The organism is Ruegeria sp. CDSA193 (genome assembly GCF_059611885.1).
Map to the genome: position 1 here is coordinate 57,672 of NZ_JBXWPN010000009.1, position 109,798 is coordinate 167,469.

General features: G+C 55.8%; 124 protein-coding genes and 1 pseudogene (2 of these 125 only partly in view). 70 read left to right on the forward strand and 55 right to left on the reverse strand.

The window, feature by feature from the left end; all coding sequences use genetic code 11:
* The 3 genes in view from AC2FLG_RS16625 to AC2FLG_RS16635 are tightly spaced (at most 4 nt apart) and all read right to left on the reverse strand, a layout consistent with a single transcriptional unit that may run on beyond the window.
* Positions 1-167 carry the 5' end (the start) of an ABC transporter permease gene (locus tag AC2FLG_RS16625; protein WP_496707132.1) on the reverse strand. The gene continues 643 nt to the left of window position 1, outside the view, so the window shows 167 of its 810 coding nt (coding positions 1-167); it begins with the start codon at positions 165-167; its stop codon lies off the left edge, out of view.
* Positions 160-1,056: an ABC transporter permease gene (locus AC2FLG_RS16630; protein ID WP_496707134.1), complete on the reverse strand. Its 897-nt coding sequence runs from the start codon at positions 1,054-1,056 to the stop codon at positions 160-162. Before AC2FLG_RS16630 ends, AC2FLG_RS16625 begins: the two co-directional genes overlap by 8 nt.
* 4 nt (positions 1,057-1,060) lie before the next feature.
* Positions 1,061-2,131 (reverse strand): ABC transporter ATP-binding protein, encoded by a 1,071-nt coding sequence (locus AC2FLG_RS16635; RefSeq protein ID WP_496707135.1) that lies wholly within the window; start codon positions 2,129-2,131, stop codon positions 1,061-1,063.
* A 157-nt stretch (positions 2,132-2,288) separates the two neighbouring features.
* Between AC2FLG_RS16635 and AC2FLG_RS16640 the strand changes: the two genes are divergently transcribed.
* A complete protein-coding gene (locus AC2FLG_RS16640; protein ID WP_496707137.1) occupies positions 2,289-2,957 on the forward strand; it encodes a TetR/AcrR family transcriptional regulator in 669 nt (222 codons plus the stop codon).
* Positions 2,958-3,153: 196 nt separating this feature from the next.
* On the opposite strand, the pseudogene AC2FLG_RS16645 reads toward AC2FLG_RS16640, so the two are convergent.
* Positions 3,154-3,393, reverse strand: a pseudogene (locus AC2FLG_RS16645) (integrase core domain-containing protein); the annotation flags it as partial.
* A 333-nt stretch (positions 3,394-3,726) separates the two neighbouring features.
* Positions 3,727-4,059 carry a hypothetical protein gene (locus tag AC2FLG_RS16650; RefSeq protein ID WP_496707138.1) on the reverse strand — a complete coding sequence of 111 codons (333 nt, stop codon included), beginning with the start codon at positions 4,057-4,059 and terminating at the stop codon, positions 3,727-3,729.
* 40 nt (positions 4,060-4,099) lie between these two features.
* Here AC2FLG_RS16650 and AC2FLG_RS16655 point away from each other — a divergent pair, with 40 nt between their 5' ends.
* Positions 4,100-4,855 (forward strand): SDR family oxidoreductase, encoded by a 756-nt coding sequence (locus AC2FLG_RS16655; RefSeq protein ID WP_496707140.1) that lies wholly within the window; start codon positions 4,100-4,102, stop codon positions 4,853-4,855.
* A 406-nt stretch (positions 4,856-5,261) separates the two neighbouring features.
* On the opposite strand, the gene AC2FLG_RS16660 is transcribed toward AC2FLG_RS16655, so the two are convergent.
* Positions 5,262-6,164 carry a LysR family transcriptional regulator gene (locus tag AC2FLG_RS16660; RefSeq protein WP_496694316.1) on the reverse strand — a complete coding sequence of 301 codons (903 nt, stop codon included), beginning with the start codon at positions 6,162-6,164 and terminating at the stop codon, positions 5,262-5,264.
* A 90-nt stretch (positions 6,165-6,254) separates the two neighbouring features.
* Here AC2FLG_RS16660 and AC2FLG_RS16665 point away from each other — a divergent pair, with 90 nt between their 5' ends.
* Complete coding sequence (locus tag AC2FLG_RS16665) at positions 6,255-6,986, forward strand: pirin family protein (RefSeq protein ID WP_496707141.1); 732 nt, start codon at positions 6,255-6,257, stop codon at positions 6,984-6,986.
* Positions 6,987-7,004: 18 nt separating this feature from the next.
* The gene (locus AC2FLG_RS16670) at positions 7,005-7,595 is read left to right on the forward strand and encodes an isochorismatase family protein (protein ID WP_496707142.1); all 591 of its coding nucleotides are present in this window, start codon (positions 7,005-7,007) and stop codon (positions 7,593-7,595) included.
* Between the two features lie 308 nt (positions 7,596-7,903).
* Here the strand turns inward: AC2FLG_RS16670 and AC2FLG_RS16675 are convergent, their stop codons facing one another.
* The 3 genes from AC2FLG_RS16675 to AC2FLG_RS16685 form a co-directional block, all read right to left on the reverse strand.
* The gene (locus AC2FLG_RS16675) at positions 7,904-8,200 is read right to left on the reverse strand and encodes a DUF3604 domain-containing protein (RefSeq protein ID WP_496707144.1); all 297 of its coding nucleotides are present in this window, start codon (positions 8,198-8,200) and stop codon (positions 7,904-7,906) included.
* Between the two features lie 114 nt (positions 8,201-8,314).
* Positions 8,315-9,079 carry a hypothetical protein gene (locus AC2FLG_RS16680; protein ID WP_496702878.1) on the reverse strand — a complete coding sequence of 255 codons (765 nt, stop codon included), beginning with the start codon at positions 9,077-9,079 and terminating at the stop codon, positions 8,315-8,317.
* Positions 9,076-9,948: a hypothetical protein gene (locus AC2FLG_RS16685; protein WP_496707146.1), complete on the reverse strand. Its 873-nt coding sequence runs from the start codon at positions 9,946-9,948 to the stop codon at positions 9,076-9,078. The genes AC2FLG_RS16680 and AC2FLG_RS16685 overlap by 4 nt, the downstream gene beginning before the upstream one ends.
* A gap of 369 nt (positions 9,949-10,317) precedes the next feature.
* On the opposite strand from AC2FLG_RS16685, the gene AC2FLG_RS16690 reads away from it, so the two are divergent.
* The 3 genes from AC2FLG_RS16690 (at position 10,318) to AC2FLG_RS16700 (ending at position 13,565) form a co-directional block, all read left to right on the forward strand.
* Positions 10,318-11,154, forward strand: coding sequence for an amino acid ABC transporter substrate-binding protein (locus AC2FLG_RS16690; RefSeq protein WP_496692140.1), 837 nt, complete (start codon positions 10,318-10,320; stop codon positions 11,152-11,154).
* Between the two features lie 190 nt (positions 11,155-11,344).
* Positions 11,345-12,673 carry a DUF3300 domain-containing protein gene (locus AC2FLG_RS16695; RefSeq protein ID WP_496692141.1) on the forward strand — a complete coding sequence of 443 codons (1,329 nt, stop codon included), beginning with the start codon at positions 11,345-11,347 and terminating at the stop codon, positions 12,671-12,673.
* Position 12,674: 1 nt separating this feature from the next.
* Complete coding sequence (locus AC2FLG_RS16700) at positions 12,675-13,565, forward strand: DUF2950 family protein (RefSeq protein ID WP_496707147.1); 891 nt, start codon at positions 12,675-12,677, stop codon at positions 13,563-13,565.
* Between the two features lie 530 nt (positions 13,566-14,095).
* Here the strand turns inward: AC2FLG_RS16700 and AC2FLG_RS16705 are convergent.
* The 3 genes from AC2FLG_RS16705 to AC2FLG_RS16715 all read right to left on the reverse strand — a co-directional run bounded on the left by AC2FLG_RS16705 (position 14,096) and on the right by AC2FLG_RS16715 (position 17,414).
* Positions 14,096-15,430 (reverse strand): alpha/beta hydrolase, encoded by a 1,335-nt coding sequence (locus AC2FLG_RS16705; protein WP_496702883.1) that lies wholly within the window; start codon positions 15,428-15,430, stop codon positions 14,096-14,098.
* A 95-nt stretch (positions 15,431-15,525) separates the two neighbouring features.
* Positions 15,526-16,272, reverse strand: a complete 747-nt coding sequence (locus AC2FLG_RS16710; protein ID WP_496707149.1) for an outer membrane protein — start codon at positions 16,270-16,272, stop codon at positions 15,526-15,528.
* A 68-nt stretch (positions 16,273-16,340) separates the two neighbouring features.
* Positions 16,341-17,414, reverse strand: a complete 1,074-nt coding sequence (locus AC2FLG_RS16715; protein WP_496707151.1) for an AraC family transcriptional regulator — start codon at positions 17,412-17,414, stop codon at positions 16,341-16,343.
* Between the two features lie 474 nt (positions 17,415-17,888).
* On the opposite strand from AC2FLG_RS16715, the gene AC2FLG_RS16720 reads away from it, so the two are divergent.
* From AC2FLG_RS16720 to AC2FLG_RS16755, 8 genes are all read left to right on the forward strand, one after another.
* Entirely contained in the window at positions 17,889-18,947 is a 1,059-nt protein-coding gene (locus AC2FLG_RS16720; RefSeq protein WP_496692146.1) for a DUF1214 domain-containing protein, read from the forward strand.
* A 16-nt stretch (positions 18,948-18,963) separates the two neighbouring features.
* On the forward strand, positions 18,964-19,974 hold the full coding sequence (locus tag AC2FLG_RS16725; RefSeq protein WP_496707153.1) for a DUF1254 domain-containing protein: 1,011 nt from the start codon (positions 18,964-18,966) through the stop codon (positions 19,972-19,974).
* Between the two features lie 41 nt (positions 19,975-20,015).
* Positions 20,016-20,804, forward strand: a complete 789-nt coding sequence (locus AC2FLG_RS16730; protein WP_496707155.1) for a transporter — start codon at positions 20,016-20,018, stop codon at positions 20,802-20,804.
* Positions 20,805-21,857: 1,053 nt separating this feature from the next.
* Positions 21,858-22,286 carry an EF-hand domain-containing protein gene (locus tag AC2FLG_RS16735; RefSeq protein WP_496703672.1) on the forward strand — a complete coding sequence of 143 codons (429 nt, stop codon included), beginning with the start codon at positions 21,858-21,860 and terminating at the stop codon, positions 22,284-22,286.
* A gap of 217 nt (positions 22,287-22,503) precedes the next feature.
* Positions 22,504-23,568 carry a hypothetical protein gene (locus tag AC2FLG_RS16740; RefSeq protein ID WP_496702896.1) on the forward strand — a complete coding sequence of 355 codons (1,065 nt, stop codon included), beginning with the start codon at positions 22,504-22,506 and terminating at the stop codon, positions 23,566-23,568.
* Positions 23,565-25,094, forward strand: a complete 1,530-nt coding sequence (locus tag AC2FLG_RS16745) for an ABC transporter transmembrane domain-containing protein (RefSeq protein ID WP_496707158.1) — start codon at positions 23,565-23,567, stop codon at positions 25,092-25,094. The genes AC2FLG_RS16740 and AC2FLG_RS16745 overlap by 4 nt, the downstream gene beginning before the upstream one ends.
* A 1-nt stretch (position 25,095) precedes the next feature.
* On the forward strand, positions 25,096-26,679 hold the full coding sequence (locus AC2FLG_RS16750) for a sensor histidine kinase (RefSeq protein ID WP_496707163.1): 1,584 nt from the start codon (positions 25,096-25,098) through the stop codon (positions 26,677-26,679).
* A gap of 94 nt (positions 26,680-26,773) precedes the next feature.
* On the forward strand, positions 26,774-27,445 hold the full coding sequence (locus tag AC2FLG_RS16755; RefSeq protein ID WP_496692155.1) for a response regulator transcription factor: 672 nt from the start codon (positions 26,774-26,776) through the stop codon (positions 27,443-27,445).
* Between the two features lie 221 nt (positions 27,446-27,666).
* Here the strand turns inward: AC2FLG_RS16755 and AC2FLG_RS16760 are convergent, their stop codons facing one another.
* A complete protein-coding gene (locus AC2FLG_RS16760) occupies positions 27,667-28,341 on the reverse strand; it encodes a sensor histidine kinase (protein ID WP_496707165.1) in 675 nt (224 codons plus the stop codon).
* Between the two features lie 8 nt (positions 28,342-28,349).
* Complete coding sequence (locus AC2FLG_RS16765; protein WP_496707169.1) at positions 28,350-28,847, reverse strand: hypothetical protein; 498 nt, start codon at positions 28,845-28,847, stop codon at positions 28,350-28,352.
* An 861-nt stretch (positions 28,848-29,708) separates the two neighbouring features.
* Between AC2FLG_RS16765 and AC2FLG_RS16770 the strand changes: the two genes are divergently transcribed.
* On the forward strand, positions 29,709-31,250 hold the full coding sequence (locus tag AC2FLG_RS16770; protein ID WP_496707171.1) for an ankyrin repeat domain-containing protein: 1,542 nt from the start codon (positions 29,709-29,711) through the stop codon (positions 31,248-31,250).
* A gap of 73 nt (positions 31,251-31,323) precedes the next feature.
* Here the strand turns inward: AC2FLG_RS16770 and AC2FLG_RS16775 are convergent, their stop codons facing one another.
* Entirely contained in the window at positions 31,324-32,274 is a 951-nt protein-coding gene (locus tag AC2FLG_RS16775) for an alpha/beta hydrolase family protein (protein WP_496707174.1), read from the reverse strand.
* Positions 32,275-32,482: 208 nt separating this feature from the next.
* Here AC2FLG_RS16775 and AC2FLG_RS16780 point away from each other — a divergent pair, with 208 nt between their 5' ends.
* Positions 32,483-33,577: a helix-turn-helix transcriptional regulator gene (locus tag AC2FLG_RS16780; RefSeq protein WP_496707177.1), complete on the forward strand. Its 1,095-nt coding sequence runs from the start codon at positions 32,483-32,485 to the stop codon at positions 33,575-33,577.
* A 403-nt stretch (positions 33,578-33,980) separates the two neighbouring features.
* Here the strand turns inward: AC2FLG_RS16780 and AC2FLG_RS16785 are convergent, their stop codons facing one another.
* The 3 genes from AC2FLG_RS16785 to AC2FLG_RS16795 all read right to left on the reverse strand — a co-directional run bounded on the left by AC2FLG_RS16785 (position 33,981) and on the right by AC2FLG_RS16795 (position 39,187).
* Complete coding sequence (locus AC2FLG_RS16785; RefSeq protein WP_496707179.1) at positions 33,981-36,257, reverse strand: serine/threonine protein kinase; 2,277 nt, start codon at positions 36,255-36,257, stop codon at positions 33,981-33,983.
* A gap of 298 nt (positions 36,258-36,555) precedes the next feature.
* Positions 36,556-37,578, reverse strand: a complete 1,023-nt coding sequence (locus AC2FLG_RS16790; RefSeq protein ID WP_496707181.1) for a hypothetical protein — start codon at positions 37,576-37,578, stop codon at positions 36,556-36,558.
* 94 nt (positions 37,579-37,672) lie between these two features.
* Complete coding sequence (locus AC2FLG_RS16795) at positions 37,673-39,187, reverse strand: phosphate ABC transporter substrate-binding/OmpA family protein (protein ID WP_496707183.1); 1,515 nt, start codon at positions 39,185-39,187, stop codon at positions 37,673-37,675.
* Between the two features lie 1,000 nt (positions 39,188-40,187).
* On the opposite strand from AC2FLG_RS16795, the gene AC2FLG_RS16800 reads away from it, so the two are divergent.
* The 4 genes from AC2FLG_RS16800 to AC2FLG_RS16815 all read left to right on the forward strand — a co-directional run bounded on the left by AC2FLG_RS16800 (position 40,188) and on the right by AC2FLG_RS16815 (position 42,216).
* Entirely contained in the window at positions 40,188-40,637 is a 450-nt protein-coding gene (locus AC2FLG_RS16800; protein WP_271951474.1) for a hypothetical protein, read from the forward strand.
* A gap of 3 nt (positions 40,638-40,640) precedes the next feature.
* The gene (locus tag AC2FLG_RS16805; RefSeq protein ID WP_425595609.1) at positions 40,641-40,859 is read left to right on the forward strand and encodes a helix-turn-helix transcriptional regulator; all 219 of its coding nucleotides are present in this window, start codon (positions 40,641-40,643) and stop codon (positions 40,857-40,859) included.
* Positions 40,860-40,896: 37 nt separating this feature from the next.
* Entirely contained in the window at positions 40,897-41,520 is a 624-nt protein-coding gene (locus tag AC2FLG_RS16810) for a class I SAM-dependent methyltransferase (RefSeq protein ID WP_496707185.1), read from the forward strand.
* A gap of 72 nt (positions 41,521-41,592) precedes the next feature.
* Positions 41,593-42,216 (forward strand): putative glycolipid-binding domain-containing protein, encoded by a 624-nt coding sequence (locus AC2FLG_RS16815; RefSeq protein ID WP_496707187.1) that lies wholly within the window; start codon positions 41,593-41,595, stop codon positions 42,214-42,216.
* A 99-nt stretch (positions 42,217-42,315) separates the two neighbouring features.
* Here the strand turns inward: AC2FLG_RS16815 and AC2FLG_RS16820 are convergent, their stop codons facing one another.
* Positions 42,316-43,125, reverse strand: coding sequence for a division plane positioning ATPase MipZ (locus tag AC2FLG_RS16820; RefSeq protein WP_142639130.1), 810 nt, complete (start codon positions 43,123-43,125; stop codon positions 42,316-42,318).
* A 211-nt stretch (positions 43,126-43,336) separates the two neighbouring features.
* Between AC2FLG_RS16820 and AC2FLG_RS16825 the strand changes: the two genes are divergently transcribed.
* The gene (locus tag AC2FLG_RS16825) at positions 43,337-44,224 is read left to right on the forward strand and encodes an AEC family transporter (RefSeq protein ID WP_496707189.1); all 888 of its coding nucleotides are present in this window, start codon (positions 43,337-43,339) and stop codon (positions 44,222-44,224) included.
* Between the two features lie 79 nt (positions 44,225-44,303).
* Positions 44,304-45,890 carry an MFS transporter gene (locus tag AC2FLG_RS16830; RefSeq protein WP_496707191.1) on the forward strand — a complete coding sequence of 529 codons (1,587 nt, stop codon included), beginning with the start codon at positions 44,304-44,306 and terminating at the stop codon, positions 45,888-45,890.
* Between the two features lie 106 nt (positions 45,891-45,996).
* Here the strand turns inward: AC2FLG_RS16830 and rpmE are convergent, their stop codons facing one another.
* Both rpmE and rplS read right to left on the reverse strand, forming a co-directional pair.
* A complete protein-coding gene (gene rpmE, locus AC2FLG_RS16835) occupies positions 45,997-46,218 on the reverse strand; it encodes a 50S ribosomal protein L31 (protein WP_142639136.1) in 222 nt (73 codons plus the stop codon).
* 11 nt (positions 46,219-46,229) lie between these two features.
* Complete coding sequence (gene rplS / locus AC2FLG_RS16840) at positions 46,230-46,613, reverse strand: 50S ribosomal protein L19 (protein WP_142639138.1); 384 nt, start codon at positions 46,611-46,613, stop codon at positions 46,230-46,232.
* A 381-nt stretch (positions 46,614-46,994) separates the two neighbouring features.
* Between rplS and AC2FLG_RS16845 the strand changes: the two genes are divergently transcribed.
* Positions 46,995-47,798, forward strand: coding sequence for a glycoside hydrolase family 25 protein (locus tag AC2FLG_RS16845; RefSeq protein WP_496707194.1), 804 nt, complete (start codon positions 46,995-46,997; stop codon positions 47,796-47,798).
* Positions 47,799-47,931: 133 nt separating this feature from the next.
* Here AC2FLG_RS16845 and trmD read toward each other — a convergent pair whose 3' ends face one another.
* From trmD to AC2FLG_RS16900, 11 genes are all read right to left on the reverse strand, one after another.
* A complete protein-coding gene (gene trmD, locus AC2FLG_RS16850) occupies positions 47,932-48,741 on the reverse strand; it encodes a tRNA (guanosine(37)-N1)-methyltransferase TrmD (protein WP_496703704.1) in 810 nt (269 codons plus the stop codon).
* Positions 48,738-49,553 (reverse strand): hypothetical protein, encoded by an 816-nt coding sequence (locus AC2FLG_RS16855; RefSeq protein ID WP_496707195.1) that lies wholly within the window; start codon positions 49,551-49,553, stop codon positions 48,738-48,740. The genes trmD and AC2FLG_RS16855 overlap by 4 nt, the downstream gene beginning before the upstream one ends.
* Positions 49,553-50,056 carry a ribosome maturation factor RimM gene (gene rimM / locus AC2FLG_RS16860; RefSeq protein ID WP_271951457.1) on the reverse strand — a complete coding sequence of 168 codons (504 nt, stop codon included), beginning with the start codon at positions 50,054-50,056 and terminating at the stop codon, positions 49,553-49,555. The genes AC2FLG_RS16855 and rimM overlap by 1 nt, the downstream gene beginning before the upstream one ends.
* Positions 50,049-50,198, reverse strand: coding sequence for a hypothetical protein (locus tag AC2FLG_RS16865; protein ID WP_185956731.1), 150 nt, complete (start codon positions 50,196-50,198; stop codon positions 50,049-50,051). Before AC2FLG_RS16865 ends, rimM begins: the two co-directional genes overlap by 8 nt.
* Positions 50,199-50,202: 4 nt before the next feature.
* A complete protein-coding gene (bluB, locus tag AC2FLG_RS16870; RefSeq protein WP_496707197.1) occupies positions 50,203-50,838 on the reverse strand; it encodes a 5,6-dimethylbenzimidazole synthase in 636 nt (211 codons plus the stop codon).
* 12 nt (positions 50,839-50,850) lie between these two features.
* The gene (gene rpsP / locus AC2FLG_RS16875; RefSeq protein ID WP_142639148.1) at positions 50,851-51,240 is read right to left on the reverse strand and encodes a 30S ribosomal protein S16; all 390 of its coding nucleotides are present in this window, start codon (positions 51,238-51,240) and stop codon (positions 50,851-50,853) included.
* Between the two features lie 42 nt (positions 51,241-51,282).
* Positions 51,283-51,579, reverse strand: coding sequence for a chorismate mutase (locus tag AC2FLG_RS16880; protein WP_142639150.1), 297 nt, complete (start codon positions 51,577-51,579; stop codon positions 51,283-51,285).
* Positions 51,576-52,127, reverse strand: coding sequence for a GNAT family N-acetyltransferase (locus AC2FLG_RS16885; protein WP_281973527.1), 552 nt, complete (start codon positions 52,125-52,127; stop codon positions 51,576-51,578). Before AC2FLG_RS16885 ends, AC2FLG_RS16880 begins: the two co-directional genes overlap by 4 nt.
* Entirely contained in the window at positions 52,124-52,678 is a 555-nt protein-coding gene (locus AC2FLG_RS16890; protein WP_496707198.1) for a GNAT family N-acetyltransferase, read from the reverse strand. Before AC2FLG_RS16890 ends, AC2FLG_RS16885 begins: the two co-directional genes overlap by 4 nt.
* Positions 52,679-54,175 carry a signal recognition particle protein gene (ffh, locus tag AC2FLG_RS16895; protein WP_281973525.1) on the reverse strand — a complete coding sequence of 499 codons (1,497 nt, stop codon included), beginning with the start codon at positions 54,173-54,175 and terminating at the stop codon, positions 52,679-52,681.
* Positions 54,176-54,336: 161 nt separating this feature from the next.
* Positions 54,337-54,852: a hypothetical protein gene (locus AC2FLG_RS16900; protein WP_271951448.1), complete on the reverse strand. Its 516-nt coding sequence runs from the start codon at positions 54,850-54,852 to the stop codon at positions 54,337-54,339.
* An 88-nt stretch (positions 54,853-54,940) separates the two neighbouring features.
* Here AC2FLG_RS16900 and AC2FLG_RS16905 point away from each other — a divergent pair, with 88 nt between their 5' ends.
* Positions 54,941-55,471: a prolyl-tRNA synthetase associated domain-containing protein gene (locus tag AC2FLG_RS16905; RefSeq protein ID WP_142639160.1), complete on the forward strand. Its 531-nt coding sequence runs from the start codon at positions 54,941-54,943 to the stop codon at positions 55,469-55,471.
* Here AC2FLG_RS16905 and AC2FLG_RS16910 read toward each other — a convergent pair whose 3' ends face one another.
* Together AC2FLG_RS16910 and AC2FLG_RS16915 are read right to left on the reverse strand one after the other, a co-directional pair.
* Positions 55,472-56,212, reverse strand: a complete 741-nt coding sequence (locus AC2FLG_RS16910) for an aspartate/glutamate racemase family protein (RefSeq protein ID WP_496707245.1) — start codon at positions 56,210-56,212, stop codon at positions 55,472-55,474. It abuts the gene before it with no gap.
* 66 nt (positions 56,213-56,278) lie between these two features.
* Entirely contained in the window at positions 56,279-56,860 is a 582-nt protein-coding gene (locus tag AC2FLG_RS16915) for an FMN-dependent NADH-azoreductase (RefSeq protein ID WP_271951444.1), read from the reverse strand.
* A 117-nt stretch (positions 56,861-56,977) separates the two neighbouring features.
* Between AC2FLG_RS16915 and AC2FLG_RS16920 the strand changes: the two genes are divergently transcribed.
* The 4 genes from AC2FLG_RS16920 to AC2FLG_RS16935 all read left to right on the forward strand — a co-directional run bounded on the left by AC2FLG_RS16920 (position 56,978) and on the right by AC2FLG_RS16935 (position 59,613).
* A complete protein-coding gene (locus AC2FLG_RS16920) occupies positions 56,978-57,856 on the forward strand; it encodes a LysR family transcriptional regulator (protein WP_142639300.1) in 879 nt (292 codons plus the stop codon).
* Positions 57,853-58,767: a DMT family transporter gene (locus AC2FLG_RS16925; RefSeq protein WP_496702937.1), complete on the forward strand. Its 915-nt coding sequence runs from the start codon at positions 57,853-57,855 to the stop codon at positions 58,765-58,767. Before AC2FLG_RS16920 ends, AC2FLG_RS16925 begins: the two co-directional genes overlap by 4 nt.
* 69 nt (positions 58,768-58,836) lie before the next feature.
* Complete coding sequence (locus AC2FLG_RS16930; protein ID WP_496702939.1) at positions 58,837-59,100, forward strand: hypothetical protein; 264 nt, start codon at positions 58,837-58,839, stop codon at positions 59,098-59,100.
* 9 nt (positions 59,101-59,109) lie between these two features.
* Positions 59,110-59,613 (forward strand): universal stress protein, encoded by a 504-nt coding sequence (locus AC2FLG_RS16935; RefSeq protein WP_496702941.1) that lies wholly within the window; start codon positions 59,110-59,112, stop codon positions 59,611-59,613.
* A gap of 5 nt (positions 59,614-59,618) precedes the next feature.
* Here AC2FLG_RS16935 and AC2FLG_RS16940 read toward each other — a convergent pair whose 3' ends face one another.
* Complete coding sequence (locus AC2FLG_RS16940; protein ID WP_142639170.1) at positions 59,619-59,951, reverse strand: ArsR/SmtB family transcription factor; 333 nt, start codon at positions 59,949-59,951, stop codon at positions 59,619-59,621.
* Between the two features lie 83 nt (positions 59,952-60,034).
* Between AC2FLG_RS16940 and AC2FLG_RS16945 the strand changes: the two genes are divergently transcribed.
* The 7 genes from AC2FLG_RS16945 (at position 60,035) to AC2FLG_RS16975 (ending at position 64,739) form a co-directional block, all read left to right on the forward strand.
* Entirely contained in the window at positions 60,035-60,946 is a 912-nt protein-coding gene (locus AC2FLG_RS16945; protein WP_496692180.1) for a DMT family transporter, read from the forward strand.
* A 184-nt stretch (positions 60,947-61,130) separates the two neighbouring features.
* Positions 61,131-61,463 carry an AtpZ/AtpI family protein gene (locus tag AC2FLG_RS16950; RefSeq protein WP_142639174.1) on the forward strand — a complete coding sequence of 111 codons (333 nt, stop codon included), beginning with the start codon at positions 61,131-61,133 and terminating at the stop codon, positions 61,461-61,463.
* 2 nt (positions 61,464-61,465) lie between these two features.
* Positions 61,466-62,224: a F0F1 ATP synthase subunit A gene (locus tag AC2FLG_RS16955; protein WP_142639176.1), complete on the forward strand. Its 759-nt coding sequence runs from the start codon at positions 61,466-61,468 to the stop codon at positions 62,222-62,224.
* 48 nt (positions 62,225-62,272) lie between these two features.
* Entirely contained in the window at positions 62,273-62,497 is a 225-nt protein-coding gene (locus AC2FLG_RS16960; RefSeq protein WP_005981269.1) for a F0F1 ATP synthase subunit C, read from the forward strand.
* An 86-nt stretch (positions 62,498-62,583) separates the two neighbouring features.
* Positions 62,584-63,135, forward strand: coding sequence for a F0F1 ATP synthase subunit B' (locus tag AC2FLG_RS16965; protein WP_271951428.1), 552 nt, complete (start codon positions 62,584-62,586; stop codon positions 63,133-63,135).
* A 5-nt stretch (positions 63,136-63,140) separates the two neighbouring features.
* A complete protein-coding gene (locus AC2FLG_RS16970; RefSeq protein ID WP_496690334.1) occupies positions 63,141-63,701 on the forward strand; it encodes a F0F1 ATP synthase subunit B in 561 nt (186 codons plus the stop codon).
* Positions 63,702-63,878: 177 nt separating this feature from the next.
* On the forward strand, positions 63,879-64,739 hold the full coding sequence (locus tag AC2FLG_RS16975) for a glycosyltransferase family 2 protein (RefSeq protein WP_496690333.1): 861 nt from the start codon (positions 63,879-63,881) through the stop codon (positions 64,737-64,739).
* On the opposite strand, the gene AC2FLG_RS16980 is transcribed toward AC2FLG_RS16975, so the two are convergent.
* Positions 64,736-65,230 (reverse strand): metal-dependent hydrolase, encoded by a 495-nt coding sequence (locus tag AC2FLG_RS16980; RefSeq protein WP_496707200.1) that lies wholly within the window; start codon positions 65,228-65,230, stop codon positions 64,736-64,738. The two genes, AC2FLG_RS16975 and AC2FLG_RS16980, sit on opposite strands and share 4 nt — an antisense overlap.
* On the reverse strand, positions 65,230-66,000 hold the full coding sequence (locus AC2FLG_RS16985; RefSeq protein ID WP_142639185.1) for an FCD domain-containing protein: 771 nt from the start codon (positions 65,998-66,000) through the stop codon (positions 65,230-65,232). Before AC2FLG_RS16985 ends, AC2FLG_RS16980 begins: the two co-directional genes overlap by 1 nt.
* Before the next feature lie 149 nt (positions 66,001-66,149).
* On the opposite strand from AC2FLG_RS16985, the gene AC2FLG_RS16990 reads away from it, so the two are divergent.
* The 5 genes from AC2FLG_RS16990 to AC2FLG_RS17010 all read left to right on the forward strand — a co-directional run bounded on the left by AC2FLG_RS16990 (position 66,150) and on the right by AC2FLG_RS17010 (position 72,753).
* A complete protein-coding gene (locus tag AC2FLG_RS16990) occupies positions 66,150-67,340 on the forward strand; it encodes an aminotransferase-like domain-containing protein (RefSeq protein WP_496707202.1) in 1,191 nt (396 codons plus the stop codon).
* A 44-nt stretch (positions 67,341-67,384) separates the two neighbouring features.
* Entirely contained in the window at positions 67,385-67,792 is a 408-nt protein-coding gene (locus tag AC2FLG_RS16995) for a hypothetical protein (protein WP_496707204.1), read from the forward strand.
* Positions 67,793-67,932: 140 nt separating this feature from the next.
* The gene (locus AC2FLG_RS17000) at positions 67,933-71,388 is read left to right on the forward strand and encodes a chromosome segregation SMC family protein (protein WP_496707205.1); all 3,456 of its coding nucleotides are present in this window, start codon (positions 67,933-67,935) and stop codon (positions 71,386-71,388) included.
* 54 nt (positions 71,389-71,442) lie between these two features.
* Entirely contained in the window at positions 71,443-71,793 is a 351-nt protein-coding gene (locus tag AC2FLG_RS17005) for a hypothetical protein (protein ID WP_281973514.1), read from the forward strand.
* A 162-nt stretch (positions 71,794-71,955) separates the two neighbouring features.
* Positions 71,956-72,753 carry a class II glutamine amidotransferase gene (locus tag AC2FLG_RS17010; protein WP_142639195.1) on the forward strand — a complete coding sequence of 266 codons (798 nt, stop codon included), beginning with the start codon at positions 71,956-71,958 and terminating at the stop codon, positions 72,751-72,753.
* Between the two features lie 20 nt (positions 72,754-72,773).
* On the opposite strand, the gene AC2FLG_RS17015 is transcribed toward AC2FLG_RS17010, so the two are convergent.
* Genes AC2FLG_RS17015 through AC2FLG_RS17025 form a run of 3 tightly spaced genes read right to left on the reverse strand, consistent with a single transcriptional unit; the run spans position 72,774 to position 75,831 of the window.
* Positions 72,774-73,937 (reverse strand): lytic murein transglycosylase, encoded by a 1,164-nt coding sequence (locus tag AC2FLG_RS17015; RefSeq protein ID WP_496707206.1) that lies wholly within the window; start codon positions 73,935-73,937, stop codon positions 72,774-72,776.
* Positions 73,938-73,948: 11 nt separating this feature from the next.
* A complete protein-coding gene (cbiB, locus tag AC2FLG_RS17020; RefSeq protein WP_496707208.1) occupies positions 73,949-74,869 on the reverse strand; it encodes an adenosylcobinamide-phosphate synthase CbiB in 921 nt (306 codons plus the stop codon).
* A complete protein-coding gene (locus tag AC2FLG_RS17025; protein ID WP_496707211.1) occupies positions 74,866-75,831 on the reverse strand; it encodes a threonine-phosphate decarboxylase in 966 nt (321 codons plus the stop codon). The genes cbiB and AC2FLG_RS17025 overlap by 4 nt, the downstream gene beginning before the upstream one ends.
* 182 nt (positions 75,832-76,013) lie before the next feature.
* On the opposite strand from AC2FLG_RS17025, the gene AC2FLG_RS17030 reads away from it, so the two are divergent.
* On the forward strand, positions 76,014-76,376 hold the full coding sequence (locus AC2FLG_RS17030) for a response regulator transcription factor (RefSeq protein ID WP_142639202.1): 363 nt from the start codon (positions 76,014-76,016) through the stop codon (positions 76,374-76,376).
* Here the strand turns inward: AC2FLG_RS17030 and AC2FLG_RS17035 are convergent.
* On the reverse strand, positions 76,358-77,347 hold the full coding sequence (locus AC2FLG_RS17035; protein WP_271951390.1) for a glutathione S-transferase family protein: 990 nt from the start codon (positions 77,345-77,347) through the stop codon (positions 76,358-76,360). The two genes, AC2FLG_RS17030 and AC2FLG_RS17035, sit on opposite strands and share 19 nt — an antisense overlap.
* A gap of 212 nt (positions 77,348-77,559) precedes the next feature.
* Here AC2FLG_RS17035 and AC2FLG_RS17040 point away from each other — a divergent pair, with 212 nt between their 5' ends.
* Positions 77,560-77,913 carry a hypothetical protein gene (locus tag AC2FLG_RS17040; protein ID WP_142639206.1) on the forward strand — a complete coding sequence of 118 codons (354 nt, stop codon included), beginning with the start codon at positions 77,560-77,562 and terminating at the stop codon, positions 77,911-77,913.
* Between the two features lie 35 nt (positions 77,914-77,948).
* Here the strand turns inward: AC2FLG_RS17040 and AC2FLG_RS17045 are convergent, their stop codons facing one another.
* Positions 77,949-79,121, reverse strand: coding sequence for a MalY/PatB family protein (locus AC2FLG_RS17045; protein ID WP_496707213.1), 1,173 nt, complete (start codon positions 79,119-79,121; stop codon positions 77,949-77,951).
* A 94-nt stretch (positions 79,122-79,215) separates the two neighbouring features.
* Here AC2FLG_RS17045 and def (AC2FLG_RS17050) point away from each other — a divergent pair, with 94 nt between their 5' ends.
* The 5 genes from def (AC2FLG_RS17050) to AC2FLG_RS17070 are packed head-to-tail and all read left to right on the forward strand — an operon-like array spanning position 79,216 to position 81,623.
* A complete protein-coding gene (gene def, locus AC2FLG_RS17050; protein ID WP_496692191.1) occupies positions 79,216-79,734 on the forward strand; it encodes a peptide deformylase in 519 nt (172 codons plus the stop codon).
* Complete coding sequence (def, locus tag AC2FLG_RS17055) at positions 79,731-80,225, forward strand: peptide deformylase (RefSeq protein WP_496703719.1); 495 nt, start codon at positions 79,731-79,733, stop codon at positions 80,223-80,225. Before def (AC2FLG_RS17050) ends, def (AC2FLG_RS17055) begins: the two co-directional genes overlap by 4 nt.
* Positions 80,226-80,227: 2 nt before the next feature.
* Positions 80,228-81,142 carry a methionyl-tRNA formyltransferase gene (fmt, locus tag AC2FLG_RS17060; protein WP_496707216.1) on the forward strand — a complete coding sequence of 305 codons (915 nt, stop codon included), beginning with the start codon at positions 80,228-80,230 and terminating at the stop codon, positions 81,140-81,142.
* A 6-nt stretch (positions 81,143-81,148) separates the two neighbouring features.
* A complete protein-coding gene (locus AC2FLG_RS17065) occupies positions 81,149-81,385 on the forward strand; it encodes a hypothetical protein (protein ID WP_282022238.1) in 237 nt (78 codons plus the stop codon).
* A 1-nt stretch (position 81,386) separates the two neighbouring features.
* Positions 81,387-81,623 carry a GlsB/YeaQ/YmgE family stress response membrane protein gene (locus AC2FLG_RS17070; protein ID WP_496707217.1) on the forward strand — a complete coding sequence of 79 codons (237 nt, stop codon included), beginning with the start codon at positions 81,387-81,389 and terminating at the stop codon, positions 81,621-81,623.
* A 7-nt stretch (positions 81,624-81,630) separates the two neighbouring features.
* Here AC2FLG_RS17070 and AC2FLG_RS17075 read toward each other — a convergent pair whose 3' ends face one another.
* The 6 genes from AC2FLG_RS17075 to AC2FLG_RS17100 form a co-directional block, all read right to left on the reverse strand.
* On the reverse strand, positions 81,631-82,260 hold the full coding sequence (locus AC2FLG_RS17075) for a trimeric intracellular cation channel family protein (RefSeq protein WP_496702966.1): 630 nt from the start codon (positions 82,258-82,260) through the stop codon (positions 81,631-81,633).
* The gene (rnhA, locus tag AC2FLG_RS17080) at positions 82,257-82,724 is read right to left on the reverse strand and encodes a ribonuclease HI (protein WP_496707218.1); all 468 of its coding nucleotides are present in this window, start codon (positions 82,722-82,724) and stop codon (positions 82,257-82,259) included. Before rnhA ends, AC2FLG_RS17075 begins: the two co-directional genes overlap by 4 nt.
* The gene (locus AC2FLG_RS17085) at positions 82,717-83,301 is read right to left on the reverse strand and encodes a class I SAM-dependent DNA methyltransferase (protein ID WP_496707219.1); all 585 of its coding nucleotides are present in this window, start codon (positions 83,299-83,301) and stop codon (positions 82,717-82,719) included. The genes rnhA and AC2FLG_RS17085 overlap by 8 nt, the downstream gene beginning before the upstream one ends.
* A complete protein-coding gene (locus tag AC2FLG_RS17090; RefSeq protein WP_282022242.1) occupies positions 83,298-83,750 on the reverse strand; it encodes a DUF3429 domain-containing protein in 453 nt (150 codons plus the stop codon). The genes AC2FLG_RS17085 and AC2FLG_RS17090 overlap by 4 nt, the downstream gene beginning before the upstream one ends.
* Complete coding sequence (gene ispH, locus AC2FLG_RS17095; protein WP_271951367.1) at positions 83,747-84,697, reverse strand: 4-hydroxy-3-methylbut-2-enyl diphosphate reductase; 951 nt, start codon at positions 84,695-84,697, stop codon at positions 83,747-83,749. The genes AC2FLG_RS17090 and ispH overlap by 4 nt, the downstream gene beginning before the upstream one ends.
* A 190-nt stretch (positions 84,698-84,887) precedes the next feature.
* Positions 84,888-85,457 (reverse strand): LabA-like NYN domain-containing protein, encoded by a 570-nt coding sequence (locus AC2FLG_RS17100; RefSeq protein ID WP_142639223.1) that lies wholly within the window; start codon positions 85,455-85,457, stop codon positions 84,888-84,890.
* 140 nt (positions 85,458-85,597) lie between these two features.
* On the opposite strand from AC2FLG_RS17100, the gene folK reads away from it, so the two are divergent.
* The 13 genes from folK (at position 85,598) to recO (ending at position 95,567) form a co-directional block, all read left to right on the forward strand.
* On the forward strand, positions 85,598-86,167 hold the full coding sequence (gene folK / locus AC2FLG_RS17105) for a 2-amino-4-hydroxy-6-hydroxymethyldihydropteridine diphosphokinase (protein WP_496707225.1): 570 nt from the start codon (positions 85,598-85,600) through the stop codon (positions 86,165-86,167).
* A 94-nt stretch (positions 86,168-86,261) separates the two neighbouring features.
* Entirely contained in the window at positions 86,262-86,615 is a 354-nt protein-coding gene (gene rpoZ, locus AC2FLG_RS17110; protein ID WP_142639234.1) for a DNA-directed RNA polymerase subunit omega, read from the forward strand.
* Between the two features lie 26 nt (positions 86,616-86,641).
* Positions 86,642-88,774 carry a RelA/SpoT family protein gene (locus AC2FLG_RS17115; protein ID WP_142639236.1) on the forward strand — a complete coding sequence of 711 codons (2,133 nt, stop codon included), beginning with the start codon at positions 86,642-86,644 and terminating at the stop codon, positions 88,772-88,774.
* A 16-nt stretch (positions 88,775-88,790) separates the two neighbouring features.
* On the forward strand, positions 88,791-89,489 hold the full coding sequence (locus AC2FLG_RS17120) for a DUF2062 domain-containing protein (RefSeq protein ID WP_142639238.1): 699 nt from the start codon (positions 88,791-88,793) through the stop codon (positions 89,487-89,489).
* Positions 89,482-90,228, forward strand: coding sequence for a pyridoxine 5'-phosphate synthase (locus tag AC2FLG_RS17125; protein ID WP_142639241.1), 747 nt, complete (start codon positions 89,482-89,484; stop codon positions 90,226-90,228). Before AC2FLG_RS17120 ends, AC2FLG_RS17125 begins: the two co-directional genes overlap by 8 nt.
* Positions 90,225-90,848, forward strand: coding sequence for a LysE family translocator (locus tag AC2FLG_RS17130; protein WP_271951355.1), 624 nt, complete (start codon positions 90,225-90,227; stop codon positions 90,846-90,848). The genes AC2FLG_RS17125 and AC2FLG_RS17130 overlap by 4 nt, the downstream gene beginning before the upstream one ends.
* A complete protein-coding gene (acpS, locus tag AC2FLG_RS17135; protein WP_496707227.1) occupies positions 90,845-91,264 on the forward strand; it encodes a holo-ACP synthase in 420 nt (139 codons plus the stop codon). The genes AC2FLG_RS17130 and acpS overlap by 4 nt, the downstream gene beginning before the upstream one ends.
* Before the next feature lie 57 nt (positions 91,265-91,321).
* Positions 91,322-92,161, forward strand: coding sequence for a signal peptidase I (gene lepB, locus AC2FLG_RS17140; protein ID WP_496707228.1), 840 nt, complete (start codon positions 91,322-91,324; stop codon positions 92,159-92,161).
* A complete protein-coding gene (gene rnc / locus AC2FLG_RS17145) occupies positions 92,158-92,838 on the forward strand; it encodes a ribonuclease III (RefSeq protein WP_271951343.1) in 681 nt (226 codons plus the stop codon). The genes lepB and rnc overlap by 4 nt, the downstream gene beginning before the upstream one ends.
* 202 nt (positions 92,839-93,040) lie before the next feature.
* A complete protein-coding gene (gene era / locus AC2FLG_RS17150; RefSeq protein WP_496690318.1) occupies positions 93,041-93,949 on the forward strand; it encodes a GTPase Era in 909 nt (302 codons plus the stop codon).
* Complete coding sequence (locus tag AC2FLG_RS17155) at positions 93,946-94,275, forward strand: DUF1491 family protein (protein ID WP_142639253.1); 330 nt, start codon at positions 93,946-93,948, stop codon at positions 94,273-94,275. The genes era and AC2FLG_RS17155 overlap by 4 nt, the downstream gene beginning before the upstream one ends.
* A gap of 82 nt (positions 94,276-94,357) precedes the next feature.
* Positions 94,358-94,747, forward strand: coding sequence for a SemiSWEET transporter (locus AC2FLG_RS17160; protein ID WP_246097298.1), 390 nt, complete (start codon positions 94,358-94,360; stop codon positions 94,745-94,747).
* A 94-nt stretch (positions 94,748-94,841) separates the two neighbouring features.
* A complete protein-coding gene (recO, locus tag AC2FLG_RS17165; RefSeq protein WP_496707230.1) occupies positions 94,842-95,567 on the forward strand; it encodes a DNA repair protein RecO in 726 nt (241 codons plus the stop codon).
* On the opposite strand, the gene AC2FLG_RS17170 is transcribed toward recO, so the two are convergent.
* Positions 95,551-95,943, reverse strand: a complete 393-nt coding sequence (locus AC2FLG_RS17170) for an META domain-containing protein (RefSeq protein WP_496678789.1) — start codon at positions 95,941-95,943, stop codon at positions 95,551-95,553. The genes recO and AC2FLG_RS17170 overlap by 17 nt on opposite strands.
* Before the next feature lie 232 nt (positions 95,944-96,175).
* On the opposite strand from AC2FLG_RS17170, the gene AC2FLG_RS17175 reads away from it, so the two are divergent.
* A complete protein-coding gene (locus AC2FLG_RS17175) occupies positions 96,176-97,405 on the forward strand; it encodes an SGNH/GDSL hydrolase family protein (RefSeq protein WP_496678791.1) in 1,230 nt (409 codons plus the stop codon).
* Positions 97,406-97,407: 2 nt separating this feature from the next.
* Here the strand turns inward: AC2FLG_RS17175 and AC2FLG_RS17180 are convergent, their stop codons facing one another.
* Positions 97,408-97,962 (reverse strand): hypothetical protein, encoded by a 555-nt coding sequence (locus AC2FLG_RS17180; RefSeq protein ID WP_496707231.1) that lies wholly within the window; start codon positions 97,960-97,962, stop codon positions 97,408-97,410.
* A 213-nt stretch (positions 97,963-98,175) separates the two neighbouring features.
* Positions 98,176-99,867 carry an acyl-CoA dehydrogenase family protein gene (locus tag AC2FLG_RS17185; protein ID WP_496707233.1) on the reverse strand — a complete coding sequence of 564 codons (1,692 nt, stop codon included), beginning with the start codon at positions 99,865-99,867 and terminating at the stop codon, positions 98,176-98,178.
* A gap of 144 nt (positions 99,868-100,011) precedes the next feature.
* Here AC2FLG_RS17185 and AC2FLG_RS17190 point away from each other — a divergent pair, with 144 nt between their 5' ends.
* Entirely contained in the window at positions 100,012-100,776 is a 765-nt protein-coding gene (locus AC2FLG_RS17190; RefSeq protein ID WP_496702978.1) for a sulfite exporter TauE/SafE family protein, read from the forward strand.
* Here AC2FLG_RS17190 and AC2FLG_RS17195 read toward each other — a convergent pair.
* The 3 genes from AC2FLG_RS17195 to AC2FLG_RS17205 all read right to left on the reverse strand — a co-directional run bounded on the left by AC2FLG_RS17195 (position 100,773) and on the right by AC2FLG_RS17205 (position 103,602).
* Positions 100,773-101,315, reverse strand: a complete 543-nt coding sequence (locus tag AC2FLG_RS17195) for a hypothetical protein (RefSeq protein ID WP_496703727.1) — start codon at positions 101,313-101,315, stop codon at positions 100,773-100,775. The two genes, AC2FLG_RS17190 and AC2FLG_RS17195, sit on opposite strands and share 4 nt — an antisense overlap.
* Before the next feature lie 36 nt (positions 101,316-101,351).
* Positions 101,352-101,729, reverse strand: coding sequence for a hypothetical protein (locus AC2FLG_RS17200; RefSeq protein ID WP_246097302.1), 378 nt, complete (start codon positions 101,727-101,729; stop codon positions 101,352-101,354).
* A gap of 274 nt (positions 101,730-102,003) precedes the next feature.
* Positions 102,004-103,602, reverse strand: coding sequence for a phosphoenolpyruvate carboxykinase (locus tag AC2FLG_RS17205; RefSeq protein WP_142639267.1), 1,599 nt, complete (start codon positions 103,600-103,602; stop codon positions 102,004-102,006).
* Between the two features lie 347 nt (positions 103,603-103,949).
* Here AC2FLG_RS17205 and AC2FLG_RS17210 point away from each other — a divergent pair, with 347 nt between their 5' ends.
* Genes AC2FLG_RS17210 through AC2FLG_RS17240 form a run of 7 tightly spaced genes read left to right on the forward strand, consistent with a single transcriptional unit; the run spans position 103,950 to position 109,373 of the window.
* Positions 103,950-104,654, forward strand: coding sequence for a response regulator transcription factor (locus AC2FLG_RS17210; protein WP_142639269.1), 705 nt, complete (start codon positions 103,950-103,952; stop codon positions 104,652-104,654).
* A gap of 32 nt (positions 104,655-104,686) precedes the next feature.
* Positions 104,687-106,405, forward strand: a complete 1,719-nt coding sequence (locus tag AC2FLG_RS17215; protein WP_496698416.1) for a sensor histidine kinase — start codon at positions 104,687-104,689, stop codon at positions 106,403-106,405.
* Positions 106,406-106,409: 4 nt separating this feature from the next.
* Positions 106,410-106,880 (forward strand): HPr kinase/phosphorylase, encoded by a 471-nt coding sequence (locus AC2FLG_RS17220; protein ID WP_496707234.1) that lies wholly within the window; start codon positions 106,410-106,412, stop codon positions 106,878-106,880.
* Complete coding sequence (gene rapZ / locus AC2FLG_RS17225; RefSeq protein WP_271951311.1) at positions 106,865-107,758, forward strand: RNase adapter RapZ; 894 nt, start codon at positions 106,865-106,867, stop codon at positions 107,756-107,758. Before AC2FLG_RS17220 ends, rapZ begins: the two co-directional genes overlap by 16 nt.
* Positions 107,755-108,168, forward strand: a complete 414-nt coding sequence (locus AC2FLG_RS17230) for a PTS sugar transporter subunit IIA (protein WP_142639275.1) — start codon at positions 107,755-107,757, stop codon at positions 108,166-108,168. The genes rapZ and AC2FLG_RS17230 overlap by 4 nt, the downstream gene beginning before the upstream one ends.
* Positions 108,165-108,434 carry an HPr family phosphocarrier protein gene (locus tag AC2FLG_RS17235; protein WP_142639277.1) on the forward strand — a complete coding sequence of 90 codons (270 nt, stop codon included), beginning with the start codon at positions 108,165-108,167 and terminating at the stop codon, positions 108,432-108,434. The genes AC2FLG_RS17230 and AC2FLG_RS17235 overlap by 4 nt, the downstream gene beginning before the upstream one ends.
* A 39-nt stretch (positions 108,435-108,473) precedes the next feature.
* Positions 108,474-109,373 carry a lysophospholipid acyltransferase family protein gene (locus tag AC2FLG_RS17240; protein WP_271951305.1) on the forward strand — a complete coding sequence of 300 codons (900 nt, stop codon included), beginning with the start codon at positions 108,474-108,476 and terminating at the stop codon, positions 109,371-109,373.
* A 66-nt stretch (positions 109,374-109,439) separates the two neighbouring features.
* Here the strand turns inward: AC2FLG_RS17240 and AC2FLG_RS17245 are convergent, their stop codons facing one another.
* Positions 109,440-109,798, reverse strand: partial view of a 3-hydroxybutyryl-CoA dehydrogenase gene (locus AC2FLG_RS17245; RefSeq protein ID WP_496692208.1) — the final stretch only. 517 nt of this gene lie beyond the right edge of the window; only the last 359 of its 876 coding nucleotides appear in the window; its start codon lies beyond the right edge, outside the window; its stop codon occupies positions 109,440-109,442.

Genomic DNA, 109,798 nt, shown 5'->3' on the forward strand with positions numbered 1-109,798 from the left:
TGATACCACTGCCACGAGAAGCCTTCCCAGATTGCGATACTGGTGCCGACGTTGAAAGAATAGACTACCAACAGGATGATCGGCAGATAAAGAAGAACAAAACAGCTAAGCGCTACAAAGGTAAAGCCGGTCTGTTTGCGGATGTCGAAGGAGCGGGGCTTAGCCATGGTGAGTCTCCCCGCTCTCGGACGAGCGGACATAGATGATCAGCGCCACCATTACGATGGCGAGGAGGGCGATCGACAGCGCCGCACCCAAAGGCCAGTTGCGCCCTTGTCCGAACTGCAGCTCGATCAAGTTACCCAGCATCAGCTGCTTGCCGCCGCCCATGATGCGGGGCGTCACATAGGCCCCAAGCGATGGCACAAAAACCAGAATAGAACCGGCCACCGCTCCGGGTTTGATCAGCGGCAGGATGACCCGGCGGAGCACTTTCCAGCGTGAGGCGTAAAGGTCGTACGCAGCCTCGACCAAGGAGAAATCCATCCGTTCCATGCTCGCGTAAATCGGCAGCACCATCAGCGGCAGAAAAACATAGAACATGCCCAGCGTGACCGCGAATTCGGTGTACATCATCTGGATCGGGGTCTCGATCAGCCCAAGCTTCATCAGCACCGTGTTCAACACGCCTTGGTTGCGGATGATCTCCATCACCGCGAAGGTCCGGATCAAAAGATTGGTCCAGAACGGAATCATAATGAGCAGCATCCAAAAATCGCGTTTGTGAGCCGGGCGTGTCGCGATGAAGTAGGCGGTTGGAAAACCGACCAGAAAGGCCACGAATGTGGTCATCAGCGACAGTTTCACAGAGCGCCAGAAAATCGCCAGATGGGCATCGGAGAATGACAGAGTTTCATCGAAAACGTCGCGCTCGGCGATGACGTTGAACCAGGCCTCCATTGAAAACGTCCAAACCACTCCGCCGTAGTCTCCGGCGGTCAGAAAGGAGTAAACGACCACAATCAGCAGAGGGGCCGCAGCGGCTAGTGTCAGAATGGTCAATGCCGGTGTTAGCAGCAGCCAGCGGTTGCGTTCGGTCTTTGCGTCCCAGGACATGGTCTCAGTCCCTCAGAACCTGGGCGATGCCAGGGTTAAAGGAGACGCCAACGCTGTCGCCAATTCTGTGGTGCTCCTCCGCATCGGGCTGGTTCTGGCGCCGGATGACAAAGGTGGGCTGGCCTTCGCTTTCGACATGGTAGTGGGTGTCAGTGCCGAAATAGACGATGTTTTTCAGCCTGCCATTGATCAGCGCGCCGGGCTCTGAAAGCACTGCATGTTCCGGACGCACAGCGATTGTCACTGAGCCGCTATGAGCACCGCTCGCAGGGCTGCGGGCTTCAACCATCCTGCCCGAGAGCAGCCGCACTTGCGCTTTGCCGTTTGCCTCCGTCACAAGATCTGCGCTGACGAAATTGGTATCTCCAATAAAGTTTGCGACAAAGCGCTCGGCAGGGTGGTCATAAATGTCCTTGGGGCCACCGGTCTGCAGGATGCGGCCGGAGTTCATCACCGCGATCCGGTCAGACATGGTCAGCGCCTCCTCCTGGTCATGGGTGACAAAAACAAAAGTGATACCGGTTTCCGACTGCAACCGTTTCAGTTCGATCTGCATTTCTTTGCGCAGTTTGAAGTCCAGCGCCGAAAGCGGTTCGTCCAGCAGCAGCACTTTGGGTTTAGGGGCCAGAGCACGGGCCAAAGCTACCCGCTGCTGCTGCCCTCCGGAGATCTGGCTGGTCATCCGATCCGCCATCGGTGTCATCTGAACCAGGTCCAGCATATCTGCGACCACGGACTTGATCTCAGACTTTGGGCGGCCAAGCATCTCCAGGCCAAAACCGATATTCTCAGCCACTGTCATGTGCGGAAACAGAGCGTAATTCTGGAAGACCGTGTTCACTGGCCGGGCATAAGGCGGTTTGGATAGCATATCCTCGCCATTCACCGTCAGGCTGCCAGAGGATGGATTCACAAACCCGGCAATCGAGCGCAGCAAGGTTGTTTTACCGCAGCCTGACGGCCCCAGCAGGGTGAAGAACTCGTTTTCTTCTATCGTGACATTGATGTTTTCCAGCGCAGTAAAGGCTGAGACGCCTGCACCGAAAATCTTCGACAACCCGGTTATCTCAATCATTGTTCGCGCGCCATCCGTGCCGTCCTCCCTGTGCGGAGCATCATCATTTTCGTGCGCTCCGGTGTGGGAAGGTAGATATGATCAAATTTCTTTCGTCAACTATTTCGTAGTCAGATTTATTTTTAAAGTCAGCTATAAACTTGCGCTGAAAACCAGAATGAATATGATCACCGGCATGACGGGATTGAGAGAAAAGCAAAAGCAGCAGCGCCGCAGCGAGATGCTGAAGGCAGCCATGTCCCTGTTTGCCGCACAGGGCTACAGTTCAGTAAAACTTGAAGAAGTTGCGGAAGAGGCGGGAGTGTCGCCGGGTACGCTCTATACCTACTTCAAAACCAAGAATGATCTTCTGTTGGCAGTGGTCACTGAGGATTTCGAACACGGCTTCACCCTGGGCCGCCAGTTCATTGATGAACCGCAGACGGATGCTTTGACGGCAATCAACACGCTGACGAAATGCCTGTACACTTACCGCATGGGAGGACCGACCTCGGAAATGTGGCGATTCGCCGTGGCAGCGTTCATGACCCAGTCGAAGTCGCACTTTGCCCGTGAATACGAAAAATGCTTGAAGCGTCAGCGCGGCCAGTTCGCCCGGCTGGTCCGTAAACTGCAAGCTGCCGGTCTTTTTCCCGAAACAGCGGATGCAGTTGCTTTTGTTTATCTTCTCGACAGCGCCGCGTCATTGAGCTTTCTGGAGCATATCCGTGACGACACGGCGCCGGACTCTGACCTGGAGGCCAAGTTGTACAGGTGCAATGAACAATTGCTCTCCATGGTGTACCAGCGGGATGCTGCACATCAGATTTCTTCGGCAGCCTGTTAGAAAGCGCCTGTTCCTCCGCATGATGCCTGCGGCGGCTCCGGTAATCAGCTCCTCGCATTACTCATCCGATACGGGCTCGTCGTATGAGCGCATTTCTGATCTTCGTGGTGCTCGCAGGCTGTCCGTCGTCAGGGTTTTTGGCACCGAAGGCGGCCTGAACAAAGAGAGAGTTCGGCTCATCTGTTTGGTTTGATTCTGCGGCGCGTTGACTGTGATGCAAGCGGCGCGTTTCGAGCGTCTTTCGCTTCATCCTTTCTCGTTGCTCCATAATTGTATTGTCGCGCCCGAAGCAGACGCCGGCGGGTGTGACGTTGTTCAAGCTCTCGTGGTAACGTTGGTGATTGTAGTGATCGACCAAGGCCTTGACCTGTGCTTCGAGATCGCCGGGCAGGAAGTAAATCTCCAGCAGGATGCGGTTCTTTAGCATCTGGTGCCATCACCCAATGTTGTCTTGCGTCTGGGGGGGATGCTTGTGGCTGAGTGCAGCGAAAGGGTGGCTCGGATTTCGGCGAGTTTGCCGCCTGCGAACGGCCGGTTAGGCGAAAACCGCCGCGCTGCCGAAAATTTCGCGCTGCGGGAGCGAGAGGTTTCTGCGTCAGCAATAGCCGCAAGGGCAAAAGGCGGCTTCGTCCGCGTCAGTTGTGTCCGACCTGGCTGCAGCGAACGTACGGTCTCGGTTCCCGTCAAAACCAGGCCTGTGAATGACCGGTCTGACGGCAGTTGCTGCAACGCCGAGTATCACCTGCCGCGAGTGCGAACGAATGCTGCGTCAGCAACATGCCCAAACTTCAATGTCGGGAAAGTCCTGCAGATTGTGAGTTCGCGGCTTCTTGGTTTTGCGCTTGTAGCGAATGTCTCCTTTGGCGAGCTGCAGCGCAGCGACAGTCACCTCGATCGGACGGCAGCTATGGGCCGTTCTCGTAGGCTCAATCGTTAGATATTGCACTTGCAACAGCGTTGGTACTGATCCCAATAAAGTGATTTCGCTACCGCGAACGAACGGCGGCTCCCGTTTGAGGTCAACCAATTGATCCGTTTCTTGCGCTTTCACCTCAAGTAGCTCAACACCCGCAAGAACCGGGTCGCGATTCACTCGCATCATTCCTTAGGTGATTGGCATGTAATTTCAAAAAGGCATGACCATGGAACTTAAAGACAAAACCATCATCATTACCGGCGCGAGCAGCGGAATTGGTGCTGCAGCAGCGCTTCTGTTTGCCGCGGAAGGGGCGAATGTTGTGTTAGGTGCCCGTCGGGAAGCTCAGCTAAACACACTCGTCGGGCAGATTACCCAAAGCAACGGGCGCGCCGTTTACCTTGCGGGCGACGTGACGGACGAAACATATTCCAGGGATCTTGTTGATCTGGCGAAACGGCAGTTTGGCGGCCTTGATGGCGCATTTAACAATGCGGGCATTATGGGCGAGATGGGTCCAATTCCCGAAATGGAGTCCGGCAACTGGCAGTCGGTTCTTGCTACAAACCTCAACAGTGCATTTTTTGCGGCCAAAGCGCAGATTCCGGCAATGGAGGAACGCGGTGGCGGGTCTATTGTATTCACCGGAACTTTTGTTGGTGTCAGCAATGGGGGAATGCCCGGCATGGGGGCTTATGCCGCATCAAAGGCTGGACTGATTGGGCTCGTACAGTCTTTGGCATCTGATCATGCGGCCAAGAGGGTCCGTATCAACACCATTTTGCCGGGTGGTACTAAAACTGACATGGCTGGCGATGATCCTGCAACGCACGACATTATTGCCAACTTGCATCCCCTGAAACGCATGGCGGAGCCAAAGGAGATTGCCCAATCTGCATTGTTCCTGCTGTCAGATCGGGCAAGCTTCGTGACGGGTTCTCCGGTCGCCGTTGACGGTGGTATGGCGACCCGCCTGCTTTAGATATCTGCCGTTGGTTGCTTCGTAACCAACGGCGGTCTCCATCCAGACAAGATAGCTCGCCCAAAAATCCATATCGTGGTGAACGCCATCTTCGACGACTTTCGCCAGGGTATCGTCACCGCAGACTGAATATTCGGATTGGACTTTCGCTGCTCGCCACCTTTTTGATCAGGTAGATGGGCTTTGTTGCGCAAATCGGAGTTTGAGCGCAGTTCCCCCTTCCCCGGACAGACTTATCCTATATCTGCGGCTCAACTGAGGATGATGCCGCGCTGCCTCCGAGGTCCGCTCTGAGCCCACAGCCGACATGTCTATTTCTCGCTGCGTGCGCTCGCAGCGCGGAAACCGCCGCGACCGCATCATTGCTAGCGCCGCTGAGCGGTACAAAAGCGGACCATTCCGTGCACTACGAACCTGATTGAGATCGGCACTGCTCGATGATGTGCTTGCGGACAGCAGCGACAGCGGGCATTGAAAGCCGCTGCGCACGACAAAGCAATGTGACCTTGACCGGTTTCAGCGACCAATCCGGCAGCAAACGAAAAAGTGTTCCGGCTGAGACGTCTGACTTTGCCAGTTGCTCAGGTAACATCGCGATTCCGGTCCCGAACATTGCCGCCGCACGGGCCAATTCCATTGTATTGACTCGGATGGCGGGCTCTGGACAAATGTCTTGTTGCACTCCGTCTGAGTTTCGAAACGACCAAATTGGCGCTTCCTGAGTACGCAAGATGACCGGCAGGCCTGGCAAGTCTGATGGTGTTCTCAAGGCGTCGAAACGATGTAGAAATTTCGGGCTTGCGAATGGCGCTCGCGGCGCAACCGGGAGAGACACAGCCACGTCTCGTCCTCTATCTCGTTCGCCCGTCCGAAATGAAAGGTCTATATCGTCGGTTGAAAAATCCGATCTGGCATCGTCTGCGTGTAACTCCAACTCAATTTCCGGATATTCGCGCTGCAGCCCCTCAATCATGGGCAGGAAAATTGTCTCCAGGAGACTGTTCGGTCCCGAGAGCGAAACGCGCCCTTCAACCCTGTCGCCTCTCTTAAGGCCAAGCTCAGCTTCGGCCTGCGCTGCGGCGTCAACCGATGCGACGCAAATGTTGAAAACCCGCTTGCCCGAAGACGTTGCCATGACCGATCGGCCAGATCGATCCAGCAGAGTGAGTCCAAGATCGGCTTCGAGCACGGCAATCTTCTGGCTGATAGCCGACTTTGTTGTTTTCAGATCAGCTGCAGCAGCGCTCATTGATCCGGCTCGGAGCGTGGCGACAAAGGCCTTGGTGCAGGAGAAATGCCTATCGTTCATAAATTCGAACGATAGTTTAAAAAAGAGCTATTTTCCAGAACTAACGGCCTAGCTAGGTTCTTCGCAACAAGGACGTACAGGAGCCGTATCGTGAGACAAGATTTGATATTCCATCCAGCCGATAGTCGCGAGCACAAAGACTTTGGATTCATGACTGCCCAGCTGTCTTTCAAGCCGCATCTGCAAACCGACCGGCAAAGGTTTGGCCCATTGATCACGATCGACGACGGCACGCTTGCACCTGGTGCTCAGGGGTTTGGCCTTCACCCGCACAAAGATGTTGAAGTGGTGACGTTTCTGGTCGACGGCTCCGTGGAACACATTGATCCAAATGTTCCGAGCCACAATGGTCGGATGTCTTCAAAAGGCATCCAAGTGATCACTGCAGGGACAGGCATCGTCCACAATGAGGTCAATGCTTCTTCAAGCGACCCAATGCGCGCGTTGCAGATCTGGTTTGAGCCCCACTCGCTTGGTCTGAACCCCGACTATGCGCGCAAGCAACTTGATCCGGGGGATTACACCGATGCCTTCCAACTTGTCCTGTCGCCGACGGGGAACAAGGAGTCTTTGGTTGCACAGCAAGATGTTCGCATGAATTACGGGCTGTTCACGACCTCTCAGACGCTCTCATTTCAACCCGCAGATCAAGGCCGCAGCATCTACGCCTTTGTCATCAACGGCTCCGGCGAAATTGCCGGAAAACGCCTAACCAAGGGTGACGGGGTCGGGATTGTGAACACACAGACGCTGTCGCTTGTGACACAGCCAGATCTGGAACTGCTGATTTTCGACTTACCACCTCTCACGCTATCAAACTGAAACTGAAAGGAAAAAGTGATGACCGCTAAGAAACCGAGCCCCCAAAATGCCGCCATGGTGCTGATTGACCATCAAATCGGTACAATGAATTGGGCCAAATCTGTTGATCGGGATCTGATCGAAGCACACACACGTGCGCTTGCAAGGGTTGCTATTGATCTTGGAATGCCTCTTGTGATGACATCCAGCATGGAAGAACACATGCAAGGGCCGCTGATGCCTGCGCTGGAAGAGCTTGCACCTGATGCTTATGCGGCCCGGGTGAAACGCCCCGGCGTGGTGAATGCCTGGGATGACAGTGCGTTCGCAGATGCAGTGCGTGGTACTGGCCGCAAGCATTTCATCATGGCGGGGATCACCACCGATGTGTGCCTTGCACCTCCCGCCATTGATGCTGCTGCCGAGGGTTTTGAGGTGACGGCTGTCGTGGATGCCTCTGGCTCGCCCACATCGCTGACAGATGAGATGGCATTTCGGAAGATGGAGCGCGGCGGAGTCGAATTGACCACGACGAGTGCACTTCTCGCCGATCTCGCGGTCAATTGGACCAGCGAGGACGGGCAGAAGATATTGGCGGTGTTGGGGGAAGAAATCCTCAGCCGGGGTTAAAGGTCGATGATCGATGGAGGGTTCGCTGTCCATCGATTGCCCTTCAATGTAGCTGTTCGTTCCTCAAGGCCGCGCCGAAGCGCCGTGCGAAGTCCATGAACATTCTTTGTTCTTTCGACCCCATTTCAAACAGAGAGACCATGTTGGCTTCCTGCGCTGCTTGGATTTCACAGGTTTGTGCCTGTCCGAATGTCTGAAAACGGGAAATTCGTTGCGCCGACAAACAGCAATCGCTGCGGACGCAAATGCTTTCTGCGTGAGCGAAAGCCGCAGCTGCACAAGTCCGGAAAGTCCCGCCCAGCGTAAGTTCAGTCAGCCTTTGATTTTGCGCTCGCAGCGAACGGCAGGTTCGACGGGCCGCGCTGCAGCATGGAGACTATGGGGTGAAAGCGGTAGGCTTCTTCAGGGCCTAGCACGTTGTCGATCATACCGGCATCTGCAGAGTCGGACGTATGCAAATGAGTGTCGCCAAAAAAGACCTGATTGGGAAAGCTCTGCCGTGGATAAGGTGAATACTGCCTGTCGCCGCGTTGAGTGCTCGGGATGTCCTCGGCATGGGCGCAAAAAGCAAGCAAATTGGTAAGAACAGATGCAAAACGGATCATTTTCGACCTCATCTATTGCACGAATGATGCTACGTTAAATGCATATTTCTACGACTCGTTCCTGTTCTTCGAAATAATTAAATTCTATCTGCCGCACTAAGCCGTTGGCTAGGTTCAGCGGGGCGGAGGTGGAAGCACCTTCTTCGACTGGAGCACCTGAAGGATGTCAATAATCGCTTCAGTACTCGTTTCGATTGAACCTCGGAAGAACAGTCCGATGCCACCTTCCCCTAACTCCCGTGTGCCACCGGCGTCGTAAGTTGGCGAGAGAGAGACAAGTTCGGGAGGTAGTTCTGGGCATACTGGGTTTCTTTGAAGTATTGCGTTCGCGGTCTCGATGAATACCTGCCGAACCTTTTCGACATTACCCTTTGCATCGGACGACTCGGTGAGTTGATCCGGAGCAAGTCTCAGGTCATCCAAACGGAAAAAAAGGCAGTCATCTTTGAATTCGGCCGAAGCGGAAGCACCCACCGTCAAACCACCAGCGAAAGTGTTCTCGCCGCGTATAGATCCACCGCCGCTGCGGCTTTCGCATCGGAAAAGCTCTGCTTCGATCCTCCCACTTAGCGAAATCACTGTATCGTCGGCACGGGCCGTTGCTTCGGTCACGCCGATCAGTGCGTTGCAGACATCTACAAACGCGGCTCGTTTGAGTTCCTCTACAAGTATTTCGTTTGCTCGGCGTAGGTCTATGACACTTTCGATTGAGATCCTTGTCGCGTTCACATCTTTTAGTCTCAATGCCAGATCAACGGGAAACTCACGATCTCCTAGCTTGACGTCCCCGTTTGCTTCGAAGGTAACCTCTTCAGCCAGCAGCGCGGATCCGAAAAGCCCGGCAGTAGCTAGTATCAGAAGAAAGATCCGATCCATCATCCTGCCCCCCCAACAATACCGCGAGATTGCATAACCGCCAGGAGTTCCATCATCGTCATCGCACTGGTGTCGATTGAGCCGCTCAACGCAACACCGATGCCACCGTCACCAATTTCTCGTGTACCGCCGGCGTCGAGAACCGGATTCAACGAAGAAAGCTCCGAAGGCATCTCCGGACAAATCACATTCTCTTCGGTGAACTCCTTTGCCGTGGTGAGAACGACCTCCTCGACACGCTCCGTGAGGCCAATTAGGTTAACCAACCCGCCGACAAACCCAGTAGGTTGAAGCACGACGTCGGCAAGATCAAAGTGAACGCATTGATCTTGAACATTGGCGCGTGCCGCTGCGGCGATCCCAACAGTCGTCGAGATAAAGCGAACTCCACGCCCGTTGGTTCCCTCGGATTCTTCGTTTCGACAACGATAAAGCTCGACGTCCACTGAGCCTACGAGTTCAATGAGATCACCGCTGGCGCGGGCATCGTCGAGTTCAAAGTCAACATTCAAAGAGCAACTTTGTTCCAGAGTACCCGACAGAAGTGCGGGCGCTTGGACTTGGATTTCTCGCAGATCTAAGAGCCCCCGGAAACCTAGGCGCGTTGACGTCACACTGCTGATGCCCGCGTTAAATGTGTAAGGTAGGTTTTTCCCACGAGCGGGAATCTTGTTTGAGATGCTAAATTGAACTTCCCCGGCGTAGTCGCTTGGCGACGCATTCTGTGCACTGGGTCGAGCGTTCAACTCGGACTTCAAAAGTTCTGGGTTCGTGGTTGCGCAGGATGCGAAGAACAGCAAACACACAAAGGCAAAAGGTACGGTTTTACGCGCCCCAAGTTCCGCCAAACTCCATTGTAGTTCTATTCCCATTACCCTTCGCTCAACCTCACCGTTGAATATCAACCCTAACGTACAGCGTCACGGCGAAGGTCAACAGTTTGCACCACGAAAATATACTGGTGCGGTGTTGTGTTGTCGCAACGACTTGCAGTTGACGCGGGTCCTTTGAAACTTCGAGCATAAGCTCTGCCCACAAGACTTTTCTCTCGCGTTAAGCCCTGAGCAGGAGCAGATGCATTCGGGCATCTGCCAATATTGCGAGGGTATACTTTCGATTCGTCGCCATGCCAGCACCTCTCATCAACAGACCGACTCCTAGGCGACACAATGTGTTTTACTCTCGACACAGGGTGCTTTTCACCTCCACAAGGGTGTTACGCCACTAAAGAGGGAAAAACCATGCGCTTGCTTTCTATACTTATTGTGACGGTTCTATTCACAACCGGCGCGGTTGCCCAAACAATCGACAGGATAACAAAAAACAACGAAATCCGATTTGGTTTTCGAACAGATGCTGCTCCGTTGTCTTACATTAACGACCAAGGTCGCCCATTTGGTCTGTCGCCGTTGATTTGCGATCATGTAGCGAAGGTAGTTGCGCAGAAACTGGAATTGAAGGATTTGAATGTTCAGTTCATTCCGGTCGACTCTAAGGATCGTTTCGACAAAGTAGCTTCCGGAGAGGTGGATATGCTCTGCGGGGCAGCGTCGATTACACTTTCCCGACGCGAAATTGTTGATTTCTCAATTCCAACTTATGTCGATGGCACGTCCATATTGTTACCAATCGAGGCTGAGGGCACCATGGGTGCACTCGCGGGAAAGAAGGTTGGAATGAGAAGCAGCACAACAACAGAAGCGTCCGTTCTGAATTCATTTGAAGCTGCAGGTGTCGACGCAGAAATGGTGCGGTTCGCTTCACACCCAGACGGTATCAAAGCACTTCGAGACGGTGAAATTGACGCCTATTTTGCAGATCAGTCGATTTTGCTGGTCAACTACATTGCTGCGGGACTAAAGGGCAAATTCAAACTATCCCAGGAAATACTGACGATAGAAAAGCAAGGATTGGCCATCGCGAGGGGTGACGATAACTTTCGACTCGTTGTCGATAGTATTCTGTCAGAAATGTATGCTCAGGGCACAATGGAAGAGATATTTCGTCTCGCTTTGCCGGGGGTGGAGCCGAGCGAAGCACTAAAAGCTCTGTATGTTTTCGCCCCCATTAATCCCTGAAGCTTGTCGCGCAAAACAGTTTTGTCGGGAGTTAATCGCCCTGCACAATAGAAGCTGGCCTTGTAAGCAAATTGACGGCTCAAGCCAGCTTGACCAATGACCATGTTTTACTAAATGATCCTCCATTTGGCAGGCCAGTTGCCAGAATCACGGTCTTAGGCGATCCTTCGATAAATTGAAGGATCGCAATATGTTTAGATATATAATATTTGCTCTCAGTTTAAGCACATCTAACGCCCTGTTCGCACAAGAGGCGTCCGATACTGTTGCAACGGAAGTTACGTCTGAAACTTCATCCGACCTTTTATCTGATGCTGAGTTGCAAACTTTGGTCGCCCCGGTGGCTCTTTTTCCCGACACTCTACTCATACAGATATTCGTTGCGGCCACTCAGCCACTGGAGATTGTTAAAGCAGAACGGTATTTGTTGGATAACGCCGACCGCGACCCCGTAGAGCTCGAGCCGGAAATCGAAGCTATGGGCTGGGATCCGTCTGTAAGTGTATTGGCCACGGCGTTCCCCGAAGTCGTCGGTCAAATGGCCACCCACATCGATTGGACCGAGACAGTCGGCACCGCCATGCTGGCCCAGTCCGACGATGTACTGGATGCGGTGCAGGTAATGCGGGATCAGGCAATTGACAGCGGAGCTCTTGTTTCCGGGCCCGAGCAAACTGTCGAGGTATCTGATGAAGAAACGGTTGTAATTACTCCGACACAACCCGAAACAGTGTACGTCCCGCAATATAATCCCGAGACTGTCTATACCGGCCCGTCGACCGGGGACGTAGTGGGCGCGGCCTTGCTGACATTTGGCACCGTGGCGCTGATCGACGAGATTTTCGACGATGACGACGATTGGTATGACTATTGGGGGTGCCGGAATTGCGGCGGATGGGGCGGTGGCCCGATATACAGAAACCCGGACATCGACATAGACGTCGACGGCAACGTCAATATCGGTAACGATATAGATCTTGGTGACCGAACTGATATCGGATGGAAACCCGATCCTGACCGAAAAAAGGAAGCCCGGGACAAGATCGCTGATCACAAAAGGCCGGAAGGTGGTCGCGGCGACCTGCCTGTCGACCGCCCCGAGGGTCGCACGGACGAACTCCGCGCAAAACTGAGCCGTGAATCCGGTGCTGCAGACATCAGCAGGGGAGGCGCGGCAGCAGTTGCAGCCGGTGCAGGGGCGGGGGCTATCGCGAGCGGTGCTCTGGCCAATCGAGGTAGTGGGGGCAAGTCCTTGCCGCAGGTGAATCGCGGTAACGTTGATCGGGACAAGGCTGCTGCCAAGCAGCAGGCCATCGATCGGACTAAACGGCCAGATGCGGCGAAGAAGCCTGTCAAAAAGAAACCGCAAGCAGCTAAGAAACCTCAGGTAAAAAAGGCCACGGCTCAGCAAAAACCCGCTGCGTCCAAAGGTAAGGCTATGAAGAAAAAATCTTCAGGCGGCAAAGCTCACAAGGCGTCCAAACGGGGACATGCTGCCAAAGGCAAGGGGAGGCGGTAACATGCGTAAATCGGTTTTTTCTATTTTAGTGATCGCAGTGGCTACTGGACCGGCGTTTTCCGACGGTGCCCTGTTCGAAACTCCGCAAACCGCGCTGGACGCTTTTGTCGAAGCGTTAAGGGCCGATGACCAGAACAAGCTGCTCGAGATTTTCGGACCAGAGGCAGAAGATCTAATCGGAACGGGTGATCCGGTGGAAGATCAGCAAAGAAGGCAGGAAGTGCTTGGCATGTATGCTGAGGGATACCGCTTTCAGCCCGAGGATGATGGGGTTTTTCTTCTGCTTGGCGAAGATAGTTGGCCCTTTCCGATCCCAATTCTGCAAGCTGAGAATGGTTGGAAGTTTGATTTAGAAGCCGGGGTAGAGGAGCTTTCCGCCCGTGAAATCGGACTGAATGAATTGGAAGTAATCGAAACGCTTGAGGCCTATGTTGATCTTCAGGCGGCGTTTCGTCTTGTGGACCACAATGGCGATGGCGTCATGGAATTTGCCCAAACGATCATATCGGATCCCGGCGCACGAAACGGCCTCTTCTGGCCAGAAGAAGACAGTTTTGTCGGTGAAGCCCTTGCCCGCGCCACCGCCTCGGGGTGGAGCGACGGTGCGGATGATTTCGAACCCGAACCTTTCCTCGGTTACTACTTCGCAATTTTGCAGGGGCAGGGACCAAATGCTCCGGGTGGTGCCTATTCCTATTTTGTCGGCGATCGGTTCGTGGCAGGTCACGCCTTGCTTGCGGTGCCTGCGGACTACGGAGAAACGGGTATCCATTCTTTTCTCGTGGGTGAAAACGGCACCGTGTTCGAGGCGGACTTTGGGCCGGATACGCTTGAAAGAACAGCTGAGATATCGACCTATGATCCCGGCCCAAATTGGTCACCAGCCGAGTAAATTTAGATTGGCGGCGACGCTTTGTTGCCGGGCTTTGGTTTGACCGCTTTGTTGCCGCGTGCAGGTGTAGATTGAATGCAATTCTCGACTTAAGTGGCAATGGTTCGGGAAGGATCGATTTTGGGAAATCTAATTAATCGATGAAATAATTGCCCTTGATTCAATTCGACCCAATTTGCCCGCTATGGTTTGACCGAATGGCCGCTTTGTCCCGCACTCCAGACCTCCGTGCGCCGTGCAGCATTGCTTCTGCAGCGAATGTCTTCTCTGACGGGCCACGCTGCAGCATCGCCAATATCGGGCGAAGGTCTGGATTGGGCTGGTTCAGCCAGGCGACGGGTCATAATGAGCTCGGATCTTGCAAAACATCCGAACTCCGTTGTGAGCCCTTCTTCTCCAACCTCCTGCGATGTAGCGAATATTGGCTTCGATAGATGCGGCATGCATTGAAACAAAGTAGTCGGGGTTCCGTCCAACGTTTGTGCCACGTGAGGAATCCGTGATCGACTTTGAACTTGCGTTGGTCAAACTCAGTTGCTCATACGATAATGCTTTAGTACCAGCGGATAATTCGACGGAAAACTCCAGACTGCTTCGCCTGTGGCGCGAACAAGTCCACGCGCCTGAGGGTCTCGGCCTGTAAGCAGAGTAAGGAACAAGTCACTGCTGGCCCACGGTGAAGACCGGAAATACCAATGACCATTTCCTGCACTGGCCTCTTCAGCCCTGGTCACGTCGATGATGTGCAGGGATTTGATCTCTGACAGTCGGCTCTGGAAGATCGATGCGTTTATTGCTTCGTCAGAAACCTGACCCAGGCGATCCCTTCCGAAAACGAACCGCGACATGGCCAGCGCTGAATCGGTTTGCGACTGATAAAGTGTCACATCTGAAACCGCATCCAGCAGGCCGTCTTCAATCGCCTGTAGAAAGTAGCTGCGATCAAGGTCGCTACTGATCAGAATCAAATGCCCCAGCCGCGGTTTAGGGCTCGACCGAAGTGCAATCTGGTAAGCTGTTTCAAATGCGAGTCTCGAACCTGCGCTGTATCCTATGAGATGAATGCGGCGCGCGCTTGTGTGCTTTGACAGGTATTCGATAAGGGATCGAAGGTTGCGGCGCGTCGACAACGCGGATTCTTGATCACGAAAATACGCGAGCCGATGGGGTGTTGCAGGCCAGTTGTAGCTGATGAATGCGCCCTGATAGCCCAGAAAATGCTGTAACTCTTTGGAAACAAGCGTCGAGTAATCAAAATCGACGTTGTAGCCATGGATGTAGATGAAGATGTCTTTGTTGCGAGAGGATGCAAGTTGATCCTCAATCTTCTTGGCAAAACGACGACCGACCGCCTCCATATCTTGTTGTGACGGAGGGTCTTCAAGATAACGCGTGACACTAAATGGCATGACGCCAATCTCTTGGACCTGAGAGACGCTGAGAAAATAGTCCTTTGCTCGCTGGCTTGTCATGGTGATGCGACGAAGATCTTCCCATGACTCCAATGGCGGGTCGATCTGCACATCGGCAACACCGGTGCGCAAAAGGTGACCGCGTTCATTATTATAGAAGGCTTGTGGGTCGTCAGGAACTGCAGGCAATCGATCTGTCGCATAGAACAGCTGCGAGCGCTGATTGAAATTTTCGGCAGTGATATCAACGAAAGGGTCAAAGGCGGCCTCGGCGTAGACCGTTGGCGAGGGCATCAACTCAACTTCGTCATAAATATTTGCTCCGCAAGCGGCGAGTGCACAGCAAGAACACGCGATTACCAAATGCAGAGCCTGAGCAATCAGTCGCCTGCTTGTTCCTTTCGTCAAATGTTTGCGCCAGATTGTTCGACCTCGGCCCTTATTGTCGGTCACACGCCTGTGGGCATCACCGCTTACGTCCCGGAGCAACTCAAGGATCCCCGATCTGTTTGTGTTTGGTGTCGCCATCTTTCGCATCATGCCGGTACTCAGAAGCTGTAAGTCACACCCAACACGGGCCCCGATTGTGAAAGCTTGAACCTGTCTTGACCTTCACCTTTGTCGACCATGATGTAGCGATAGCCTGCACGCAGATTCCACTTTGGGGTGATGGCATAACCTACCGTCGCTATGAACTGCGCCGTTTCGCGGTCTGAGCGAAACCCACCATAGTCGGCCAAGGCTACGGCCGACCACCGGTCATTGATCTGATACAGGATACGGGCCGCGATCAGAGGGTCTAACCAATCATCGCTGGTCTTTGCACTTGGCGGCGGGGTGAGCCCACCGACCAGAGTGATTGTACTGCTTGTCGCAAACCAACGAAACCCGCCCCCTAAATCCACTGCCAGGTTTTGGGCCTGATAGGCTGTGTAAGCGGCATACCCACTGAAGAACTGAGTCTGCAGACTGGTTTCAGCGCCGCTGAACACCGGGCCGGGGGTATCACCGTCAAAGGACAGGTCTGTGCGCATGTAATCCGCGATCAGCGACCATCGGCCATTTCGCGCCTCAAGTGTACCCATGAATGCTAGATCAAGGTTTTTAACCGCATCACTGAAGCTCAGCTCCGACTCCAGCGAGCCAATGGTTGTCTTGGTGTCTGCGCCGTAAATGTAGAAGCTGCCGTAAAAGCCCCAATCGGATTGCTGTGCCACAACTTCTGATCCGCCGAGGAGCGTCGTCGCCGCAACTAGAAAACTGCCGACGATGCTTCGTCTTTGTATCCACTCCATGGCCTGCTCCCCTTTTCTACCTATCCCGAGTTTGAAGCGCGGCAAAAGTATGTTGCGCCTTATTCCTGTTACGCTTCACAATCGCATTCGACCGGGTCGAGTATCGGAACAGATGCCTCGTGGCGATTCAGTTCGCGGATGCGAAAATCGGAAGGTGTTTGTCCGGTCCATTTCTTGAATGCTCGTGTCATAGCGGTTGCGTCAGAATACCCTAGCTGATCGGCGATATCGCCCACTGACGTCTCAGACCTGGAAAGCAGGTGTTTAGCACGGTCGCATTTGGCTTCGGTGACTATGCGCGACAGTGATGTCCCATAAGCCGCAAGTCGGCGATTGAGAACAGCACCACGAGCACCGCATGCCCTGGCAAGCGCCGTAACTGAAAAGTCATTTCGCCCAACCATTGAGTTGGCAACGCTCTGGAGCGAACTCAGTAAGTCTGTTGGTACCGGGTTTTTGTCGTCCTGGCCTGCCGGAATGCCATCAGCGGCGGTTCGGTTAACCAAATCATGCAGAAGCCAGGGGCTTGGGAAGCGGAAGGAATACCCGTCTGGGCCCGCACCTACTGCCCTGATACCATAGAAGTATGACGGGAGCAGATCAGGACGGTTCACCCGAACAAGAACCTTGTTCGCTTCCCAATTCTGACCAGCGGTTTCATGCAGTAACGTGGCCCACCGGCTGATCTGAAACGCATCCATATAGGCTGGAGAGCAGTGCGGCGTGAACCTGCGCTTAGCAGAAAGCACCGCGTAATCTCCAGAGACATCTAGTGTCATCGTGACCGCATTTGTATTGTTGCCTGCATGAACGCAGAACCTGCCGATGAAATCAGCCAGGGAATTGGCGGTCCGAAAGGCCTGCCCAAATGGGGATGAAACGGTCGGATCTGAAGTCTGGCCAACCAGTGCTGGAAAATCTGGTGATGTGTTTTGCGCGACGGCTTCGAACACGGCGTAGATCGTATCGTGTGGAATGAAGCAATTTGGGGCGCTCAACTCTGAAAACGAAAGATCGAAACCTGCAAGGAGGTCTTCTACGGATCGACCGGATTCCCGATAAGCCACCAACAGCGGTAAGAGAACCCGCCCGCGCGCAAGTGGCGGTGTCCTGTGCTGAGTATTTCCGTCCTGGCCCGTCATCATACACCTTACACGTGCTGCAATGGATAGATTGAGCACATCAAATATAGTCCGGCACGGTTTGTGGTGTCCCTGACATGTGTCAAAGCTAAAGCCACTATTTGAATTGATAAAGTCAGGCTCCAGCTGGCAAGGTTTGAGAGTACAGAGCCTTACCATCCGCTGATCTCAGTCTAAAATTTGACATCCCAACAAGAATGATTGGTCAGCCGCATGGGCGTAAAACAAGAAGAATATCAGACAGGTTGGTCAATGCGCGTTTGCAACCTGTCATTTTGAACCAGTTTTCCGACACGGTTGTTCCAATCGGTCAGGGTATACATTCGAGTTTTGTGTTTTGTTGAAAAACAACGACCATGGTTCCAATTGTAGAGTTTCTGCAAACCACCAATTGAGGGGCGTGAGAATGCCCGCCTGAGCAGGTGTCGGGACCATCAAGCAATGTATTGCAATAATTGGTTAGTGGAGCGGCAAATGATCAATCACACGCGCAAATGCTGGAAGCTGGCGGCCTTGGCTGCAGCGTTGGGGAGCTCCGCGACGGCTCAGAGCTTTGATACCACAGTTGATGCACTTGCCGAGACATACGAGGTGCCGGTCACAATAAGTAACTTTGTTCGGGCTGCGACTGACAACGAATTGAAAACGTATGACAGGCTGGCCGGAGGCGTAAACCAGTTCTTCCACTTCAATGAACCCACGCCCATCGACAATCAGCCCACTATCCGGATGAACCGGGACACACTCTATAGCGTTGCGGTTATCGACATCAGCAAAGGCGCAACCTTGACACTGCCCGATGTGGGCGACCGGTACATGACAACGATGGTGGTCAATCAGAACCATTTCATCAATGAAGTATTTGATGGTGGTGGTGTGTTTCAGCTCGACATGGACACATTTGACACCCCCTACGTGCTTGTTTTCATGAGAATACTGGTGGATGCCGAGAGTCCGGAGGACATCGCGGCAGTCAACACAATTCAGGACGGGTTCACTATCGAAGCTGCCTCGGCAACGCCCTTCGAGATGCCCAATTATGACACCGAAAGCTTCGCGGCCGTGCGTCAGGCCGCGATTGAGTTGGGCAGGTTTGCAACAGACAGCGTTCGGACCTTTGGCACGGCAGAACACGTCGACCCGTTGCGCCATTTCTTGGGCACCGCAGCCGGCTTTGGAGGTCTACCAGAAGAAGAAGCCTTTTATCTCAATATCGAGCCCGGCCTGCCGCTCGGCGAATACTATATCCAGGTGCCGGCGGATGTTCCCGTAAACGCATTCTGGTCCGTGAGCCTGTACAATGCAGACGGATTCTTTGAACTCAATTCCCTCGACGCCTACGTGGTCAACTCGGTTTCGGGCACCCAGAACGACGATGGCAGTGTGACCGTGCATTTCGGCGGTTGCGACGATGGCCGCGTGAACTGCCTTCCAATCATGGACGGCTGGAACTACGCCGTGCGCTTGTATCAGCCCGGTTCCGAGGTCATCGACGGAAGTTGGGTATTCCCGACCGTGCAACCCGTGAACTGAATGACAGGATGCAAAAATGAAGAAGCTTTTTCTGGCAATCGCCCTGACACTCCCGACAGGGGTCTGGGCCGAGGACGTGGTTGATGTGACCGTGGACAATCTCGTGCGCGCGGAAACCGACCATATGTTCCGCACCAACATGAGTAATCTCGGCTTGGTCGTTGGCGAGTTAGGGCATATGCGCGAAGCCACAACACCTGACAATCAGCCGGTGATCCGAATGAACCAGGATACGCTTTACTCTGCGGTTCTGCTCGATTTGACCGAACCCGTCGAAGTTGCGCTCCCCGAGGCGGATGGCCGTTACATCTCGATGCATGTCATCAACCAGGATCATTTCATGTACGCCGAGGCAACGCCCGGCACGTACCTGATCACCAAAGAAGACCTTGGTACGCCTTTCGGATTCATTGCCTTCCGCACTTTTGTAGATGTAACTGACCCACAAGACATCGCTGCGGCGCGGGCGGCGCAGGATCAGATTGTTGTCAGTGGCGGTGGAACTGGTCCGTTTGATGCGCCCAACTGGAATACCGAACAACTTGCCGTAGCGCGTCAGGCAATCAGCGATTTGTCCCTGCTGGGCATCGATACGTCGCGTGCCTTTGGTAGAGCCAAAGAGGACGTTGACCCGGTTCAGTTTCTGGTTGGGGCGCTCTCGGGTTGGGGCGGCTTGCCCCCAGAGGCAGCGATTTACCTGTTGGGCGCGGTCGATGCGAACGATGGAGAAACGCCACACGCGGTTATAGTTAAGGATGTCCCGGTTCGGGCGTTCTGGTCGGTGACCGTCTATAATGGCGAGGGTTTCCTGGCTGCTAATGATCTGGGTGTTAACAGCTACAACGGCTATACGGCCCAAGCCGCGGAAGACGGATCAGTCACACTCCATTTTGGTGGGTGCGACGACGGCCGCGTGAACTGCCTTCCGATCACTCCGGGCTGGAACTATGCTGTCCGCCTTTACGAGCCAGAGGATGCAATCCTGAGCGGTAGTTGGTCGTTCCCGACGGTGGAACCGATCAACTAGGCCACTCGCCCATCCCGCCTTTCAAAAAGGAGTACACGGCCATGCGTCGATCCCATGCACTTGTGGGGCTGTTTTTTGCAGCCAGCGTAGCAACCTCAACCGTTGCAGACGAGGCCGCCGATTTGGCCCAGGAACTGGCCAACCCGCTTGCTGCCATCATCTCGGTTCCGTTTCAGTTGAACTATGATGATAACCTGGGTGTCTCTGATCAGGGGTCGCGCACCACGTTGAACTTTCAGCCAGTCGTGCCCTTTGAACTTAACAATGACCTTAACCTGATCACCCGTACTATCATTCCTTACATCTGGCAGGAAGACATTGTCCCGGGGACGCGCCAGGAAGGGGTCGGCGATATTCTGTTCTCCGCATGGTTTTCTCCGACAGGAACAGGGGATCTGACATGGGGCATTGGTCCGGTTGTGCGGTTACCGACCTTTAGCGACGTGTCAAGCGACACCTGGGCCGCCGGGATCACCGGCATTGCCCTGCGTCAGACCGGGCCGTGGACCTATGGTGCGCTGGCCAATCATCTGTGGGATCTGGAGAGCAATCCCGAAACCCCCACGAATGTGAGTTTTCTCCAGCCTTTTCTTGCTTACTCCACTGAAGGTGCCTGGACCTATTCGCTTCAAAGCGAAAGCACCTATGACTGGGAGGCTGAAGCCTGGGCCGTGCCTATAAACGCTTCGGTTTCAAGATTGGTGCAATGGGGGGCGGTGCCGGTCAATTTACAAGCCGGGGTCGGCCATTGGCTGGAGGCACCCGAGGTCGGTGCGGAGGGCGTTCGTTTTCGCCTCCAAGCCCAAGTCGTCGTTCCCAGAAGGCGCTGACGTTTAGCGCAGGCTCTGATTGTTAAATGCGAAAGTCAGGGAGTCTTGATGGCAGAGCAGATGATAGGCAATGGTGCAAGCGCATGTCGAGCTCGCACCTAATCTTCAGAAGTTGCAATCGCCTCAAGCTAGGTCGCATACATCGGTGCTTTGATAAGGCAATGGTAGTACCTCCATCAGTCCAGGAAGAAAGGATCTAGAAGTCGTAAATTCCGTAAAGCAATCCTTGGCCCGCGCGCTGCGAAAGACTGCTTTGCCCGACTGTGTGAATTGACCGTTCCAGCCTCGCTGCGCGTTGCACCAATGGCCGGTTTCATCGCCGCGTCACAGCGCCAGATTTCGAGCGCATGTAGCATTTCTTCCGTTGCGAGCGCGCGCAGCGAAAAATAACAATGACCGGGTTGGGCTCAAAGCCGTCATCTGACAGTTTTGTAAGGTTCAAACGATCAGAAGTGGTGGTCGATGTCTGCTGTGCGGACAAATATGCCCCTGGTATTCTCCGCCCGAATGACCGCTTTGTGATCGCGGCGAAAAACATCTCTGGCGGAAAGTAGGCCTTCGGTGGTGATGTAAAACTGAACGGTTGCTGGATAAGATCAAACCTTCAATCTGACAGAAACAGTAGACTTCTTTCTGTGGAGAAAGCCTCTGATTGAGTTATGTAAATTGCAAGATTATCGAAGTCCTTTTGATCTGTTTGAAACGAACCCACGTTGTTGGCTTCGATTACTGATTGATGGACCAAACCAAGGTTAAGAGGCCAAGAAGGTTTTTCCGTGAGGACCAAAGGCGGCAATTGCCCAGCACCTGCATTCCGAATTTCTCTGGTAGGAAACTGAAAACACCGCATTTTCAGTTCCTGAGTCTCTAGTATCCGGACCTGATACCGAGAGGCTTCCAAACAATAAAGCCAAGCCATCTTTTCGTATGGAAATACCGTTCATCCAACGTTCACATTCTATATATGCGCTTTTCATCTCTGCGAGCCATATTGTCCTACTGAAATTAAACACCGTTGGTTCACAGAAACAACCGACGAGCAGGGGATCGTCTGTGACAAAGACTGGAAGTAGGTCAGCGCAACGCAAGTTGAGAATTTTTCGCTACCTAACCTGCGCCGTTTTATTGGCTTTCACTTTTCTGATTGGCGGCAGCCAATTCAATAAAGCAGCGGCGCAAACTGCTAGTTTCAGGTCTGTTGATACGAATTCTGACGGTGTTTTGAGCTTGAATGAGCTGTCCGCCGCCTTTGGAAAAGTTGGTGCGCGGCGGCTTCTTGAAGACATTGATCGCAACCGAGACAATCGCATCACGATCCTTGAGTTACGGTGGGGAACAAAAAACAAGATAGGTAGCACTGGTGACCGCGGCGGTCGTGGAGATCGAACTAAAGGTCAAGATGATCGCGGATCTAATTACGAAGGGGCTAGTGAACGGGATGGAGACGATGACCGTGGCGACGATCGGAACGATGATGACTGACCGAAAACCGTTCGTTTGCGCACTCTAAGTGACTGTCCGCAAGGACAAACCGGAGATCGAACTAGCATCAGATTGCTTTGAGACAGAAACGAGGACCCTGAAAAGTGTTCATTTGCCGTTCATTCGTTTGCATGCCAATCCTTCATTCCACTTTGCAAATGTTCTCACATCACTTTGGCAAAACGATTTCACTGAACAGCCAGTTACGGAGCAATGCATGACACAGTTTTCCCAAACCTCGCCTATTGCCTGCGAAATCGCAAAATGGGCGTTTACAACCCGCAGAGTTGACCGGTCCGATGTACATGGACTTTCCGCGCAGTTGGATACTGCAAAGGCAGGGGATCTTATCCTCTGTGAGATTGCCGAGATTGGTCATCACAAGAAAATCCAATTAGCGGAACGTCGCGCCTCTGTCAGTTACCCAGGCGATTACGTTGTTCTATGCTTGGGTGACCGATACGCACCAGACCAATTTCTTGCCAGCGCGGTGATTGATGATGATCTTATCGATCTCGTTGCCGGTGGCGGCGTCGCAGGTCGCGTAGACGCCGCGCATGATTGCATGGATGATCCAACACGGTTAAAGCCAATCGGCCTTTTGACCAATGCCAAGGGTCAGGTGATCAACGTGGCAGATTATGCGTTACCATCGATGCCGACCAACGAGCGCGTAACGGTCATTGGTGTTTTTGGAGCCTCAATGAATTCAGGAAAAACTACAGCCGCATCAAGCCTTGGCCATGGGTTGATGCGTTCTGGATATGCCGTCGCCGGTGTCAAAGCCACCGGAACCGGGGCCTTTGGTGACTTCAACAGTTTCGAAGATGGGGGCGCGCCAGCTCTTGATTTCACTGACGTAGGAATGGCGACCACGTATCGAATGCCATTTGAAGCGATCGAATCCGGATTTGATACACTGGTTGCAACTGCAGCGTCGCGCGGTGCCGAAGTCGTGGTTGTCGAGATCGCTGATGGCGTCTTCCAGCAGGAAACACGGGCAATCTTACAATCCTCACGCATTCGGGATCGATTGGACGGCATTTTATTCGCTGCGCCGGACGCGCTGAGTGCGTTGGGCGGTGTAACCGTTCTAAATAATGTGGGTCTCAGCCCATTTGCGGTATCCGGAAAGGTCAGTTGTTCCCCGTTGGCTGCTGCTGAAGCTGCAGAAGTAACCAGCCGCCCAATTTTAACACGCGAAGATCTTTGGTCGCCAGCGATTATCGCCCAACATGTTGCACCGTTGATGCGACACGACCGCGAAGATGTGGCCGCATGAACCCCCTCCCAAGACTGGCCACAAGGGACCGCATCATTGATGCGGTCCTCGTGGTATCCTGTGGAATCGTGCAGGCTATTGCGCTTGCTTTCGCAGCGTTTGCTACACGAGATGCTTTTACGGCACTTCACGCTGGGGATGTACTTGCAACAAATACTGTCTTGCAACTGGGGGTCTCCGGTACCGTCGCAGCAGCATGCCTCTTCTTTTCACGATATCGGGCAGAAGCGCTTGGCCAGAGTTACACAATTTCACTGCGCCGGACGCTTTATCGACAGATTGCGCGACTTCCAAAGTCCCGACATGAAAAACGCCGAGTTGGAGCGTTGTCCCTAAGGTTTGTCGGTGACTTATCTGCAGCGCGACTTTGGTTTGGTCGCGGATTGCCGGATGCATGGTCTGCAATGATTGTGATCCCTGGCGCGGTATCCATTCTCTATTTTCTCGACCCTATGCTTGCGATCAATGGTATCGCCTCGCTGAGTGTTGCACTGGTCGCAATGGGGTTGCTGGCCTGGCATCTCGTTCGGCGCCATCAAAAACTTCGTCGAAATCGAGCCAACATTGCTATTTCCATGATTGAACGCATTTCTATCGCACCTGAATTAGACCTGATGGGTCGAACCGACCGTGAACTGCGCAAGCTTGACAAACAGGGCGCATGTTTGCGCAGTGATGCGCTGGCACGTCGCGGTAGAACAACCAGCCTGCAGGCGGTCTTGCAGCTGGGTGTGGCGTTAACCGCTCTGCTGATGCTTTGGCAGGCCAGTCGGTACGCCATTGCTCCGTCGACAGTTGCAGCTTGCCTGTCGGTATTGGCGTTGATTGCCCTTCCGTTACAAAATCTGGCTGAGGCGTGGGACCAATATTGCGCGTGGAGGGTCGCCCGTGAAAAAGCCGAGATGCTGCTTTCGGAACCAGAAGTGACCAGATCTGCAATAAACCAAAACGATCCGATTACCATCAAGGTGGCCGGAGAGCTTGATCAGGAGCCTATCTCATTTGTGGCTCCGCCGGGATCAGTTTCCAAATTAACAGATATACATGCAAACAGCCTCGCGCGTATCATCGCCGGGCTAGACGCAAACGATGGCATTGATGTCTGTTATGGTGGGGGAGTTAGTACCCCGAAGATCGCCTTTATCGGAGACAACCATGTTGGACTTCAGGGAAGTTTGCGACGATCCGCAACGCTGAGCTGTCGGAGACGACCGAGCGATCTGAGGATAGCAACAGTTATGCGAGTTTTTGGGCTGTCCGATCTCCTCGCGGCGCCCCGCGGCCTAGATCAACGGTTGGCGGAGAACGGTAAAGGTCTTTTGCCACTCCAGACTCTGCAATTGGATCTCGTGCGCGCTGTTCTCGGCAAAGCTGATGTCGTCATCATCGCGTCAGTCAGGTGGATGTCATGCTGGCATCACACGGTCGAATTGCTCGAAACTCTGCAGGAGTTTTCTTCGGCCACCATCATTTTGGCCGAACACGCCATCCCGCTTAGTTTAGAACAGAATTCAAGGGTTATTTGATATGCGTTCATCTACTCTATTTGGGATTTATGCCGCTGTACTGATCGGTTTTTTGGGTGGGTTAGCGGGCCTGACCCTATACAGTCTCGAAAAAACCCGATGGTGGGATGCCCGAATTTCCTTGGCCCATGAGTCATATGGCCTGCATCTGAGGCTTGAGGCGGACCTATACCGTCTGTTCAAGCAACACGGTGACGCACTTCTTATTGGCGATCGGGATGATGGGATCAGCGAGACAGAGCTGCAGGAGAAAATCGCCCAGACTTTGGATGCAATCCGAAAGACCATTGCCCGGGAAATTCAGATGGTCGGCGAAGAGGAGTTCGAAGAACTGGAGCTTCTCGATGAGATTGAAGACGATATAGAAGCTGTCAATGCAGCCATCGCGAACCTTTCAGAGGCTGGTAGCCCGATTGAGACATTTGTGCGGATCGAGCGTCTGGCCGCCCTGCTGGACGGGGACATTGATGACGAACTGGATCAAAAAATTCAGGCCGCGCTTGATGAGGAAGTGGAAGAGGTTGAAGAAGTTTTGGCCGAAGCAGCAGCCTTTCGTGAATGGAATGAACGATTGGTTTACGTGATCGTTCTTGCGGCCATAGGTGTGTTGCTGGTGGCCCTTGTATCGTTCAACCGCCAAATCAGAAAACCACTTACGTTGCTTGCAGACGGCGTTGGGCGCCTGCGAAGAGCCGATTATTCGAAGCCCGTAGATCTTGGTGGTAGCCGTGAATTCAGGGAATTAGGCATTGTTCTGAATAGCATGGCGGAAGGCTTGGCTGCCCGAGAAGCAAGTCGCGCCGAGCAAAAGAGGCAACTTGAAGAAACGGTTGCTGCCAGAACGTTCGAGCTTCAACAACTTATCGACAAACTTGAAATGGGGGAAGAGAACCGCAAACGATTGATGGCCGATATTAGTCACGAGTTGCGAACGCCACTGGCAATTATCCTTGGAGAGGCCGACGTTACTTTAAGGACATCAGACACATTGTCAGAGGATACTTCCGACTCACTCGCCCGTATTCGGGATTCCGCAAAGCACACCAATCAAATCGTTGATGACATGCTAACCGTCGCTCGGTTCGAGGCGGGTCAGCTTAGGCTGGATCGCAAGAAAACGGATCTACGAAAAGTGGTGCGAGATGCCGTGGCGATGTTCCCTGATCCGGTGCAGGTCGAAAGCCCAGAATGTATGGTAAAGGCTTCGGTCGATGAGGTTCGGCTTCGCCAGTCAGTACTCGCGTTGTTGCAAAATGCACGACGATATGGAGGCCCAACAATCAGCGCAATACTGGAAGAAGGGCTCGCGTCTTGCTCGATCACAATCGAAGACGACGGTCCCGGCCTGAGCGCAGCGGAAAAATCCCAGGCATTCGACCGGTTCTTTCGGGGCTCAAACGCCTCGGGGCAGGGGATCGAGGGAAGCGGTCTGGGGCTTCCAGTCGTTAAATCGATTGTCGAAGCCCATGGTGGGACCGTTGACCTTCAAGATCGCCAGGAGGGCGGGTTGAAAATCATTATAACGCTGCCCAAAGAACCCCTAATGAAAATTGTACAAACCGATGTTCGACGAGAAACGGGCTAATGCCTGTCTGTTTCAGAAGCAAATTGCAAAACCATAAAACCTCACGCAGCTTTGCCATACATGGTTTCAGACAGAGAGAAAACTGAGGCACACTATGAATATTCTACTTGTCGAGGACGAAACACGCGTAGCTGACTTCATACGCCGCGGATTGTCTGCTGAAGGTTGGTCCATAGATCATGCACCAAGCGGGGAAGATGCTTTGGAGCACGTAGCATCCGGCAATTATGATATTATCTTGTTGGATCTGATGTTGCCGGGAATTCAGGGACAAGATGTTTGTCGCAAGCTACGTGCCCGAAAGTCAAAGATCCCTATCCTGATGTTGACCGCCTTGGATAGCCCTGAGGAACGGGTAGAAGGATTGAAGATTGGTGCAGACGACTATCTTCCTAAACCCTTTGATTTCGACGAACTCATCGCTCGGATAGAAGCGTTGCACCGCCGCGCCAACAGCTATGCAAATAATCTCAGCAACACGGTGATTACATGCGGAGCACTTACATTTGACAAGCAATCCCTTCAGGTCGCTGTCGAAGGTCAAGAAATCCAGCTGTCGAAGAAAGAGCGCGACCTTCTCCTTTTGTTTTTGACCAATGTTGGGCGCGTATTATCAAGAGAGCGGATTCTGAATTCAGTTTGGGGAATGAATGAAGATCCATTGACCAATGTTGTAGATGTCTATGTCGGGCGCCTCAGACGCAAGATCGGTGCAGATGGTCAGAGGATCGTGACCCTCAGAAACGTCGGATACCGCATGAGCTGAATACTTCGTTTGTGGATCAGTCGAAGATGTACCTTCATTAAAGAGGCCTAGATATTGCGCAAGGTTGAATAGCTTTGCTCCGGCTCTTGAGCGATCTCAGGATTTGAGAAGAAAACACTCAAGAAACTTTCTTGCCCACTTTGTGTAAGAGAATTCAGCATGCCGACCAATGCCAACAAGACGCTTTACATCTGTGTGAGCCAAGGTCTCAATTAAAGCCGCTATGCAATTTCGAATTTAATTGAAACAGTCAACCCAGGTGAGTTGTTTGTCGCCGCTAAGAGCGCCGAATGATGATCTGCTAGAGCCTTCACCAGCGCCAAACCCAATCCATTCCCAACACTGGTTCGTTCACTTTCTAACTTATAGAAAGGAACAAATAGCTTGCCCAGTGTGTTTTCGGGAACACCAGGGCCATCGTCAATAACCGAGAGCGTAATGGTGCTTTCTTCTTGTTCAACAGTCAGGAGAATCCTGGAATGATCCGGACAATGATCAATTGAGTTCTGCAGAAGGTTTGCACAGAGCTGTTTCAACATACCTTCATCACCTTCGATTAGTGTACGCCCTGATTGGTTATCCACAAAAATAAGACTTTGGTCCTTAACTTCCGCAAGTGGAATCATGTTTTCAACTGTTTCTCTACCCAATCTATTTAAATCCAGATAGCTGAACGCTTTGGGGCCGCCTCCTTCTTCAATACGGTCGATCCTCAAAGCTGTTTGGAAGGTCCATTTGAGACGATCAAGTTCAGATTGAATTTGGTCAATCGGTTCTAAGGATCGACCTTCCGATTGTAGAGAATCCTTCGCTTTCTGAAGTGCTATATAAGCATGAGTGAGCGGGCTTTTCAGATCATGCGCAATTGCTGCAGCGGCTGATCGGGTCGTTGACATCAAAGCCGTCAGTTTGTCGAGATGAGACCCAGATTGGCGGCCTTCTTGTCCAACGCGACATACACAAAAATGTTTGGGTTTTTGTCCAGTGGGCGAACCAGATGAAACTGTTTGCCAAGTGTAATCAGAATGTCTTCGATGGTATCGTTGAGTTTCAAAGCTTCGATTGCCTGCAGCTTAGCGCGGACAACTTCAACATTCGCGGCGCCTGCGGTATCAAGATCAAACTTGGAACCGCCCTCTGTGCCTAAAACAAGACCGGTATCGCTGTCGACGAGGCACGCCCCCAGAAGACCTTTGATTTCACTTAGTTTAGAAATGTCCAATGACATGTTTGGCTCCTTTTTGGCCTTGGAATAGTTGGTCTGACCTGCACCAAATGCACGATTGTCCGGGCGGGCTTTGTTGTTTGCGGGCGGAATGGTGATGACGTGTTTTTGAATCAGGCCAAATCTTTCGTTAAATCTGGCCAGCACAGAGGTGGCGTCACCTTTGGATTTCGACATTTTCTATCTAATTCTCGCTGTGATTGTGGAGGTACAATGTCGACCTGTATGTCTGTCACTTCGAACTGCTTGGGCATGAAGAAACAGCTGATCAATTAATCTGTCATCCAAACCAGGGAGGGCGTTGGTCCTCCGATGGGTGTGACACTTGGGATCAGATGTCACTTTCAGAACTGATGTACTTAGGTTGCGAGAGAGATTGTGGCCTCTGTGCAAAAAAACCAGTGCTGCAATGCAGGCAAAGACTAAGTATTGGGCAGTGTTGGTTGAAAAAGCCAAAACACTTTCGGGGCCCAGAAAGAATGCCGGCCACAGATGCCCAATTTCAAAAAGAACGCCAGCCAAAACGGGTAAAACAGAACTCAGCACAAGACCCTCGCCTCGTTACTAATCAACTAAGCTGTCCGTAGAATACCGGGAGTTTTAACTGACCTTTCAGACATCTTAAAAATTTGTAAGGATTTGTTTTTCGTTGGTGTGAAGTGAAGTCTAAGGCGCAAATGACTCGTTAACTGGCCCTGCGAGCATTCAGACGCCGACGTGGTTCAGAACGAGATGAACAACAGTTCCTAATTGGCAACTGTGTGCACATTACCGACCTTCGTGCAGAGTGCAGCATCTGTTTCTTGGGTCTCGTTGCAGGCCGCGGCCTTCGTTTTGCGGTCATTCGCATCAGTGTCATCCACTCAAGCCGATCTTGCGGGTGCTGCTTCGGATGGTTATGATAGGAATGCTTCTAGGGAAAGCCTCCAGGTCCGCGGAAAGCTGTCATCGGCATCTCTATCAACAATACGACAGCCTTATTTCGGTATGTCTCATGCTCGGATTCAGCGGACCATCGAGCCAAAAGTGAGGACACCGATGGCAAAATCCCTGGACCAATTGCGCCGCGATGCCAAAGCACTTCGCAAAGCCTATGAAGCAGGCGAATTACGCGCCCGTCAACGCATCGCAAACTATCCACCTCGACCGGAGGCAACAGCACTCAGGCACTCGGACTATTTGCACGTAATTGCGTGCGAGAACAGTTTTCCGACCTGGCCTGCCTTAAAGTTCGCAGCCGAACTACTAGGCATGGACAAAGCCGCCAAACGGCAGCGCCTGAAACTGGCTCTCGCTCAGGGTCATTTTACGGCTGTTGATCAACTTCTGGCTGACGCGCCCGATCTGGCTGACGGAGATTTCGGGCTGTGTCTGGCCCTTTATCGCAAGTCGGATGTGTTGGAATTTCTCAACCAAACGCCGAAACTGGCGACCCAGTTTATTGGCGATCTGGCGCCGCCTTTGACGATCCTCGCCCGGTCCAAGTGGATTCATCGCGCATCCGGGCTGGCCAATGACATGCTTGATATCGCAAAGGCCCTTTTGGAATCCGGTGCTGATGTTGATCTTGGTGCGCCGGTCTACCATGGCAACGACTACAAGCTATCACCGCTCTACTTCGCCATAGGCCATTCGGACAATATGGTTCTTGGGCAATGGCTGCTGGAGAACGGCGCAAATCCGAACGACGGCGAGAGCCTTTATCACTCAACCGAGCTGGGTCATCATAAGGGATTGCAACTGCTTCTGGATCATGGCGCCGACCCGAAGGGGACAAACGCATTGCTGCGCGCGATGGACTTCCATGACACAACGGCGGTTCAGATGCTTCTCGACCACGGGGCTAAAGTAGATGAATTTGACGGGACGCATGTTGGCGGCGAGGCACCGTGGGTCGTCCCTGCGCTACACCAGGCGGCGCGAAGGATGGCCACGCCAGATATGGTCGAGCTTCTTCTTGAAAATGGAGCCGATCTGAATCGGCCCTTTGAAAACACTACGCCCTATGCTTATGCGCGGGTATTTGGAAATGTCAGTTTGGCGAGGATGCTCGAAGAGCGCGGCGCAGATACGACCTTGAGTGAAATCGAAACTACATTGAGTGCCGTTGCCGATGGCGTTCAGCCGCCATGCAACCTTGACCCAGACAAGATACCTGACGCTTACCGCAATATCATTCGAATGATATTGCACATCCCGGGAAAACTGGATCACGTTCGACGACTGGTCGCCGTAGGAGTTGAATATGACCTTCCAGATACCGAAGGATTGACACCGGTGCAGGTTGCCGGATGGGAGGGCTTGCCAGACGTCATGGAGTACCTTCTGTCGTTAAAGCCAGACCTGACACATGTGAACGGCTATGGAGGAACACTTCTGTCCACAGTTATTCATGGGTCAGAGAACTGCCCGCAGAGATTAGACCGCGACTATACTCGGTGCCTGTGTCTGGCATTGCGGGAAGGCGTCGCTCTTCCGCGCCGTGCCATAGAACTGGCAAGCCAAGATGCCGTATCCGAGTTTTTGTCAGATTGGGCGGAGCTATATCCCGAGCAAGTTGTCGACGGTGGTATCGCCTAAACTGGTTTATGCGATCATGACAGGAGGCGAAGGCGGAAGGCCGGATTCACCATACCATTCCGCCTCCGCATGGTTATGAATTCGAAAAGAAATCCGTAACAGCGTCGATGATCATCTCATGCTTGGCAGCACGCGCTGTGCCGCCATTTGAGCAGATGATTTCGTCTCCCGGTTCTTCTCTTGCGAGCAGTTCGTAGCCTCCGGGCTTGCAGCGACCCAGGAAGTCAAAATGCGATAGCGTCTCGGGCTCGATATAGCGTGCATTCTGCGTGGGTAACGCGGCAATCAGGGCACGGGATTCAATGTCGAGGGTCAGACCAGAATTCATGATCGGCGCCCCAAAGACCAATATCGGTCGGTCAATTTTCCGAAGGCTCGCTTCGGAAAAGCTCTGTGTTCCGCCAAGATCAAAAACTGCAAATGCCTTGATCCGAGGATCAGACAGGTCAGCTTCCATCTGAGCGCGATCTTCAGGTGTTTGCGCGATTTTCCAACCCGAAAGGATGCCACAAGCCAGTTCGTCTGGCTGAGTGTCGCAAAACCGATTTAACCCAGCCGCGTCGTACCGCGCGCCGGCAAGGGCAACAGCCGTAAAGCCACCCAGTGAGTGTCCCGCCATATAGATTCTGTCTGTATCGACATACCTCGCAAAATCAGACGAACCGGTTGCATGGTCAATGACACGGGAAATGTCCTTTGGCCGCTCCCACAGTTGCCGCGTTAGATCGGGATCGCGAGACCAGGTTGACGTACCAGGATGGCTGATGGCGGCCACGATGTATCCGCGCCGTGCCAGCGCACCGGCAAGCCATGCCTGATTGTAGGCGTTGCCAAACATACCATGAGATAAGACGACAAGTGGGAACCGGCTGGTCACTGGCGCAGCATCTTTCACAACCTTCGTCCCAGCCCACACTTCACTTTCGAAGTCGTAAGTTTCTGGCCCAGTTGCATCTGTTGGATACCAAATAAATCCGGACAGATCGCGTTCTCCCTCAACGTCGGCGACATTGAGTTCTGTCATTGCAGCCCGATAGGGCTGGGCAAATGCCGTGGCTGCGCACATAGCTAAGAATCCTGCAAGAAGGTAAGAAGATTGTCTCATCGAAAGCTCCGATCATCGTTCAAGATACGTCAAAGCTGAGCCGTAGGTTTATTTGAAACAATGCTTTGCACTGCCTATACCTGTCCTTGATCCTGATTGAGGACAGGTCTCGATAGAAAGAGGACAAATGGACAGCCCCGGGTTGATCAGTTTCCCCTTGCCGCTGGCGACAGCATTGCTTTGCGTTGTGCTTACCATGCTGGCCTGGCGGTTGGATCTGGGCTTTCGTCTGGCCAACATGTTGTTCTCGGCCTTCTTTGGGTTGGGCGCCTTCTCATCCCTGTTGGTCGGTCTGCGATTTGGCTACGGAGTCGAGGAGTTGATCCCGCTGCAACGCACGTTGCCCTTGGTCCTCGGGCCGCTCTTGTATCTGAGCTTTGCATCGTTGGTTGTCGAAAGACACGACGTCGCCAAGATCGTCATGATGCACCTAAGTGCGCCTTTCATTTTGATCGGGTTGTATCTGCTCTTGGCCAGTGACTTGAGAAGCATGGATTGGGTAATCAGTGCCAGCTATTCGTATTATTGCGTCGCTCTCTTCTTACTTTGGCGGAAGGGGCCTGACGCACTGAGTCAAGCACGGGTCGATGTCACCCAGGCGCTTTCCAACTGGCTTTTACGCGGCATTGGATTTCTCGTCTTTGTACTGGTTTTGGATAGCGCGATCGCAATCGACTTTGCATTCAACAAGGGCGCCAATGCCTCAATGCTGATTTCTTACGGAACTGTTCCGTTGATCTTTCTTCTTCTTGCGACGTCAATCGCGCTCCCAGTGATGTTTTCCAAAGCCAACGCGGTGTCATACGCAGCGCCAGTATCCAATACTGAAGATGCGAAAGTCCTAGAACGACTGCAGGCATTGATGGATGAACAACAGCTTTTTTTGGACCCCAACATAACCGTCCAACGACTTGCCAAGCGCTTAAGCCTTCCGGCCCGCACTGTGTCGTCTGCTGTCAACAGAACTCAAGGAACCAACATGTCGCAATACGTGAACGAGTTCCGTTTGGCTCATGCGGCCCGGTTGCTTGCAGAAACTAATGAAAGCGTTGCCAACATCGCTTCTCAATCAGGGTTTTTGGCACGCTCCAACTTCTATCGTGCATTCCAACGGGTCTACGGACAAACGCCTATCGAGTACCGCGCACTTCGAAATTCAAAAGAGAAACCACAATTCGACGACCATAATCCGCAAAATTCCAAGCATTCACACTCGGCGTAAATACTTGGTCACAAATCGAATGACAGTAGTCTCGGCTCGAAGCCGCGTCCGTGGCGCAGCCTTCATGCTGCGTTAGCAAAGTCACAATCTCAGTGAATGAATGTGCCGACAACAGGCTAGGACTTCGCGCCAATCGCGAATGGAACCGCATAGCTTGCTCATTGCAAGGCTGGTAAGCATTCCGCTGCTCAGAACACCGACTTGTTCAGAGAGCTTTGGCTCACTTTCTCCATATACGGTGAAATGAAACATACCGGTTTCGTTTTCTTCGTCTGTGACGAACGCCCAGACAGATGTGTCGCAAACATTTCGAAAGACTAGAACCAGTTTATGCTTTTTCACAACCCACCTATTCAATGTGGCGTGGTCAACTCGCACACTGCGTTCAGCCATGATCTCTCTTTTACTTGCCCACGTAGTGCAAGTCCGCCAGCCACAAAGAAGTGCCTCTCCTGACCGTGAACTTGAAGTCAGTCTGGCCGTCATTCAAACCTGCTCGCAGAAGATCAGCAATCGTATCTTGCCCATCGATATTTTCATCTGTCGGAAAATATGCTGTCAGCTGGTCGTTCGGTTTCAGAGTTGTGCCTGGGCCTACATCTTCTGGGACATGAGCCACGCTCGTAACCCATTTTCCATTCTCTGCATATTGAGTTTGAAAAACGACGCCATTCGACAAGGTCGTGTCTTGTACGACACCAAGTGTAACGTCCCGCACTTCGACACCGTCTCTTGTGTTAGAAAGCCCGATGGTCACATCCATGGTTCCCTCTTGTGAAGGAGTAGCCCCAGATTGAAGTAGAACGGCAGCGATGGAGTTCAGATCATTGATTTCAATCCCATTGACAGAGTCAATACGCAGCCCCGCGTGAACCCAAACCGGGGCCTCGCTAGCGACGTATTCCACAGTATCGGGACTATCCGCCGACGCTACAAAAGGCAAAAGAATCTTCCATTCAGACTTCACTGAAGTCGGCCCTAAATCCTGAACGATTTGAGTGGTAGTATCAGCTTCGACATTCGCCTGATCTGTGTCGCCAGTGCTCACTTTAGCAGCAACTTCATCGTTAGCCTGCGCGCGCGATTCTGCCTCTGCCATCGCCATTGCGACTGCTTCGATCTCAGCCTGTGCTCGGGCTTGCGCTTCTGCTGCGGCTTTGGCTGCCGCTTCGACTTCGGCCTGCGCGCGCGCTTCTGCCTCTGCAGCGGCTTTGGCGGCCGCTTCAACCTCGGCTTGCGCGCGTGCTTCTGCCTCGACAGCGGCTTTGGCACGTGCTTCGGCTTCGGCTTGGGCAGCTGCCTGGGCAGCCGCTTCGGCCTCAGCCTGTGCACGAGCTTCCGATTCGGTTGCCGCTTTGGCGCGGGCTTCGGCTTCGGCCTGAGCCGCTGCCTGAGCTGCGGCTTCGGCCTCAGCACGCGCTATGGTCTCTGCCTGCGCGCGGGCTTCGGCTTGGGCCAATCGTGCCTCGGCTTCTGCGACCCGTGCGGTGGCATCTGCGATTGCTTCTGCTGTCGCCGCTGCTTCGATCTCAGCTTGGGCGCGGGCTTCAGCTTCGGCAGCCAAAACGTCCTCTTGCGTTGCTTGTGGCTCGGAGGATGGTGAAAATGCTCCGATGGCCAGCACGCCGACTACGGCACCTACAACTCCAAATGCCAGCAGCCCGCCGGTTATTGCGGCACGGTTGATTCCGCCGGATGAAGAGACCGCAACTCTAACATCCTGTTCAACGGCGGTCGGTTCGGTCAAGTGATCTATCGCCTCGAGCCACTCATCAGCGGTTTGAAAGCGATCCTTTGGCATCGCCGACATAGCCTTGTCGAGCGCTTCGAGAAAGACGTCATCATACTTATCAAAGCGCCCCTGCAAAGGTTTGCATGGATCAGGCTTTTGCTCGGCAATCGCAGAGACCCGAGTCTGGCTGTCTGGCGCGCGCTCTCCGGTGATCACATGATAGAATGTTGCCGCCAAGGAATAGAGGTCGCTAAACGGCCCTTGCACGCCGTCAGTGACATAAAATTCCTGTGGGGAATAGCCATCCTTGACTGCGCGTAAGGCAGACAAAACACGGTTTGTTTTCCTATTTTGCTCACGCGCAGCACCAAAATCAATCAATACAGGTATCTTGTTGGGTCCGACCAGAATGTTGTCAGGCGATATGTCCCGATGCAACATCCCTTGCTTGTGCATAAATGCGACCGCATCCAGAATCTGCCGCAGGATCGACATGACATCGGCTTCGTCCAGCTGGGTTTCAGCGTCGTCGATTGCGTCCAAAAGGTCAGGGCCTTCAACGAAGTCCAGTGCCATATAGGCGGTGTCATTGTCCTCAAAGACTTGGTGCACACCAACGATATTGGGGTGATCCATAGTTGCCAGGCGCTGGGCTTCGTTGATGAAGTGCCGCACAATCTGGCGAAGATCTTCTTTGTGTTTTTGCACACGAGCCTTCACCAGCAGATTCTGTCGGCGCGCGAACATGGCTGGAAAACACTCTTTGATGACCACCTTGCGGTTGAGACTGTCATTGGCCAGATAGGTAATGCCGAAGCCGCCGCTGTTCAGGTAGTGGTCAATTTTGTACTGACCATGCAACAACCGGGCGCCTGCAGGGAGGTCGTCTGCGGAAGAGGCTCCGATCATCTGACCCGTATCTTCATCACCAGTCGTTACTAGTTTCATTACGTTGCCCATGCCTCGTCCCGTCCGTTATCGTCCCTTGCACATCAGGAATTATTCAATTTCCAATCACAAAACGTTTCTCAGTTATACACACTCTTTACGCGAGTCCGTTTGTTTCGTGATTTCCAGTATGCACACTGTTCGATCCAAGTTGGTCAGCGTAGGAAGTCAGTACATACAAACGTTTTACTTTTGCTTTACCGGAACCGGAACCATTGAACGGTTAAGCTATTTTGCAAAGGTTCACGACGCCTTCAAACATGTGATAATCTCAATCAAACCTTGTTTTAGCTATATGTTAGATCTTGGCTTTCAGATTAGCGGCAATGCAAGACGATCGAATGCCACGAGAGTAGTGGCGGCGCATGTTGTTTACCAACTGCGCGAAGATTTCGACCGCACGATTAGAATTCATGAATGTAGCCTGGTCAATTGACCCCTCAACTGGGGTGCGGATGGACATCAGCGTCTTGTAGCCACCTATGATTTCCAGAGCCTGAACCACGCAATCGTAGTCTACTGTTTCACCTTCGCATGAGTCGCAGTAGCGTTTTACGATGTTCAAGTATTTATCGGTTTCACTGATGCGGGAAATGCTTTCGTTCAAGCGAACCAAATCGACACTTTCAGGCAAGTCCGAGCCCCGGCCCAGCATCACTGTCGTGAACTGGTTGGCTTCGTCGGAAAAATGCTGATTGAGGTTCAACAGCCGTGCCAGTCGTTTGAGACCCAACAACCCCGAAACACGTTTGGGATTGGATTCTTCCACAAAGGCCCGCATCGTGATCGCCTTGTTTTCCCGCGCCATATAAGCTTCGATCCACTTGAGAAAACCGGCTTCGGACAGGCCGTAGTTTTCTGAAGGCATGGAATTGATCAGATCAAAACGGCCGTTATTCAGTGTATTCCACAGTACATACTCGGCGCCTTCAATCTCACCATGAGTTTGCAGTGCTATCGCATTGCTGATTGGCTGACGACCAACCCGATATCCAAAGATGGCCTCGCCGTGTTTTTGTAGGGCAGGATTGCTCAGAGCAAGCAACCAGTTTACGGTTCCCTTATCGGGATCCGGTGCACGAAGAAGCTGGTCTCGTGCCTGATGATTGATCAAGTAATCGGAAAATCCTCCAGGTACAGTATCGCGATCGATCTGACCAAGGATCATTTGCGCCGACGTGTTCCCCTGACTGGCAGCTTCCGACAAACCTTGCAGGCCTACGGCCTCGCTACCATTGAGCCAGGTGTCTACTGCGGTTTTGTATGGGTCTTCCTGCGCGACAGCCGCCCCTGACAATTGCAGTAGGAAAACATTGGCCAATACTGCGAGCATTCTCATACGACGTTACTCCATTGAATTATCGTCTTGGTCACTGACCGTTGTATTCCCGTTCCGAAGCTGAGTTGGCGCTTCGCTACTGGGATGTGGTGACAACGTCTCGCAACCAGACTTCCACTCGGCGGTTGATACGGCGACCATTCTCAGTGTCGTTGCAACTTAGCGGCGAGATCTCACCATAACCCAGAGTTCGGATGGTTAACCCGTCCAGGCTGTTGGTAGGCGCTGCTTGTAGCAACGCATTGCTAACTTGTTTGGCACGCTGCTGACTGAGTGACCGGTTGGATCCGCCAGCACCGACAGAGTCTGTGTATCCGATCAAAAGAAGTTCTTTGTTTGTGGTTTCTTCCTTGGCAAGCAATGAAGCAAGGCGCCTTATGTCGTCCTGTGCCCGCGTATCCAGGCGAGAGGATCCGAATGCAAACCGAAAGGTTATAGAACTACGGTCGGCACCGGACAGCTCAGCCGACATTTCCTGCAACTGTTTCAGAGTAACCTCTGCATCGGTTGGCATAACTGCACCAAGATAGCGTAGTCCCTGCTCATTGGGGCCTTGCAGGGATTCCCCAAGTGACACAAAGCCCGAAGCATCAATTGTCTCTTGCGCCTTTTCGCTTTCGAGGAATTGCATGAAGCGGTTCAACTGTGCTGGCGCAGTTTTGCCGGTATATGCATACAAGCGTCGGCTAAGCGGGTATTCTTCTGTCTTGATGGTGAAAGGTGTCGCTGGAACCTGAATTCCACAAACACCGCGAATTGCAAGAACCTTGGCCTCATCAGCACTTGCGAGGCTGGTAATTCCGATGCCAAGCGGATCAGAAGCAACTGCTGCAGCCAATTCCGTATCTGTTTCGAAAAAGCTTGTATCGCTCGCGTATGTTGCGCCCACGGGGTTCATGATCAGGTCATTGAAAACCAACGCAGTTCCGCTTTCTGGCACTCGCATGTAAAGCTGGATCGGGGCATCGGGCCCACCAATCTGGCTCCAGTTGGAAATGGCTCCGGAAAATATTCGCGCTAGATCCTGTTCGGCGACTGCCCGCAGTTGGTTACTTTGCGATGTAATAACAACTAGACCGTCCAGCGCAAAAATTTTCTCGTTTTCACTCGTGGTGATGTCCCCGAGTCCAGCCTGCGATGCGCTCGCCAGCTCGTCGGGTTGAACAGGGCGTGTGGTCACAGCCAGTGCTGAGTTTCCATCGACCAGTTGTTTGATCCCGTCTGCGGAGTCACCACCCATCAAGGAGACTTCGGCCAAAAACTCGCCTAGTTCGTTACGGAGCAGTAGCTTATCGACACCTTCTTCCTCAGAGCGCAAAGCAGTGCCGCCAATCTCTTCACCGAATTGCGTCGTAAGATCAGCGAATAAGACATCGACCAGGCGAGAAGAACCAGAAATGCCATATTCGACCGGACCATCGTTCCGACTGGGGCAGGCTTCGCCAATGCATTCAACTTTGAAAGCGTCAACCGTGATTGTACCAACCACCGTTCGGAGTTCGTAATTGGCGCCATCAAAATCTATTAGCTCTCCGGTCAGAGTCATTCCGCCGTCTAAACTGTTCAATTGAACAGTTTCAGCGTTTGCCATGGTCGCGACGGACAACATCAACGCACCAGAGGTAGTTTTCAGGACCCGATTTAACATTTTCCTAACCTCAAACTTCTGATTATTGATTCTCGTTTTACTCAAGGTTGTTTCGCAAAAACTGATACAACCTTCATAATTTCTTAATGACGTAGCGGTACCCGGGAAGTTTAGTCAAGGCTGCAGCGGGGATACATAAAATTGCCTTGCTTCCCCCCACTTATGGACACGTTTGAGGCAGATTCTGACCACAGTTGGCGCTCTTTCTTAGCTTGTATCCGAAGCTGACGCGATTCAACGTCGAATTGAGTCGCGATTTTAGGGGCTCAGGTTTTCCCTGAGATTTCCCAGAACGAACCTCATACCTTTCTTGCCACGCATTCGCAGCCTTTGACCCAGGTGATTCTTAACTATTTCGAGCACTCGAACGGTTCTGTTACAAAGTTCTGAACCTGCCGAGCGGTTTCAGCAATCGCTCGTGAGTTAGGCGCGAGCTCGGCGATCTGCCGAAACGGACAGAATCCGGGTGTGAATTGCCCCTTGCGGATTATGTGAGGGACTTCGATGTCATCCAAAGTAGCCGCTGCTGAAGCGAAGGGGTTGTGTCGCAAACTTTAGATGACGCGTACGGCACATGTGTGGGTTCAAGCCATTTAGATCAGCTTCAGCCACACTGGATGGCATTGAGGTAGTCAACATGATCCGGAAGAAACAATTCTCTAGTAATACAACCTCTGGCTTTCGGATGTTTGCTGAGATCGCAGGATAATTGGGTCTAGCATAACGCTGGTTCTAGTCTTCGAAAAGTTGGCGACACAACCTTTGGGCCAGTCGCAAACGCGCAGCACTCCAGTTGAAGGGTAGATGCCCATCATCGAGCATAAGCTGCAACTACGCTTCGATATTGAAGTATATTATTTTTGACATTGGGTATAATATTTCATACAAGATGTAAGTAATAATCGACTCACTAGAAGTGTTCTGTCCAATAGGGATTTCAGAAATGACCTACCAAGATCGCAATACGGTCGTCTCGATCTTCGTGAACCTCGCCGTTAGTGCATTTGTTGTTTCACGGCTTCTGGATATGAATGCCTCTGGATTGTTTGATGGCCCAGACGCTGTAAACAACTGGGCCCGCATGGTGATCTGGCTGATCCCCTTGGGCGTCGTGGCCACCATCATCGGCACCATACTGTTCAACATTGGGTTTGCGATTGTTACTCACGAACCCAAACCCAGCTTCGTCGTTGATGAACGTGACAAGATGTTCGAGCGCCGTGGCAGCTACGCCATCATTATCTTCGCGGGTGCGGGTTTTGTCTCAGCTGTCGTCGCTATGGCTCTCAACGCATCAGCGCTCACCGGCTTCAACATCATCTATTTCGGAATGGCTTTCGGATCCCTGTCAGCAGATATTGTCAAATTTGCTAGCTATCGGCGGGGGTATTGATCCATGGGCAAGCTCAGGATCTCCAACAACATTAGACGTCTACGCTTTGACGCAGATGAAATGACGCAAAAAGAACTCGCCGAAAAGGTTGGAGTCACCCGACAAACCATCGTTGCCATTGAAAACGCCAAGTATTCGCCAACGCTCGAACTGGCGATCTTGATTTCTCGTGTATTCGACAAGCCCCTCGAAAAAGTCTTCGACATCCAAGACGCCAGCTAAATCATCGCGTCTGCTGCACCCTACCAAAGGATTAGATATGTTCATCAAACCCACCCGGTTCTGGAATCTGATGGCGAGATCCTATGCCCGCCGTCCGGTCCAAAACCAAGCCGCGTATGAATACAAACTGGACATCACTGCAAGACACCTGTCCCCCCAAGATCGTGTCCTGGAATTTGGTTGTGGCACAGGTACGACAGCGCTCATTCACGCCCCAAAAGTCGCCCATATCGACGCCATCGACTATTCATCCGAAATGATCTCAATCGCCCGGGAAAAAGCCGACGCGCAGGGCAGCAAGAACATCAACTTTGAAGTTAGCGCGTTCGAGTGCTGGCCTATTCCAGCGAAGGGTCAACAGTATGATGCCGTACTGGCTATGTCGATCCTGCACTTGGTACTGGATCTTGACGCGACACTGGACCGTGTTCGTAGTTCCTTGAAGGAAGGTGGCCTGTTCTTCAGCTCGACGGTCTGCCTGGAAGGTCTCGAGAAGTACGTCATACCAGCTCTCGGGACCATCGGCCTATTGCCCAAGATCCGCGTCCTGACGCAAGAAATCCTTGTTGAGCGTATGCAAGCTCATGGGTTCGAAATTGAACAAAAGTGGCGTCCCGAAACGGGTTCGACTGCTTTCATCATCGCAAGGAACAGCGGTTAGTTCGTTTGACATCTGACAACACCGACCCTGCCGTTCACGCACGCCGCAGAGAACGGCTGGAGAGAGCCCTGATTGACCTATGCTGAAACACGCATGAATGTCCGCTATGGGGCAAGCAAAGCAATAGCGATGGTTGAGGCGATGATGCGAAGTACAATGTGGCGACGGATTGATGTCGTGGGCACAGAAGCCTGTTCGGTTAACCGTAACGGAACGTCTCGCGTAATCTCGGGCATGGCTGTCTACGTAGTTGAAAATTCTCCCGTCAGAATAGCTTATTCCGTGACCTGTAATGACGAATGGGAGTGTAGCGCCGCCACCGTACAGCGTTGGATTGGGGCAGATAGGGTTGATCTTGTTTTAGTGAAGCAAGACGATGGTACATGGACCTCGAATGACAAAGTTGTGGATGCTGTTGATGAATTGCTCGACATCGATCTTGGGTTTACACCGGCCACGAACACGAATGCGATCAAGCGACTCCAGCTTGGGATTGGAGATCAGGCAGAGTTCACTGCTGTTTGGTTGGATGATGAAACCTGGACATTCAAACCGCTGAAGCAACGATATGAGCGGCTGAACGAGAATACCTATAGGTACACTTCGATCAATAGTGGATACGAAGCAAATTTGACTGTCGATGAATTTGGTTTCGTTCGAGTTTACCCTGAGTTTTGGAAAGCAGTGATAGCTTAGGCCCAACAAGGGCTCTGAAGCTAAAACGATTGCCAGAAACGGACTTTCGTTTTTCCAGGTGAGCGGCAGTATAGTCCGTCTACCCGTCGTAAAAAGCCTCTAAAAATCGATCTCAACACCCGGCAGGTTCAGCTCTTTCATCATGTCGCGCAATTCCTGACGTGCTGCGATGTTCGAAATGTTCAGCTGTTTGATCCCGATATCCTTGAGGTCCAATAGGGTCAGCCCGCGCGGGAACAGCTCTCGGAAAATAACGCGTTCGGAAAAGCCCGAAGCAACCCGGAAGCCGATCCGCTGCGACAGCATCTCGATCGCGCGCTGCATCTTTTCCTTGTTGACCATGCGTTGGGTGCCGACGCGGTTGCGCACTACGACCCAGTCGATGGGCTTCAGGCCGGCTTGCGCGCGCAGCTGTCGGGCGTTCCAGACCATCTCGGAATAGACCGACGGGCCCAGGATTTTCTCACCCTTTGAATCGATGCGTGCTAGCAGGTCAAAATCGATAAAACTGTCGTTCAGCGGAGTGATCAGCGTATCAGCCAGCGAATGCGCCACCTGGCTGAGACGGGTATGAGAGCCGGGGCAGTCGATCAGGATGAAATCGCTATCGCTTTCCAGCTCGGACACGGCTGCTGACAGGCGGTGGTCATAGATGTTCTCGCCGGGTTTCAGCGTGCTTGCGTCAATTTCGGGCAGGTCATGGTGGCGGGGGCTGGGAAGGGTCAGGTCCGCGCTTTTCAGAAAGCTATTCCGGTTCTCGAAATACCGTCCCAAGCTGCGTTGCCGCAGGTCCAGATCCAGGGTGCTGACCTTGTGACCCAGGCGGGCGAGTGCGGTGGCCACATGCATCGACACAGTCGATTTGCCCGCGCCGCCCTTCTCGTTCCCCACTACGATAATATGTGCCATGCCTGTATTCCCAAGTCTCACCGTGTTTGCGTACACGTTGTTGCAGGCCACTATATGTTGTGGAAAGCGGGAAGGGAAGAACCCGAAACAATGTATGGCGGCATAAAAAGGCGGTGTTGCGGAAATCTCAGCCTGCCCACAGGCCGCTGACTTGCGAAAGCCGGGACTATGTTTCAATCTCCAGGCTTAAGGACTGTGAGAAAGACATGGCTTGGAGCATCTGTTTCTGAACGTACTGAATGTGGTGTTGCCGGTGCTGATCTGTGCCGGGGCTGGGTATGCACTGGCGTTGACCAAAACGCCCTTTGACAACAAGGTCATTGGCGCGATCGTTTCGCGGGTTGGATATCCCACACTGATCATCTCGCATCTGTCGGCCACAAAGATCGCTGTTGGAACGTTTCTGGACGTGATGTCCGCTGCGGTTTTGGCGATTGCCGGGTTTGGTGTTCTGGGATTTGCGGCGCTGAAGGTTATGCGCCTGCCGGTGCGGGCCTTTCTGACGCCTCTGATGCATGGGAATGTGGGCAATATCGGATTGCCAATCACCTTGCTTGCGTTAGGCGATGCGGGGATGGCCTATACGATGGCATTTGTAGTGGTCGTTCTTGTCAGCATTTTCACTGCAGGGATGTGGATACCAGCCAAAGAGTTTTCGCCCAGAAAGCTCGCCACCTCGCCGATCATATATGCGGTGGTCCTATCGCTGGTGCTGATGGCCAGCGGCTATAGCCTGCCTCAGCCTGTTGCGAAGTCATTCGATATCCTGGGTGGGCTTTCCATCCCGCTGATGCTGCTGACTTTGGGCCACACATTGGCCAGCCTTCGGGTCAACCGCCTTGGGCGTGCGGTGATGCTGACCGCTTTGCACCTGGTGATGGCAGTTGCAATCGCCAGCGGGTTGGTCTGGGCCTTCGGCTTTACCGGCGCAGAGCGCGGCGCGGTGATCCTGTGCTGTTTGATGCCGTCTTCGGTGGCGACCTATTTGTTCATAGACCAGCATGTGCCGGAATACGGCCCCGATGTTGCCGGGTTCATACTGGTTTCGACCCTGACAACGATCATCGCTTTGCCGCTGGCGCTGTCCTACTGGATCTAAGGCTAGGCGGTTTGCACATTCCTGCTAAGCTGTCGGTGTGGCGCTCCATAGTCGCCGCCCGTATTTTAGGACGTATTTGATGTTACAAACGAATTCATCTGATGTCGGCGCACGCGTTGTATTGGTCATGACGGCGATTTGCATGGTTGTTGTAGGCTTTAACTCCACGGCGGTTGCGACCATCCTGCCTGATCTTAAGAATGAGTTCGATCTGTCGCCTTCGGACCTGCAATGGGTTATGGCCATTTATACCGTGGTCAGTGCCACGCTGGTGACGATTATCAGTCGGCTGGGTGATATCACGGGCAAGCTGGGCGTGTTTCTGGTTGGCATGATCGTTTTTGCCATAGGCTCTGCCTCGGCCTTGTTCGCGCAGGACGGGGCGATGATGCTGTTTGGCCGTGGGGCGCAGGGGGCAGGGGCCGCAGCGCTGTTTGGCACGTCGTTGCCCTTGTTGACTGCAGCGACCCCGGAGGAAAAACGCGCCAGCGTTACCGGAGCATGGGGCGCCATCGTCGGACTGTCGATCGGGATCGGCCCTATCCTTGGCGGCGCATTCGCCCATTACATCAGTTGGAGAGCCGTATTCGCCACCGATCTGATCCTGCTGACCACCGCGTTTATCATTGGCTTGACCGTGAGAAAACGGAACTATGTACCGAACACGCGACTGGCCGGTGCCCGGTTCGATTATCTCGGCGCTGTGGCTCTTGTGCTGTTTCTGGGGCCGCTATCATTTGCGCTGAGCAATGGGGAAAGTGGTGGATGGTGGGCACCGTTGACGCTGGTGCCGTTGGGTGTGGCCATGCTGGCCATGGTCGGCCTTGTGCTGGCTTCGCGCCGCAGTAAAGATCCGTTGGTCGAACTGCGCTATTTCCTCCATCCACGCTATTTCATGGCGGCGGCGGGGATGTTCCTAACCGGCTTTATGCTGTTTGGCTTTTTCGTCTATTTCAACACCTTCGTCCAATCGCCGGATACCTTCGGCTACACGTCCATCGGGGCAGGGCTGGCGATTATGCCGCTGAGCCTGAGCATGTTCGCGGTCTCGGTCATCGCGCCCCGGTTTCTGGCGCCCTACAGCTTTCAGTGGCCCGTAGTGATTGGGCTGAGTGCTATGGCGGTTGGGTTTTTGTTGCTGACCACGATCACAGTGCCCACTCAATATGCGCAGATATGGTGGAAATTGATGATCGTCGGCATTGGCCTTGGCATCTGTTTTTCGCTGCTGCCGCGTCTTGGGTTGCGGCTTTTGCCGGACGAGCATGTAGGGCAGGGGTCAGGTGTGATCAATGCCTGTCTATACTTCGGGGCCACGCTGGGGGCTGTGGTCTGCGGCCTGGCCGAGGCCATCACTTCGCGCCGGGGTCTGACCGAAGTGATTGACGCGCTTCCGGCTGGCTCGACCCCGCGCGAAGATCTGGCCCATGCGCTGACCCACGGAACGCCCAGTCAGATCCAGCAGTTGATCGCAGGCATGGATCCAACATCGGGAAGTGCTCTGGCAAAGGCCTTGCGCGACCTGCAGGACAACGCATTTGACAGCGCCATGATGGTGACGGCGATTGCGGCGCTGATCGGCGTGACGCTGGGGTTGATGTTGCTGCGCGGCCCTGTGCCCCCGGTGCACAGCGCGGCGGATCTGACACGCGCGACGAAACCCTGAGGGATTGATCCTGACGCGTTTCTTGCCAGGGCGGTGTCAGAGGTTTCGGGTAAAACGAAAAAGGCCGCCCAGAGGGGCGGCCTTTCGCATTCGAAACGGGTCAGGCTTAGAAGCCCAGACCTTCGTATTTCTTTTTGAACTTCGACACACGGCCACCGGCGTCCATCAGACGCGCGCCGCCACCGGTCCATGCGGGGTGCACGGAGGGGTCGATTTCCAGAGCCAGCTGATCGCCTTCGGAGCCCCAGGTGGATTTCATCTGAACTATGGTGCCATCGGTCATTTTGACGTCGATGACGTGATAATCGGGATGGATGTCTTTTTTCATCTTTCCGTTCCTTACGCTTCGGCGCCAGCTTTGGGCTTGTAGTTGGTGACCTCTGCGATACGTGCGGATTTACCGCGACGAGTGCGCAGATAGTACAGTTTGGCGCGACGAACGCGGCCACGGCGGACAACGGTGATGCTGTCGATATTGGTTGAATACAGCGGGAACACACGCTCCACGCCTTCACCAAAGGAAATCTTGCGCACGGTGAACGCACCGGCGATGGTGTTGCCACCTTTACGGGCGATGCAGACGCCTTCGTAGTTCTGAACACGGGTGCGCGACCCTTCGGTCACTTTAAAGCCGACACGAATGGTGTCACCGGCTTTGAAATCGGGGATGTCTTTCCCCAGGGCGGCAATCTGTTCCGCCTCAAGCTGTGCGATCAGGTCCATCGCAGGTTCTCCTATCTGCTCGTGGTTGGTCCACGAAGTTTGGGCACGGCCTGAGAGCTCTTGGTCTTCACCGGGTCCTGCGTACAGCCCGCCAGAGGTCAGATCGAATGTTCACTTGGTCTCTGGCCTGCCCGCCGCGCCGTGGCTGAAGAAAGCTGGGCGTCACGACATGATGCAAACCAAAACACCGGAGTCGCGAAGTTGCGGCACCGGATTGCGGTCATTTACGGGCATCGGGGGCAGGGATCAAGCCTAAATCGCGACGCAAGGCGGGGAAAACGGTGGGTTTCCGCCGCACGCAAACAGAACCATTGCCTTGCGGGGCTGATCAGGCAAACTGGATGTAATTATAAGAGCAGTCATTTGATACAGGATTAGATCATGCGCACAGCATTGATGCTCGCCGTCATAGCCTTTGCGACCCTGTCCTGCGGTCGCAGCAGCCCGCCGCCGCAACTGGTCGAGGCCCAGTCGTTTCCAGATGCTACGCCGCCCGCTGTGATCTTCCCAGCCTTTGCAGATGCAGACCCCCACGAATGGGAAGGGAGACATCCGGGGCATTACCCGGTGCACGGGCTGGACGTATCGCGCTGGCAAGGAGCGATAGACTGGCGCACCGCCAAGCAGTCAGGCGTTAGTTTCGTCTTTATCAAAGCGACCGAAGGGGGCGATGTGGCCGACCCCATGTTTGCCAGCCATCGGCAAGGTGCGCGGGCAGCAGGTGTGCCGTGGGGGGCATATCATTACTACTATTTCTGCCGGTCGGCGCGGGAACAGGCCCGCTGGTTCATCCAGAACGTACCCAAGGGATCGGATCTGCCACATGTGCTGGACATGGAGTGGACCCCGCATTCTAAGACCTGCACCCTGCGCCCCGATGGTGCGACGGTCCGGGCCGAGGCTCAACGGTTCCTGGATATCCTCGAACGCCACTATGGGCGCCGTCCGATCGTCTATACGACGGTGGATTTCTATGGTGATACGAATATCGGGCGGCTGCCCAAGACCGAGTTCTGGTTGCGTTCGGTCGCCGGTCATCCGCGAAATGTGTATCCCAAAGCGGTGTGGCGGCTCTGGCAATACACCGGCACCGGGCTGGTGCCCGGTGTTCAGGGGAGGGTTGATATCAATGTCTTCAACGGGCCACCGGAAATCTGGGCGCGCTGGAAATCTGGTAGCCCTTAGACTTTGGGCACCCCATAGGTTTCGATGGTGTCGCCCACGACGAAGTGATCAAGCCTGCATTCGCGCTTTTCCCCCCCGAATAATTCTGCAACCGGGACCGCTCAGCTGCGGGGCTCATGTCACACGGGGGATGTCAGTCAGACGTCTCTTCCTGTTCACCCAGATAGGCCTCCCACAGATCGGGTCGCCGTTCGCGGGTGATCTGTTCGGACATATCGTGACGCCATTCGGCGATGCGACCATGATGGCCTGACATCAAAATCTCGGGGATTGGGCGGCCTTTCCATTCGGCCGGGCGGGTGTACTGGGGGTGCTCCAGCAGGCCCGACGAAAAACTCTCTTCTTCGGCCGAGGCCTGATTGCCCAGAACGCCGGGGATCAGACGCACCGTGGCGTCGATCAGCGCTTGCGCGGCAATCTCGCCTCCGGTCATCACGAAATCCCCTAGCGAGACCTCTTGGACGCCGTAATGCTCCAGCACCCGTTCATCAACACCTTCAAACCGCCCACATAGCAGGGTCATGCCATCACAGCGCGCGAGGTTCTGCATCATGCACTGGTCCATGCGGCGACCGCGCGGGCTAAGGTAGATCAGAGGCCAGTTTCCTTGCGCCTCGGTCATCGTGTGCTCGATTGCTTCGCCCAATACATCTGAGCGCAACACCATCCCCGCTCCGCCGCCGGCCGGGGTGTCGTCCACATTGCGATGCTTGCCGACACCGAACTGACGCAGGTCAACGGTTTCCAGCTGCCACAACCCTTCTTGCAGGGCTTTTCCAGTCAGGCTTTCGCCAAGAACTCCGGGAAAGGCCGACGGAAACAAGGTGATGATCTTGGCCTTCCACACCCCATGCAAATCGGGCGTGGGCGTAAGCAGTTCGCGCGGTTTCAGCGTAGGACGGATCGCCTTGCGACCATGAGATTTCGGGGACGTATCAGTCATGATGTACCAATCAGGTCTGTCTGCGCGCGTTCAATCACGGCAGTCTTTTGCGCAACCAGAGCCGCTTCGTCCAGGCGCGAACGGTTCAGTTCCAGCAACTCGGACAGGACGTCTTCGGGGAGCCGGGTATTGACCTGAGTCGGAGGCACCAGAAGGTTGGCCTTTTCACGCGACAGGTCCATAAATTCGGCAAAGGGGTCGCCAGGTCCAAGCCGGCGCAGTTGCAAATCTTCCAGCCATTCAGTCGTAACAGAGACGGAAGGCAGCTTTTCCTTGATGCGGCTGACGGTGTCTTGCAGCGGGGGCAGGTGGTCCAGGTTGTCGCGAAAGGTTTCAAAGTCAAAAACCTGTCGCATCCGTTCCAGATCATGTGCCCACAGGCTGCGCAACCAGCCTCCGCGCTGGCGCAGAGACAGGTATATCGTGATCTCAACCTCTTGCCCTGAAAATCGCTGGCGAATTGAATCCACCAGACAGGCAGCCAGATCGGGGGCCGCAGCATAGCCTTGGTCGATATTGCGGCTGGGCCTGAGGCCGGCGAAGTTTTCTTCGCTCAGGATCAGTCCCCGCTTGTCGCCGAAATCCAGGCTGTCCAGAAATTCGCGCAACTGACTGCCAAACTCGGAGAGGGTTCCCACTGTTCCATAGACGGAATGGTTGGTGGCCGCGCGGGACAGGCCGGAATTGCGGGTGCGATACGGTAGGACCAGCGCAAAATGCGGCCAAATCAGCTCGCGATTTTCATAGAGGAAGGATTGCGCTGCTGTTGTGCCAGTTTTGTGCAGGCCCAGATGCAGCAGGAACCGACGCATCAGATCAGCCCTTCGGGCGGGTCGGCGACGATGCGGCCCTGTTCCAGATCAACTGTAGGAACCGACTCGAGTGTGAACGGTAGCAAAACAGTGGAATTCAGGCCCGGCCCGTGCAATTCCAACAGGTCCGCCGCACCGTGGTTCTGGACAGATTTAACCTGACCCAGCAACGCGCCCCCTGTGTCATAGACCGCAAGCCCGATTAAATCTGTGTGGTAGAACTCGTCATCAGGTAGCGAAGGCAACTGATCGCGCCGCGCAAACAGGCGCAGCCCCTTCAGGTCGTCTGCCTGTTCCTTGGTTTCAACTCCGCCCAATCTGGCGGCAAAGCCATTCTTGATTGGACGAGTCAGGACCAGCGGATAGCGTTCCGCGCCCTGTTCATCCGTCAGCGGCGAATAGGCTTCGATATCCTCAGGGATCGCGCAATAGCTTTTCAGGCGCACTTCGCCGCGCACCCCGTATGAGCCCGCAACACTTCCTACGCAGATCAGGTCATTCATTTGGTCCATCCACCGTCACACATAGCCCGTCTTGCCATAACCCGCGTGCCTCACACGCTTCGCGCTGGTTCGAGCGTTCGAAGAACACGCCCACAATAAAGGCGATCATCAACAGGATAGGAAGCCGTAATAGTCCGAACATACGTCTATCGTACCTCCACAAGCAGGTTGTCGTCGCGGATTTCCCAGCCAGATTGCTGCAACTCGGGGGTTTCCGAGTGCTCTTCGGGCCATCCGACACAGAAGTAACCGATCAACCGCCAGCTATCCGACACATTCAGATCACGCGCCATTTGTTCGGGGTCCAGAATAGACACCCATCCCAAACCCAACCCTTCGGCCCGCAAGGCAAGCCAGAACAGGGTGACTGCCGAGACCACGGAATAGCGCCGCATCTCGGGCATCGAACCTGCACCCAAACCGCGCCCCTTGTCGGTGGAATCGTCGCAGAACACGGCCAGCTGCACCGGTGCTTCCTGCATTCCCGTCAGTTTCAGCTGACTATACAGCCGCGCATTATCGCCCGAGTATCCCTTTAGGGCCTGGGCATTCGCCGCCTGAAAGTTCTTAAGCGCAGCCTCACGCGCGGCGGTACTTTCGACTCGGACCACACGCCAAGGCTCGCTGAGCCCCACAGAAGGCGCCAGTCGAAACGCGTCGAGGCAGCGCGTCAGCACTGCCTCGTTCACAGCTTCGTCGCGAAACCGGCGCACGTCGCGCCGGAGCCGCAACAACAGATCGAACTGCGCGCGAAAATCGTCGGTAAAGGTCTGATCCCGCACGCGCCGCCCTGCTTACTCTTCTGCTGCTGCTTCTTCAGCAGGCGCAGCAGCAGCTTCGGCAGCTTCAGCGGCCTTTGCAGCTTTTTCTTCCGCGCGCTCCTGAGCTTTCTTGCCCGGGGTACCCTTGTTGGGGTTGCTACGCTCAGCTTTTTCCTTGGCGCCGGCTGCTTCCAGCATGCGGGCGATCCGGTCGGTGGGCTGGGCGCCCTGGTCCAGCCAGTACTGGATGCGCTCCATGTCCATTTTAACGCGCTCTTCGTTGTCTTTCGGCAGCAGCGGGTTGTAGGTGCCCAGCTTTTCGATGAAACGGCCGTCGCGCGGCATGCGGCTGTCGGCAGCCACGATGCGGTAGAAGGGACGCTTTTTCGAGCCGCCGCGGGCGAGACGAATTTTCATTGCCATGGTGGTATCTCCTTTAGATGGCGTGTGCCGGGAACGGCCCGGTCAATTCTGGTGTTTCTTATGGTGTCGGATGACTTCCTGAATGATGAAATTCAGAAAAGCCTTGGCGAAATCGGGGTCAAGATCGGCCTCTTTCGCCAGGTCTTCTAACCGTGCTATCTGCGCAGCTTCGCGCGTGGGATCGGACGGGGGAAGGTCGTGTGCCGCTTTCAGTTTGCCAACGGCTTGTGTGTGCTTGAACCGCTCGCCCAGTGTGTAAACCAGAATCGCGTCCAAGCGATCGATGCTTTCGCGGTGGTCCTTGAGCAACGCGGCAGCCTGAGTCACGGGATTGGTCATTGGCCGGTCCTTTCGGTGGTCAAAGCAGGTTCGGATAAATCGAGCGTGGGATGGCGCCAGACCTGGCAGGGCTTGCCCATCACTTCGCCTTCGCGCTCGAAGCTAGCCCCCATACGCTCGGCCAAGGCACGAGAGCGCGTGTTTTCATGCGCGATATAGCTGATGACGCCATTCAAACCCTGTTGGCGTGCAGCATAGTCGCGAGCTGCAAGGGCTGCCTCGAAAGCCAGACCTTTGCCTTCCGCCCCTTCCATCAGGGTCCAGCCGAGTTCGGGTTCGTCCCAGCCAGGTACATCAATGATGCCAACCCCGCCAACAAAGCGACCGCTGGATTTCTCGGCCAGATGCCAAAGGCCGTAGCCTTTCAGCGCCCAGTGACCCAGACGTGTTGCCAGAGAGCTCCAGCTGCCCACATGATCCCGCGGACCGCCAACCATATGGCTGCGCTCGGATGCATAGAAGGCAGTCAACTCAGGCAGGTCATCCACATGCGGGGCCCGCAGGACAAGGCGTTCAGTTTCGATGATCGGGATGGAGAACGTCGTCATGCGTATGCCCCCACTCCACCGTTCTCAAGGTCTGATGGAGCCGGGTGCCGCCAAACCTGCATCTCGCCATAGGCCGGGTGTTTATAGATGCTGTCAAACCGCGCACCCAATCTATCGGCCACGGCTCTGCTCGCCAGATTGTCGGGGTCGATCAGAGAAATAGCAGTATCCCAGCCCAGTACGTCATAGGCATATGTCCGTGCGGCGAGCGCCGCCTCGGTCGCGTATCCTTTGCCTGTTGCGCTGCTCATCAGTGTCCAGCCGATTTCCGGCTCAGGCCAGCTATGCGGAAACCACAGCCCTACATGGCCGATGTATTTGCCGGCGCCTTTTTCCTCTACCGCCCAATACCCATAGCCGCGAAGGGTCCAGTGACCCAGCAGTAGGGCAAGTGTCCGCCATGTCTCATCCGCACGTTTGGGACCGCCGACGAATTTCGATGCGTCGCTGGCAAAGAATGCTTCCAGCGCGCTGAAATCGTCCTCGCACGGGGCGCGCAGGATCAGGCGTTCGGTTTCAAGCCGGGGGATATGAGGTGTAGCGGCGGTCATTTACTTCTTTTTGCCAAATCCGCTGAGGCCCGGAGGCAGGGCCATGCCTCCGCCCATTCCGGGCATCTTGCCACCCATCGCTTTGGCCGCCTGCTCCAGCGCCTTGGGGTCCATGCCTGCCGCCATGTCTTCTGGCGAGGGGCCGCCTTTACCAAACATGCCCTTCATGGCCTGTTTCAGCATCTTGCCTTTGCCCATCTTGCCCATCTTCTTCATCATGTCCGACATCTGCCGGTGCATCTTGAGCAGCTTGTTGAGGTCGCTGACCTCCATACCCGAACCCGCCGCGATACGTTTCTTGCGGCTGGCTTGCAGCAGTTGCGGGTTGGCGCGTTCACGCTTGGTCATGGATTGGATCAAGGCGATCTGGCGCTTGAGCACCTTATCATCCATGCCCGATTCTTCGACCTGTTTGGCCATCTTGCCCATGCCGGGCATCATGCCCATCATGCCTTGCATGCCGCCCATCTGGATCATCTGTTCCAGCTGCATCTTCAGGTCGTTCATGTTGAACTGACCTTTGACCATGCGCTTCATCATGCGCTCGGTCTGTTCGATCTCCATCGTTTCCTGGGCCTTTTCGACCAAGGCAACGATGTCGCCCATTCCCAGAATACGTCCTGCAATCCGGTCCGGCTCGAACGTCTCAAGCGCGTCCATCTTTTCGCCCAAGCCCACAAAGCGGATCGGTTTGCCGGTGACCGCGCGCATCGACAGCGCCGCACCGCCGCGCCCGTCGCCATCCATCCGGGTCAGAACCACGCCCGAGATACCGACCTTGGCTTCGAATTCCTCGGCGACCTCAACGGCGACCTGACCGGTCAGACCGTCGACGACCAGCAGGGTTTCGCGCGGGTCGACCGCGTTGCGAACCTGCTCGACCTCGTTCATCAGCACTTCGTCGATGTGCAGACGGCCCGCGGTATCGAGCATATAGACGTCATAGCCACCCAGCGTCGCTTGCTGCTTGGCGCGTTTTGCGATGTCGACGGGCTTCTGGCCGGGAACAATCGGCAGCGTATCGACGCCGACCTGCGTGCCCAGAACGGCCAGCTGATCCATCGCCGCCGGGCGATAAACATCCAGCGAGGCCATCAGGACCTTCTTGCCCTCTTTCTCTTTCAACCGTTTGGCCAGCTTACCGGTGGTTGTCGTCTTACCCGAACCCTGCAAACCGACCATCAGGATCGGGGCAGGCGGGTTGTCGATCTTGAGCGCACCGGGGTCTTCCTCACCGCGCAGCACGTCAACAAGTGTGTCATGCACGATCTTGACGACCTGCTGACCGGGTGTGATCGACTTGGTGACAGCCTGACCGGTGGCTTGATCCTGTACCTTCTTGACGAACTCACGCGCGACCGGCAGCGACACGTCTGCCTCAAGCAGGGCAACCCGCACCTCACGGAGTGCGGTTTTGACGTCTTCCTCGGACAGGGCGCCCTGTTTGGTCAGCCGGTCAAAGACGCCAGAGAGGCGTTCGGATAGATTTTCAAACATGCCTTCGGCCTCCTATGCCGGTTGTCGGTTGGCGTGCCCTAGATAGGATGCGCCGGTTAAATGCACAAACGCCCCCACGGGCGTAACACGCTGGTGGGGGGCGATCCCTGAACGACTCAAGGGACCGGAAGATCTGAGGCTTCCGGATGTTGCGGTGGGATTTAGGCTGATTGACTGTCCGAGTCAACCACGTTCACTTTGGCCCAGTGGTTCATTAGGGCCATTGCACTGTGTGTTTGACCTGACCATTGGGTATATGCATTGATTAGAGGTATCGAAGACGCGCCATCAGTGCGGGCAAAATGCAGCACTGGTCGACAAGAGTGGCGGCCTTCTTGGCTGTTCTCCGGTTGCATCTCTGCACAGCGGAAATCGGACAACTTGTGGGTTTCGGTTTGATAAGTCATCAGAACGTTGCGGCGCTGAATAGTGACCGTGTCACTTGGTTTGTCAAAAATGACCTGAATGCGCTGTACTAAATGGTGTCCCATAAACCCGACGATGCAGAATACTATCGACAGTATCAGAATGGTTTCGAGCAGGCTATTTTCACTACGAAAATACCCTCCTGCGGCGCTTGCAACGAAGATCATAAGAAAGCCGATCAAAGACAAGCCGGTCAACCAGGGCACATAAGACACTATTAGCTGGTTCGAATTGTTGCGCGTCACTTTCATGGCGGCACGCTAGCACCCGTTTTGCGGTTTGTCTCGGCTTGAAATCGTGCCCGTGTTGGGCGATGAGCGAGGTAGACAGGAGGTTCCCATGGACGCATCATCCGCTTTTCAAGACACATTGCCGCTCAGTTCCGATGGGCTGTTGGCGCAGCTGGATGCGTGGGGCCTGACCTATAGGCTGCATACCCACATCCCGCTGCGCACGGTTGAGGATGCGAAAGGCGTCGAAGATCAGTTTCTTGTGCCGGGTGAGCGTACCCTGCGCCTCAAGAACCTCTATCTGCGCGATAAGAAAAAGCGGAACTATCTGGTGACGCTGGAACAGAGCCGCGACATCGACCTCAAGGCGCTGGGCGCCGAGCTGGGTGTCGGCAGCCTGTCCTTTGGCTCGGCGGATCGGCTGTTGCAAAACCTCGGCATCCGCCCTGGGGCTGTCAGCCCGCTGGCGATGATCAACGGGGTGCAGAATGATGTACGCTTTTACATGGATGCTGCCGCACAACAGGCCGATGTGATCAACATGCATCCCTTGGTCAACGACCGCACAGTTGCCATCTCGCGCGCTGATTTGATGGCCTTCTTCGATCGGATTACATGCGCGGTGAACTGGCTGCCCTGATCAGGGCACTAACGCCTCCTCCAGGGCCGCGGCCACATGTGCAGCGGACGGGTTGATGAACAGATGCCCGTCAGCCTCGAACACAGGGTCGTCCAGATGATCGGGAAATGCCAGCGGCAGTTCCGTGCAGGCCAGAAGGATTGCGGTTCCGGGTTCGGCATGCCGGTTACAATAGGCCAGCAAGCGCGCACGGGCGCTTTCTGACGCGCCGCCGTAGAAATCACCGTCGATCATCGCTTGCATCTTTGCAATTTCGGTTTCGGGCAGGCGGGCGTTTGCGCTGATGCCAATCTCGCCCAGCTTGTTGGCATAGTGCGTCGCCTGCATCGTTACCGTGGTGCCCAGAACCAGCGCGCGCGTGGCGTCTGTCGAGGCTGTAACCTCGGCGGTTGCATCGAAGATGCTGAGAATGGGCATCGTAACGCCCTGTCGGATTGCATGCAGCCGCGCGTGGGGTGTGTTCGAGGCGATAATCCCAAAGTCACAGCCAGCGGCTTCAAGAGTTAACAAAGCTTCCCGAAATACAGCATCAAATCCGGCCCAACTGGCCTCATCGCCAGCGACGCCACGCAGGGCACGGGTTTTAGCCTGGGTCACGGACTCGATGGTCATGGGTGGGATGGGCAGAGGGGATCCATGTCCGCGCTGGGCGAAAAACTGCCCCGCGCCTTCGGCAATCGCCCGGTAATAATCAACGGTCGAGGCCCAGCCCACGCCGCCCAGAATGCCGATCTTTTTCATTGCGTGCGTCCAGTCTGCCCATTTGGTATCCAGGACAGACTGGACGCTTTCTGAGATGAAGGTCAATCAGGCTGCCAGTTGCGAAACCGCATTTCGTGCATTGCTGAGAGAACCTTCGGCATCCAGCGCCAACTGGTCGGCGGCGACGATTTCCACGTCATGAATACCGATAAAGCCAAGTACATGCTTGGCATAGGTGGTGGCAAAATCGACATCAGACCCGACAGCTGTGCCACCCGACGCCACGGCTAAAACCGCGCGCTTTCCATCCAACAGGCCTTTTGGACCGCTTTCGGAATACGAAAAGGTCACTCCGACGCGGGCAATCAGGTCGATCCAGGCTTTGAACGCCGCGGGCACCGAGAAATTGTAGATCGGCAGGCCTATGACAAGCGTATCGGCCTGCTGCAGTTCGGTTACCAGCTCGTCAGACAGGGATAACTGGTCCTGTTGCATGGCACTGCGCTGATCGGCAGGGGTGAAATTTGCGCTGACCCAGGCTTCGGTCAGCAGCGGCAGGGGAGTGGCAAGGTCACGGCGAATTATGCGGTCAGCGCCCAGGTGATTGACGATGCGTGCCGACAGGTCACGAGTGGTCGAGCCTTCGCGGCGGGCCGATGCGTCGATATGCAGGATAGTTTTGGTCATGGTTCAATTTCCTTTGGTGTACAGGATGTGTCTTGGCCCGATATGAGCGTTGCGCGAGCGAACAAAACTCTGGTAAGTCAACAGGGTCTGTTAGAATTTGCACAATGGAAAACCGCAGTGGACAACTGGGACGAGGTAAGAACCGCCTATCAGGTGGCGCGTATGGGAACAGTCAGTGGCGCGGCGGAGGTCCTGGGTGTGCATCATGCCACCGTCATTCGCCACATTGATGCAATTGAGGCCCGGCTGGCGGTCAAGCTGTTCCAGCGCCATGCGCGCGGCTACACCCCGACCGAAGCCGGAGAGGACCTGTTGCGTGTGGCACAAGCGACTGAGGATCAGTTCAATCAACTGATCGGCCGGATGAAGGGTCGGGGTGATGACGTGTCGGGCGAGTTGGTCGTGACGTCGCTGTCCTCTCTGGCATCTCTGGTGGTGCCAGTTCTTGCCGAGTTTCAGCGACGGCACCCTGAACTGATCGTTCGGTATCTGACCGGTGATCGGCTGTTTCGTCTGGAATATGGCGAAGCGCACGTGGCGATACGTGCCGGGTCAGCGCCTGATCAGCCCGACAACGTGGTTCAGTCCTTTATGAAGCAAGAGGTCGGGTTATACGCCAGCACTGATTATGTCGCGCTGCACGGCAAGCCTGGCAGCCTGGATGACTTTGCAGATCATTCTTTCATCAGTACCGATGACGAAAACAGCCGAGCGCCGTTTTCCCGCTGGTTGCGCCAGACCGTGCCAGCCGAGCGCATCACCTTCCGTTGTACCAACAACTTCTGTATCCGCGAGGCGGTCCTGTCCGGCGCGGGTATCGGTTTCATGCCACGTTGGTCAGCTGCAGGAGACCCGAATCTGGTCGAAGTGATCGACCCGATGCCGGAGTGGTTTGGTGATCTGTGGCTTGTTACCCATGTGGATCTGCATCGCACGACCAAGGTGCAGGCCTTTCTGACCTATCTGAAAGAGCAATCCAAGAGCTGGGCAAAATGAGTCAACAGGCGCGTGGCCATCTGGCCATGCTGATTTTTTCGGCCCTGGTTGCAGGGAGTTTCTCGCTGGGGTCACTGATCGCCAATCAGATCGCGCCCGAAGCCATTACCGCGGCCCGGTTCGGCATCGCATCCGTGGTGATTGGGGGTGCCGCCCTTATGACCACCGGCCTGCCGCGCAGCGCGGCACAAGCCCCGTGGCGCTATTTGGTTCTGGGCGGAGTATTCGCGGCCTATTTCGTGTTGATGTTCTACGGGTTGAAAACTGCACCGCCTGTCAACGCGGCAGCGGTCTTTACGCTGACTCCGGTTATGACCGCATTCGCCGGTTGGATCTTGTTGCGCCAGATCACCACACCAAGGATGGCGCTTGCACTGACCCTTGGGGCAGTCGGGGCGCTGTGGGTGATCTTTCGCGCCGATTGGCAAGCCGTGCGGGCGTTCGATATCGGGCAGGGGGAAATCATCTATTTCTGGGGCTGTGTCGCGCATGCTTTGTATACCCCCCTTGTACGCAAGCTGAACCGTGGAGAGCCTGCAGTGGTGTTTACCTTTGGTACGCTTCTGGCGGGATGCCTAATGCTGACGATCTACGGGTGGTCCGAGATCCGTGCTACCGACTGGGCGAACCTGCCAGCGATAGTCTGGGTGGGTTTGATTTATGTTTCGGTCTTTGCAACCGCGGCCAGTTTCGTGCTGGTTCAGTATTCAACGCTGCGCCTGCCATCGGCAAAGGTGATGGCTTATACTTATCTGGTTCCCAGTTGGGTCATTCTGTGGGAAATCTCTCTGGGGCAGCAGGCGGTTGGCCCTGTCGTCTATTTTGGTGCCGGTCTGACGATCCTGGCCCTGGTTTTGCTGCTGAAATCCGAGGAGGACAAACCCGCGCGTCCTTTGCCGCAAGCCGATTGAACTTGTGAAACGACCAAATTGTGTCAGGCTTGGCCCTAGATCAGAATATGAAACGTCCAAGGGGACGACATGAAACCAGTTCTTTCCATAATGATATTGGTGGTTTGCGGCGCCTGTGCCGGGTCATCTGAAACGGATTTACAAGCCAGTTGCGAGGCGCTGGTCGCAGCCGAAACCGGAACGCGGCCCGGGGATGTTCGGGCATTGTCCACCGATACCGAACCGGGCGGGTCGGTCACGACGGTTTCCGTTACCGGGGCCCAGGCCCCGTGGTTGTGTCGGGCGGACCCTTCGGGGGTCGTGACCGGTGTTGAATACAGTCAGGAAGGCTAGCCCGTTTCAATGTTTGACCAAGCGGGCGAGGGTGTTGAGGCAGATCAAGGCCTGGCACCCTCTGGTTTCTCTATGCTTCAGGCCAAGGAGGAACGTCCCATGTACAGTCATATCATGATCCCGGTTGATCTTCATCTGCCACCCGAGGTGCGCAAGGCCGCCAAAGTTGCAGCAGCTATAGCCGAATGGCAGGGGGCCAAGATTACTTTGGTCAGTGTCACCGGCACCCAACCGGGTGACCCTGTTCAGTCAGATGCTGCGATTGACAAGAACCTACGTGATTTTGCCAAACAGTTGGCTGAAAGCAGCGGGACCGAAGTGGCGTATCGCAATATCCATTCGGTTGATGTCGCCGCTGAAGTTGACGGTGACCTGACACGAACTGCCGAAGAAATCGAAGCTGACCTTATCGTCGTCGGCACCCATGCGCCGCGTATTACCGACTATATATTCTCGAGCCATGCGGGGTATCTGGCGAAACATGCCAGTGTCTCTGTTTTTGTAGTCAGGTAGGCGGATCATTCCTCGGCTGCGGGCAGTTCAACCTCAAGAAATCGTTCGAACGCGTCCAGATTGACCGGCTCGAACTGCCCGAACCCTTGCATCCAGACGGATGCGGATCGCAGCGCGTCAGGCTCCAGCTTGCACCACTTCACCCGTCCGCGCTTTTCTTGGCTGATCAGACCGGCTCTGGTCAGGATCACCAGGTGTTTTGAAATCGCGGCAAGCGACATCTCGAACGGTTCGGCGACATCCGTCACCGCCATGTCATCCTCCAGCAGCATCGCAAGGATGGCGCGGCGTGTGGGGTCGGCAAGGGCTGCAAAAACGGTATCGAGATCGTTGGACATACTCCTTTCCTAAAGCGCAAGAACCGGTTTGACAATTTTCGGTATGAGGTCACTGTGCCCCGGCATGTGTATCGGGGGTTGGGATGTCACTAAAATACTGGCTGGTGATTTGTATTCTTGGCATCGGCTGGGGCATGTCCTTCATGTTTAATGCCATTTTGCTGCGGGAACTTGGGCCGCTTTCGGTGTCGATGGGACGGGTTGCATTTGGGGCGCTGGGGTGCTGGGTCTATGTGATCGGGGCGCGATTGCCAGTCAATCTGACACTGGCACGTGCGTTTGGGTTGTTGGGATTTGGTGCGCTCAGCTATGCCGCGCCCTTTGCCTTCTATGCGCTTGGGCAACAGCATATCGCTTCGGGTGTGGCAGGGATCGTCAATGCAACGACACCGGCCTTTGCCGTCATTGTTTCGCATTTCTGGCCCGGAAGTGAACGTGCCACCCTGTTAAAGTCTCTGGGCGTGGTTTGCGGCTTCACCGGTATCGTTGTGCTGTCCCTGCCTGTACTGGGCGGTGGCGCGTCGTCCGAATTTTGGGCGATCCTTCTGACACTTTGCGCACCGATCTGCTATGCGTTCTCAGTCAACATCGCGCGGGCCTTCCGGGATATGCAACCTGTGGTTCTGACCGCCCTTGCATTGACGGGTGCTACGCTGGCCATCACGCCCTTGGCGCTTTGGCAAGAAGGACTACCCCATATAACCCGGGCCGAGACTTGGGCCTCGCTGGCGATGATTGGGTTTGTGCTGACATCCGCCGCCTTTATCGCGTTCTACTGGCTGCTGCCCAAAGTTGGCCCGACCAATATCTCGACAGTGACATTGATTGCGCCTGTTTCAGCGCTGGTGCTTGGAACATGGGTGCTGGGGGAAACCCTGCGGCCCGAGCATCTACTGGGAATGGCAGCGATCTTCGCCGGTCTGCTGCTGATCGACGGGCGCGTGATCAGACGTATCTGGCAGGGGGTGTCGGGCAAAGATCAACCAAAAGGTTGAATATGCGGATTCCGTGCCTTTGTACCCGCTTCCTGTGGTTCGGGCTGATCACGCCTATGCTGACTCAGAAAAAATATCTTTAAAAACAATAGAGTAAAGTGCGGCAATTCGGGCTGCCAACGCCGTTGACTCTGCGCTCTCCGCCCCTTAGCACCGTGCCCAAGACTGTACGAGGGAAACGCCCGTGACTGATGATGACCAAAAGCAGCGTATGGCGCAGCTTGAGGCTAAGATCACGGCGGCGAAAAAGGCCAAGTCAAAGCCTGAGGCCCGTGCGGACGCCGATTATTCGGGAGGCGAGCTTGCCTGGCGGATGGTCATCGAAATGGTATCCGGTCTGGGGATCGGATTTGGCATCGGATACGGGCTGGACAGCCTGTTCGGGACAATCCCGATCTTCCTGGTGCTGTTCACATTGCTGGGTCTGGTCGCCGGGGTAAAGGTTATGCTCCGCAGCGCACAACAGGCGCAAGAGAAACAGATGGCCGACAAGGCCGACGAAGACGAGAGGGACTGAACGTGGCAACCGAGACCACCGCAGCAGAAGGCAGCAGCCTGGTTTTCCATCCGATGGATCAGTTCATCGTCAAACCGCTTTTTGGCGACGGTGCGATTGCTTGGTACACGCCCACTAACGTCACTCTGTGGCTGTTTTTTGCAATTCTCGCCGTGATCGGCCTGCTGGTGCTCAGCACGTCCAAGCGCGCCATTGTCCCGACGCGCATGCAGTCGGTGGCCGAACTGGCCTATGGCTTTATCTACAAGATGCTTGAAGACATCTGCGGCAAGGATGGCGTCAAATACTTCCCTTATGTCATGACCCTGTTCATGTTCATCGTGACCGCGAACTTCCTGGGTCTGATCCCGACCTCGTTCACAACCACATCGCATTTCGCCGTGACCATCCCACTGGCGCTGGCCGTGTTCCTGACTGTGACCATTCTGGGTTTTGTCAAGAACGGCGCCGGGTTCCTGGGCCTGTTCTGGGTCTCCAGCGCGCCGCTGGCGCTGCGCCCGATCCTGGCGATCATCGAGCTGATCTCGTATTTCGTGCGCCCGGTCAGCCACTCTATTCGTCTTGCCGGTAACGTCATGGCAGGCCACGCGGTTATCAAGGTTTTCGCAGGCTTCGCCGCGATTGCCGTGATCTCGCCTGTGTCCGTTCTGGCGATCACCGCAATGTACGGTCTTGAGGTCCTGGTGGCCTTTATCCAGGCCTACGTATTCACCATTCTGACCTGTGTATATCTGAAGGATGCACTGCATCCGTCGCACTAAGGTCCGATACCCAAACATCGAAACTTCCAATTCGTAAGGAGAAACATCATGGAAGGCGATCTCGCACACATCGGCGCAGGCCTGGCAGCAATCGGTTCCGGCGCAGCCGCAATCGGGGTGGGCAACGTAGCAGGCAACTTCCTGGCTGGCGCTCTGCGCAACCCTTCGGCGGCTGCTTCGCAGACCGCAACCCTGTTCATCGGTATCGCATTTGCAGAAGCCCTGGGGATCTTTGCATTCCTAGTTTCGCTGCTGCTGATGTTCGCCGTCTAATCTGCGGAACCTGATCCTTACGCGCAGGTGGGCCCAAGCCATAGCGGCCCGCCTGTTGTAAAGACAACGTTCCGACGGAGGACATCATGGCGACAGAACCCGTATACGAAGAGGTGGCTGGCACCTGCGTTGACTCTCATGGGTCGGCGATTGGTATGCCTCAGCTTTGCTTCGATTGGTTCCCCAACCAGATTTTCTGGCTGGTCATCACGCTGGTCGTCATCTTTCTGGTCCTGTCCCGCGTGGCTCTGCCCCGCATCGCGGCAATCCTGGCGGAACGTCAGGGGACCATTACAAATGACCTGGCTGCGGCCGAAGATCTAAAGGCCAAAGCGGTCGAGGCTGAAGAGGCCTATAACAAGGCGCTGGCCGATGCCCGTTCTGAGGCACAGCGTATCGCTGCCGAAGCACGCGCCGAAATCCAGTCTGGTCTGGATGACGCGATTGCCAAGGCAGATGCTGAAATCGCTGCAAAAGCGGCTGAATCGGAAAAGGCTATTGCCGACATCCGTGCAGGTGCGCTGGAAAGCATTCAAATCGTTGCCAAGGATACGGCAGTAGAACTGGTTACCGCTCTGGGTGGCGAGGCTGATGCCAAAACCATCAACGGTGCGGTTGACGCGCAGACAAAAGGATAAGTGACATGCGGAACACTCTTGCCCTTATCCTGACATTTGTTGCCGCCAGCCCCGCGCTGGCCGCAAGTGGCCCGTTTTTCTCGCTTGGCAACACCGACTTTGTGGTTCTGCTGGGCTTCATCGTTTTCATCGCAGTCCTGTTCTACTTCAAGGTCCCGGGCATGATCGGTGGAGCGCTGGATAAGCGTGCCGAAGGCATCAAGTCCGAACTGGACGAAGCTCGCGCCCTGCATGAAGAAGCGCGCAGCCTGCTTGCCTCGTACGAGCGCAAGCAACGCGAGGTTCAGGGTCAGGCGGATGCCATCGTGGCCGCCGCAAAGGAAGATGCGGTTCTGGCAGCTGAGCAAGCCAAGGTCGATCTGGAGAAATCCATCGCGCGCCGTCTGGCGACCGCGCAGGATCAGATCGCTTCGGCTGAAGCGTCGGCTGTCAAGGAAGTCCGCGATCAGGCCATCACCGTTGCTATTTCTGCAGCCAATGCTGTGCTGGCCAAGCAGATGACCGCCGCGCAGGCCAACAAGCTGATCGACGCATCCATTGTGGATGTGAACGAAAAGCTTCACTAAGACAATTCCGGCCCGGCAGCACATCTGCCGGGTCCGGACATTGGGCTGCGAATATCGCACCCCGCTTCCCGAATTGACCGGGGACCGATTGTCTGCGTTACATATTCGGAAACACTCCAACCAATTTTGCGCCCGTGCGACGGCATTTGCCGAAACCGGACTGGATAAGAGCCCTTTATGACCGAATTGCCGACGATCAGTGTCGTTATTCCCAACCTGAACTGCGTCGATTTCATCGAACGGACAATCCTCTCTGTGCTTGAGCAGGAATATCCCAAGCTGGACCTGATCCTGTCGGACGGGGGCAGCACTGATGGTTCGATGGAGGTGGTCGAAAAGTACCGCGATGCGTTTTCACATATCATCTCGGGCCCGGATACCGGGCAGGCCAACGCTGTAAACAAAGGCTTTGCAGTGGCCACGGGCGACGTAATGGGTTGGATCAATTCGGACGATGTTCTTATTCCCGGCGGCCTTGCCACGGTAGGATCGCTGTTTGCGTTGAACAAAAACATGAATTGGATGACCGGGCGGGTCACGTGCATTGACGAAGAAGACAATGTCCTGACTGTACGGCGCCCAAAGCCCGTTTCACGGGTAAGACTGCTTGCCGGGGACTATCAGTGGGTTCAGCAGGAATCGACCTATTGGCGGCGTGACCTTTGGGATCAGGTCGGGGGCCAACTAAACGAGAACCTCAAGCTTGCCGTCGACGGAGAGCTATGGCTGCGGTTTTCGCGACATACCGATTTGGTGCCCGTGCATGCTCAGGTCGGGGCTTTCCGGTTCCGCAAGGGCCAGCGGTCCGAAGCGGCTGAGGCTTACCATTCGGAAATGCTTCAGGCGATTGAAGTCGAGCGTCAGGCGCAGAGCCGGTCGGATGACCTGATCGGGGCGATATTGGACACGCCGTTGGAATTGCGCTCTCGGACCGAAGCTGAAGGGTTGTTTCCGTCGCTGTCCAGTCAGGACCCGAAGGCAATGAAACGGCCAAATTTGTGGGTTCACAGTCTTAAGCGGCGGCTGAACGGAATTTAACCCTCAAGGCCCTGCTGTTTCTTGCGCCTGCTGGTCCACCACACATAGGCCGCCAGGAGAGTGATTGCGATTTCGATCTTGAAGGTCCAATGGCTTAGAAAAGATAAAATCCAATGAGAATGCGTGGCCTGAACAACCACCAGCGGGTGGGTGAATTCAAAAATTGGCCAAGCCCATGCCACTTCGCCAATGATCGAATCCAAGGTCATATGCACCAGACCCCCGGCGCCGAAGGCTGCTGTAATGAGACCTGCGCGCGGGAATCTTAGCCGCAGCAGCAGGCCGAGCGTCAGGATGCCGAGCCAGAGCAGAGGGCGGTGTGTGAGGTATTCGTGATGGTGGTGGCTGCGATTGTCTACGAAATAGAACCACAGCAAATCGATATCCGGGGCGATGGAACCAATCATCGCAGCGGCAAACGCAGCTTTATCCAATCCGGGCGTCGCAGTGCGAAAGACCAGATACGCACCAGGTAGGTGCCCAATGAACATCAGTGCTGCCCTGTCTCATGGTCCAGGCGCTGCTGCGCAATGGCTTCGTTCCGCAGGGCTTTCTGGTGGTCTTCCATGCAGATGCGAACAAAGCCCAGATGCTCCTGGACTGCAACGCGCGCAGCCTCAGGGTCGCGTGCCTGCAGCGCTGAATTGATTTCCCGGTGTTGATCCAGAATGGCGTCTCGCGTCGTACGCTGCCGGAACATCATCTGCCGATTGTAGAAGACACCCTGTCGTAGCAGGTCGAACATCGACCGCATCATATGCAGCATGACCACGTTGTGACTGGCCTCAATGATGGCCATGTGGAACTGCGCATCCAGATGGGCCTCTTCCTCGGCCGCATTGCGGGCATGGGCGGCTTCCATCTTGTCAAAGATCGCCTGTACGACTTTCAGGTCGCTTTCCGACCCCAGTCTTGCCGCGCGTTCTGCTGCAAGCCCTTCCATGTCCCGGCGGAAGGACAGATAGTCGAAAACCGCCTCGTCATGGCTGCTGAACAACCGGATCAGAGCCGGTGAAAAAGCCGAGCCTAAGACTTCGGCAACATAGATTCCTGACCCCGCCTTGGCTGTCAGCAAACCCTGATGCTGAAGATCAGAAATCGCTTCGCGCAGTGAGGGGCGTGAAACGCCCAGACGGTCGGCCAGTTCCCGTTCTGCAGGCAAACGTTCTCCGGGGCGCAGGATCCCGCGCAGAATCAGCAACTCGATTTGTTTGACCACCGCAATGGACAGCTTTTCAGTTTGGATCTTTTGGAAGGGCATGGCGGCGCGTTTTCGAAATTGGTCAATTCATATGACCACGTATCCGGGCCTGGTTCAAGCAGGGGGTGGAGTTGAATTTAGGTCAGCAATATTGACATTATAAAATTTGCACCTAGGGTGGGTCGCAACAGGGCAGGAGGAGGCCAAGGATGACCCAGAATCTGTTTGCAACGCGGGCGTCCCGGATGAAAGCATCGGAAATCCGCGAGTTGTTGAAACTTCTTGATAAGCCGGGCATCATCTCCTTCGCGGGCGGCATCCCAGACCCAAACTTGTTTCCCACCGAGGCCTTTGCCCAAGCGTGTCAGGCCGCTTTGAGTGCTGGGCCGCAGGCGCTGCAATATTCAGTCAGCGAGGGCTATGTTCCATTGCGCGAATGGCTTGTGCAGCATATGCGCGAGATCGGCGTCGATTGTAGTGCCGATAACATCCTGATCACCTCGGGATCGCAACAGGCCTTGGATTATCTGGGCAAGCTCTATTTGTCGCCGGGGGATACTGCGTTGATCGGCTGGCCGACCTATCTGGGGGCGATCAACGCCTTTGATGCCTACGAGCCCCGGTTCGACCGTCTTATGCTTAATGGCAATAGAGGTGCCTCCGAATATTCCGAAGCCGCAGGCGAGGGCGCGGTCAAATTCGCTTATCTGTCGCCTGATTTCGCAAATCCAACCGGTGAGACCGTTGACCTGCGTGGTCGAGAATACCTGCTGGATCTTGCCGATGATCTGAATATAGCGGTGATCGAGGACGGCGCCTATCAGGCTCTGCGCTATGAAGGAGATGCCATCCCTCCGGTTTTGGCGTTAGAACAGGCGCGAAAAGGGTCGATCGAGGCCTGCCGTACGATCTATTGCGGTAGCTTCTCGAAAACGCTGTCTCCCGGTTTGCGCGTTGGCTGGGTGGTGGCCGCCAAGCCCATTATCTCGCAACTGGTATTGGTCAAGCAGGCGGCGGATTTGCATTCGCCCACGTTGAACCAGATGGCGGTTGAGCAGGTAGCTCGCGCGCATTTTGACACGCACATCCCGCTTTTGCGCCAGACCTATGGTGCCAGGCGCGATGCTATGCTGGAGGCGCTGCAACAGAACATGCCCGATGGTGTTCAGTGGACGCATCCGCAGGGCGGCATGTTCATCTGGGTGACTCTGCCTACTGGTATGAACGGGGCAGACCTGCTGGCCCGTGCGCTCGACACAGTGAAACTGGCCTTTGTACCGGGTCGGGCCTTTTTCGCAGATGGCTCGGGCGCCAATACGATCCGGTTGAGTTTCTCGAACTCGGATGAGGATACGATCCGCGAAGGTATTCGCCGCTTGGGAATAGTACTTAGGGCCTGAGCGAAGGAAAGGTTCTGTTAACCAGTTTTGGCAATGATGCGGATATGATCCGGATTTTGTCTCTTCTGATGCTGGCTGCATGTTCGGCCGGGCCCCCCCACTTTCGCGATGTTCATGCGACGCGTATCGCTGTGAATGGCAGCGTATTTGATGTTCGCTTGCGCGGAGACCTGGCTGAAGCCGTTCGGGTCAATTCGCAATACGCTCCGCGTCTTGGCCCGATCCGCGAACGAGCGGCCATGGCGATGGCTCAGGTCTCGGGATGCCCGATACTGGATGTCCTGGGCGACGCGGCCGTGACCGTTGGCGTTTTGGGTTGTGACCGCGCCATGGGCAAGCGGTTGCTGCTGACGGCGGTTTCAGTCCCGAATTACGAATGCATTGATACCGGGCTGTTTCAAGACCTTGGTGACGGCGACGGCTATCAGGTCTTTGAGTGTACAGCCTACTGAATCGCGCTTTTTCTTGCGGATTTAGGCAAGATGTTGTGGATAAGTGGGCCATATATCCCATATCCTGCGCGACTCCGTTGACTCAACCCCAATCCGTTGCGCAGACTTCGAAGGTATAGGAATCACGGGACCCATTGCCTTTGCGCTTTAGCAAACTCAAACTCACCGGCTTCAAAAGCTTTGTTGATCCGACCGATCTGATTATCGCGGATGGGTTGACCGGTGTTGTGGGCCCTAATGGTTGTGGCAAATCCAATCTGCTGGAAGCTCTGCGTTGGGTGATGGGGGAAAACCGACCCAAATCCATGCGCGGTGGCGCGATGGAAGATGTGATTTTCGCCGGGGCCGCCACGCGGCCGGCCCGCAATTTTGCCGAAGTTGTGCTGACCATGGACAACTCCGAGCGGCTCGCGCCCTCGGGTTTCAATGACAGCGACCAGCTTGAGATTGTCCGCCGCATCACCCGAGATGTCGGCAGCGCCTATAAGACCAATGGCAAGGATGTGCGGGCGCGTGATGTGCAGATGTTGTTCGCCGACGCGTCAACGGGTGCACATTCTCCGGCGCTGGTCGGACAGAACCGCATTGCCGAACTGATTAACGCCAAACCCCGCTCTCGCCGCCGCATTCTGGAAGAGGCGGCCGGAATTTCGGGCCTCTATCAGCGCCGACACGAGGCCGAGTTGAAGCTGAAGGGTACCGAGGCCAACCTGACCCGTGTGGATGACGTGCTGGAACAACTGGGCGGACAGCTGGCGCAGCTGGCCCGTCAGGCGCGTCAGGCCGCCCGCTATCGCGAAATCGGAGAGCAGCTGCGCCAAGCCGAAGGCATGTTGCTCTATCGTCGCTGGAAAGAGGCCGACATGGCCCGCCAGCAGGCCGAGGAAAAGCTGCGCGAACGCCTGACCGAGGCGTCGCGCGCCGAAGCTGATGCACGCTCTGCCGTCGCAAGTCGGGCGGAAATCGAAGAAACCCTGCCACCCCTGCGCGAAGAAGAGGCAATTGCCGCCGCCGTCCTGCAGCGCCAACAGGTGCAGCGGGATCAGTTGTCGGATCAGGAAACCCGCGCCCGTCAGACGATTGAGACATTGACCAATCGCATTCAGCAGCTTGGCAACGATATCGAGCGCGAGGCCGGGCTGAACCGCGATGCGGGGCAGATGATCGAACGGCTGGAATGGGAAGCTCGTGAATTGGCCAAGGCTGCCGATGGCCACGACGAAAAAGTCGCCGAGGCCGCCGAGGTCGCGCGCGAAGCGGCCTCTGTCCTGCAAGACCGCGAAGACCACTTGTCACAAGAGACTGAGGATATGGCGCGTCTGGTTGCGCGCCACCAGTCCGGCCAGCGATTGGTCGACGACAGCCGCAAAACGCTGGCCAGGTCGGAAGGTGAAGAGGAAAAGGCCCGCGCAGCGGTGGATGAGGCGAAAACAGCCCTGACCCGCGCCGCTGAGGCATTTGAGGCCGCGCAAGAGGGTGAAGAAGAGGCTCGCGAGGCCTCTGAAGCCGCCGAAGAGGCACTGGCCGCCGCTGACGAGTTACGCAATGAAACCCAGGGCCGCGAGGCCGAGGCCCGCGCGAAAAGATCCGAGGCCGAAGGTGAACTGGGCGCAATCCGCGCCGAGACCACAGCGCTGGCCAAGCTGGTTGAACGCGATACCGCTGAGGGCGGGCAGGTGCTCGACATGCTGCGCGTGGAACCGGGCTATGAAAAGGCGTTAGGTGCCGCGCTTGCTGATGATCTGAGGGCGCCGTTGGTCGAGGGCGACGGGCCATCAGGCTGGGTTCCGGTTGCGGGCTATGATGCCGATCAATCGCTGCCCAATGGGGCCGAGCCGCTGGCCTTGCATGTATCCGGCCCTGATCGCCTCAGCCGCCGGATCGCGCAGATTGGTTTGGTCGACGCGGATCAGGGCGCGCGGTTGCAGGCATCGTTGAAGCCGGGCCAAAGGTTGGTGTCGCGTTCGGGCGATCTGTGGCGGTGGGACGGATTCCGTGCCTGGGCCGAGGATGCGCCAAGTGCGGCCGCCCTGCGGCTTGAACAGCTCAACAAACTTGAGGCACTGAAACAGGAACTGGCCCGGACTGAGGCGCAAGCCGACGGGGCCCGCGCAGCGCACGAGACGCTGTCGCAACAACTGGCCGACGTGACCGAGGCTGACCGCCGCGCCCGCGAGGCACGCCGCGCCGCCGATCAGCGCATGGCTGAAACCGCGCGTCTGCTCAGCAGGGCCGAGGCCGATCGCAATCTGGCGCAGGGCAGGCTGGAAACGCTGGCGCTTGCCGTTGATCGCCACAAAGAGGATGCGATGTCCGCCCGTGCCCAACTGCGCGAGGCCGAGGGCGCCTTAACCGGTCTGGGCAATCTCGACAATGCCCGCGCGCAGGTCGAAGACATCAAACAGACGGTCGAGGCGGCGCGGATCACGATGCTGACTCACCGCTCGTCCCATGACGAGCTGCGCCGCGAGGGCGAGGCCCGTACCCGCCGTACACAAGAGGTCACCAAGGACCTCAGCGGTTGGCGGCACCGCCTGGACAGCGCCGAAAAGCGGATCTCGGAACTGGCCGAGCGCAAGGAAAGTTCCGAGGAAGAGCTATCCGAAGCGATGGCTGCTCCGGGCGAAATCGCCGAGGCGCGTGAAGAGTTGAACGAATTGATCGAAACTGCCGAAGCCCGCCGGGCCGAAGCCGCCGACAAGCTGGCTGCCGCCGAGTCCCGCCAGCGAGAGATTGTGCTGGCTGAGCGCGAAGCGGAACGTTTGGCTTCGGAAGCGCGCGAAAGCCGCGCCGCTGCTGAGGCGCGCTGTGATGCCGCCAAAGAGGCCGTATCGGCAGCGGCCGAGCGTATCGCTGAGGATCAACAGCTAACCCCGAACCAGTTGCTGAATCAGCTGGATGTGAATCCCGACCAGATGCCGGCTGCCGATGCTCTTGAGGCCGAGGTCAACCGCCACAAACGCCAGCGAGATGCGATGGGCGCGGTAAACCTGCGTGCCGAAGAGGACAGCAAAGAGGTTCAGGAAGAATTCGACACGCTGAACGGCGAAAAGGCCGATCTCGAAGAGGCGATCAAAGCGCTGCGCAGCGGCATCTCCAGCCTCAACCGCGAAGGACGCGAACGGCTACTGACCGCGTTTGAACAGGTGAATTCGAACTTCGCCATGTTGTTCAAGCATCTCTTTGGCGGTGGCGAGGCCAATCTGGTCATGGTCGAAAGCGACGACCCGCTGGATGCCGGCCTTGAAATCATGTGCCAGCCGCCGGGCAAGAAATTGTCGACGCTCAGCCTGCTTTCGGGTGGTGAACAGACCCTGACCGCGACGGCCCTGATCTTTGGCGTCTTTCTGGCGAACCCGGCTCCGATCTGTGTTCTGGACGAGGTCGATGCTCCGCTGGATGATGCCAACGTGACCCGGTTCTGCGACCTTCTGGACGAGATGTGCCGCCAGACCGACACACGGTTCCTGATCATTACCCACCACGCGGTGACCATGGCGCGGATGGATCGCCTGTTCGGCGTCACCATGCAAGAACAGGGTGTCAGCCAGCTGGTCTCGGTTGATCTGAAGAAAGCCGAACAGATGGTCGCCTGACCTCTCACTGCAACGTTATGAGCGGTTTCGTAAGAATTGGGTTAGGCTGCTGCCATGACCCGTTTCCTGATCATCGCCCTACTGACTGCTACCCCTTTAGGGGCCGCGGAATGGACGACCAAGCCCGATGACGTCCCTCTGACCCAACAAGAGTTGACGGCGCTGGCGGGTCGGACGCTGACCTTTTATGATGACGGGCAGTCGCGATACTCGGCTGGCGGGGCCTATTCCTATACCTATGCCAGCGGAGAATCCGCGTTCGGAACCTATTCCATCGCGGAGGATGGCAGTATCTGCGTGCAATACAGAAACGGGTTCGGTCGATGTGATCTTTATGTCCTGAGTGCTGGACGCCTGATCCTGATCACGGAAAAGGGAGAGCGTTTCCCGGTACGGCCCGAGTGACATTCAAGAAACCGCGGCAACTATTAAAATTGATCTGAATATGTGGGTTTTTGGTGGTCATTTAATCGTAATATTTCAAAATTAGATGGGGATCAGGGGCGAATTCTCACCCCGCGTTGTTGTAAGTTCCCGTATCAACAACGGATCAAAAGAGGCGGGTCGATGTGCAGATTTCTGGCTTGGGCGGGTGCGAAACGGTTTCTGGACGAACTTGTTATGGACCAGGAACAGTCGCTGGTGCATCAAAGCAGAAACGCCCTGATTGGCAAAACGCCGATCAACGCGGATGGTTTTGGGTTGGCCTGGTATTCCGGGCGCGAAACGCCGTGTTTTTACAAAGACACCAACCCGGCTTGGTCGGATGCCAACCTGAAACAGTTGACCCATCACACGAAATCGCACCTGTTCCTGGCGCATGTACGTGCCTCAACAGGGACTGCCACGTCGCGGAACAACTGCCATCCCTTTGGCTGTGGTAAGTGGAGCTTTATGCATAACGGGCAGGCCGGTGGCCATGACCGTATCCGCCAACAGCTTGACGGGATGATACCTGGCCACCTGTACGATCATCGCCTTGGCGCAACTGAAAGCGAGGCGATTTTTCTGATTGCCCATGGCGAAGGGTTGGACGCCGAACCCATCGCCGCGATGGAGCGTGCGGTGCACCGTGTCGAGGTGCTTGCCCGCGCCAAAGGAAGCCTACCCCATATGCGCTTTGCCGCCTGCTGGTCCGATGGAGATCGCCTGTTTGCTGCGCGCTATGCCTCGGACCGTTTCGCACCCAGCCTGCATTACAGGCCCTGCGATGATGGGATCATTATCGCGTCTGAGCCGCTGGATGCGAAGAATGGCGATTGGGCCGAGATCCCGGCAAATACCGCCATCGAAACACGCGGCGATAGGCTGCAGATGCATGTGTTTGAGCCGAACGGGCGATCTTTGGACGCCGAAGTCGCCTAGATCGCCGTATCGAAGAGCGACTAGAGCCGGTTCAACAACTCAGCCGTTGGCCAGGCATCCGCAGGCAGGCCTAGTCGTGCTTGCTCTGACTGTACAGCCGCGCGGGTCCCTGCGCCCAGAATCCCGTCGATCTTGCCCACATTATGGCCGCGCGCCTGCAGCTTGCTTTGCAGCTGCTTCATCTGTGCACCCGATAAGCCTTGGGCCGCGTTGCCCGCGTCATAGACCTGTGCCCCTTCAAGCCGGGTGCCGAAATAGGCTGCGGTCAGCACATAGACAAAGCTCTGGTTCCATTCGAAATACACATCAAAATTTGGATAGGCCAGAAAGGCAGGCCCGTTATGCCCTTGCGGTAGGATCAGCGAGGCGGGCAGGTTGGTGAGGGACCCGTTGCGTGCCTGAACGCCCATCGCCTGCCAGTCAGAAACCGAACGCGGTTTGCCCGGGCCCGATAGCGACCAATCCATCCGTGCGGGTACGGTGACCTCTTGCAGCCAAGGCTGCCCCGGTTGCCAGCCCAGATGCGACAGCATCTTGGCGCCCGACATAAGCGCATCGGGCGCAGAGGTCTTTAGCGAAACCTTGCCGTCACCATCGCCATCGACCCCGTTTTCCAGAATGTCTCGGGGCAGCATCTGCACCATTCCAATCTCGCCAGCCCAAGCACCTGACGTGCGGGCCGGGTCGAAATTTCCCCGGCTGTACAGCTCAATCGCAGCGAACACCTGAGGCCGGAACAATTCTGGACGACGGCAATCATGCGCCAGCGTCACCAGCGCGTTGCGGGTGTTGAAATCCCCCTGAAACGCCCCGTAATCCGTTTCGAACGCCCAAAATGCCAACAGCACCCCGCGCGAGACACCATATTGTTGCTCGATCCGGTCAAACACCGCGTCGTATTTGCGCGACATGGCCTGACCCCGGTCGATCCGGTTTTGAGAAATCAGGTGTCGCGAAAAATCAATGAACGTTTTCTGGAACACGCCCTGTGCCCGGTCGGCTTTCAATACCGCGTTGTCTTGTTGCACACCTTTGAAGAAGGCATTGACGGTGGATTTGTCAAAGCCTTGCTGAACGGCCTCGGCCTTCAACCCCTTCACGAAGGAATTGAAACCCCCGCCACATTGGGCAAGCGCAGGTGAAGCAAACAAGGCGGCGGCAACAAGGCCGGAAAGAAAACGCATGGACAGGTCCGTCAGATTATGAAGCTGACCCCAACCCACACTGACACGAGGCCAAGCGCAAGCCCCCATATCCTCCAAAGCATGTCACATGCGCGGAAAACCTCTGGCGCGCCGATGTCGCGTGGGGCCTCGCCGTTGACCCAGGCCAGATCACGGAGCTTTCCGTCATAACTGCGCGGCCCGGCAAGGGCCACGCTCAGCGCGCGTGCCATTGCCGCCTCGGGCCAGCCAGCGTTGGGAGAGATATGGCGGCGCGCATCGCCCACCATCTGCTCCCATTTCGCCCATTGGTTTGACAAGATGACGATCAACAGAAAGGTCAGTCGTGCCGGAACCAGGTTCAGGACATCGTCCAACCGCGCAGCTGCCCATCCGAAATCACGGTATTTATCCGTGCGATAGCCGACCATGCTGTCGGCGGTATTGATCGCCTTGTAAACCAGAAGCCCTGGCAGGCCACCCACCAGAAACCAGAAGGCCGGCGCGATGACTCCGTCGCTGAGGTTTTCAGCCGCGCTCTCGATCGCGGATCGGGCGACCTGTGCTTCGGTCATGTCCTTGGTGTCGCGTGACACGATCATGGCGACCTTCGCGCGCCCATCGACCAGCGAGGTCTGCAAACCCTCGCCAACAGCGCGAACATGTTCCACCAGCGATTTTTGTGCCAACAGCACAGCGCAGATGATGGTGCCGATGATCGGGCCAAGCAAAGACAGAAGCCCCCCAAGCCCAGCGGCACCTGCGACCAGCAGCGCGGCAACAGCTATGCCCTTAAGGCGACGGTACGAGCCATGGTTCAGGCGGTCGTCAAGCCACCCGATGAGTTTACCAATCATAACGGCGGGGTGCCGGATGCGCGACCACAGCCAATCCGGCTCGCCCAGTGCCGCATCCAGACACATGGCGCAGACCAAGATAAACGCGGTGCTCACAGGGCCGCCTCAAGCCGCGCCCAGCCATCTGCCGGTGGCAGGCCAAGGCGCAGATAGGTTTGCGAATAGGGGAATACACGACTCCAGATATGTGCGCGGGCCAGACGGTCTTGCCAGGCACTGGCGTCGTCGACCTGATAGAGCCGGAACAGGCTGGTGCCGCCGATCAGCTGCGCGCCTTTCTGCGTTACCATCCGATCCATCCGGGCGGCATCGGCCGCCAAAAGCAGGCGGGTCTCGTCAGCCCAGGCCGTGTCGCGCAACGCTTGCTCTCCGATCCGCAAGGCGGGACCTGAGACCGCCCAAGGCCCGGTTAGATCGTTCAAACGTGCGATCAGATCGGGGCGTGCGATGGCAAATCCCAGCCGTACCCCCGCCAGCCCCCAGAACTTGCCAAAGCTTTTTAGCACGATAACACCGGGCCGGTCGGCAAGATGGATCAGCGAGGCATCGGGCGCGACGTCGCAAAAGCTCTCGTCGATAATCGTCAGGGGGGCATCCACATCGCCCACGCTCCAGATGCGCCCATCTGGGTTGTTAGGGTGCACGATCACGCGCGCCTCAACTGGGCCCGAGTTCTGTAGCGTCCAGCCCTGCGCGGCAAAGGCGGCGGCATGTTCGTTATAGGTCGGAGTGGTAATCTGAACCCGGCCGGTTGCAGCCAACGCAGGAATGCGGGCGATCAGAGCAGATGCGCCGGGTGCAGGCAGGATCTCTGCACCCTTGGGAACTGACCAGAAACTGCGGGCCGCATCGGCCAGCCGTTCAAATGCGCCATGGTCGGGCAATTCCATCCAATCCGATGGGGTGAGCCCGGCAACTTCGTATGGAACCGGATTGATTCCGGTGGACAGGTCGATCCAATCGGCTCGCTTACCGCCATAAACTGACATGGCCCCATCCAACCCACCGCCATGGTCCCGAGCGGCCCGCGGATTCAAATCTCTATTTTCGCGCGCCATCGGGCCCCTCGCCGGAATCACCAAATTTTGCCTGTTTCAAGCGGATTTCTGCCAGTTTTACAAGCAAATCCGCGTGATCAGGGGCGTGCTCCGGCTCGGTTAACACTTTGTTAATGAATTGGCGTGAACACAAACCTTAGGGGTCGGCACCACTCACCATATATGTGCCGAGGTTGTTGAGAATGAATGTATTGATTGTTGAGAGTAACCCCGATTTAGGTCGGGTTTGGAAAAGGCATCTTGAACGCCAGGGTGCCGAGGTCACGCTTGTGACCGGGCAAGAGGATGCGATCCTTGCCCTTTATGGTGCCGAATTTGAGATCATCGTGATGGATCTGGTGCTGGAAACCGGTAGCGCCTTGGCCGTGGCTGACTTTGCCAGCTATCGCAGGCCCGAGGCCCGGGTGATCTTCGTGACCAACACCACTTTCTTTTCGGATGGCTCGATCTTTGCCCATAGCCCGAATGCCTGCGCCTATGTGCAAAGCGGCACGCCGCCAGAGGATCTGGCGGCGATGGTTGAGCACTACGCGGCGGGACGCTGATCGCGCCCGTGGGGCTCCAGATAGTTCAGGATCGGGTTCGTCGGGATGATCCGGTGCGGGTTAATGCTCTCATGGCTGTAGTGATAGTGGCGCACGATATGGTTTAAGTTCACGGTCCGCGCGACACCCGGCCACTGGTACAGCTCGCGGGTATAGGCCCACAGGTTGGGATAGTCGATCAGACGCCGCCGGTTGCATTTGAAATGCAGATGATAGACCGGATCAAACCGGATCAGCGTGGTGAACAACCGCCAGTCGGCCTCGGTGATGCGGTCGCCCATCAGATAGCGGCTGGTGGACAGCCGGTCTTCGAGCCAGTCCAGAGTGTCAAAGAGCGGGCCAACGGCTGCGTCATATGCCGCCTGGCTGGTGGCAAAGCCGGATTTGTAGACCCCGTTATTGATGTCGGAATAGATGCGGGCATTGACCTGTTCGATTTCGTCGCGCATCGCCTCGGGCCAGTAATCATCGGTGTTCCCGGTGATCCCGTCAAAGGCCGAGTTGAACATCCGGATGATTTCCGAGCTTTCGTTCGAGACGATGGTTTCCTGTTCCTTGTCCCACAGGATCGGAACGGTTACGCGCCCCGAATAGGTCGGGTCAGCCTTGGTATAGATTTGGTGGGCATAGTCCATTCCGTACAGTACGTCGCCCGCCGCCCCGTGTTCGTCGGTTGCAAATGTCCATCCCTTGTTCAGCATGTCGGGGTGTACGACCGAAACCGGGATCAGATCGGACAGCTCTTTCAGTTCGCGGAATATCAGTGTCCTGTGGGCCCAGGGGCAGGCATGGCTGACATAAAGATGGTACCGGTCAGGTTCGGCTTTGAAGCCGCCCGTGCCGGAGGGTCCGGCGCTACCATCAGCGGTCAACCAGTTGCGAAATTGCGCCGCGCTACGCTTGAAGGCGCCGCCTGTGGATTTGGTATCATACCATGTGTCGTGCCATTTGCCGTCGACCAATAGGCCCATGCTTGGATCCTCCGTAATGCGGTTTCCCGGAACATACGCTTTGAAGGGGACCGATCCTATGCGAGCCGCCGCGCATTGTGCCTGCGTTTTCGCACAGGTTGGAATGGGATTTCCGTGCAACAGGTTTGGATTCGAGCGCGTTGAGTGATCGGCTTCACTGGATTTTTACAGTCTACGTTCCAAAATAGAGTCCGCTGCGGGGGAGTTTTGATATGAGTACCTATGTTTCCAAAGAAATCAGCGCCGAATTGGATGCTGCGCGAATCGCGAGTCTGAAGAAGACCAGCCGACTTCGTGTCGAATTGGGTGACAATACCTACAAAATTCTCCGATTGTGGAAGGATGGCTTCACCGTAGAGGCCGCGACCACGCCTCGATTGCGCGGTTTGGTCGATATCTACGATGGCGCGCGTCACTTATATCAATGCCTGATCATTGCCGATGAATGTGAGGCAGGCGAAATGCGCTATGAATTCAAGCGCAGCACGGCCGCCTCTGACAAAGCCCCATTGGATTTCTATCGATCTCCGGACGCGCCCATCGCGCTGCTTGGAAACAAGGACTAGGCATTTGCCCATCGGGTCTGCCGATGGGCATCCCGCTATTGCAGATCGGAAAACGCGTGTTTCAGCCGTTTGCTGGCCTCTTCGACACGCCCGCGTTGCGTCGCAAGATTGAACCGCTCGAATGTCTCTCCGCCCGCACCAAAGCCGGGGCCGGGCGAGGTGGCGATTTTTGCATCCTCGCGCAGACGCCGGGTAAATTCTGCGTGGTCCATTCCGGTGCCCGAGAAATCAATCCAAGCCAGATAGGTTGCCTGTAAGGGCATTGACCACAGGCCAGGGATTTCTGCGATTGCAGCGTCAAAGATTTTTCGGTTGCTATCAAGATGGGCGATCTGTTCATCCACCCAAGCGGCCCCTTCAGGCGAATAAGCAGCGGTGATCATTGCGACTCCCAATGCGCTGGGGTCATAGTCCAGTGTCTGGATTCGGTGACGCATCGCAGCGCGCAGGTCCGGGTCGGGGATGATCATATTCCCCGTCCGTTGACCGGCGATGTTGAAAGTCTTGGACGCTGCCGTCAGTGTCACGGTCCAGGGCCGCGCATCCGGCGCGGCGACATCCATCGGAACAAAGGTCGTGCCGGGATAGACCAGATCGTGGTGAATCTCGTCCGAAACCAGAATAAGGCTGTTCCGTTCCGCAAATGCCGCGACTGCGCGCAATTCCTCTGGCGTCCAGACCCGACCCGAGGGGTTCTGAGGCGAGCACCACAAAAGCATCTTCTCGGTTCCGTCCAGCCGCGACTGCGCGTCTTCCAGATCAAGGCCATAGCCGTCGCCGTCGCGCATCAGGGGGCATTCCACCACGCGCCGGCCCGACTTGTTCACCTTATGTGCAAACTCATGGTAGACGGGTGTAAAGATGACCACTCCGTCGCCCGGACTGGTCCAGACATCGAGGCAGAGCGCAATCGCATTTCCCAGACCCTGCGACGTCAGAATCCAATCAGAATCGATCTCCCACCCGTGGCGGTTCTTCATCCACCATTGGACGGAATTCAGGTAGTCCGGGTGCATCCAGGAATATCCGAAAACACCGTGATCCGCCGCGTTACGCACAGCGTCAATCACACAAGGCGCCGTAGAATAGTCGGAATCGGCTGTCCACATTGCCAGACTGTCATCCGGCGAAAGGCCATACAGCTTTTCAAGCTTGTCCCATTTCGAACTGTTAGTGCCGCGGCGGTCGATCAGGTCGTTGAATGTCATATCTGCTCCATCTGTCCGGATGAAAGCTAGCCGCAAATTCGGCAGGTGCAAGGGGGGCGTTGCGGCTTAGGGCGTGATGGCCTAAATCAACCTCATGAAACGCAATATACTGATCCATCCCGACCCCCGCCTGAAAAAGATCTGCTCTCCCGTAGTGGATCTGACGGACGAATTGCGCCAGCTGGCTGATGACATGCTTGAGACGATGTATGATGCGCCTGGTATCGGGCTGGCAGCGCCTCAGATTGGGATGCTGGACCGGCTGATCGTTATGGACTGTGTCAAGGAAGAGGGCGAGGCTCAACGCCCGCTGATTATGTTCAACCCCGAAGTGGTCGCGTCGTCGGACGAGACGAATGTCTATGAAGAAGGTTGTCTTTCGATCCCTGAACAATTCGCCGAAGTCACACGCCCAAAGGTCGTGGACGTGGCTTGGATCGATCGTGATGGTAACGCGCAGCGGGAAACATTCGATGGCCTTTGGGCAACCTGTGTCCAGCATGAGATTGACCACCTGAACGGGAAGCTGTTCATCGACTATCTCAAGCCAATGAAACGCCAGATGATCACCCGAAAAATGCAAAAGCTGAAACGCGAGCAGGCGCGCGAATGACTATTCGTACCTGCCTGCCATGGCCTGATAAGCGTCTGCGGACCAAAGCCGAAGATATCACCGAAATTACTGACGAGGTTCGTGCCATCTGGGATGACATGATCGACACGATGGAGGCGATGCCCGGCGTCGGCCTTGCCGCACCGCAGATCGGCGTGATGCTGCGGCTGGCGGTGGTCGATGGCTCGACCGAGCGGGGGCGGGCCGTGCGGCTGGCAAACCCTGAGATCCTGCACAGATCGGTCGAGTTGCGCGAGCATGAAGAAGCCAGCCCAAACTTGCTTGGCGTGTCGGCCAAGGTGAAACGTCCCCGGGCTGTGACGGTAAAGTTTCTCAACGAAAAAGGCATCATCGACCGCCGTGACTTTGTCGGGATCGAAGCCACCAGCGTGCAGCACCAGATCGACCATCTTAACGGGCGGATGTATTTCGACAGGCTCAGCAAGGTCAAACGCGACATTCTGCTGCGCAAAGCTAAAAAGCTGGGGTAGGCATGCGGCTGATCTTTATGGGGACACCCGATTTCTCGGTTCCGGTGCTGGACGCGCTGATTGATGCGGGGCATGAGGTTGCCGCCGTCTACTGCCAGCCTCCGCGCCCAGCGGGCAGAGGCAAAAAGGATCGTCCAACCCCCGTTCATGCTCGGGCCGAGGCATTGGGACTGACTGTTCGGCATCCGGTCTCATTGAAATCAGCGGAAGAACAGGACGCCTTTGCCGCGTTGAATGCGGATGTGGCTGTCGTCGTGGCCTATGGCCTGTTGTTGCCACAACCGATTCTGGATGCGCCTACGCAGGGATGTCTGAACATTCATGCAAGCCTGTTGCCGCGCTGGCGGGGGGCTGCGCCGATCCATCGGGCGATCATGGCGGGTGATGCGCAAACCGGTATTTGCATCATGCAGATGGAGGCTGGTCTGGATACCGGGCCAGTCCTGTTGCGGCGGGCCACCGACATTGGTGCGCAGGAGACCACAGGGCAGTTGCATGACCGGCTGTCTGAAATGGGCGCTTCTCTGATCGTCGAGGCACTGTCCAAACTGCCGAACCTGACGCCCGAGCCTCAACCCGACGACGGCGTGACCTATGCCGCCAAGATCGACAAGGCTGAGGCGCGTGTTGACTGGGCCAGACCCGCGGTCGAAATTGACCGTCAGATCCGTGGCCTGTCCCCTTTTCCCGGCGCCTGGACCGAGATTAATGGCGAGCGGATCAAGCTGCTTGGTTCCAAATTGGCCGAGGGGCAGGGTGTTGCAGGAGAGGTTCTTGACGACCAACTGAAGGTTGCCTGTGACGATGACGCGATTAAGCTGCTGCGCTTGCAACGGGCGGGTAAAGGGGCGCAGGATAGGGAAACTTTTCTGCGGGGGTGGCCGATTGCCGTTGGTACCCGCCTGTCATCGGAGTAGGCCACCATGTTCATGATCCTGATGGGGACTGTCGTTATTGCTGGGATTGTCGGCTATCTGTCCGAGAAATCCGGCTTTACCCATAATGGCATTCTGCAGTCGATCATCATCTGCGTAGGCGGTGCATTCCTGTTCTATTTCGTGCGCATCATGTTTGGGATCAGCTTTGGCCCGCCCGGTCTGGATGCAGTGCTGTCCTCGATCGGGGCGCTGATCATCGTTCCGACCCATTGGAGGAAGTGACATGCCCGTCATCGCCCTGATCGTCATCGGCGCCGCTGCGGGATTTCTGGCCACCCGCCTGATGCGGATCGAGGCGGATATTCCCACCACCATGCTGATCGGTATCATTGGTGCCTTGGTTGGTGGGTTTCTTCTGCGGGCATTGGTCACGATGATGGGCTGGCTGTCCGGGTTTGTCGGCGCTGTGCTGGGGGCGCTTCTGGTGATCTGGTTCTGGCAGACCTATAAACGCCGCTAAGCCTTGATCAAGGGCGACTGCGTGGCGGGCGGCTTTTGTAGACCGGCAGTCTCCAGCCGAACAGCAGCGATCCTGCCCGCAATGCCCAGCAGATCAGGGCGCATGCGGCAAGCACGGTCAGCTCCTCGAACCCCATCCGGTTGGCAATAACGGCCGCTACCGAGCCTGCAAGGGCGCAGGACACATAAAGCTCACCCTGTTTCAGCACCAGCGGAACCTCGTTGCAGACCACGTCCCGCATCAGGCCGCCAAAGCATCCGGTGGTGACACCCATCAACACCACGATCGTGCCGGATTGGTCCAAGGATAATGCGACGCCCGTGCCGGCAGCGACCGCGATGGACAGGGCGAAACTGTCCAACCAAACCAGCCAGTTATATCGGCTTTCGACCAGATGGGCTGTAAAGAACACAAGCACCGCCGCACTGCAGGCCATCAGGACATAGCTGGGCTGGCCAACCCAGAACACCGGATTCCGATCCAACAGCAGGTCACGCACCGTGCCGCCGCCAACGGCAGTCAGGCAGGCGATAAAGGCAAACCCTACAAGATCAAGCTGCGCGCGACTGGCGACCAATGCGCCGGTCAGCGCAAAAACCAGAACCGAGGCATAATCGAGCAGGTCCAAACCGTTCATGGCTGCGTCTTCTTGGGCTTGAACGGGGCCATGCCTGCACGGGCCAGTTCGTCGGCTTTTTCGTTTTCCGGGTGACCCGCGTGGCCCTTGACCCATTCCCAAGTCACATCATGACGCACCTGCGCCTCATCCAGCCGTTGCCACAGGTCGACATTCTTGACCGGTTTTTTGTTCGAGGTTTTCCAGCCGTTCTTTTTCCAACCGAATATCCAGCCGGTGACGCCGTTTTTCACATAGGCGCTGTCAGTGATTACGGTGATTTTCGAGGCACGTTCGAGCGTTTCAAGCGCGCTGATTGCGGCCAGCAGTTCCATTCGGTTGTTGGTGGTTTCAGCTTCGCCGCCGCTCAGTTCACGCTGTTTCAGGACGGTGTCGCCGTCCATTGCACGCAGCACCACACCCCAGCCACCCGGGCCTGGATTACCGGAACAAGCACCGTCAGTATAGGCAAACAGTTCAGGCATGGGCCAGCACCAGAATGAAGCCATCGTAAGAACCCGCCAGACCTTTGCCGATCCCGGTCCTAATCCCGTCGATGGTAAAGCCGGCATCTGCCAGGGCCTCCTCAATCTCGGTCTGCGAGAAGTAGCTATAATAGCGATCCAGATGATCGCGATGTTCGCCCGTGCCCAGTTTGAGGCCCAGGAAAAAAACGCCCTGCGGTTTCAGCGCCCGGTGGATGGCCACCAAATGGCGTGGGAAATCCTTGCGGGGCGCGTGCAGCAGCGAGAAGCTGGCGTAGATGCCGTCATATGCGGCCACTTCGGTCACGTCGTCGAAAGTACCCAGATGCGCGTCCAGGCCATTGGCGCGCGCATAGTCAACAAAAGCGGGCGTCGCATCCAGCGCATGCACGCTCAGGCCCTGGCGTAGAAAGAACGCGCTGTCTGACCCGGGGCCCGAGCCCAGATCCAACACATGCCCCTTACCGACGGCATCGACAAATTCCTGACGCGATGTCAGCTGCTCCGGTGGTAGAGGAACCTTGAGGTATTCGGCCACGTTGTTGGTATAGGCGTTGATGGTTTTGGGATCGCTCACAGATAGACTCCGACGGCAAGGCAGGCCAATACGACTGCGGTCAGCAAAATGCGCAACCGCATCCACCAGACTGGTGTTAGCCGCCAATACGAAAAGATGGCATCCAACACCAGTAGCCCGCCAAACCCCCACATCAGATTTGTGCCAGTGCTGACAGGCCCGCTGCCGGTTTTCAGAAAGGCCCACAGGGCGGGTAATGTGGACAGCGCATAACAGGTCGCGGCCTTGCTGCCAGAGGTTTTACTGGAAAACCCCCACAGCACGCCGGACATAAAGCTGAGGATGATCGCCCCATAATACAACTGGATATACGGACCGACAAAACGTGCGCCCAGTGCCTGTCGGCCCCAGTCGTTCAGATCGTCGTTCAGATAGGTCAGAGCGCCCCAGATGAAGGGGATCAGCCCGGCCAACCCCAGAAACAGCGGCGCCCTTGGTATGCCGCTCATGCGGGTTGGCGCAGGACGCGCGGGACTTTGAATTCGACATTCTCGGTCGCTGTTTCGACCATCTCGACCGTCACATCATAATGCTGGCGGAACGCATCGATAACTTCGTTGATCAGAACCTCGGGGGCAGAAGCGCCTGCTGTCAGAGCGATCGAAGAGATACCTTCGAGGGCGCGCCAATCGATATCGGTCGCGCGCTGCACCAGTTGGGCATAGCTGCATCCTGCGCGTGCCGCGACCTCGACCAAACGGCGCGAGTTAGATGAATTCGGCGCCCCCACAACCAGCAGGGCATCTGACTTCCGGGCCACAACCTTGACTGCTTCTTGCCGGTTGGTTGTGGCGTAACAGATATCTTCTTTGTGAGGGCCGACGATAGATGGAAATCGGGTCTGAAGCGCTGCAATGATATCCTTTGTATCGTCAACCGACAGGGTCGTCTGAGTGACAAAGGCCAGTTTGTCAGGGTCGCGGACCTGGACGTCTGCAACGTCTGCAACCGTTTCGACCAGCAAAACCTCTCCTTCCGGTAGCTGTCCCATCGTTCCGATAGTTTCGGGATGGCCCTTATGTCCGATCATGATCATCTGCAGCCCGGCTTCGGCGTGGCGCTGTGCTTCGACATGGACTTTGGAGACCAGCGGGCAGGTGGCGTCGACATAGACCATCTGGCGCTGCGCCGCCGTCGCGGGTACCGATTTGGGAACCCCGTGCGCCGAGAATATCACTGGGCGATCGTCGGGGCAGTCTTCCAGTTCATCGACAAAGATCGCACCTTTGGCACGCAGTCCATCGACCACGAATTTGTTATGGACAATCTCGTGCCGAACATAGACCGGGGCACCCCATTTCTGCAGCGCCATCTCGACAATCTTTATGGCCCTGTCGACACCAGCACAGAACCCGCGCGGGGCGGCGAGATAGAGGGTCAGGGGGGGCTTGGTCATGTCGCGTTCTCCTTACCGACACAGGTAAGTCTTTTCACGGCCATGGTCCAGTCAGGACAATGTCATTGATCCGACATGGTTCAATGCTAGCCAATGGGTGTTTTCAGCACCTGATCTTTGTTTAAAAAGCGCGGCCAGGGTTTCCCCTGACCGCGCTAATTTTCAACCGAGTTTGCTTTGGGGCCAGTTACTACCCGCCTGCGGCAACGGTGCGCGGTTCCATCGGCATTTCGCGCGGCGGGCGACCGATCACGTCGCGGAGATCTTCCAGCTCGATGAAGTTGTCGGCCTGGCGGCGCAATTCGTCCGAGATCATGGGTGGCTGGCTGCGGATGGTCGACACTACAGAAACGCGTACCCCCTGACGTTGCAGGCTTGCGATCAGCGGGCGGAAATCTCCGTCGCCGGAAAACAGCACGATATGGTCTACACGTGGTGCAAGCTCCATGGCATCGACGGTCAGTTCGATATCCATGTTACCTTTGACTTTCCGACGCCCCATGCTGTCGGTGTATTCTTTTGCCGGTTTCGTAACCATGGTGAAGCCATTGTAATGCAGCCAATCAACCAGTGGACGGATGGGCGAATACTCGTCATTTTCAAGTAGCGCTGTGTAATAGAAAGCTCTGAGCATCTTACCGCGGCGCATGAATTCCTGGCGCAGCAGTTTATAGTCAATGTCAAACCCCAGTGCTTTTGCGGCTGCATAAAGATTCGAGCCGTCGATGAACAGCGCTAGCCGTTCGTCTTTATAAAACATAAATAGGTCCTTCCGGTACAAATCAGCGCGCTGCGTGTTACGTGAGTGAGTCTTGGGAAAATACAGCGCATTGATATCTCCATAATTAGGGGTTTTATGGTGTATCGCAAGTATGCAATTCGCCGAATATAGGGAGTAGGATGCGCAAAACCACCTCAAAAGCAGTGCTTGCCCTCGGTGCAAATCTCAAAGTGAGAGGTTTTGAGCCCCATCTGACGCTACGGCATGCCATTGACGCGATTTTGCGCCAGGGGCTGTTGATTCGGGCAGAAAGCCGCTTTTATGCGACCCCTTGTTTTCCTGCAGGCGCGGGGCCGGACTATGTGAATGCGGCCGTGTTGATCGAGACTGAAAGGTCACCCTTTGAGTTGCTGCAGATATTGCATGGAATTGAACATGATTACGGGCGCGAGAGGATTCAGCGCTGGGGAATGCGGACGTTGGATCTGGACCTGGTCTGTTACGATGATCTGGTTCTGCCCGACCGCGAGGTTTTTCAAAGCTGGTTATCGCTGCCGCCCGAAGATCAGAAACAGCAGGCGCCGGATCAGTTGATCCTGCCGCACCCAAGGGTACAGGATCGTGCGTTTGTGCTTGTTCCCATGGCGGATGTTGCCCCGAACTGGAGGCATCCAATACTGGATCAGACCGTCAGGGAAATGCTTGCGGGGCTTCCTTCAGGCGATATTGCGGCAGTTACCCCGATATGATTGGTGCATTTGCAGCATTTCCTGCTTGTCAAGGCAGGGATTCGCCCTTAGATAAACCTCTTCCTGACATGGATTCAGTAACGGAGAGCGCCCCATGGCCCGCGTGACGGTTGAAGATTGCGTAGACAAGGTTCCGAACCGGTTTGAACTGGTGATGCTTGCCGCCCATCGTGCGCGCGAGATTTCCGCCGGTGGTCCGATCACCGTTGACCGTGACAACGACAAAAACCCGGTTGTATCTCTGCGTGAGATCGCTGACGAGACCCAGAGCGCTGATGAGCTGCGCGAGCGGCTGATTGAGGCCAACCAGACCCAAATCGAGGTCGACGAGCCCGAAGAAGACCAGATGGCGCTGCTGATGGGTGCGGAAACAGACAAGCCTGCGGATGACGACATGTCCGAAGAAAAGCTGCTGCGCGCTCTGATGGAGGCTCAAGGCCAGGGGTAATCCCCACAAATGAAGGTGCGGACCGGATGATTTCTGCTGAAGACCTGATTGCGCTGGTCCGCAACTACAATCCAAAAACGAATGCAGACCGCATTGCCAAGGCGTATGAGTTCGGCAAGCAGATGCATGATGGGCAATTCCGCCATTCTGGCGAGCCCTATTTCACCCACCCTGTTGCCGTTGCCGCCATCCTGACCGAACAGCGTCTGGATGATGCGACTATTATCACGGCGCTGCTGCACGATACGATCGAAGACACCAAGGCCAATTACGGCAAAGTGTCTGAGCTGTTTGGCGAAGAAGTCGCCAAGCTGGTTGATGGGGTCACCAAACTGACAAACCTTCAGCTGTCCAGCCGCGAAACCAAACAGGCCGAGAACTTCCGCAAGCTGTTTATGGCGATGTCCAAGGATTTGCGGGTCATTCTGGTCAAGCTGGCAGACCGTCTGCACAATATGCGCACAATCAAGGCGATGCGGCCCGAAAAGCAGATCGTCAAAGCGCGCGAGACGATGGATATCTACGCGCCGCTTGCAGGCCGTATGGGTATGCAATGGATGCGGGAAGAGCTGGAAGACCTCGCCTTCCGCGTTCTCAACTCTGAAGGCCGCCAGTCCATCATCCGCCGCTTCATCACGCTGCAGCGCGAAACGGGTGACGTGATCCACCGGATCACCGGCGACATGCGGCACGAACTTGAAAAGGCCGGGATTGAAGCCGAGGTTTTTGGCCGTGCCAAGAAACCCTATTCGATTTGGCGTAAGATGCAGGAAAAGGACCAGGGGTTCTCGCGTCTGTCCGACATTTACGGGTTCCGCATCATTACGCAAAGCGAAGAAGACTGCTATCGAACCCTTGGCGCGATCCACCAGCGTTGGCGCGCCGTGCCGGGGCGGTTCAAGGATTATATCAGCCAGCCGAAATCGAACGGTTACCGGTCGATCCACACCACCGTTTCAGGCCGTGACGGCAAGCGGGTCGAGGTTCAGATTCGCACTCGTCAGATGCATGATGTCGCCGAAACTGGCGTGGCCGCGCATTGGTCCTATCGGGATGGGGTGCGTTCGGAAAACCCCTTTGCAGTCGACCCGGCTAAGTGGATCGCCAACCTGACCGAACAATTCGACAGCGAAGAGGATCACGAGGATTTCCTCGAGGCGGTCAAGCTCGAGATGTATTCGGATCAGGTCTTTTGTTTCACGCCTAAGGGGGACGTGGTGAAACTGCCGCGTGGTGCGACGCCGATAGACTTTGCCTATGCCATCCACACGCGCATCGGGCACGCCTGTGTAGGGGCCAAGGTTGATGGTATTCGCGTGCCGCTTTGGACCCGGATCAAGAACGGGCAGTCGGTGGATATCATAACAGCTGACGGTCAGACTCCCCAAGTCACGTGGTTGGAAATTGCCGTCACCGGTAAAGCCCGTACAGCCATTCGTCGCGCCCTGCGCGAGGTTGACCGAGAGCGGTTCATCAAGCTGGGCAAAGAACTGGCGCGATCGGGATTTGAACATGTCGGGCGCAAAGCGACCGACAAGGCGCTGGACACTGCTGCCAAGCATCTACGCCTGAAAGACCGGCATGAGCTGCTGGCGCGCCTGGGCAGTGCAGAACTAACTGCCCATGATGTGGTCAGCGCCGTCTACCCGGAACTGACGCAGGATGATGGTGATGCCATTCCGATGCGCCGGGCCGTGATCGGTCTTGAGCCGGGGCAGAAGTTTGACCGCGCCCCTTGCTGCCAGCCATTGCCGGGTGAACGGATCGTCGGGATCACTTATCGCGGCAAAGGTGTTGTCGTGCATGCAATCGACTGTGATCGCCTGAGCGAATACGAGAGCGAGCCCAAGCGCTGGGTCGATCTGCACTGGCACTCGGGTACTCACCCTGCTGTCTACGGGGCGACGATTGATGTTACGATTGGCAATGACGCAGGTGTGCTGGGTCGCATTTGTACATTGATCGGCGAGAAAAAGGCCAATATCTCGAACCTAGAATTTGTGGATCGCAAACCGGATTTTTACCGCCTGCTGGTCAACGTAGAACTGCGCGACCTAGAGCAGTTGCATTCGTTGATGTTGATGCTTGAGGCCGAAAGCGATGTTGCAGCGGTTGAACGTTTCAGAGACAGAGCTAAATCCGCAGTTGCGGCTGGCTGAGAAGGGGTGATCAGGAGTGGTATTCAAGCGCCGAGATCGACGCTCGCCTGTCCAGATCGCATCGGAATTCGTCTATCCTCGTGGTGGCTGGACCCGGGCCTTTCACTATGTGAAACACCGCGTCCGGCGATTGCCGGATTCACCTGAACGCATCGCCCGCGGGGTAGGGTTTGGAGTGTTTGCGGCCTTTACACCTTTTTACGGGCTGCATTTTGGCATTGCCGCCCTGGCTGCGCGATTGTTCAACGGCAATATGCTGGCTGCACTCAGCGGTACGTTTTTCGGAAACCCATTGACCTATGTGCCCATCGGGGTGGTTTGCCTTCAGACCGGGCATTTCCTGTTGGGCACCGAGTTTGAAGAGGGCGACACCCATGGGCTTATGGGGAAGTTCGCCAATGCTATCGGTGATCTCAAAGACAACCTGATTGCAGTATTCACCGACCGGGTGGCTGACTGGCACGGGCTGGGAATTTTCTACGACGAGGTTTTCTTTCCGTACCTGATTGGCGGCATTCTTCCCGGATTGCTGGCTGGGGTGGTTTGCTACTATCTCAGCCTGCCGCTGGTCCACACCTATCAGCAACGGCGTCGCGACAGGATCAAAAAGAAGTTTGAAGAAATCAAACGTCTGGCTGAATCCGAGGCTGCCGTTCCAGAGTCAAACCAACTAGGCTCGAGCCAGGATTTGGGAAAGGAATCAAAGGATGTCTGAGAACCGTTTGCGTCTCGGTGTGAATATCGACCATGTGGCCACAGTGCGGAATGCACGTGGTGGGGTCTATCCCGACCCTTTGCGCGCGGCCACGCTGGCCGAGCAGGCTGGTGCAGATGGCATTACTGCCCATCTGCGCGAAGACCGCAGGCATATTTCGGACGCAGATATTGACGGGTTGATGGAGGTTCTTTCGGTGCCTCTGAATTTTGAAATGGCAGCCACGCCCGAGATGCAACAAATCGCTTTGCGCCATAAGCCGCACGCGGTCTGCATCGTCCCCGAAAAGCGCGAGGAACGGACCACCGAAGGCGGGCTGGAAGTCGCGCGCGAAGAAAACAAACTGGCCCATTTCATTGCACCTTTGCGTGATGCGGGCTGTCGCGTGTCGATCTTTATCGCCGCCGACCGTCGCCAGATCGAGGCCGCGCATCGCATCGGGGCCGAAGTGATCGAACTGCACACAGGCGCCTATTGTGACGCCCATGCCGAAGGCAAGCTGGATGAGGCAGCGCAAGAGCTGGAAGGCCTACGCGATATGTCCGCCTTTGCCCATTCGCTTGGCCTCGAAGTGCATGCCGGACATGGTCTGACATACGACACGGTCAAACCTGTCGCCGCTTTCCCCGAGGTGCGCGAGTTGAACATTGGTCACTTTCTGATTGGCGAATCGATCTTTTTGGGCATGACCCCCGCCATTCAGGAAATGCGCCGCCTGATGGATGAGGCGCGGGGATGATAACCTCGGGTTTCATAGCAATCTGGATCGCCTGGCTGATGGCCGGAGGCTCACCCGGTCCGGCAACCATGGGCATCGCCGGAACTGCAATGAACGAAGGCCGCCGCGCCGGTCTGGTCTTTGCACTGGGCATCTGTGCTGGGTCCGCTGCCTGGGGCATCGCCGCCGCGCTGGGCCTGTCGGCGATCATGCTGGCCAATGTCTGGGTGTTCGAAGTGATCCGCTATGTCGGTGTAGCCTATCTGGGCTGGCTGGCGCTCAAGGCCCTGAAACGGGCGCTGTCGTCGGATGAGATGGCGTTGGGCAACCCGGTCACCGGCTCGCTACGCACCATCTTTGCCAAAGGCGCGGCGATTCACCTGACCAACCCCAAGGCGATCCTCAGCTGGGGCTCGATCTACGCTATCGTTGCCCCGAATGACGCCAGCTTGTCGATGCTGCTTGGCTATTTCGGCCTGCTCTACGCGGGCTCGTTGCTGATTTTCATCAGCTATGCATTCCTTTTCTCTTCCGAACGCACAGTCCGCGCCTACCGCCGCGCCCGCCGCTGGTTCGATTTTGCCTTTGCCGGGTTCTTTGGGGTGGCAAGTTACAAGATTTTGACGGTGCGGTTGTCATGATCCTAGGCATCGGCACAGACCTCGCAAACATAGACCGCATTCAAGGCACGCTCGACCGGTTTGGTGACCGGTTTCGCAACCGTGTTTTTACCGACATCGAACAGCGCAAGGCCGAACGCCGCGCCGACACAGCAGGCACCTATGCCAAGCGCTGGGCCGCGAAAGAGGCGTGCTCCAAGGCGCTGGGCACCGGGCTTCGTATGGGGATTTCCTGGAAGGACATGGCTGTGACCAACCTTAAAACCGGCCAGCCAGTGATGCATGTGACCGGTTGGGCGGCGGAACGGCTCAACGATATGACCCCCGAGGGTCATGCGGCGATCATCCACGTCACCCTAACCGATGACCACCCCTGGGCGCAGGCCTTCGTGGTGATCGAGGCGCGCCCAATTCGCGAACGCAGCGCTCTGTCTTGACTAACCCCGCCGCGCCGCGCATGTAGCACCCCAACAAACCAAGGACCGGAGAGCAGTATGGCCGAGGACGTCAAAACCGGAAATCCCGTGTGGGAGACGATCAAAACCATCGTCTATGCGCTGTTGATCGCGGGCGTTTTCCGTACCCTGTTCTTTCAGCCGTTCTGGATTCCGTCAGGGTCGATGAAACAGACCTTGTTGATCGGGGATTTCCTGTTCGTCAACAAAATGGCCTATGGATATTCCTATGCCTCTTGCCCCAGTCTGATTATTCCAAGCGTCGGCATCAATATCGACGCCGAGGATGTTTGTGGCTGGATGCAAAGTGATGACAACACCCGTATCTGGGCCGGCGATCCCGAGCGCGGTGATGTGATCGTATTCCGTCATCCGGTAACGGGCCGCGATTATATCAAACGCCTGATTGGCCTGCCCGGCGATCGTATCCAGATCATTGAGGGCCAGATCATCCTGAACGGTACTCCGGTTCCGCAGCAACCCGATGGCGTCTTCACCGAGGTCGCGGCGCCGCAAGGTCCGCAAGGGTTGCGCCCGCGCTGTGAAAATGGCCCGGTTGGCCGTGGTGGCGTGTGTGAGAAATCCCGCAAGATCGAAACCCTGCCCAACGGGGTGTCCTATGATGTGCTGAATATCGGTAATCAGGGGTCGGACAATACCGGCGTCTATACAGTGCCCGAAGGCGAATACTTCTTTATGGGCGATAACCGCGACAATTCCAGCGACAGCCGCCTGCCGCAATCGGCCGGGGGTGTCGGATATGTACCCTATGAAAACCTGATTGGTCGTGCAGATCGTATCATGTTCTCATCCGCTGGCCGGTCGATGCTGTTCTTCTGGACCTGGCGCGGAGACCGCTTCTTTAAGGCTGTGAATTGAAGCTTTCCGCCGAAATAAAGGCGTTTCAAAAACGTCTGGGGCATGAATTTGCCAACCCCGAGCTGCTGGTGCGTTCGCTGACCCATGGATCGGTTTCGTCCGCCACGCGCCCGGACAACCAGCGGCTCGAATTTCTGGGTGATCGGGTGCTGGGTCTGGTGATGGCGACGGCCTTGCTGGAGGCGGACAAAAAAGCGAGCGAAGGTCAGCTTGCACCCCGGTTCAATGCGCTTGTGCGCAAAGAGGCCTGTGCAGATGTGGCGCTGCAGATTGATTTGGGTGCTGTACTGAAACTGGGCCGATCTGAAATGCTGTCCGGAGGGCGGCGCAAACAAGCTTTGCTTGGCGACGCGATGGAGGCAGTCATTGCTGCGGTTTATCGCGACGCCGGGTTCGAGGTCGCCAGCGCCGTTATCCTAAAGCTCTGGGGTGATCGCATCCACGATGTCGAGGCCGACGCCCGTGACGCCAAAACGGCGCTTCAGGAATGGGCGCAGGCACGGGGCCAGAAACCGCCCAGCTATGTCGAAGTCAGACGCTCTGGCCCGGACCATGCGCCGGTCTTCACCATCGCTGCGCGTCTTCAGGACGGGGCAGAAGAGCAGGCAACAGCAGGGTCAAAGCGTCAGGCCGAACAGGCGGCCGCCAAGTCGTTGCTGGACCGTTTGCAGAATTAGTCTACCGGGTAAAAACAGTCTGTCTCCTGAGGGCTGGCCGGAAATGCCTATCGGTCGAACACGGATCCTATCCGGTGATGGGTCGCCCACCATACCCCACCCAATGCCATCCTGAACGCATGTGCCAAAGCTGCAAATCGCTCTGGTCCGCTGCCTCTTTCTGCGATAGGGAGGCCCATCTGCAAACAGGATCAAACCCCAGATGACGACACGCGCCGGATTTATCGCACTGATCGGAGAGCCCAACGCAGGCAAATCCACCCTTCTGAATCGCATGGTCGGGGCCAAGGTCTCGATCGTGACACATAAGGTTCAGACGACCCGCGCCCGCATCCGGGGCGTGGCGATGGAAGGTGATGCACAGCTGGTCTTTGTGGACACGCCGGGCCTTTTCAAACCGCGTCGCCGTCTGGATCGGGCAATGGTGGCCGCCGCATGGGGCGGGGCCGCGGATGCCGATGTGGTTGTCCTGATGGTCGAAGCGCATCGTGGCATCACCGAGGGCGTAGAGCGCATCCTTGAAGGTCTGAACGAGATCGGGCAGGGCCGCACCGTCGCGCTGGCCATCAACAAGATCGACAGGGTGCAGTCCGAAGTTCTGCTGGCCCTGACCAGCGATCTCAACTCCCGCTATTCTTTCGCCGAGACATTCATGATCTCGGCCGAGAAGGGCCATGGCGTTGACGATCTGCGAAAATGGTTGGCGGGCGAATTGCCCGAGAGCCCGTGGCTATATCCGGAAGACCAGATCGCTGATCTGCCGTTGCGTATGATCGCGGCAGAAATGACACGCGAAAAGCTGACCCTGCGGCTGCATCAGGAACTGCCCTATCAGCTGACCGTCGAGACCGAGAACTGGGAAGAGCGCAAGGACGGGTCGGCAAAGATCGACCAGATAATCTATGTCATGCGCGACGGACATAAAGGTATCGTTCTGGGCAAAAAGGGCGAGACCATCAAGGCCGTCAGCCAAGCGGCCCGGGCCGAGCTGGAAGAATTCCTCGATCGCAAGATCCACCTGTTCCTGCAGGTCAAAGTCCGGCCAAACTGGCTGGAGGAATCCGAGCGCTATTCGGAAATGGGTCTGGAATTCAAAGATGGAAACGCATGACGCGACTGACGGCAGACTTCTGGGTTCACGCCTATCTGGCACGGTTACGATTTCAGGAAATACCGGCCTTTGTTGTGGCCCATGGTGACGACACAGCCGGCGCGGTTTTGATCAAGCTCAATACGTTGGACGGTCAGGCCACAGCCTTCCAGCGCAGCTTTGATCTGATGAGCGGTGAGCGCAAGTGGGTTGAACTCTCCTCTGGTCCCGAGGTCGATGTGGACGAGGCTATCCAACGCCAGCGCAGCTTTGACCCTGACCTCTGGGTGATTGAGGTCGAAGACCGGCAGGGGCGCCATTTGCTGGGTGAGGACGGTCTGGATTAGCGGTAGTAGCACAGACGCGGTGCAGGCCTCTGCCAAAGTTATGTCATAGGTCTAGGTAAGATGGCCCATTTTCGCTATTCGTATGCGTATTTATCGGATGGTGCTGAAACGGGTTGTTGCGGCCTATGGCAAGGATAGAGGTCTTACGTTGGCTGAAACATTTGGTCAGAAGTTCATAAAGTCAAACCTTGGTCTTGTGATGAAGCACTTCGAGGGTTTCATGGTATTTGTCGGCATTTTAGGCCCGTTTGCCACCCTTCCACAGCTTGTGAAGCTCTTCTTTACCCACTCTCAACATGCGTCGGGCCAATCGCTGTTAACATGGTCGCTCTATGCGGCGTTGTCTTTGCTTTGGTTCATCTACGGTCTGATCGTCAAGAAGTTGCCCATCTATGTTGGCAACGGCATTTCTATGGTGCTGAACCTTCTTATGGTCCTGGGTATCCTGATCCACGCGGGGGTCACGTTCTGACAATAGGTCGACGATTTCCCGGTCTCTCTTGCAGTGGTCCCGGCTTTGCGTTCTTTTGCTCGGGCAGGACTGACCCCACAAGATTGGACACGCTTTGGACTGGCGCGACCACGGCATACTTCTGACCTCACGCCGCCATGGCGAAACGGCGGCAATTATCGAGGTCTTTACCGAAGGCCACGGTCGTCATGCCGGCGTCGTACGTGGTGGAACCAGCCGCAAGATCGCGCCGATCCTGCAGCCCGGGGCGCAATTAGATGTGCTTTGGCGCGCACGGCTCGAGGAGCATATCGGCACTTTTCAGGTCGAGCCCCTGCGGTCGCGGGCGGCGGCGGCGTTTTCGGGTAGGCTTGCGCTGGCCGGATTGAATGCGGTGGTGGCCCTGCTCTCGTTCTGTTTGCCTGAGCGCGAAGCGCATCCGCGCATCTATAAACAAACCGAACAGTTGATGGATCTGCTGGGTCAGGACGAAATTTGGGTGCTTGCCTATCTGCGGTGGGAATTGTCGCTGCTGGAAGAGCTGGGGTTTGGCCTTGACCTGACACGCTGTGCCGTGACGGGTGTAACAGAAGGTTTGGATTATGTTTCTCCGAAAACAGGTCGTGCGGTAAGCGCTGATGGGGCAGGGGACTGGGTGGATAGGTTGCTTCCCTTGCCACCTTGCCTGCGTGGCGTGGGCGACGCGCCGGATACCGAAGTGGTGCAAGGATTGCTGACCACCGGACATTTTCTAGAGAACCGTGTTGCTCCGTCGTTGGGGAACAACCCTCTGCCCGGCGCACGGGCGCGGTTTATTGATCAGATCAATCGGCAGCTTTGAACACCATTTCCTGCCCGTCCTCATTGCGCAATATCAGCAGGTTCCCTGATACTTCTGATTGGGTCATGGCAAGCAGGGCGGCGAAATAGATCCCTTCTGCCTCAAGCCCGGCACAGGCGGCACGGGTTGCTGTCAGGCCGGTCAGCTCAAACCATGGATAGGGCGCGTTAAGCCTGCCCGTGTAGCTGTTGCAGGGGGCGTTGCCCGCTACTTTGCCTTCTTCCGGAAATCGCAATAGGGCACTGGCATTGTAGGGCTGACCGTTGATCTCTTGCAGGGCCCATTCCCGGTCGGCAGCACCATAGGCTGCAACGGTTTCATCCTTCTGACATTGGAGTAATCCGGAAAGGGAAAGCAGCATTATGTAACGCAACATGGCAGAATTCCTGAAATCAGCGAAGAACAGTTTCCTGGGCTTGGACGCATTGTTTTGAACCGACTAGGTAAAGGATCGGATACAATGGTGACCGTTGACTTGCAAAACATCTTGGACATATTGAAAGCGAATAACGGGCCTTTCCTAAGATTTGGGCAGTTAGGTGGAATTTTTACACCGGTATATACGCCAGGTTTATTTGATTTTGACCTGATAGAATTGGAGCTTCGTAGTGAGCGGAAATGATGATGTTGGCATGGGGCGGATGCGACCTGTAACCAAGTTTTTTATGATTTTGATCTATGCCCTCTTTCTCTTCCTGCTGGTTGAACTGCTTTCGTATTTCACCGTGGTTTATGTGTATGACAACACGCTGGGCAATACGGCAGAGCGACATCTATACTCTTCGATCCGTGGTCACAAACTGAACCCAGACTATCAGCGAGGATTTGATACTGGCGGACAGCGTATCCATTCCGATCAAGGGTTCCGCCACGATACGCTGATTGAACAGCCAAAACCCGACGACACGTTCCGCATTTTTCTGATGGGTGGCTCAACTGCTTATGCCATCGGATCGCAGGGCAGTATTTATCCTGACCACCCAACGCTCGCCAATCAGGAAACGGTTGCGTATTTCCTGCAGCAGGACCTGCGCGAGCGGTTGGGCGATCAGATGCCCGGTGTGACGATTGAAGTGATCAACGCCGGAGTTGTTGCGTATCACAGTTTTCAACATGTGTTGTACCTGTACGAGACGCTATATGAGTACAGCCCGGACATGATTGTGTTTCTGGATGGCCACAATGATTTTTACAATGTTGGGGTCGATAATCCGGTCCAAAGTTATGCTTACTCGTCCGCACGCATGATTGACGCCTTGAATGATCGCAAACCCTTCTTTTCAGCCTATGCGTTCCTGCGGTACCCGGCGCAGTATTCCTATACCTTCAAACTGGCTTCGAAATTTACGCAAGGCTTGTTCGACCGCTATGAAATCCCCAAAAATATCACGTATGGGGATGTTACCGCCTTGCAAAGAGACTTTTCAGCAGAGCTTGCGCAGACTGCAAAGGTCGGATTTTTGCGCAATTACAAGCTGATCGAAACATTCGGCGACTACCACGGGTTTTGCTATCACGTCTTTTTGCAGCCTGAGGTCGTCTATGAGGACACCAATGTCCTAAGCGAGACCGACCGCGAAATCGCCCAGCTCACGCGGGATTGGTACAAGCCGGGACGCGAAGATCTGATGCATCGCGCGCGGGTCGATTTCCCTGCTTTGTTTGAAGAGGCCAATGTGCCTTTCACCGATATTGCCGAGATCGGCGGTCCCCTCCACAAAGACAAGGTGCTGTATGTCGATTACACGCATCTGACGCCCGAAGGGTCAAAGCTGGTGGCTGCGCGGATGCTGCCCGTGGTGGCGGAACGGATCAGCCAGTGTAAGACCCCGTCCTGACCTCAGTAGGGTTGCTCTCCGTTTAGCAAAGCGGTGCGCACCTCCATCCGGGTACGCCAGTTGTATCGCGTATCTTCGCGCGTTGGCGCCCATGTCAGCGCGCCACTGTTGCGCCATGGGTCAAGGATGATGCCTTCGAACATCGTGTCGCCCTTTGCGCTGATCACTGCGGAATGGTGGATGATCCTCAGCGGCGTTGGCGGTGATGTAGCCCAGTGCATTTCCAGGGTGCGGAAGTTTTCTGCCCTTAAACGGCTGGTCATCGCTTCGGCCCAGTCGTTGCACAGGCCGCGCTCACGAAATCCGTTAATGACCTTGGCGTTGTGGATGATGGCCGGGTCGGTAACCTGCCATTCTCGGGCCAGACGCTGCGAATAGGTATAGGCAATGGTGGCCGCCTTCTGTGCCTCGGCTGGATCAACCTCAGGGCCCATAGAAAGGATGGCGAGCGCCAGCTCGTCTATGTCGTTCTGCGTTGCGGTCGGTTGAGGGGTGGCACAGCCGACAAGGGCCAGTGCCGCAAGCGTGGCCAGAAGGACAAGAATGGATCGGGTCATGTGTTCGCCGCTGGTTCGTGATCAATCGCTGATCTACCGGGATAATCGACGCAGTGATAGGGGGAAGTTTGTGCTGCGGCTGGTCATGGTCGAGCGTGGACATGAGGGCAGGTAACAATAATAATACTGGGAACAGAAGATTGTAGTATTGCGGGCAAAAAAACCCGGCGCGTGCGCCGGGTCGAGTTGGGGAAACAGGATTGCCGTAACAGGTCAGCCCAGCAGACGCCGCGCGATCACCTGTGCCTGAATTTCGGCAGCCCCTTCAAAAATATTGAGAATTCGTGCGTCACACAGCACGCGACTGATCTTGTATTCCAGTGCAAAGCCGTTGCCTCCGTGGATCTGCAGGCCGTTATCGGCAGCAGCCCAGGCCACGCGGGCGCCCAGCAGCTTGGCCATCCCGGCCTCAAGATCGCAGCGATGACCGTTGTCTTTTTCCCAAGCTGAGAAATAGGTCAGCTGTCGTGCGATCATGATCTCGACCGCCATCATCGCCAGCTTGCCGGACACGCGGGGGAAGTTGATCAGCGACTTGCCGAACTGTTTGCGGTCCTGCGCATATTGCATGGCGATGTCCAGCGCGCTTTGGGCCACACCGATGGCGCGGGCTGCGGTCTGGATGCGGGCGGATTCGAAGGTTTCCATGAGCTGTTTAAAACCCTTGCCTTCTTCGCCACCCAAAAGGTTCTCACCCTTGACCTTGAAGCCATCAAAGCCCAGCTCGTATTCCTTCATGCCGCGGTAACCCAGCACTTCAATCTCACCGCCAGTCATGCCGGGGGTGGGGAAGGGGTTGTCGTCCGTGCCGGGCGTCTTTTCCGCCAGGAACATCGACAGGCCGCGATGATCGGAGGTGTCAGAGTTGGTGCGTGCCAGCAAAGTCATCACATGGGTTCGCGCCGCATGGGTGATCCAGGTCTTGTTGCCTGTGATCTCGTAATCACCATCCGCATTCTTGACCGCACGGGTGCGCAGGCTGCCCAGGTCCGAGCCCGTGTTGGGTTCGGTGAAAACAGCCGTCGGCAGAATCTCGGCGCTGGCGATCTTGGGCAACCACTGGGCTTTCTGCTCATCCGTTCCGCCGGCAATGATCAACTCGGCCGCAATCTCGGACCGGGTGCCCAGCGAACCGACGCCGATATAGCCGCGCGACAATTCTTCGGACACCACGCACATCGAGGCTTTGGAAAGGCCAAACCCTCCGAACTCTTCGGGGATGGTCAGGCCAAATACACCCATCTCGGCAAGTTCCTCGATGATCTCCATCGGGATCAGCTCATCCTTGAGGTGCCAATCATGGGCGTTTGGTTCGACTTTTTCCTGGGCATAGCGGCGGAACTGGTCGCGGATCATTTCCAGTTCTTCGTCCAAGCCCGACGTTCCGAACATCGTGGCACCGGCCTGTTCTTCCATCAGTTCAACCAAGCGACCGCGTGCGGCCTGTGAATTGGCCTGTGCCATCAGTGTCTGAACTTCGGCGCATTGGAAACCGGACAGCGCGTCCCAGCCCAGACCCATGTCCTGAAGACGCAAAATCTCACCCTGGTTCATTGGGATGCCGCCCGCGACCTGATGCAAGTATTCACCAAAGGCGATTTGGTGCAGCAGCTGTTCGATCTCGCCGAATTTGCCTTCTGCCTCCAAAGCATCGGCCCAGCGTTGCATCTGCTGCAGCGACTGGTTGTATGTCGCCAGCCATGCCAACCCATGAGCGGCGGTCTGATTGGCCTCGATCAGAGCGCCGGACACGCGACCATCTTCTGTCACCATCACGCGGACCGACTCGCGGGCGCGTTCGAATACGGTGTCCACGGCTGGCAGAGCCGCACGTGTCAGCGTTAGAAGCTCGGGCAAAATCGCGGATGTAATCATCTGGGTCATATCCTGTCCGTCATGGGCCATGAATCAGCTTTCTCCTAAAGTCGTCTGGTCATATCATGCTGCACGTGCAGCGCAACAAAAATACGAATTATGCGACTAAAAAGTTCTAAAGTTGCTTGATCATTTTTGCAGTGCAGCACCCGTCAGGAGTGATATCAGGGGGACATGACGTTGTTTTCGATGCTCTCTGCCCAAGAACTGCTGCTGGCCTGTGGGGTTGCCTTCATTGCCGGTTGGGTCAAAGGCATGGTCGGGTTTGCCATGCCAATGGTTCTGATCTCGGGGCTGAGCATGTTCCTTTCGCCGGATATGGCGATCGCGGGGCTTATCCTGCCAACCCTTGTGACAAATGGGGTGCAGGCATTGCGCGGGGGTGTTCCGGCCGCCGTGTCCTCGATCCGTCAGTTCCGTGTATTTCTGGTTGTCGGGTTGGTGTTTCTGCTGATTGGTGCTCAGTTGGTCAGCGCAGTGCCAGCATCAACTTTTTTGTTGATGATTGGCATCCCGGTGACAGTCTTTGCATTGATCCAAGTATTGGGGCTGCGTCTGAAATTGGCCAGCCCATCTGCCCGAATAGAGGCCATGATCGCCGCGGTTGCAGGCTTTGTCGGGGGGATGTCTGGAATTTGGGGACCACCAACCGTGGCCTATCTGACCGCCTTAAACACCCCGAAAGCGGTGCAGATGCGGGTGCAGGGGGTCATCTATGGTTTGGGGGCGTTGGGCTTGCTGTTCGCGCATATGGGCTCCGGGATTTTCCGCGCCGAAACCGCTCCGTTCTCGGCTGCTCTGGTGCTACCGGGGCTGGCTGGCATGTGGGTAGGGTTGCAACTGCAGTCGCGCATAGATCAGGCGCTGTTTCGCAAGATCACCCTGTTCGTGCTGCTTATCGCAGGGCTGAACCTGTTGCGACGCGGGCTGATGGGCTAGGCACGCCGATCTATCGTGCGCAGCGTGAAATAAAGCCCCAGCATCAGAAAGAACAGGCCCGAGATATCGCCGATCAGGAAGGCGATATATTCCAGCCCACCGCTGCCAAAAGCCAGATTGGTCAGTACGGACACCAATATTGACGTGACGATCCCGACCCCCATGACGCAGGACCAGCATGGTTTGCGGTCCGGGTGGGGAAACAGATCGAAGCCGACCCATTTGCATAGGTAAAATACAGCAGGAACGGTTGTGACGGCGATTGCTATGGCGGCCAGACGGTTGGGCAGGAAGACGTCGCTTCCGCCGAGAAAGGCAAAGACAAGAAAGACACCGGGCAAGAGCGCAAAAATCGCCCGCCACCCCAACAACCAAGCAGAGAGCACACGCACACCATGCGGGAGAAACAGCAAGCTGGCCTTGCTGGGATATTCGGGGAAGAATACGTTCTGCAGTGGCATCAGAACCTCGAACGTAAGGAACGAGGCAATCACGTAGGTCAGTGAGGCAAAGAACGTTTCAGAGGCCCATCTGCGCACGGCGGTCAGCCAGCAATGCGCAGATCAAACGCTTTATTACTTAGGCGCATGCACAACATACCGTCCACGGTTCGCGCTACCGCTTTGTGACAAATACCCCTTCTGCACCAGCGACTTCAGCGCACGAAAAAAGGTCGGGCGCGAGACGCTTTGCACAAGCGTGTGTTCAATCAACCCAAATGTCCGAACTTCCTGGTCAGCTTTGGACAGTTCTTCGGCGGCGTAATAGATATCGCGCTCTACCGGTGAGAGTTGTTCCAGCCCCAACGTGCGCTCCATGCTTTGCATCAGTTTGCGCAGTTCGGTCAGTTTCAAGATTTCAGTCATTTCGTTACCTGTCGTTTCCCATGTCACGCGCTGCGACAAAGCAGCGGTATGAGACGAACTGAAATCTGAATGTTCAGAAAGTCTCATATTGACACTCATCCCCATTGGCATACACTTGCTATCTGATTAGGTTTCTCAATTCGCGAATGTGAGTGCGCGGCTGAGTTACCCAAGGTATTTTTAAACAACGCCCGGCGCGATTGCGTCGGGCGAATTTGTCTTAATGACATCATTGGATAGCTTAAACCGGCAAATCGGGCAACGAATTTGTAAGGACACCTTACGTTAGACGTATAAGGACGATTGCCAACAGATGTGCTGTCCGAAAAAAGGGGAGAGGTTTGCCCCCCCTTTTGCAACATTAGCCGATTGCTACGGCTTTGATGTCTTCGTCGATGAAAGGTAGATACTGCTCAAAGTTTTCAGCAAACATCTGAACCAGCTTCTCAGCCTGTTTATCGAAAGCGGCCTGGTCGTCCCAGGTGCGTCGCGGATCCAGCAGAACTTCGGCGACACCGGGGACGGAAACCGGCACATCAAAGCCAAAATTCGCATCCTTGCGGAATTCCGCATCCCGAAGCGATCCATCCAGAGCGGCAGTCAGCAAACCGCGGGTCGCACGGATCGGCATCCGGCTGCCAACGCCATAGGCGCCGCCAGTCCAGCCGGTATTCACCAGCCAGCAGGTCGCGCCGTGCTGGGCGATCTTGTCGCGCAGCAGGTTGCCATAGACTTCTGGGCGACGCGGCATGAACGGCGCGCCAAAGCATGTCGAGAATGTGGGTTGTGGCTCGGTCACGCCGCGCTCTGTGCCAGCAACCTTCGAGGTGAAGCCCGACAGGAAGTGGTACATCGCCTGAGCCGGGGTCAGCCGCGCAATCGGGGGCAGAACACCAAACGCGTCACAAGTCAGCATGATGATGTTCTTCGGATGCCCGCCCAACGCGCTTTTCGAGGCATTGGAGATATACTCGAGCGGATAGGCGCAACGCATGTTTGCGGTCAGCGAGTCATCTTCGAAATCCAGCTCCTTGGTCTCGGGATCGAAAACCATATTCTCGATCACGGTGCCGAATTTGCTGGTGGTTGCATAGATCTCGGGTTCGGCCTCGGCGTTCAGGTTGATCGTCTTGGCATAGCACCCGCCCTCGAAGTTGAAAGTGCCACGGTCTGACCATCCATGTTCGTCATCGCCAATCAAGGTGCGGGCCGGATCAGCGGACAGGGTGGTCTTGCCAGTTCCCGAGAGGCCAAAGAAGACTGCGGTATCAACGGGATTGCCGACCGCGTGGTTCGCCGAGCAATGCATCGGCATCACGCCTTTTTCGGGCAGCATGTAATTCAGCAGGGTGAAGACGGACTTCTTGTTTTCGCCGGCATATTCTGTGCCGCCGATCAGAATCAATTTGCGGTCGAAGTTCAGTGCGATCACTGTCTCGCTACGGCAGTTGTGCTTGGCCGGATCAGCCTGGAAGCTGGGACAGTTGATGATTGTGAAATCCGCGATGAACTCATCCAGGTCTTCACGATCCGGGCGGCGCAGCAAGTGACGGATGAACAGATTATGCCATGCCAGTTCGGTGACCATGCGCACGTTGATCGAATAAGCGGGGTCGGCGCCACCGACCAGATCCTGCACAAAATAGTCACGACCCTTCATGTGCTCGATCATATCGGCATAAAGCGTTTCGAAACCCTCGGGACTCATCTCGGCGTTGTTTTCCCACCAGATCGAATCGGCGACACTGTCGGTGCGGACAACATGTTTGTCCTTGGGAGAACGGCCAGTGAACTTGCCGGTACTGACAAGAAAAGCTCCGCCATTGCCAAGTGTACCTTCACCCCGCTTGAGGGCTTCTTCAATCAGTGCCGGTTCCATGAAGTTGTAATAGACATTGCCCAGACCCTCGATGCCCTGATCTTCGAGGCGGAATTGCGGGTTCACCCGTCCAGATGTCATGTGTGTCTTCTCCTGTGGCGGCGCGGCGGCAGATTGGCCAAGGTGCGCTCTTGGGGCAGTGTACCGGGAAAACCGGCGATTGGGCGGGTCTTATCATGGTCGTTTAGGGCGTGAACAGGACGGTTTGGCGCAGTTAGCGCAACCAAGTTCAGGTTTAGCGCCACCATGTTTTTTCTGCCGGAAATACAGACACTTTTCGAAGACCATTAACGGCTTTTTTGCCGCATGTGTGTGACAACAATCGCACGATTCGTAGATGGCGATTGATTCGCGGCCATAAAAACGACAAAAATGCCCTACAAATAAGCGAATTGTTTCGTATGAGAGCAGGAATAGGGGTTAACCCGATGTCAAAGATTGCACTGGTGGATGACGACAGGAACATTCTGACGTCCGTATCCATGACGCTCGAAGCCGAGGGTTTCGAGGTAGAAACGTATAACGACGGGCAGGCTGCTCTGGATGCGTTTAACAAGAAGCTGCCCGATATGGCAGTGCTGGATATCAAGATGCCGCGTATGGATGGCATGGATTTGCTGCAGCGACTGCGGCAGAAGACTCAGATGCCGGTGATCTTTCTGACTTCGAAAGATGACGAGATCGACGAAGTTCTGGGTTTGCGTATGGGTGCTGATGATTATGTCAAAAAGCCCTTTTCGCAACGGTTGCTGGTAGAACGGATACGGGCCTTGCTGCGCCGTCAGGAAGCGACCTCGGGTGATCCCGTGGCTGCCAACACAGGCGACGCCAAGGTGATGGAACGGGGCGAATTGCGGATGGACCCCTTGCGCCACGCGGTGAGCTGGAAGGGATCGGATGTCTCTTTGACAGTGACCGAGTTCCTGCTGCTGCAGGCCTTGGCGCAGCGTCCGGGATTTGTCAAAAGCCGCGATCAGCTGATGGATGTTGCCTATGACGATCAGGTCTATGTAGATGACCGCACGATCGACAGCCACATCAAGCGTCTGCGCAAAAAGATGCGCGCTGCTGATCCGGAGTTTTCGGCCATCGAAACGTTGTATGGTATTGGGTATCGGTACAACGAAGAATAAGCGTGGCCTAAGTTAAGGGGTTACTGGGTCTCGTGCGCGATACTGAGCAAGAAAACGAGTTACGCGACGGTGACGTCGTTCTTGGAGATGACTGGGTCATCCCCCAGAGCGACGATTCCGCCGAACTCAGGGCCACACGCGGCCGCCGCAATCTGTTTTCCCTGCGGGGCTCGCCTCTGGCGCGCAAGATCATCACATTCAACATGATTGCATTGGTGATTCTGGTCACCGGATTGCTATATCTGGATAATTCGCGAGAAGAACAGGTGCAGCAGACCGCCCGGAACTTGGTTGGTGATGCGCAGTTGGTCAGCAACGTATTTGAAACCCAGCTGCGACAGAATGTGACTGGCATTACCCGCGACGCGGCCATCCTGGATGTCAAAGATACGTTGGCTGGTCTCAGCCTGCCGGTCGGCGGTGAAGTCTTTGTTTACGATGCCCGAGGGACGCTGATTGGTTGGACGCGCGGCGCGCCTGCGGTCTCAGAGATGCCGGTCATGCTGCGCTCAGAAGCTGATGCGCAGACTGGAAGCACACTGATCAGTGATGCCTTGAACGCGGTCTGGACCGGGCTGTCCAAAGTGTTCAAACAAGATGAAACCAGCGAAGCGCCAACCTTGGCCCAACGCGTTCAGGCCATCATTCCACAGGCGCTGACCGGACATATTCAGGTTCAGGCGGTTCAGGATGACGCAGGCGAAACGGTTATCGTTGCTGCGGCCCCGATCCAACTGGATGGAAAGCCCGTTGGCGCGGTTGCCATGGCCGGTCCCGCCGGAGAAATCGACGCATTGGCCCGCCGTGATCAAGAGCGGATCCTGCGCATGTTCGTCGTGGCGCTTTTGGTGTCAGTCGGATTGAGCCTTGTCCTAGCATCGACCATCGCCAACCCATTGGCCGACCTGGCATCCGCCGCCGAGATGGGCAAAGACCGCGGTGCGGGGGTCAACCCGGGCCGCATCCGCATCCCCGATCTGAGCGCGCGACCGGACGAAATTGGACGACTCAGCCGAGCTTTGCGCGGCATGGTTACAGCGCTGTATAACCGGATTGATGCAAACGAACAATTCGCGGCAGATGTTGCGCATGAGATCAAAAACCCCCTAGCCAGCCTTCAATCTGCTGTGGGCACGTTGCGCATGGTTAAAAGAGACGACCAGCGCGATAAGCTGATGGGTGTGATCGAACATGATGTCCGTCGGCTGGATCGTCTGGTCAGCGACATTTCGAACGCCTCGCGCCTGGACGCCGAACTGGTCAAGGAGGAAGAGCAGCCATTTGATTTGTTGAACCTGATCGGAAACCTCGGTCAGTATCTGGGCGAGGATGCGCGCGCCAAGGGAATCGATTACATCACTGATCTGCCGCCCGAACCAATCACCGTGACCGGGCTTGAGGCGCGATTGGCGCAGGTGTTCGTAAACCTGATCACCAATGCGATTTCCTTCTGCGAAGAAAGCGATGCCATACGTGTGTGGGTACGCCGGCGCGAGGATCGGGTTCTGGTTGTTGTTGAAGACACCGGCCCAGGCATCCCCGAGCAAGCCCTGACCAAAGTGTTCAAAAGATTCTATTCCCAGCGACCAGCCGAGCATTTCGGCAATAATTCGGGGTTGGGTCTGGCAATTTCCAAGCAGATCGTCGAGGCGCATGGCGGGGTGATTTGGGCCGAAAATATCCGCCCGACCGAAGCGGACATAACATCAGACCCTCAAGGCGCGCGATTTGTCGTGGGCCTGCCGGTTTGATGCGGTGAGCACGTCCGCACTCTCCTCTGTTGAACACCATGATACTGCCATCGTTCACGCCTCTTGTGTCGCGGTAGCAGACCGTGCTGTTTTGATTGTGGGGCCTTCGGGCACCGGGAAATCAGCGCTGTCTTTGCAGATGATGGCGTTGGGGGCCGATCTGGTCGCGGACGATCGGGTTCGGTTGTATATGGATGGCAATCTCGCCCTGGCAGAGGCGGCTCCAAATATCGGTGGACTGATCGAGGCAAGAGGTCTTGGCCTGTTGCGGGCAGTCTCTGTCGGGCCGGTGCCGGTTGGCTTTGTGGTGGACATGGCGCAAGAAGAACCCGAGCGCCTGCCAGAACCCCGTTCAATTCTTATCCTGAGGCAAACTGTTCCCTTGCTTCGGGGCGCTGGCGTCTCCAATTTACCAGCAGCGCTCTTGCTACTGATGAAAAACGGGTGCGCAGACCCGGAATGGCCCAATCAATGACGACCCAAAGACGCATCGTACTTGTCACCGGCCCATCCGGCGCAGGCCGGTCCACCGCAATCCGTGTGTTAGAGGATCTGGGGTTCGAGGCCATCGACAACCTTCCCATGGGTCTTTTGCTGCGTCTATTAGACGGGCCAAAAACCGACCGTCCCATGGCGCTTGGTATTGATGCGCGCAACCGCGATTTTTCCACGATTGGCGTCATCGAATTGCTGGCTAAGCTTCGGTGGATGGAACAGGTTGACCTGACCACGCTTTATCTCGATTGCAGCGATGAAGTCCTGCTGCGCCGGTATTCGGAAACCCGCAGACGTCACCCGGTGTCTGCGGATGCCAGCCCTGAAACCGGAGTGCGCCAGGAAAAAGAGTCGCTGGCCCCAATTCGTGAACTCGCAGATACGTTGATCGACACTACGCCACTGAATGTTCACCAACTGCGCGAAGAGGTAGAGCGTTGGTTTGCACCTCAGGGTGGGCGGCATCTGGCGGTAACCATCGAATCATTTTCCTATAAGCGTGGTTTGCCTCGCGGATTGGATATGGTCTTTGACTGCCGTTTTCTCACCAACCCGTACTGGCGTCCCGAGCTTCGGGCCGAAGATGGTCGCAATTCGGATGTGGCGAGCTATATTCAAACCGACGCGAACTATGCGCCTTTCTTCGAAAGGGTGGTTGACCTGCTGACTTTGTTGTTGCCCGCCTACCGGGCCGAGGGCAAAGCCTACCTGTCCGTGGCCTTTGGCTGTACCGGAGGGCAACACAGATCGGTTGCAATGGCCGAAGCGGTTGCAAAGGCCCTTGCAGAAGGGGGGCAGCAAGTGGCAATTAGGCATCGCGAAATGGAAAGACGATCGTTGAATGTGAGGCCGGATTGATCGGGATCGTACTCGTAGCACATGGTGGGCTGGCCAAAGAATATTTGGCCGCGATGCAGCATGTGGTCGGCAATCAGCCCGGCCTGGCCGCGATCTCGATCGAGGCCGATCATGATCGCGAAGCGAAGCAATCGGAAATCTGTGCGGCCGCCGACAGTGTTGATGTTGGTGACGGTGTTGTCGTCGTGACCGATCTGTTTGGCGGAAGCCCGTCGAATCTCAGCCTGCGTGCCTGCGCGCCGCAGGATCGCCGTATCCTTTACGGCGCAAATCTTCCCATGTTGATAAAACTGGCCAAATCCCGCCACCTGCCGATTGGCGAAGCCGTGCGGCAGGCAATGGAAGCTGGACGTAAGTATATCAATGCGCAAAATGTGACGTTTGATGAGAACCGGACAGATAAAGAATGACCACCCGAAGCTTGAAAATTATCAATGAAAAGGGCCTGCATGCCCGCGCCTCGGCCAAGCTGGTCGAGTTGGTAGAAGGGTTCGACGCTCAGGCCGAGGTGTCGAAAGACGGGCTTTCCGCATCCGGCGACAGCATTATGGGTCTTTTGATGTTGGCAGCGTCTCGCGGAACGACTATTGACGTCGAGACGTCCGGACCGGATGCTGAGGCGTTGGCTGATGCGTTGGAGACTCTGGTGAACGACAAGTTCGGAGAAGGTTTCTGACCGCACCCGCCGTGATACGAAGAACGGGATAACCAGGAATTGGCGGAAACAACGCACGAGACCAAGACAGGCCCGGTGGTGGATGGGACCAAGGACCAGGGCGAGATCTATGATCGTAAGACCCTGACCTACGCAAACTCGTTCGACGACCCTTGGACTGCAACAGCGATCCGCACCATTGAATGGTGTACGGGTAAGTTGACCATTTTGGGTATGGTTAACAAGTTCGAGAAGCAGAATGAACAATTCCGCGGCCAACGGTTCTGGGCAGGTGCGCTTAATATAATGGGCATCGACCTGACCACGCCAGAGGAACAGATCGCGCGTATTCCGAAAACGGGGCCCGTGGTCGTCGTAGCCAACCATCCCCATGGCATGGTCGACGGCATGATTTTGGCAGAGCTGATCGGCAGGGTCCGCAGCGACTATCGGATCTTGACCCGTTCGGTTCTGACAGGTTTGGACGAGGCGGCGACGTCGTTCATGATTCCGGTGCCCTTCCCGCACGATCCCGAGGCACAGGCCAAGATGCTTGAGATGCGCGGCAATGCGATGGAGCATCTGAAAAACGGGGGCGTTGTGGCCTTGTTCCCTTCGGGCGTCGTGATGTCTTCGGATGACTGGTTCGGGCCGGTGATCGAGCGTGAGTGGAACGTGTTCACGGCCAAAATGATCCGTCGATCCGGCGCGCAGGTCCTGCCGATCTTTTTCCCTGGCAGGAATTCGCGTGCCTACCAGATCGCCAACAAGCTTTCTGCGATTCTGCGCCAGGGTTTGTTGCTGCACGAGATCGTTCGATCCTGCAACAAACCGCAATCCCCGGTGATCGGAGAACCGATCTCGGATGAGGATATGCAGCTGCTGGAACGAGATCCGCGCGGCTTTATGGCTTGGCTCAGAAAGCACACGCTGGGTCTGGGGCAGGCAACCAAGCTCTGACCTGCAATTTCACCTGATCAGGACAATCTCGGTGGCTGCGCCCGGATGAATTCCGGGCGGTGGCCTTTACCGGGTCGGCACTGGGGCCTCGCCTCGATAGTCATAAAAACCACGCTGCGTTTTACGTCCCAGCCAGCCCGCTTCGACATATTTCGTCAACAGCGGACAAGGGCGATATTTGGTATCGGCCAATCCATCATGCAGCACGTTCATAATGGCCAAACAGGTGTCTAGGCCGATAAAGTCAGCCAGTTCTAGTGGTCCCATCGGGTGGTTTGCGCCCAATTTCATCGATTGGTCAATCGACTGAACATTCCCCACGCCTTCATACAGGGTGTATACGGCCTCGTTGATCATCGGCATCAGGATGCGGTTGACAATGAAAGCCGGGAAATCTTCGGCGCTGGCGGCGGTTTTGCCCAGGC

Excerpts from the sequence above, each read along its gene's own strand:
- AC2FLG_RS16630 (WP_496707134.1), bottom strand. The coding sequence starts at position 1,056 with ATGTCCTGGGACGCAAAGACCGAACGCAACCGCTGGCTGCTGCTAACA.
- AC2FLG_RS16635 (WP_496707135.1), bottom strand. The coding sequence starts at position 2,131 with ATGATTGAGATAACCGGGTTGTCGAAGATTTTCGGTGCAGGCGTCTCA.
- AC2FLG_RS16640 (WP_496707137.1), top strand. The coding sequence starts at position 2,289 with ATGAATATGATCACCGGCATGACGGGATTGAGAGAAAAGCAAAAGCAG.
- AC2FLG_RS16650 (WP_496707138.1), bottom strand. The coding sequence starts at position 4,059 with ATGATGCGAGTGAATCGCGACCCGGTTCTTGCGGGTGTTGAGCTACTT.
- AC2FLG_RS16655 (WP_496707140.1), top strand. The coding sequence starts at position 4,100 with ATGGAACTTAAAGACAAAACCATCATCATTACCGGCGCGAGCAGCGGA.
- AC2FLG_RS16660 (WP_496694316.1), bottom strand. The coding sequence starts at position 6,164 with ATGAACGATAGGCATTTCTCCTGCACCAAGGCCTTTGTCGCCACGCTC.
- AC2FLG_RS16670 (WP_496707142.1), top strand. The coding sequence starts at position 7,005 with ATGACCGCTAAGAAACCGAGCCCCCAAAATGCCGCCATGGTGCTGATT.
- AC2FLG_RS16675 (WP_496707144.1), bottom strand. The coding sequence starts at position 8,200 with ATGATCCGTTTTGCATCTGTTCTTACCAATTTGCTTGCTTTTTGCGCC.
- AC2FLG_RS16680 (WP_496702878.1), bottom strand. The coding sequence starts at position 9,079 with ATGATGGATCGGATCTTTCTTCTGATACTAGCTACTGCCGGGCTTTTC.
- AC2FLG_RS16685 (WP_496707146.1), bottom strand. The coding sequence starts at position 9,948 with ATGGGAATAGAACTACAATGGAGTTTGGCGGAACTTGGGGCGCGTAAA.
- AC2FLG_RS16690 (WP_496692140.1), top strand. The coding sequence starts at position 10,318 with ATGCGCTTGCTTTCTATACTTATTGTGACGGTTCTATTCACAACCGGC.
- AC2FLG_RS16695 (WP_496692141.1), top strand. The coding sequence starts at position 11,345 with ATGTTTAGATATATAATATTTGCTCTCAGTTTAAGCACATCTAACGCC.
- AC2FLG_RS16700 (WP_496707147.1), top strand. The coding sequence starts at position 12,675 with ATGCGTAAATCGGTTTTTTCTATTTTAGTGATCGCAGTGGCTACTGGA.
- AC2FLG_RS16710 (WP_496707149.1), bottom strand. The coding sequence starts at position 16,272 with ATGGAGTGGATACAAAGACGAAGCATCGTCGGCAGTTTTCTAGTTGCG.
- AC2FLG_RS16715 (WP_496707151.1), bottom strand. The coding sequence starts at position 17,414 with ATGACGGGCCAGGACGGAAATACTCAGCACAGGACACCGCCACTTGCG.
- AC2FLG_RS16720 (WP_496692146.1), top strand. The coding sequence starts at position 17,889 with ATGATCAATCACACGCGCAAATGCTGGAAGCTGGCGGCCTTGGCTGCA.
- AC2FLG_RS16725 (WP_496707153.1), top strand. The coding sequence starts at position 18,964 with ATGAAGAAGCTTTTTCTGGCAATCGCCCTGACACTCCCGACAGGGGTC.
- AC2FLG_RS16730 (WP_496707155.1), top strand. The coding sequence starts at position 20,016 with ATGCGTCGATCCCATGCACTTGTGGGGCTGTTTTTTGCAGCCAGCGTA.
- AC2FLG_RS16740 (WP_496702896.1), top strand. The coding sequence starts at position 22,504 with ATGACACAGTTTTCCCAAACCTCGCCTATTGCCTGCGAAATCGCAAAA.
- AC2FLG_RS16745 (WP_496707158.1), top strand. The coding sequence starts at position 23,565 with ATGAACCCCCTCCCAAGACTGGCCACAAGGGACCGCATCATTGATGCG.
- AC2FLG_RS16750 (WP_496707163.1), top strand. The coding sequence starts at position 25,096 with ATGCGTTCATCTACTCTATTTGGGATTTATGCCGCTGTACTGATCGGT.
- AC2FLG_RS16755 (WP_496692155.1), top strand. The coding sequence starts at position 26,774 with ATGAATATTCTACTTGTCGAGGACGAAACACGCGTAGCTGACTTCATA.
- AC2FLG_RS16760 (WP_496707165.1), bottom strand. The coding sequence starts at position 28,341 with ATGTCAACGACCCGATCAGCCGCTGCAGCAATTGCGCATGATCTGAAA.
- AC2FLG_RS16765 (WP_496707169.1), bottom strand. The coding sequence starts at position 28,847 with ATGTCGAAATCCAAAGGTGACGCCACCTCTGTGCTGGCCAGATTTAAC.
- AC2FLG_RS16770 (WP_496707171.1), top strand. The coding sequence starts at position 29,709 with ATGGCAAAATCCCTGGACCAATTGCGCCGCGATGCCAAAGCACTTCGC.
- AC2FLG_RS16775 (WP_496707174.1), bottom strand. The coding sequence starts at position 32,274 with ATGACAGAACTCAATGTCGCCGACGTTGAGGGAGAACGCGATCTGTCC.
- AC2FLG_RS16780 (WP_496707177.1), top strand. The coding sequence starts at position 32,483 with ATGGACAGCCCCGGGTTGATCAGTTTCCCCTTGCCGCTGGCGACAGCA.
- AC2FLG_RS16785 (WP_496707179.1), bottom strand. The coding sequence starts at position 36,257 with ATGAAACTAGTAACGACTGGTGATGAAGATACGGGTCAGATGATCGGA.
- AC2FLG_RS16795 (WP_496707183.1), bottom strand. The coding sequence starts at position 39,187 with ATGGCAAACGCTGAAACTGTTCAATTGAACAGTTTAGACGGCGGAATG.
- AC2FLG_RS16800 (WP_271951474.1), top strand. The coding sequence starts at position 40,188 with ATGACCTACCAAGATCGCAATACGGTCGTCTCGATCTTCGTGAACCTC.
- AC2FLG_RS16805 (WP_425595609.1), top strand. The coding sequence starts at position 40,641 with ATGGGCAAGCTCAGGATCTCCAACAACATTAGACGTCTACGCTTTGAC.
- AC2FLG_RS16810 (WP_496707185.1), top strand. The coding sequence starts at position 40,897 with ATGTTCATCAAACCCACCCGGTTCTGGAATCTGATGGCGAGATCCTAT.
- AC2FLG_RS16820 (WP_142639130.1), bottom strand. The coding sequence starts at position 43,125 with ATGGCACATATTATCGTAGTGGGGAACGAGAAGGGCGGCGCGGGCAAA.
- AC2FLG_RS16830 (WP_496707191.1), top strand. The coding sequence starts at position 44,304 with ATGTTACAAACGAATTCATCTGATGTCGGCGCACGCGTTGTATTGGTC.
- rpmE (WP_142639136.1), bottom strand. The coding sequence starts at position 46,218 with ATGAAAAAAGACATCCATCCCGATTATCACGTCATCGACGTCAAAATG.
- rplS (WP_142639138.1), bottom strand. The coding sequence starts at position 46,613 with ATGGACCTGATCGCACAGCTTGAGGCGGAACAGATTGCCGCCCTGGGG.
- AC2FLG_RS16845 (WP_496707194.1), top strand. The coding sequence starts at position 46,995 with ATGCGCACAGCATTGATGCTCGCCGTCATAGCCTTTGCGACCCTGTCC.
- trmD (WP_496703704.1), bottom strand. The coding sequence starts at position 48,741 with ATGACTGATACGTCCCCGAAATCTCATGGTCGCAAGGCGATCCGTCCT.
- AC2FLG_RS16855 (WP_496707195.1), bottom strand. The coding sequence starts at position 49,553 with ATGCGTCGGTTCCTGCTGCATCTGGGCCTGCACAAAACTGGCACAACA.
- rimM (WP_271951457.1), bottom strand. The coding sequence starts at position 50,056 with ATGAATGACCTGATCTGCGTAGGAAGTGTTGCGGGCTCATACGGGGTG.
- AC2FLG_RS16865 (WP_185956731.1), bottom strand. The coding sequence starts at position 50,198 with ATGTTCGGACTATTACGGCTTCCTATCCTGTTGATGATCGCCTTTATT.
- rpsP (WP_142639148.1), bottom strand. The coding sequence starts at position 51,240 with ATGGCAATGAAAATTCGTCTCGCCCGCGGCGGCTCGAAAAAGCGTCCC.
- AC2FLG_RS16880 (WP_142639150.1), bottom strand. The coding sequence starts at position 51,579 with ATGACCAATCCCGTGACTCAGGCTGCCGCGTTGCTCAAGGACCACCGC.
- AC2FLG_RS16885 (WP_281973527.1), bottom strand. The coding sequence starts at position 52,127 with ATGACGACGTTCTCCATCCCGATCATCGAAACTGAACGCCTTGTCCTG.
- AC2FLG_RS16890 (WP_496707198.1), bottom strand. The coding sequence starts at position 52,678 with ATGACCGCCGCTACACCTCATATCCCCCGGCTTGAAACCGAACGCCTG.
- ffh (WP_281973525.1), bottom strand. The coding sequence starts at position 54,175 with ATGTTTGAAAATCTATCCGAACGCCTCTCTGGCGTCTTTGACCGGCTG.
- AC2FLG_RS16900 (WP_271951448.1), bottom strand. The coding sequence starts at position 54,852 with ATGAAAGTGACGCGCAACAATTCGAACCAGCTAATAGTGTCTTATGTG.
- AC2FLG_RS16905 (WP_142639160.1), top strand. The coding sequence starts at position 54,941 with ATGGACGCATCATCCGCTTTTCAAGACACATTGCCGCTCAGTTCCGAT.
- AC2FLG_RS16910 (WP_496707245.1), bottom strand. The coding sequence starts at position 56,212 with ATGAAAAAGATCGGCATTCTGGGCGGCGTGGGCTGGGCCTCGACCGTT.
- AC2FLG_RS16915 (WP_271951444.1), bottom strand. The coding sequence starts at position 56,860 with ATGACCAAAACTATCCTGCATATCGACGCATCGGCCCGCCGCGAAGGC.
- AC2FLG_RS16925 (WP_496702937.1), top strand. The coding sequence starts at position 57,853 with ATGAGTCAACAGGCGCGTGGCCATCTGGCCATGCTGATTTTTTCGGCC.
- AC2FLG_RS16930 (WP_496702939.1), top strand. The coding sequence starts at position 58,837 with ATGAAACCAGTTCTTTCCATAATGATATTGGTGGTTTGCGGCGCCTGT.
- AC2FLG_RS16935 (WP_496702941.1), top strand. The coding sequence starts at position 59,110 with ATGTTTGACCAAGCGGGCGAGGGTGTTGAGGCAGATCAAGGCCTGGCA.
- AC2FLG_RS16940 (WP_142639170.1), bottom strand. The coding sequence starts at position 59,951 with ATGTCCAACGATCTCGATACCGTTTTTGCAGCCCTTGCCGACCCCACA.
- AC2FLG_RS16945 (WP_496692180.1), top strand. The coding sequence starts at position 60,035 with ATGTCACTAAAATACTGGCTGGTGATTTGTATTCTTGGCATCGGCTGG.
- AC2FLG_RS16960 (WP_005981269.1), top strand. The coding sequence starts at position 62,273 with ATGGAAGGCGATCTCGCACACATCGGCGCAGGCCTGGCAGCAATCGGT.
- AC2FLG_RS16965 (WP_271951428.1), top strand. The coding sequence starts at position 62,584 with ATGGCGACAGAACCCGTATACGAAGAGGTGGCTGGCACCTGCGTTGAC.
- AC2FLG_RS16970 (WP_496690334.1), top strand. The coding sequence starts at position 63,141 with ATGCGGAACACTCTTGCCCTTATCCTGACATTTGTTGCCGCCAGCCCC.
- AC2FLG_RS16975 (WP_496690333.1), top strand. The coding sequence starts at position 63,879 with ATGACCGAATTGCCGACGATCAGTGTCGTTATTCCCAACCTGAACTGC.
- AC2FLG_RS16980 (WP_496707200.1), bottom strand. The coding sequence starts at position 65,230 with ATGTTCATTGGGCACCTACCTGGTGCGTATCTGGTCTTTCGCACTGCG.
- AC2FLG_RS16985 (WP_142639185.1), bottom strand. The coding sequence starts at position 66,000 with ATGCCCTTCCAAAAGATCCAAACTGAAAAGCTGTCCATTGCGGTGGTC.
- AC2FLG_RS16990 (WP_496707202.1), top strand. The coding sequence starts at position 66,150 with ATGACCCAGAATCTGTTTGCAACGCGGGCGTCCCGGATGAAAGCATCG.
- AC2FLG_RS16995 (WP_496707204.1), top strand. The coding sequence starts at position 67,385 with ATGATCCGGATTTTGTCTCTTCTGATGCTGGCTGCATGTTCGGCCGGG.
- AC2FLG_RS17005 (WP_281973514.1), top strand. The coding sequence starts at position 71,443 with ATGACCCGTTTCCTGATCATCGCCCTACTGACTGCTACCCCTTTAGGG.
- AC2FLG_RS17010 (WP_142639195.1), top strand. The coding sequence starts at position 71,956 with ATGTGCAGATTTCTGGCTTGGGCGGGTGCGAAACGGTTTCTGGACGAA.
- AC2FLG_RS17015 (WP_496707206.1), bottom strand. The coding sequence starts at position 73,937 with ATGCGTTTTCTTTCCGGCCTTGTTGCCGCCGCCTTGTTTGCTTCACCT.
- AC2FLG_RS17025 (WP_496707211.1), bottom strand. The coding sequence starts at position 75,831 with ATGGCGCGCGAAAATAGAGATTTGAATCCGCGGGCCGCTCGGGACCAT.
- AC2FLG_RS17030 (WP_142639202.1), top strand. The coding sequence starts at position 76,014 with ATGAATGTATTGATTGTTGAGAGTAACCCCGATTTAGGTCGGGTTTGG.
- AC2FLG_RS17035 (WP_271951390.1), bottom strand. The coding sequence starts at position 77,347 with ATGGGCCTATTGGTCGACGGCAAATGGCACGACACATGGTATGATACC.
- AC2FLG_RS17040 (WP_142639206.1), top strand. The coding sequence starts at position 77,560 with ATGAGTACCTATGTTTCCAAAGAAATCAGCGCCGAATTGGATGCTGCG.
- AC2FLG_RS17045 (WP_496707213.1), bottom strand. The coding sequence starts at position 79,121 with ATGACATTCAACGACCTGATCGACCGCCGCGGCACTAACAGTTCGAAA.
- def (WP_496692191.1), top strand. The coding sequence starts at position 79,216 with ATGAAACGCAATATACTGATCCATCCCGACCCCCGCCTGAAAAAGATC.
- def (WP_496703719.1), top strand. The coding sequence starts at position 79,731 with ATGACTATTCGTACCTGCCTGCCATGGCCTGATAAGCGTCTGCGGACC.
- fmt (WP_496707216.1), top strand. The coding sequence starts at position 80,228 with ATGCGGCTGATCTTTATGGGGACACCCGATTTCTCGGTTCCGGTGCTG.
- AC2FLG_RS17065 (WP_282022238.1), top strand. The coding sequence starts at position 81,149 with ATGTTCATGATCCTGATGGGGACTGTCGTTATTGCTGGGATTGTCGGC.
- AC2FLG_RS17070 (WP_496707217.1), top strand. The coding sequence starts at position 81,387 with ATGCCCGTCATCGCCCTGATCGTCATCGGCGCCGCTGCGGGATTTCTG.
- AC2FLG_RS17075 (WP_496702966.1), bottom strand. The coding sequence starts at position 82,260 with ATGAACGGTTTGGACCTGCTCGATTATGCCTCGGTTCTGGTTTTTGCG.
- rnhA (WP_496707218.1), bottom strand. The coding sequence starts at position 82,724 with ATGCCTGAACTGTTTGCCTATACTGACGGTGCTTGTTCCGGTAATCCA.
- AC2FLG_RS17090 (WP_282022242.1), bottom strand. The coding sequence starts at position 83,750 with ATGAGCGGCATACCAAGGGCGCCGCTGTTTCTGGGGTTGGCCGGGCTG.
- ispH (WP_271951367.1), bottom strand. The coding sequence starts at position 84,697 with ATGACCAAGCCCCCCCTGACCCTCTATCTCGCCGCCCCGCGCGGGTTC.
- AC2FLG_RS17100 (WP_142639223.1), bottom strand. The coding sequence starts at position 85,457 with ATGTTTTATAAAGACGAACGGCTAGCGCTGTTCATCGACGGCTCGAAT.
- folK (WP_496707225.1), top strand. The coding sequence starts at position 85,598 with ATGCGCAAAACCACCTCAAAAGCAGTGCTTGCCCTCGGTGCAAATCTC.
- rpoZ (WP_142639234.1), top strand. The coding sequence starts at position 86,262 with ATGGCCCGCGTGACGGTTGAAGATTGCGTAGACAAGGTTCCGAACCGG.
- AC2FLG_RS17115 (WP_142639236.1), top strand. The coding sequence starts at position 86,642 with ATGATTTCTGCTGAAGACCTGATTGCGCTGGTCCGCAACTACAATCCA.
- AC2FLG_RS17125 (WP_142639241.1), top strand. The coding sequence starts at position 89,482 with ATGTCTGAGAACCGTTTGCGTCTCGGTGTGAATATCGACCATGTGGCC.
- AC2FLG_RS17130 (WP_271951355.1), top strand. The coding sequence starts at position 90,225 with ATGATAACCTCGGGTTTCATAGCAATCTGGATCGCCTGGCTGATGGCC.
- acpS (WP_496707227.1), top strand. The coding sequence starts at position 90,845 with ATGATCCTAGGCATCGGCACAGACCTCGCAAACATAGACCGCATTCAA.
- lepB (WP_496707228.1), top strand. The coding sequence starts at position 91,322 with ATGGCCGAGGACGTCAAAACCGGAAATCCCGTGTGGGAGACGATCAAA.
- era (WP_496690318.1), top strand. The coding sequence starts at position 93,041 with ATGACGACACGCGCCGGATTTATCGCACTGATCGGAGAGCCCAACGCA.
- AC2FLG_RS17155 (WP_142639253.1), top strand. The coding sequence starts at position 93,946 with ATGACGCGACTGACGGCAGACTTCTGGGTTCACGCCTATCTGGCACGG.
- AC2FLG_RS17160 (WP_246097298.1), top strand. The coding sequence starts at position 94,358 with ATGCGTATTTATCGGATGGTGCTGAAACGGGTTGTTGCGGCCTATGGC.
- AC2FLG_RS17170 (WP_496678789.1), bottom strand. The coding sequence starts at position 95,943 with ATGTTGCGTTACATAATGCTGCTTTCCCTTTCCGGATTACTCCAATGT.
- AC2FLG_RS17180 (WP_496707231.1), bottom strand. The coding sequence starts at position 97,962 with ATGACCCGATCCATTCTTGTCCTTCTGGCCACGCTTGCGGCACTGGCC.
- AC2FLG_RS17185 (WP_496707233.1), bottom strand. The coding sequence starts at position 99,867 with ATGGCCCATGACGGACAGGATATGACCCAGATGATTACATCCGCGATT.
- AC2FLG_RS17190 (WP_496702978.1), top strand. The coding sequence starts at position 100,012 with ATGACGTTGTTTTCGATGCTCTCTGCCCAAGAACTGCTGCTGGCCTGT.
- AC2FLG_RS17200 (WP_246097302.1), bottom strand. The coding sequence starts at position 101,729 with ATGAGACTTTCTGAACATTCAGATTTCAGTTCGTCTCATACCGCTGCT.
- AC2FLG_RS17205 (WP_142639267.1), bottom strand. The coding sequence starts at position 103,602 with ATGACATCTGGACGGGTGAACCCGCAATTCCGCCTCGAAGATCAGGGC.
- AC2FLG_RS17210 (WP_142639269.1), top strand. The coding sequence starts at position 103,950 with ATGTCAAAGATTGCACTGGTGGATGACGACAGGAACATTCTGACGTCC.
- rapZ (WP_271951311.1), top strand. The coding sequence starts at position 106,865 with ATGGCCCAATCAATGACGACCCAAAGACGCATCGTACTTGTCACCGGC.
- AC2FLG_RS17235 (WP_142639277.1), top strand. The coding sequence starts at position 108,165 with ATGACCACCCGAAGCTTGAAAATTATCAATGAAAAGGGCCTGCATGCC.